The sequence below is a fragment of the Stutzerimonas zhaodongensis genome (assembly GCF_003696365.1).
Taxonomy (GTDB): Bacteria; Pseudomonadota; Gammaproteobacteria; order Pseudomonadales; family Pseudomonadaceae; genus Stutzerimonas; species Stutzerimonas zhaodongensis.
Genome location: NZ_RFFM01000001.1, coordinates 1,598,588 through 1,712,186, shown reverse-complemented (window position 1 = coordinate 1,712,186; position 113,599 = coordinate 1,598,588). Strand labels below are relative to the sequence as shown.

General features: G+C 59.7%; 109 protein-coding genes, 1 tRNA gene and 1 pseudogene (2 of these 111 cut by a window edge). 61 read left to right on the top strand and 50 right to left on the bottom strand.

Features of this window, described 5'->3' with window-relative positions:
- On the bottom strand, positions 1-1,746 hold the 5' portion of the coding sequence (locus EA797_RS07845; protein ID WP_122164543.1) for a methyl-accepting chemotaxis protein. Its footprint begins 210 nt before the window's first position; 1,746 of the gene's 1,956 nt are visible here — the first part of the coding sequence; the start codon lies at positions 1,744-1,746; its stop codon lies off the left edge, out of view.
- Positions 1,747-2,125: 379 nt separating this feature from the next.
- Between EA797_RS07845 and EA797_RS07840 the strand changes: the two genes are divergently transcribed.
- On the top strand, positions 2,126-3,730 hold the full coding sequence (locus EA797_RS07840) for a M28 family metallopeptidase (RefSeq protein WP_122164542.1): 1,605 nt from the start codon (positions 2,126-2,128) through the stop codon (positions 3,728-3,730).
- A gap of 39 nt (positions 3,731-3,769) precedes the next feature.
- On the opposite strand, the gene EA797_RS07835 is transcribed toward EA797_RS07840, so the two are convergent.
- Both EA797_RS07835 and EA797_RS07830 read right to left on the bottom strand, forming a co-directional pair.
- Entirely contained in the window at positions 3,770-4,663 is an 894-nt protein-coding gene (locus tag EA797_RS07835; protein ID WP_147456810.1) for a hypothetical protein, read from the bottom strand.
- On the bottom strand, positions 4,660-5,358 hold the full coding sequence (locus EA797_RS07830; protein ID WP_122164540.1) for a hypothetical protein: 699 nt from the start codon (positions 5,356-5,358) through the stop codon (positions 4,660-4,662). The genes EA797_RS07835 and EA797_RS07830 overlap by 4 nt, the downstream gene beginning before the upstream one ends.
- 253 nt (positions 5,359-5,611) lie before the next feature.
- Here EA797_RS07830 and hrpA point away from each other — a divergent pair, with 253 nt between their 5' ends.
- Positions 5,612-9,769 carry an ATP-dependent RNA helicase HrpA gene (hrpA, locus tag EA797_RS07825; protein WP_122164539.1) on the top strand — a complete coding sequence of 1,386 codons (4,158 nt, stop codon included), beginning with the start codon at positions 5,612-5,614 and terminating at the stop codon, positions 9,767-9,769.
- A 165-nt stretch (positions 9,770-9,934) separates the two neighbouring features.
- Here the strand turns inward: hrpA and EA797_RS07820 are convergent, their stop codons facing one another.
- The 3 genes from EA797_RS07820 to EA797_RS07810 form a co-directional block, all read right to left on the bottom strand.
- The gene (locus EA797_RS07820) at positions 9,935-10,507 is read right to left on the bottom strand and encodes a cytochrome b (RefSeq protein ID WP_122164538.1); all 573 of its coding nucleotides are present in this window, start codon (positions 10,505-10,507) and stop codon (positions 9,935-9,937) included.
- 171 nt (positions 10,508-10,678) lie between these two features.
- On the bottom strand, positions 10,679-11,326 hold the full coding sequence (locus EA797_RS07815) for a DUF4198 domain-containing protein (RefSeq protein ID WP_122164537.1): 648 nt from the start codon (positions 11,324-11,326) through the stop codon (positions 10,679-10,681).
- A gap of 311 nt (positions 11,327-11,637) precedes the next feature.
- Positions 11,638-12,609 (bottom strand): ribonuclease Z, encoded by a 972-nt coding sequence (locus EA797_RS07810; RefSeq protein ID WP_122164536.1) that lies wholly within the window; start codon positions 12,607-12,609, stop codon positions 11,638-11,640.
- Positions 12,610-12,819: 210 nt separating this feature from the next.
- Between EA797_RS07810 and EA797_RS07805 the strand changes: the two genes are divergently transcribed.
- From EA797_RS07805 to EA797_RS07795, 3 genes are all read left to right on the top strand, one after another.
- Complete coding sequence (locus EA797_RS07805; RefSeq protein WP_122164535.1) at positions 12,820-14,133, top strand: CitMHS family transporter; 1,314 nt, start codon at positions 12,820-12,822, stop codon at positions 14,131-14,133.
- A 225-nt stretch (positions 14,134-14,358) separates the two neighbouring features.
- Positions 14,359-15,102 carry a Mut7-C RNAse domain-containing protein gene (locus EA797_RS07800; protein ID WP_122164743.1) on the top strand — a complete coding sequence of 248 codons (744 nt, stop codon included), beginning with the start codon at positions 14,359-14,361 and terminating at the stop codon, positions 15,100-15,102.
- Between the two features lie 113 nt (positions 15,103-15,215).
- On the top strand, positions 15,216-16,811 hold the full coding sequence (locus EA797_RS07795) for a putative bifunctional diguanylate cyclase/phosphodiesterase (RefSeq protein ID WP_122164534.1): 1,596 nt from the start codon (positions 15,216-15,218) through the stop codon (positions 16,809-16,811).
- Here the strand turns inward: EA797_RS07795 and EA797_RS07790 are convergent.
- From EA797_RS07790 to EA797_RS07775, 4 genes are all read right to left on the bottom strand, one after another.
- Entirely contained in the window at positions 16,806-17,969 is a 1,164-nt protein-coding gene (locus EA797_RS07790; RefSeq protein WP_122164533.1) for an acetyltransferase domain-containing protein, read from the bottom strand. The genes EA797_RS07795 and EA797_RS07790 overlap by 6 nt on opposite strands.
- A gap of 201 nt (positions 17,970-18,170) precedes the next feature.
- Entirely contained in the window at positions 18,171-18,596 is a 426-nt protein-coding gene (locus tag EA797_RS07785) for a VOC family protein (RefSeq protein WP_122164532.1), read from the bottom strand.
- Between the two features lie 19 nt (positions 18,597-18,615).
- Positions 18,616-19,035, bottom strand: coding sequence for a YciI family protein (locus EA797_RS07780; protein WP_122164531.1), 420 nt, complete (start codon positions 19,033-19,035; stop codon positions 18,616-18,618).
- Between the two features lie 136 nt (positions 19,036-19,171).
- Positions 19,172-19,453 carry a hypothetical protein gene (locus tag EA797_RS07775; RefSeq protein ID WP_122164530.1) on the bottom strand — a complete coding sequence of 94 codons (282 nt, stop codon included), beginning with the start codon at positions 19,451-19,453 and terminating at the stop codon, positions 19,172-19,174.
- A gap of 148 nt (positions 19,454-19,601) precedes the next feature.
- On the opposite strand from EA797_RS07775, the gene EA797_RS07770 reads away from it, so the two are divergent.
- The 3 genes from EA797_RS07770 to EA797_RS07760 all read left to right on the top strand — a co-directional run bounded on the left by EA797_RS07770 (position 19,602) and on the right by EA797_RS07760 (position 21,539).
- A complete protein-coding gene (locus tag EA797_RS07770) occupies positions 19,602-20,132 on the top strand; it encodes a DUF3455 domain-containing protein (RefSeq protein ID WP_122164529.1) in 531 nt (176 codons plus the stop codon).
- A gap of 136 nt (positions 20,133-20,268) precedes the next feature.
- Positions 20,269-20,814, top strand: coding sequence for a sigma-70 family RNA polymerase sigma factor (locus EA797_RS07765; RefSeq protein ID WP_122164528.1), 546 nt, complete (start codon positions 20,269-20,271; stop codon positions 20,812-20,814).
- On the top strand, positions 20,811-21,539 hold the full coding sequence (locus EA797_RS07760) for an anti-sigma factor (RefSeq protein WP_122164527.1): 729 nt from the start codon (positions 20,811-20,813) through the stop codon (positions 21,537-21,539). Before EA797_RS07765 ends, EA797_RS07760 begins: the two co-directional genes overlap by 4 nt.
- Before the next feature lie 32 nt (positions 21,540-21,571).
- Here EA797_RS07760 and EA797_RS07755 read toward each other — a convergent pair whose 3' ends face one another.
- A complete protein-coding gene (locus EA797_RS07755; protein WP_244214069.1) occupies positions 21,572-22,828 on the bottom strand; it encodes a serine hydrolase domain-containing protein in 1,257 nt (418 codons plus the stop codon).
- A gap of 206 nt (positions 22,829-23,034) precedes the next feature.
- Positions 23,035-23,739: a glutathione S-transferase N-terminal domain-containing protein gene (locus tag EA797_RS07750; protein ID WP_122164526.1), complete on the bottom strand. Its 705-nt coding sequence runs from the start codon at positions 23,737-23,739 to the stop codon at positions 23,035-23,037.
- A gap of 348 nt (positions 23,740-24,087) precedes the next feature.
- Between EA797_RS07750 and EA797_RS07745 the strand changes: the two genes are divergently transcribed.
- Entirely contained in the window at positions 24,088-24,534 is a 447-nt protein-coding gene (locus tag EA797_RS07745; RefSeq protein WP_122164525.1) for an HIT family protein, read from the top strand.
- A gap of 61 nt (positions 24,535-24,595) precedes the next feature.
- Here EA797_RS07745 and EA797_RS07740 read toward each other — a convergent pair whose 3' ends face one another.
- Both EA797_RS07740 and EA797_RS07735 read right to left on the bottom strand, forming a co-directional pair.
- The gene (locus EA797_RS07740; RefSeq protein ID WP_122164524.1) at positions 24,596-25,861 is read right to left on the bottom strand and encodes a DUF445 domain-containing protein; all 1,266 of its coding nucleotides are present in this window, start codon (positions 25,859-25,861) and stop codon (positions 24,596-24,598) included.
- 149 nt (positions 25,862-26,010) lie between these two features.
- Positions 26,011-26,403, bottom strand: a complete 393-nt coding sequence (locus EA797_RS07735) for a hypothetical protein (RefSeq protein WP_122164523.1) — start codon at positions 26,401-26,403, stop codon at positions 26,011-26,013.
- 193 nt (positions 26,404-26,596) lie between these two features.
- On the opposite strand from EA797_RS07735, the gene EA797_RS21790 reads away from it, so the two are divergent.
- From EA797_RS21790 to EA797_RS07720, 4 genes are all read left to right on the top strand, one after another.
- Positions 26,597-26,743, top strand: coding sequence for a hypothetical protein (locus EA797_RS21790; RefSeq protein WP_167468755.1), 147 nt, complete (start codon positions 26,597-26,599; stop codon positions 26,741-26,743).
- Positions 26,744-26,823: 80 nt separating this feature from the next.
- The gene (locus EA797_RS07730) at positions 26,824-27,045 is read left to right on the top strand and encodes a hypothetical protein (RefSeq protein ID WP_122164522.1); all 222 of its coding nucleotides are present in this window, start codon (positions 26,824-26,826) and stop codon (positions 27,043-27,045) included.
- Between the two features lie 82 nt (positions 27,046-27,127).
- Positions 27,128-27,556, top strand: coding sequence for a 3-isopropylmalate dehydratase (locus tag EA797_RS07725; protein WP_122164521.1), 429 nt, complete (start codon positions 27,128-27,130; stop codon positions 27,554-27,556).
- Positions 27,557-27,777: 221 nt separating this feature from the next.
- Entirely contained in the window at positions 27,778-28,764 is a 987-nt protein-coding gene (locus EA797_RS07720; protein ID WP_304664791.1) for an alpha/beta fold hydrolase, read from the top strand.
- A gap of 51 nt (positions 28,765-28,815) precedes the next feature.
- Here the strand turns inward: EA797_RS07720 and EA797_RS07715 are convergent, their stop codons facing one another.
- The gene (locus tag EA797_RS07715; RefSeq protein WP_122164520.1) at positions 28,816-30,672 is read right to left on the bottom strand and encodes an SLC13 family permease; all 1,857 of its coding nucleotides are present in this window, start codon (positions 30,670-30,672) and stop codon (positions 28,816-28,818) included.
- A gap of 332 nt (positions 30,673-31,004) precedes the next feature.
- Between EA797_RS07715 and EA797_RS07710 the strand changes: the two genes are divergently transcribed.
- Both EA797_RS07710 and EA797_RS07705 read left to right on the top strand, forming a co-directional pair.
- Positions 31,005-31,928: an alpha/beta hydrolase family protein gene (locus EA797_RS07710; protein ID WP_122164519.1), complete on the top strand. Its 924-nt coding sequence runs from the start codon at positions 31,005-31,007 to the stop codon at positions 31,926-31,928.
- A gap of 147 nt (positions 31,929-32,075) precedes the next feature.
- Entirely contained in the window at positions 32,076-33,209 is a 1,134-nt protein-coding gene (locus EA797_RS07705; RefSeq protein WP_122164518.1) for an aldo/keto reductase, read from the top strand.
- Positions 33,210-33,223: 14 nt separating this feature from the next.
- Here EA797_RS07705 and EA797_RS07700 read toward each other — a convergent pair whose 3' ends face one another.
- Entirely contained in the window at positions 33,224-34,123 is a 900-nt protein-coding gene (locus EA797_RS07700; RefSeq protein ID WP_122164517.1) for an alpha/beta hydrolase, read from the bottom strand.
- Between the two features lie 168 nt (positions 34,124-34,291).
- Here EA797_RS07700 and EA797_RS07695 point away from each other — a divergent pair, with 168 nt between their 5' ends.
- Complete coding sequence (locus EA797_RS07695) at positions 34,292-35,017, top strand: SIMPL domain-containing protein (RefSeq protein ID WP_122164516.1); 726 nt, start codon at positions 34,292-34,294, stop codon at positions 35,015-35,017.
- Positions 35,018-35,083: 66 nt separating this feature from the next.
- Here EA797_RS07695 and EA797_RS07690 read toward each other — a convergent pair whose 3' ends face one another.
- The 4 genes from EA797_RS07690 to EA797_RS07675 all read right to left on the bottom strand — a co-directional run bounded on the left by EA797_RS07690 (position 35,084) and on the right by EA797_RS07675 (position 39,006).
- A complete protein-coding gene (locus EA797_RS07690; protein WP_122164515.1) occupies positions 35,084-36,307 on the bottom strand; it encodes an MFS transporter in 1,224 nt (407 codons plus the stop codon).
- A gap of 138 nt (positions 36,308-36,445) precedes the next feature.
- A complete protein-coding gene (locus EA797_RS07685; protein ID WP_122164514.1) occupies positions 36,446-37,177 on the bottom strand; it encodes a substrate-binding periplasmic protein in 732 nt (243 codons plus the stop codon).
- 164 nt (positions 37,178-37,341) lie between these two features.
- On the bottom strand, positions 37,342-38,331 hold the full coding sequence (locus tag EA797_RS07680) for an aldo/keto reductase (protein WP_122164513.1): 990 nt from the start codon (positions 38,329-38,331) through the stop codon (positions 37,342-37,344).
- Between the two features lie 141 nt (positions 38,332-38,472).
- On the bottom strand, positions 38,473-39,006 hold the full coding sequence (locus EA797_RS07675; protein ID WP_122164512.1) for an ankyrin repeat domain-containing protein: 534 nt from the start codon (positions 39,004-39,006) through the stop codon (positions 38,473-38,475).
- A 199-nt stretch (positions 39,007-39,205) separates the two neighbouring features.
- Between EA797_RS07675 and EA797_RS07670 the strand changes: the two genes are divergently transcribed.
- On the top strand, positions 39,206-39,418 hold the full coding sequence (locus EA797_RS07670; RefSeq protein WP_122164511.1) for a DUF3820 family protein: 213 nt from the start codon (positions 39,206-39,208) through the stop codon (positions 39,416-39,418).
- Between the two features lie 2 nt (positions 39,419-39,420).
- Here the strand turns inward: EA797_RS07670 and EA797_RS07665 are convergent, their stop codons facing one another.
- The gene (locus EA797_RS07665; RefSeq protein WP_122164510.1) at positions 39,421-39,951 is read right to left on the bottom strand and encodes a hypothetical protein; all 531 of its coding nucleotides are present in this window, start codon (positions 39,949-39,951) and stop codon (positions 39,421-39,423) included.
- 262 nt (positions 39,952-40,213) lie between these two features.
- On the opposite strand from EA797_RS07665, the gene EA797_RS07660 reads away from it, so the two are divergent.
- The 3 genes from EA797_RS07660 to EA797_RS07650 all read left to right on the top strand — a co-directional run bounded on the left by EA797_RS07660 (position 40,214) and on the right by EA797_RS07650 (position 44,074).
- The gene (locus EA797_RS07660) at positions 40,214-41,335 is read left to right on the top strand and encodes a beta-ketoacyl-ACP synthase III (protein ID WP_122164509.1); all 1,122 of its coding nucleotides are present in this window, start codon (positions 40,214-40,216) and stop codon (positions 41,333-41,335) included.
- 223 nt (positions 41,336-41,558) lie between these two features.
- Positions 41,559-42,860 carry an OprO/OprP family phosphate-selective porin gene (locus EA797_RS07655; protein ID WP_122164508.1) on the top strand — a complete coding sequence of 434 codons (1,302 nt, stop codon included), beginning with the start codon at positions 41,559-41,561 and terminating at the stop codon, positions 42,858-42,860.
- An 83-nt stretch (positions 42,861-42,943) separates the two neighbouring features.
- Positions 42,944-44,074 carry a GNAT family N-acetyltransferase gene (locus tag EA797_RS07650; protein WP_122164507.1) on the top strand — a complete coding sequence of 377 codons (1,131 nt, stop codon included), beginning with the start codon at positions 42,944-42,946 and terminating at the stop codon, positions 44,072-44,074.
- A 7-nt stretch (positions 44,075-44,081) separates the two neighbouring features.
- Here the strand turns inward: EA797_RS07650 and metR are convergent, their stop codons facing one another.
- Positions 44,082-45,008, bottom strand: coding sequence for a transcriptional regulator MetR (metR, locus tag EA797_RS07645; RefSeq protein ID WP_122164506.1), 927 nt, complete (start codon positions 45,006-45,008; stop codon positions 44,082-44,084).
- Between the two features lie 193 nt (positions 45,009-45,201).
- The gene (locus EA797_RS07640; protein WP_122164505.1) at positions 45,202-45,792 is read right to left on the bottom strand and encodes an exopolysaccharide biosynthesis protein; all 591 of its coding nucleotides are present in this window, start codon (positions 45,790-45,792) and stop codon (positions 45,202-45,204) included.
- Positions 45,793-45,950: 158 nt separating this feature from the next.
- Between EA797_RS07640 and EA797_RS07635 the strand changes: the two are divergent.
- Positions 45,951-47,150: pseudogene (locus EA797_RS07635) on the top strand (5-methyltetrahydropteroyltriglutamate--homocysteine S-methyltransferase); the annotation flags it as partial.
- 141 nt (positions 47,151-47,291) lie between these two features.
- Positions 47,292-47,762 carry a Cys-tRNA(Pro) deacylase gene (gene ybaK / locus EA797_RS07630; protein ID WP_122164503.1) on the top strand — a complete coding sequence of 157 codons (471 nt, stop codon included), beginning with the start codon at positions 47,292-47,294 and terminating at the stop codon, positions 47,760-47,762.
- Between the two features lie 9 nt (positions 47,763-47,771).
- On the opposite strand, the gene mltF is transcribed toward ybaK, so the two are convergent.
- On the bottom strand, positions 47,772-49,232 hold the full coding sequence (gene mltF / locus EA797_RS07625; RefSeq protein WP_122164740.1) for a membrane-bound lytic murein transglycosylase MltF: 1,461 nt from the start codon (positions 49,230-49,232) through the stop codon (positions 47,772-47,774).
- A gap of 299 nt (positions 49,233-49,531) precedes the next feature.
- Between mltF and EA797_RS07620 the strand changes: the two genes are divergently transcribed.
- Together EA797_RS07620 and EA797_RS07615 are read left to right on the top strand one after the other, a co-directional pair.
- Positions 49,532-49,831: a GIY-YIG nuclease family protein gene (locus EA797_RS07620; RefSeq protein WP_122164502.1), complete on the top strand. Its 300-nt coding sequence runs from the start codon at positions 49,532-49,534 to the stop codon at positions 49,829-49,831.
- 68 nt (positions 49,832-49,899) lie between these two features.
- On the top strand, positions 49,900-50,838 hold the full coding sequence (locus tag EA797_RS07615; RefSeq protein ID WP_122164501.1) for a glutathione S-transferase family protein: 939 nt from the start codon (positions 49,900-49,902) through the stop codon (positions 50,836-50,838).
- A 48-nt stretch (positions 50,839-50,886) separates the two neighbouring features.
- Here EA797_RS07615 and EA797_RS07610 read toward each other — a convergent pair whose 3' ends face one another.
- Together EA797_RS07610 and yejK are read right to left on the bottom strand one after the other, a co-directional pair.
- A complete protein-coding gene (locus tag EA797_RS07610; protein ID WP_122164500.1) occupies positions 50,887-51,684 on the bottom strand; it encodes an undecaprenyl-diphosphate phosphatase in 798 nt (265 codons plus the stop codon).
- A gap of 174 nt (positions 51,685-51,858) precedes the next feature.
- Positions 51,859-52,866, bottom strand: a complete 1,008-nt coding sequence (yejK, locus tag EA797_RS07605; RefSeq protein WP_122164499.1) for a nucleoid-associated protein YejK — start codon at positions 52,864-52,866, stop codon at positions 51,859-51,861.
- A gap of 141 nt (positions 52,867-53,007) precedes the next feature.
- On the opposite strand from yejK, the gene EA797_RS07600 reads away from it, so the two are divergent.
- The 3 genes from EA797_RS07600 (at position 53,008) to EA797_RS07595 (ending at position 54,679) form a co-directional block, all read left to right on the top strand.
- Positions 53,008-54,219: an MFS transporter gene (locus tag EA797_RS07600; RefSeq protein WP_122164498.1), complete on the top strand. Its 1,212-nt coding sequence runs from the start codon at positions 53,008-53,010 to the stop codon at positions 54,217-54,219.
- A complete protein-coding gene (locus tag EA797_RS22105; RefSeq protein ID WP_256046637.1) occupies positions 54,219-54,341 on the top strand; it encodes a hypothetical protein in 123 nt (40 codons plus the stop codon). Before EA797_RS07600 ends, EA797_RS22105 begins: the two co-directional genes overlap by 1 nt.
- Before the next feature lie 146 nt (positions 54,342-54,487).
- Positions 54,488-54,679, top strand: a complete 192-nt coding sequence (locus tag EA797_RS07595; protein WP_122164497.1) for a hypothetical protein — start codon at positions 54,488-54,490, stop codon at positions 54,677-54,679.
- Positions 54,680-54,696: 17 nt separating this feature from the next.
- Here the strand turns inward: EA797_RS07595 and rlmF are convergent, their stop codons facing one another.
- The 9 genes from rlmF to EA797_RS07550 all read right to left on the bottom strand — a co-directional run bounded on the left by rlmF (position 54,697) and on the right by EA797_RS07550 (position 66,391).
- A complete protein-coding gene (gene rlmF, locus EA797_RS07590) occupies positions 54,697-55,704 on the bottom strand; it encodes a 23S rRNA (adenine(1618)-N(6))-methyltransferase RlmF (protein WP_122164496.1) in 1,008 nt (335 codons plus the stop codon).
- Between the two features lie 45 nt (positions 55,705-55,749).
- Positions 55,750-56,919 (bottom strand): YbfB/YjiJ family MFS transporter, encoded by a 1,170-nt coding sequence (locus EA797_RS07585; protein WP_122164495.1) that lies wholly within the window; start codon positions 56,917-56,919, stop codon positions 55,750-55,752.
- Between the two features lie 84 nt (positions 56,920-57,003).
- Positions 57,004-58,833 (bottom strand): SLC13 family permease, encoded by a 1,830-nt coding sequence (locus tag EA797_RS07580; RefSeq protein WP_122164494.1) that lies wholly within the window; start codon positions 58,831-58,833, stop codon positions 57,004-57,006.
- A gap of 10 nt (positions 58,834-58,843) precedes the next feature.
- Positions 58,844-59,140: a winged helix-turn-helix domain-containing protein gene (locus EA797_RS07575; RefSeq protein WP_122164493.1), complete on the bottom strand. Its 297-nt coding sequence runs from the start codon at positions 59,138-59,140 to the stop codon at positions 58,844-58,846.
- A gap of 74 nt (positions 59,141-59,214) precedes the next feature.
- Positions 59,215-60,597 carry a sodium:proton antiporter NhaD gene (gene nhaD, locus EA797_RS07570; protein ID WP_122164492.1) on the bottom strand — a complete coding sequence of 461 codons (1,383 nt, stop codon included), beginning with the start codon at positions 60,595-60,597 and terminating at the stop codon, positions 59,215-59,217.
- A 360-nt stretch (positions 60,598-60,957) separates the two neighbouring features.
- Positions 60,958-63,810, bottom strand: coding sequence for a valine--tRNA ligase (locus tag EA797_RS07565; protein WP_122164491.1), 2,853 nt, complete (start codon positions 63,808-63,810; stop codon positions 60,958-60,960).
- Between the two features lie 155 nt (positions 63,811-63,965).
- Positions 63,966-64,331 (bottom strand): DNA polymerase III subunit chi, encoded by a 366-nt coding sequence (locus EA797_RS07560; RefSeq protein WP_122164490.1) that lies wholly within the window; start codon positions 64,329-64,331, stop codon positions 63,966-63,968.
- Between the two features lie 124 nt (positions 64,332-64,455).
- Positions 64,456-64,875 carry a DNA polymerase III subunit chi gene (locus EA797_RS07555; RefSeq protein WP_122164489.1) on the bottom strand — a complete coding sequence of 140 codons (420 nt, stop codon included), beginning with the start codon at positions 64,873-64,875 and terminating at the stop codon, positions 64,456-64,458.
- Positions 64,876-64,897: 22 nt separating this feature from the next.
- Complete coding sequence (locus tag EA797_RS07550; protein ID WP_122164488.1) at positions 64,898-66,391, bottom strand: leucyl aminopeptidase; 1,494 nt, start codon at positions 66,389-66,391, stop codon at positions 64,898-64,900.
- Between the two features lie 186 nt (positions 66,392-66,577).
- Here EA797_RS07550 and lptF point away from each other — a divergent pair, with 186 nt between their 5' ends.
- Together lptF and lptG are read left to right on the top strand one after the other, a co-directional pair.
- Complete coding sequence (gene lptF, locus EA797_RS07545; RefSeq protein WP_122164487.1) at positions 66,578-67,699, top strand: LPS export ABC transporter permease LptF; 1,122 nt, start codon at positions 66,578-66,580, stop codon at positions 67,697-67,699.
- Positions 67,692-68,753: an LPS export ABC transporter permease LptG gene (lptG, locus tag EA797_RS07540; protein ID WP_122164486.1), complete on the top strand. Its 1,062-nt coding sequence runs from the start codon at positions 67,692-67,694 to the stop codon at positions 68,751-68,753. The genes lptF and lptG overlap by 8 nt, the downstream gene beginning before the upstream one ends.
- Positions 68,754-68,807: 54 nt before the next feature.
- Here the strand turns inward: lptG and EA797_RS07535 are convergent, their stop codons facing one another.
- The 3 genes from EA797_RS07535 to EA797_RS07525 all read right to left on the bottom strand — a co-directional run bounded on the left by EA797_RS07535 (position 68,808) and on the right by EA797_RS07525 (position 70,120).
- Positions 68,808-69,305 carry an RDD family protein gene (locus EA797_RS07535; protein ID WP_122164485.1) on the bottom strand — a complete coding sequence of 166 codons (498 nt, stop codon included), beginning with the start codon at positions 69,303-69,305 and terminating at the stop codon, positions 68,808-68,810.
- 98 nt (positions 69,306-69,403) lie between these two features.
- A complete protein-coding gene (locus tag EA797_RS07530; protein WP_003284681.1) occupies positions 69,404-69,616 on the bottom strand; it encodes a cold-shock protein in 213 nt (70 codons plus the stop codon).
- Positions 69,617-70,033: 417 nt separating this feature from the next.
- Positions 70,034-70,120, bottom strand: a tRNA-Leu gene (locus EA797_RS07525).
- 115 nt (positions 70,121-70,235) lie between these two features.
- On the opposite strand from EA797_RS07525, the gene queA reads away from it, so the two are divergent.
- The 6 genes from queA (at position 70,236) to EA797_RS07495 (ending at position 76,254) form a co-directional block, all read left to right on the top strand.
- Complete coding sequence (queA, locus tag EA797_RS07520; protein WP_122164484.1) at positions 70,236-71,285, top strand: tRNA preQ1(34) S-adenosylmethionine ribosyltransferase-isomerase QueA; 1,050 nt, start codon at positions 70,236-70,238, stop codon at positions 71,283-71,285.
- Positions 71,286-71,299: 14 nt separating this feature from the next.
- On the top strand, positions 71,300-72,415 hold the full coding sequence (gene tgt / locus EA797_RS07515; protein WP_167468785.1) for a tRNA guanosine(34) transglycosylase Tgt: 1,116 nt from the start codon (positions 71,300-71,302) through the stop codon (positions 72,413-72,415).
- Between the two features lie 40 nt (positions 72,416-72,455).
- Positions 72,456-72,785, top strand: coding sequence for a preprotein translocase subunit YajC (gene yajC, locus EA797_RS07510; protein WP_021209500.1), 330 nt, complete (start codon positions 72,456-72,458; stop codon positions 72,783-72,785).
- Between the two features lie 67 nt (positions 72,786-72,852).
- Positions 72,853-74,721 carry a protein translocase subunit SecD gene (secD, locus tag EA797_RS07505; RefSeq protein ID WP_122164482.1) on the top strand — a complete coding sequence of 623 codons (1,869 nt, stop codon included), beginning with the start codon at positions 72,853-72,855 and terminating at the stop codon, positions 74,719-74,721.
- Positions 74,722-74,733: 12 nt separating this feature from the next.
- On the top strand, positions 74,734-75,642 hold the full coding sequence (gene secF, locus EA797_RS07500; RefSeq protein ID WP_122164481.1) for a protein translocase subunit SecF: 909 nt from the start codon (positions 74,734-74,736) through the stop codon (positions 75,640-75,642).
- 78 nt (positions 75,643-75,720) lie between these two features.
- On the top strand, positions 75,721-76,254 hold the full coding sequence (locus EA797_RS07495; protein WP_122164480.1) for a glycine zipper 2TM domain-containing protein: 534 nt from the start codon (positions 75,721-75,723) through the stop codon (positions 76,252-76,254).
- A gap of 50 nt (positions 76,255-76,304) precedes the next feature.
- Here EA797_RS07495 and suhB read toward each other — a convergent pair whose 3' ends face one another.
- The gene (gene suhB / locus EA797_RS07490; RefSeq protein WP_122164479.1) at positions 76,305-77,120 is read right to left on the bottom strand and encodes a type III secretion system regulator SuhB; all 816 of its coding nucleotides are present in this window, start codon (positions 77,118-77,120) and stop codon (positions 76,305-76,307) included.
- A gap of 147 nt (positions 77,121-77,267) precedes the next feature.
- Between suhB and trmJ the strand changes: the two genes are divergently transcribed.
- The 19 genes from trmJ (at position 77,268) to der (ending at position 93,829) form a co-directional block, all read left to right on the top strand.
- Positions 77,268-78,044 (top strand): tRNA (cytosine(32)/uridine(32)-2'-O)-methyltransferase TrmJ, encoded by a 777-nt coding sequence (gene trmJ / locus EA797_RS07485; RefSeq protein ID WP_122164478.1) that lies wholly within the window; start codon positions 77,268-77,270, stop codon positions 78,042-78,044.
- Positions 78,044-78,829, top strand: coding sequence for a serine O-acetyltransferase (gene cysE / locus EA797_RS07480; RefSeq protein WP_122164477.1), 786 nt, complete (start codon positions 78,044-78,046; stop codon positions 78,827-78,829). Before trmJ ends, cysE (EA797_RS07480) begins: the two co-directional genes overlap by 1 nt.
- Before the next feature lie 159 nt (positions 78,830-78,988).
- Positions 78,989-79,480 (top strand): Fe-S cluster assembly transcriptional regulator IscR, encoded by a 492-nt coding sequence (gene iscR, locus EA797_RS07475; protein WP_122164476.1) that lies wholly within the window; start codon positions 78,989-78,991, stop codon positions 79,478-79,480.
- A gap of 30 nt (positions 79,481-79,510) precedes the next feature.
- Positions 79,511-80,725 carry an IscS subfamily cysteine desulfurase gene (locus tag EA797_RS07470; protein ID WP_122164475.1) on the top strand — a complete coding sequence of 405 codons (1,215 nt, stop codon included), beginning with the start codon at positions 79,511-79,513 and terminating at the stop codon, positions 80,723-80,725.
- Between the two features lie 41 nt (positions 80,726-80,766).
- Positions 80,767-81,159, top strand: coding sequence for a Fe-S cluster assembly scaffold IscU (iscU, locus tag EA797_RS07465; protein WP_045425243.1), 393 nt, complete (start codon positions 80,767-80,769; stop codon positions 81,157-81,159).
- A 10-nt stretch (positions 81,160-81,169) separates the two neighbouring features.
- Entirely contained in the window at positions 81,170-81,493 is a 324-nt protein-coding gene (iscA, locus tag EA797_RS07460) for an iron-sulfur cluster assembly protein IscA (protein WP_122164474.1), read from the top strand.
- 7 nt (positions 81,494-81,500) lie between these two features.
- On the top strand, positions 81,501-82,022 hold the full coding sequence (hscB, locus tag EA797_RS07455) for a co-chaperone HscB (RefSeq protein ID WP_122164473.1): 522 nt from the start codon (positions 81,501-81,503) through the stop codon (positions 82,020-82,022).
- A 42-nt stretch (positions 82,023-82,064) separates the two neighbouring features.
- A complete protein-coding gene (hscA, locus tag EA797_RS07450) occupies positions 82,065-83,927 on the top strand; it encodes a Fe-S protein assembly chaperone HscA (RefSeq protein ID WP_122164472.1) in 1,863 nt (620 codons plus the stop codon).
- A 5-nt stretch (positions 83,928-83,932) separates the two neighbouring features.
- Positions 83,933-84,271, top strand: a complete 339-nt coding sequence (gene fdx / locus EA797_RS07445) for an ISC system 2Fe-2S type ferredoxin (protein ID WP_122164471.1) — start codon at positions 83,933-83,935, stop codon at positions 84,269-84,271.
- Between the two features lie 14 nt (positions 84,272-84,285).
- The gene (gene iscX / locus EA797_RS07440; protein ID WP_122164470.1) at positions 84,286-84,483 is read left to right on the top strand and encodes a Fe-S cluster assembly protein IscX; all 198 of its coding nucleotides are present in this window, start codon (positions 84,286-84,288) and stop codon (positions 84,481-84,483) included.
- A gap of 156 nt (positions 84,484-84,639) precedes the next feature.
- Entirely contained in the window at positions 84,640-85,071 is a 432-nt protein-coding gene (ndk, locus tag EA797_RS07435; protein WP_122164469.1) for a nucleoside-diphosphate kinase, read from the top strand.
- 20 nt (positions 85,072-85,091) lie between these two features.
- Positions 85,092-86,240 (top strand): dual-specificity RNA methyltransferase RlmN, encoded by a 1,149-nt coding sequence (gene rlmN, locus EA797_RS07430; RefSeq protein WP_122164468.1) that lies wholly within the window; start codon positions 85,092-85,094, stop codon positions 86,238-86,240.
- Between the two features lie 14 nt (positions 86,241-86,254).
- Entirely contained in the window at positions 86,255-87,013 is a 759-nt protein-coding gene (pilW, locus tag EA797_RS07425; protein WP_122164739.1) for a type IV pilus biogenesis/stability protein PilW, read from the top strand.
- Positions 87,010-88,002: a RodZ domain-containing protein gene (locus EA797_RS07420; RefSeq protein ID WP_122164467.1), complete on the top strand. Its 993-nt coding sequence runs from the start codon at positions 87,010-87,012 to the stop codon at positions 88,000-88,002. Before pilW ends, EA797_RS07420 begins: the two co-directional genes overlap by 4 nt.
- A gap of 2 nt (positions 88,003-88,004) precedes the next feature.
- A complete protein-coding gene (ispG, locus tag EA797_RS07415; RefSeq protein ID WP_122164466.1) occupies positions 88,005-89,117 on the top strand; it encodes a flavodoxin-dependent (E)-4-hydroxy-3-methylbut-2-enyl-diphosphate synthase in 1,113 nt (370 codons plus the stop codon).
- Positions 89,118-89,131: 14 nt separating this feature from the next.
- Entirely contained in the window at positions 89,132-90,415 is a 1,284-nt protein-coding gene (gene hisS, locus EA797_RS07410) for a histidine--tRNA ligase (RefSeq protein ID WP_122164465.1), read from the top strand.
- 39 nt (positions 90,416-90,454) lie between these two features.
- Positions 90,455-91,096, top strand: coding sequence for a tetratricopeptide repeat protein (locus EA797_RS07405; protein WP_122164464.1), 642 nt, complete (start codon positions 90,455-90,457; stop codon positions 91,094-91,096).
- A gap of 4 nt (positions 91,097-91,100) precedes the next feature.
- Complete coding sequence (gene bamB / locus EA797_RS07400; RefSeq protein WP_122164738.1) at positions 91,101-92,249, top strand: outer membrane protein assembly factor BamB; 1,149 nt, start codon at positions 91,101-91,103, stop codon at positions 92,247-92,249.
- Positions 92,250-92,350: 101 nt separating this feature from the next.
- Positions 92,351-93,829 (top strand): ribosome biogenesis GTPase Der, encoded by a 1,479-nt coding sequence (gene der, locus EA797_RS07395; RefSeq protein WP_122164463.1) that lies wholly within the window; start codon positions 92,351-92,353, stop codon positions 93,827-93,829.
- Between the two features lie 3 nt (positions 93,830-93,832).
- Here the strand turns inward: der and cysE (EA797_RS07390) are convergent, their stop codons facing one another.
- Positions 93,833-94,627 (bottom strand): serine O-acetyltransferase, encoded by a 795-nt coding sequence (gene cysE, locus EA797_RS07390; RefSeq protein ID WP_122164462.1) that lies wholly within the window; start codon positions 94,625-94,627, stop codon positions 93,833-93,835.
- Positions 94,628-94,789: 162 nt separating this feature from the next.
- Here cysE (EA797_RS07390) and EA797_RS07385 point away from each other — a divergent pair, with 162 nt between their 5' ends.
- Entirely contained in the window at positions 94,790-95,938 is a 1,149-nt protein-coding gene (locus tag EA797_RS07385; RefSeq protein WP_122164461.1) for a pyridoxal phosphate-dependent aminotransferase, read from the top strand.
- Entirely contained in the window at positions 95,926-96,720 is a 795-nt protein-coding gene (locus EA797_RS07380) for an amidohydrolase (protein WP_122164460.1), read from the top strand. The genes EA797_RS07385 and EA797_RS07380 overlap by 13 nt, the downstream gene beginning before the upstream one ends.
- Before the next feature lie 12 nt (positions 96,721-96,732).
- Here the strand turns inward: EA797_RS07380 and EA797_RS07375 are convergent, their stop codons facing one another.
- From EA797_RS07375 to leuA, 6 genes are all read right to left on the bottom strand, one after another.
- Positions 96,733-97,113 carry a DUF2784 domain-containing protein gene (locus EA797_RS07375; RefSeq protein WP_122164459.1) on the bottom strand — a complete coding sequence of 127 codons (381 nt, stop codon included), beginning with the start codon at positions 97,111-97,113 and terminating at the stop codon, positions 96,733-96,735.
- Positions 97,114-97,115: 2 nt separating this feature from the next.
- On the bottom strand, positions 97,116-97,742 hold the full coding sequence (locus EA797_RS07370; RefSeq protein WP_122164737.1) for a DUF2238 domain-containing protein: 627 nt from the start codon (positions 97,740-97,742) through the stop codon (positions 97,116-97,118).
- Between the two features lie 107 nt (positions 97,743-97,849).
- Positions 97,850-98,581, bottom strand: a complete 732-nt coding sequence (locus tag EA797_RS07365) for an endonuclease (RefSeq protein WP_122164458.1) — start codon at positions 98,579-98,581, stop codon at positions 97,850-97,852.
- A gap of 104 nt (positions 98,582-98,685) precedes the next feature.
- Entirely contained in the window at positions 98,686-99,540 is an 855-nt protein-coding gene (locus EA797_RS07360) for a carboxylate/amino acid/amine transporter (RefSeq protein ID WP_122164457.1), read from the bottom strand.
- 104 nt (positions 99,541-99,644) lie between these two features.
- Positions 99,645-100,703: an NAD(P)-dependent alcohol dehydrogenase gene (locus EA797_RS07355; RefSeq protein ID WP_122164456.1), complete on the bottom strand. Its 1,059-nt coding sequence runs from the start codon at positions 100,701-100,703 to the stop codon at positions 99,645-99,647.
- 200 nt (positions 100,704-100,903) lie between these two features.
- Complete coding sequence (leuA, locus tag EA797_RS07350) at positions 100,904-102,574, bottom strand: 2-isopropylmalate synthase (protein WP_122164455.1); 1,671 nt, start codon at positions 102,572-102,574, stop codon at positions 100,904-100,906.
- A gap of 317 nt (positions 102,575-102,891) precedes the next feature.
- On the opposite strand from leuA, the gene EA797_RS07345 reads away from it, so the two are divergent.
- Positions 102,892-103,242 (top strand): DUF2946 domain-containing protein, encoded by a 351-nt coding sequence (locus EA797_RS07345; RefSeq protein ID WP_122164454.1) that lies wholly within the window; start codon positions 102,892-102,894, stop codon positions 103,240-103,242.
- 51 nt (positions 103,243-103,293) lie between these two features.
- Complete coding sequence (locus EA797_RS07340; protein ID WP_122164453.1) at positions 103,294-105,399, top strand: TonB-dependent copper receptor; 2,106 nt, start codon at positions 103,294-103,296, stop codon at positions 105,397-105,399.
- Between the two features lie 93 nt (positions 105,400-105,492).
- On the opposite strand, the gene EA797_RS07335 is transcribed toward EA797_RS07340, so the two are convergent.
- Genes EA797_RS07335 through xseA form a run of 4 tightly spaced genes read right to left on the bottom strand, consistent with a single transcriptional unit; the run spans position 105,493 to position 109,641 of the window.
- A complete protein-coding gene (locus EA797_RS07335; protein WP_122164452.1) occupies positions 105,493-106,803 on the bottom strand; it encodes a mechanosensitive ion channel family protein in 1,311 nt (436 codons plus the stop codon).
- A 54-nt stretch (positions 106,804-106,857) separates the two neighbouring features.
- On the bottom strand, positions 106,858-107,400 hold the full coding sequence (locus EA797_RS07330; RefSeq protein ID WP_122164451.1) for a hydrolase: 543 nt from the start codon (positions 107,398-107,400) through the stop codon (positions 106,858-106,860).
- Positions 107,401-107,419: 19 nt separating this feature from the next.
- Positions 107,420-108,238, bottom strand: coding sequence for a M23 family metallopeptidase (locus tag EA797_RS07325; protein ID WP_122164450.1), 819 nt, complete (start codon positions 108,236-108,238; stop codon positions 107,420-107,422).
- Positions 108,239-108,261: 23 nt separating this feature from the next.
- Positions 108,262-109,641, bottom strand: a complete 1,380-nt coding sequence (xseA, locus tag EA797_RS07320; protein ID WP_122164736.1) for an exodeoxyribonuclease VII large subunit — start codon at positions 109,639-109,641, stop codon at positions 108,262-108,264.
- 128 nt (positions 109,642-109,769) lie between these two features.
- Between xseA and EA797_RS07315 the strand changes: the two genes are divergently transcribed.
- The 3 genes from EA797_RS07315 to guaA all read left to right on the top strand — a co-directional run.
- A complete protein-coding gene (locus tag EA797_RS07315; protein ID WP_122164449.1) occupies positions 109,770-110,321 on the top strand; it encodes a sugar ABC transporter ATPase in 552 nt (183 codons plus the stop codon).
- Between the two features lie 126 nt (positions 110,322-110,447).
- Positions 110,448-111,917 (top strand): IMP dehydrogenase, encoded by a 1,470-nt coding sequence (gene guaB, locus EA797_RS07310; RefSeq protein ID WP_122164448.1) that lies wholly within the window; start codon positions 110,448-110,450, stop codon positions 111,915-111,917.
- A gap of 102 nt (positions 111,918-112,019) precedes the next feature.
- Positions 112,020-113,599: the 5' portion of a glutamine-hydrolyzing GMP synthase gene (gene guaA / locus EA797_RS07305; RefSeq protein ID WP_122164447.1), read on the top strand. The gene runs 1 nt beyond the window's last position; the window shows 1,580 of its 1,581 coding nt (coding positions 1-1,580); its start codon is at positions 112,020-112,022; only part of the stop codon is in view: it crosses the right edge, with 2 bases visible at positions 113,598-113,599.

Genomic DNA, 113,599 nt, shown 5'->3' with positions numbered 1-113,599 from the left:
CGCCTGGATTTCTTCCAGGGTAGAGGCCACCGTACCGTTGAGTGTGAGGCCATCCTTCATCAGTCGGTTGCCTTCGTCGATGGATGCCATCGCCCTGTTGGTCTCTTCTTGAACGGAAGCAATCACGTCAGTGATTTCCCGAGTCGCCTGGCTGGTACGTGCCGCCAGGCTACGCACCTCGTCAGCTACAACGGCAAAGCCGCGACCCTGCTCGCCGGCCCGTGCCGCTTCGATTGCCGCGTTGAGGGCCAGGAGATTGGTCTGCTCGGCGATGCTGCTGATGACCCCAACGATACCTCCGATTTGCTGGGAGCGTTCTCCCAGGCCGTTGATCACCTGTCCCGTGGCTGAGAGCGAACCTGCGATCTGCTGCAGGGCATTAGCGGCGGATCGCATCGACTCTGCGCCTTGCTTAGTCAGGGTTACGTTCTCAGCAGTCAATTGCTCGGTGCGTTGCATGCCGTTGGCGATTTCACCGGCCGTTGCGCTGAATTGCTCCACTGCGCTCACCATGGTGTCCAGCTGAGTCGCCTGCTCTGCTGAACGTTGTTCTGTTCCGGTCGCGAGTCTATTGAGTTGATCGGCGCGCTGGGTCACATCAGATGACGAAGAGCGCACTTTGCTGACGGTGCCGGACAGTGACTCGGCCATCTGGTTGAAGGTGGTCGAGAGCGTACCGATTTCATCCTGGCGCATTACGGCAACACGAACCTTTAGATTGCCTTCGCCAAAGGCGCGAGCTTGTTCAACCAGTAGTGCCAAGGGGCGCAGGCGATGGCGTAGCAGGCCGATCGTGGCAGCGACCGCAAGAAACAATGCCAGCAGGCTGCCCAGCGCGAGTTGTGTCCCGACCCGCCAGATGAGCGCGTCGATCTCTTGCTGGGGCAGGGTGGCGGCAACTTGTAGGCTTTCGCCAGCGACCGGCGCCACGAGACTGAGGAAATCTTCGTTGCCGTCCGTCCACGTCAATAGCTTGCTCGGATCGGCGCTAGCCAATTGAGCATCGAGCTCGTCGACAGCAATGGCACCCGCCGGCTTCACCAGCCAGCCGGCGATGTCATCGCGGACGCCCAATGAACCACTCTCGCCAATTCGGAACACCGACAGCGCCTGGAACTGGTTGCGTTGCTCGTCGGTGTAATCGAAGCCAACGTACAGTACGGCAATGACTCGCCCGCCCGAATCACGCACCGGCGTGTATTGGTTCATGTACTGCCGCCCAAACAGAGTCGCCCGGCCCACGTAGGGCTGGCCGTTGAGTAGCGGGGCGTAACCAGGATGCTTGCGGTCCAGTAGCGTGCCGATGGCGCGTGAGCCGTCTTCTTTCTTGACGGATGTGGTGACACGCACGAAATCATCACCCGTACGAGCGAACACCGTGGCCGCGCCGCCGGTAAGCGTGGTGAACTCATCGACCAATGTGAAATCGCCATTTAGCCGTTCACCGTCCAGGTACAGCGACGGCGTGGTTCCGTCTGTTGCCGGCCCCAGGGTCAGGCCCGAAGCAAACCGCCGTTCGAATAATGTGGCAAGCCGTTGTGTCGTGGTTTTCAACGACTGATGGAAACTGCCGAGTTGACCGGCAAGCAACTGCGCCTCGCTTGCTAGATGCTGACGATGTGCAAGTTCGGTCGACTGGGCGAGTGAGCGCAGCGCGAACAGGCTGCTTCCGGCAATGACGACTGCCAGAACCGCAGACAGGGCCAGGCCCAATTGTCCGGCTATGCCGGAACGAGGTGCAGACATTTCATGTACTCCTCGGCAGACGGTAGTCGTGCCGGTGTTTTTTGGGGGGTAACAGCGCAGGCAAAGCGGCAAGGCTCTTGACGCTGCTATCGGCCCGCTTGACCCGGTCTTGAGCCTCCGAAGCCAAAGTGCAGAAGCGCCAATGCGAGTTGTGACATTGATCCATGTCAACCTTTCGGCCAGCTGTCATGGGAGGCCTTATGCCACTACTTAAATGCGCAACCGACCAACGGACGGCACTTACGTCTTTTTGTCCGAACGGATCTTCAGACGCACCGGTCTACCCGAGCATGGCCGCGTCCGCTTAATGCCGTAGGGGACGATGGCGCATGCCATTTTGCGGCCTGCCCATCAATCTCGTTGCAAGGATGAGTTACCCATGCAAAAGAAAAACAATGCACGTCGGGTAGTTGCTTCTTTCGCTTTACTGGCTTCCACCGCCGCGTTCGCGGCCCCTACCGCAGAAATCGCTGCGTTCAACGATTACTGGAGTCCCGACAAGCCCGATTCAAAGGTCTGTCGATCACCGTTGCTTGTTGGCACGCCGCTTGGCCTGCCGCGTTGCATGCAGGCCAGTAACGTCATGACGCACCTGCAGAACCTGCAGGACATCGCTTCGCTGAACAACGGTAATCGTGCATCCGGGCAGCCTGGCTACCAGGCTTCGGTCGATTACGTGCGCAGCACGCTCGAACGTGCCGGCTACCGGGTGAGGGTGCAGAGCTTTCCCTTCCTGGCTTTCTACCCCGAAGGACCCGGCTCGCTCGCTGCAGTAGCGCCCCAGGCCGTGCAGTACACCTGGGAGGAAGACTTTACTTACGCCGACCAGACCGATCCCGGCACGGTCACGGCACCGGTGGTGCCGGTCGATCTTGCGTTGGGGCTTGGTAACACCTCCACCAGCGGCTGCGAACCAGGAGATTTTGCGGGCTTTCCTGCGGGCGCCATTGCGCTGATGCAGCGCGGCGATTGCCCGTTCGGGCTGAAGGCGACCAATGCTGCTGCGGCCGGCGCTGCGGGGGCGATAATCTTCAACCAGGGGGATACCGAAGACCGCAAAGGCCTGCTGGTCGCCACGCTGGGTGAGGATTACGAGGGCGGCATTCCGGTGCTGTTTTCCACCTACGACAATGGCGTCGCGTGGGCCGGGACCGCGGGTCTGCAGCTGAGCATGAATGTCGACGTGGTTCGTGAGCGGACCGAGACGTACAACGTGCTGGCCGAGACCCGCCGTGGCAATCCTGACAACGTAATCATGGTGGGCGCGCACCTGGACTCGGTGTTCGAAGGGGCCGGCATCAACGACAACGGTTCTGGCAGCGCCGCATTGCTCGAAATGGCGACGTTGATGAGCAGGGCCTATCCGCTGAACAAGGTGCGCTTCGCCTGGTGGGGAGCCGAGGAGTCGGGTCTGGTGGGCTCGACGTATTACGTCAACCAGCTGCCAGAAGATGAGAAGCAGCAGATCAAGGCCTACCTGAACGTCGACATGATCGGCTCGCCGAATTACGCGAACTTCATCTATGACGGCGACGGCTCGGATTTCGGTCTGCAGGGCCCGCCGGGCTCAGGTGCCATCGAGCGCCTGTTCCGCTCCTACTTCCAGCTGCGCAATGCGCCGACCGAAGGCACCGAGATCGACTTCCGCTCCGACTATGCGCAGTTCTTCGAGGACGGTATCGCCTTTGGCGGTCTATTCACCGGCGCAGAAGGCATCAAGAGCGTCGAGCAGGCGCAGCGTTACGGAGGGACAGCAGGCCAGCCATACGATTCGTGCTACCACACCGAGTGCGACGACCTGACCAACATCTCCACCGAAGCGCTGGAGCTCCATGGTGATGCGTTGGCGTTTGCCACTAGCTGGCTGTCTCTGTCGACCAAAATGATCGATGACGAAATAGCCGCAGCTGCTGAGCAGAGCATCGGCACCATGCGCATCCAGCAAGTCCAGGAAAAATCCCGCTGGGGTCACTGGATCCGTTAACCACCAAGCCGCGCCGGTCACCCGGCGCGGTCCTTTCCATCAGCGAGTGGCGGTTTGAAGCGGTACCGATTTCAGCCAACCACGAAGGTCCATGAACAGGGCGCGGTGCCCGTTTTCATCGATCAGCCGTCCGCGTTCTACAAAACGACCGGCTCCGAGCGAGTACCGTAACGTTTGTTCGACCCCGGGATTTCCGGCAAAGTGCTGCGATTCGAGGTCAAGTGCGAGCACGCGAAGCGTTTCGCTGATCCCCGCTTGTAGCGCGTTCCTATAGGGCTGCGCCTGGTTCACCAGCCATGGGTCGATGCCGATCGTGGCAGTCGAATCAGCGCTCCAAACAGCGGCGTCCAGTACCTCGATTCGACCCCTGTAAAGCTCTTCGCGGCCGAAGCTGAGGGTGACCTCGGTGATCAGCCGAATGCTATCCAAAGTCCGGCCAAGTTCAGCCTGGGACTGAAAGTGCATGAGATAGGGGCTTTCATGCACTATCTCGCCCAGTGGTCCGCTCGCCAGCTCTTCACGTAACTGCCGCTCGAACCAAGCGTCCAGCCCCGTGCCGGCTGTCGCCTGGCGTAAGGGTGCGACCAGCTGGTCGGCCTCGTCGCGAGCACTGTTTTGCACGCGCGTCTTGTTTAGTTGACTGACCAAAAGCCCGCCGATCATCACACCGGCAGCCGACGCCCCCATGGAGTTGCTTGCGCCGGACGCCTGTACCATCGGCGCAGAGTTGCGTGATTGATCAAGCATCCTCTGTCCGTCAACCAGCACATCGCCCTGCACCAATTCTGTTTCAGTGACGCTAACTTCGATGCGATAGCCGTTAGCTTGGAGCAGCGCGGCGGGGTTTTGGTCGATGTGCGGGCGTAGGGCTTCAGGAGCACTGCAGGCTGTGAGCGCAAGAAGCAAAACCAGTAACGAGACTCTTTCGATCACTGTGCAGTCAGCATCTGGGCACGGAAGGGTGCCAAGATATTCTGCTCACTCTCGTCCAAGGCCTGATAGAACGCGTTCGTGAGGTTCGGGTACTCCGGGCCCTCGTCCCATTCGCCGTCGGCGGCGCGAACTGTAGCGAAGGGTTCATAGAAAGCCAGGCGATTGTCCGTCAGATCGATGACCTGAGTCATTCCGCCAACCTGGGTCAGTGGATCGCTCGTAGGGATGACCGAGTAATAGCTGCGCTGAGTACCGGCGACGTACAGGGTGATCAAGATCAGCTTGTCGACCTGCTGTTGGCGAAGTGGTGTGAAGTCGTGCTTGGCGTAGCCGAGCTTGGCACCGCTTTCTTTGAAGTCGGCTAACTTGAGAGGGGGCAACGTCTTGGCTTTATAACCGCGAGCGTTGAGCTCATCGACCAGATGCTGAGGGACGCTCTCCATACTAGCGAGTTCCCACGTCTCGACCTTGCTACGCAGGCCAGAAGCCAACCCGGTATTGATTGCCAGGTCCAGCAAACCCTGGTTACCAGTAAGCTGGACGCTAGGTTTTGGCAGCTCGACCACGGCGACGCCAATTGTCTTGTCGCGTTCGCTCCACATGGTGTCTTCAAGCGCGATGGGCAGTTGAGGAGAAGCACAGCCGGTTAACCAGGCCGTAGCCAGAAAAAGGAAGATGAGTCTGATCAGTTTCACGGGACAAGTCCTTTTGATGTGATGTGAGGCGGCGATTCTAGGAACCGATGGTGGCACACGGCTATTTCTTGGCGACGGGTGGGCGCGAAAGGCTAAGCCATCATCGTATATTTGGGATGGTGCTCGCATTTTTGGCGCCAGAATACGGAATGTTAAAGGAACTTGGCGATCAAGCGGGGGTATGGGGCGGCATGTCGGCGTCTCTATCAATCTGCGACAATCACGCCTTTATCGATGATCTCCATGGCTGTCCATGACCGACGCAATGCCCGCACTTGACCAACTTCTGAAAAATCTCGACCAAGCCATGTATGCCGATCGCCATCGTCTGCGTCGGCAGCTGCATGATCTGCGCAAGAAGGCCGGCGATTCGCCGATAGATGATGAACGCCTCACGCAATGGATAGAGCGCTTTCAGGCCTCGGTAGCCAAGGTCGAGGCCAGGCGCCGAAGCGTGCCTGTGATGCGTTATGACGACAGCCTGCCGATCGCCGCCAAGCGCGACGAGATCAAGGCCGCGCTGGAAAAGCATCAGGTGCTGGTAATCGCAGGCGAAACCGGCTCGGGCAAGACCACGCAGTTGCCGAAGATCTGCCTGGAAATTGGCCGGGGCGTGCATGGCCTGATTGGACATACTCAGCCGCGCCGGCTTGCTGCTCGTAGTGTCGCTACTCGCGTGGCTGAAGAAATCGGAACACCGCTGGGAGAGCTGGTGGGTTATCAGGTGCGCTTCGAGGATCAGAGCAAGGACAGCTCGCTGATCAAGTTGATGACCGACGGTATTCTGCTGGCCGAAACCCAGCACGATCGGTTCCTGGAAAAATACGACACGATCATTGTCGACGAGGCCCACGAACGCAGCCTCAACATCGATTTCCTGCTTGGCTATCTCAAGACCTTGCTGCCACGGCGGCCGGATCTGAAGGTCATCATCACGTCCGCGACCATCGACCTGCAGCGCTTCAGTGAGCACTTCGCTGGGGCCGGCCTTCCGGGGGACGGCCTTCCGGGGGCGCCTATCGTCGAGGTATCCGGCCGGACCTTCCCGGTCGAAACCTGGTATCGCCCGCTGGCGGCGCAGACCGACGAGGACGGTAACCGGGTCGAGGATGATCTCACTGTCGACCAGGGCATTCTGGCCTCGCTTGACGAAATCGAGGCGCACGAAAGAAGCATCGGCAAGCGTCCGGGCGACGTGCTGGTGTTTCTGCCCGGTGAACGCGAGATCCGCGATGCCGCCGAAGTGCTGCGCAAGGCAAACCTGAAGTTCACTGAGGTGCTGCCGCTGTACGCGCGGTTGACCCCGGCCGAGCAGCAGAAGATTTTCCAACCGCGGCCTGGGCGCAAGATCGTGCTGGCTACCAACGTCGCAGAAACCTCGCTGACCGTGCCCGGCATCCGCTATGTGATCGATTCAGGGACGGCGCGGATCAGCCGTTACAGCTATCGTGCCAAGGTGCAGCGATTGCCGATCGAGGCGGTGTCTCAGGCCAGCGCCAACCAGCGAAAGGGTCGTTGCGGGCGGGTCGAGCCGGGGATCTGCATTCGCCTTTACAGCGAAGAAGATTTCCTTGGGCGACCAGAATTTACCGATCCGGAGATCCTGCGCACCAATCTGGCGGCGGTGATCCTGCAGATGCTGCATCTTCGCCTCGGGCAGATCGAGGATTTTCCCTTTATCGAGCCGCCGGATGGCAAAGCCATCAGCGATGGCTTCAACCTGTTGCAGGAGCTCTCGGCGGTCAACCGCGAGAACCAGCTGACCCCGCTGGGTCGGCAACTTGCGCGTTTGCCGATTGACCCGCGCCTCGGCCGGATGCTGCTCGAAGCCGCTCAGCTGGGAAGCATGTCCGAGGTGCTGATCGTTGCCAGTGCGCTGTCGGTGCAGGACGTACGGGAGCGCCCGGCTGATCGCCAGCAACAAGCTGATCAGGCCCATGCGCAGTGGAAGGATCCGGATTCGGATTTCGCCGCGCTGATCAATATCTGGCGCGGCTTCGAGGAACAGCGTCAGGCGCTGGGTTCCAATCCGCTGCGAACCTGGTGTCGCAAGAACTTCCTCAATTACCTGCGCCTGCGCGAGTGGCGGGATGCGCACCGTCAGCTGAGCCTGATCGTGCGTGAACTGAAGCTCAACGATAACGCGCAGAACCGTAGGAGCCAGCCTGCTGGCGATCAGCCCGTCGATGTGAAAGGTCGCCAGCAAGCTGGTTCCTACAAGGATGACGGCAAGGATACTTCTGCCGATCAGATAGCCCTGACGAAGGACAAGAAGGACAACGTCAAACTGGCCCAGCAAGTCGAGGCCAGCGAGGCTGCGCAAAAAGCCAAGAGTTACGCGGCCGTGCACAAGGCTATTCTGTCCGGGTTGCTCAGCCAGGTCGGGCACAAGACCGAGGAAGGCGACTTTCTCGGCGCGCGGCAGCGGCGCTTCTGGGTGCACCCGTCCAGCGTCATTGGTCGCAAGAAGCCGAACTGGATCATGGCTGTCGAGTTGGTCGAGACCACCAAGCTGTTCGCGCGCATGGTGGCGAAGATCGAACCGGACTGGATCGAGCCGCTGGCCAAGCACTTGATCAAGACCAATCACTTCGAGCCACACTGGGAGAAGAAGCGCGGTCAGGTCGTAGCGTTCGAACAGGTCACGCTCTACGGCATGATCGTGGTGGCGCGACGTCCTGTGCATTTCGGACCCATCGACCCACCTGCGGCACGGGAGCTGTTCATTCGTGAAGGCCTGGTGCGTGGAGAGATGCACAGCCGGGCCAAGGCGCTCACCGCGAACCGCGAGCTGCTGGAGCTGTTCGATGAGTTGGAAGCCAAGGCTCGTCGGCGCGACATAATTGCCGACGAAGACACGCTTTTCGCCTATTACGACGCACGCGTGCCGCAGGACATTTACCAGACTGCCAGTTTCGAGAGCTGGTACAAGCGCGAGAGTGCCAAGGACCCGCAGCTGCTGGTCATGCGCGACGAAGACGTGCTGGCTCGCGACGCCAGTGAAGTCACTGCAGCGCAGTACCCTGATCATTTGCGTATCGGGGAGCTGCAACTGCCGCTGGAGTACCATTTCGAGCCTAATCATCCGCGCGATGGCGTGACCCTGCGAGTTCCCGCACCTTTACTGCCTCAGTTGCGCAGCGAACGGCTCGACTGGCTGGTGCCGGGATTGATCGAGGCCAAGGCGGTGGCGCTGGTGCGCAACCTGCCCAAGGCGATCCGCAAGAACTTCGTGCCCGTACCGGATTTCGTCAAGGCCGCACTCTCGAAAGTTACCTTCGGCGAGGGTGCGCTGCCCGAGGCGCTCGGCCGCGAGCTGCTGCGCATGACCGGCGCACGGGTTCCGGACGAGGCGTGGGCAGAAGCCGCAAACAGCCTGGAAAGCCATCTGAAGATGAACATCGAGGTGGTGGACGCGCGCGGTAAATTCCTCGGCGAAGGCCGTGATCTTGCTGAGCTGACGGCACGCTTCAATGAAGCCAGCCAGGCTGCTCTGGCGCCACCGCAACAAAAGGCCGAACAGAAACCGGTGGAGGCCAAGGGCTTCGCTCAGGTGGCGGAAAAAGCCCAGGCGAAGATGGCTGGACTATCGATGACCGTGTACCCGGCGTTGGTGGAGACCACCGGAGCGAAGGAGGGTGGGGAGCGCGGAGTGGTCAAGGAGGGCCGCTTCCCGACCCAGGCCGAAGCCGACTATCAGCACCGCCGCGCCTTGCAGCGGTTGCTGTTACAGCAGCTGGCTGAACCTGCCAAGTACCTGCGCAACAAACTGCCCGGCCTCACCGAGCTGGCACTGTTGTATCGCGACATGGGCAAGGTCGATGCGTTGGTCGAGGATATCCTTCTTGCCAGTCTCGACAGCTGCATTCTCGATGGTGAAGCCCAGCTGCCGCGCGACGGGGCCGCGCTGGCTTCGCTGGCGGAACGCAAGCGTGGCGACTGGGCGTCCCACGCCGAGCGTCTGGCCCGCCTGACGCTGGACATCCTCAAGCTCTGGCATGGCCTGCAGAAGCGTTTCAAAGGCAAGATCGACCTGGCCCAGGCGGTCGCGCTCAACGACATCAAGGCGCAGCTGGGCAATCTGGTCTATCCCGGCTTTGTCCGCGAAACGCCCACTGATTGGCTGAAGGAATATCCGCGTTATCTCAAAGCGATCGAGCAACGCTTCGAGAAAATAGGGGCGCAGCTGCAACGCGATCGCGTGTGGTCGGGCGAGTTGGCCGGCTACTGGGAACAGTACCAGGCGCGGCTGAAGAAACATCAGCAGGAGGGCAAGCGCGACCCCGAGCTGACGCTTTATCGCTGGATGCTGGAGGAGTATCGGGTTTCATTGTTCGCCCAGCAGCTGGGGACGAAGATGGCGGTATCTGACAAGCGTCTGAGCAAGCAGTGGGGCCAGGTGGAGGCCTGATCGTTACGGGTAGACCGGTGCTGGCGAGTCTGCCGCGAGCAAGCTTGCTCTGCGAGGCTCAGCGGATTTCCATCCGCTCTGAGCCAAGCGCCCGGTAAGGGCGACGTATTACACAATCCCCGGACCGGGCTATATCGGCGGTACATCAGGCGGTCAGTGCGTGTTTCAACTCACTCGGGATGGCCCGGATTGACGGTCGCCAAGCATGCGCGCCAGAACATCCTCGTCGCGCGGGCGACGGCGATGAATAAACACCATGGCGATATGGCCGACCACCATGGCCAGCAGGAGCCAGCCCAGCCAGCTATGCAGGAAGCCGGGCGCCATCATCCATTCGATCCTGTCACCCTCGAAGCCTGGCATCAGCGGGATGCCAAACGGCTCGAACGCCCGTCCGGACCCGTACTGACGCAACAGACCGATCAGCGGCACGACAATCATCAGCAGGTACAAGGCCAGATGCCCGAGGTTCGCCATCGGGCTGAGTGACGGCGGGCGGTGGCCGCGGTTTCGCAGTGACCAGAGGCCGCGCAGAACCACGAGAACAATCAGTAACAGGCCAACCACTTTGTGCGTGCCCCATAGGAAGCTTTCGATGGCGGTGTCTTCGAGCAAGAGGTGTGAAAGCGCTGTTGCGAACTGCCAGGCCAGAATGGCGGCCATGGTCCAGTGAAAGAAACGGCTCACTGTGCCGTAGCGTGCAGGGGTGTCGTGCAGCTGACTCTGATTTTCGCTCATCGTGATTGCCTGGGCCGACCGGAAGGCTGCCAGCGTAGCGGCTCTAGTACGGCGCTTTCAACGGTTCGTTGCCTGTATGCATACGGCGACCTGACAGGAAGTCCGGCGGGTGCTGGCCGCCTGGCGCATCAAACGCTCAGTCGGCCAGTACTGCAGTGAGCGAGCTATCACTCAGCGATGAAAGCTGGTGGTGGTGCCGTGGTAGAGGCGGTCAACCTTTTGCCCTGCCACGCTCTGGCCATTGGCGGGTGTCTCGTGCCCTGCAGCGAGAATGTAGCGGCCAGGAGCGTCGAGGGTCAGTTGTACAAGCCCTTGCTTGTCGGTTTTCAGCTGCTGTGCCTTGTTCTCGGGGGTGATCAGCATGACGTCGTTATCTGCCAATGGTTGGCCCTTGAAGAGCAGGGTGAAGCGGTCGCCATCGGCTTTCTCCGGGACCAGCTCTAGCTCCATCTGACCTTGCGTCTCAGCGCGGCCCCAGCGGGCATGCATCAAAGCGGCGGTGAGTTCGCCCTTGTCGTTTTCCCATGGTTTCCAGACCTGATCGTTGACTGCGCGTACGTCTGCGGCTCCATCAACATTTGCTTCGAGATGATCATTCCTGACGCTTATCGGCGTTTGCGCGGCGGAAGCCTTGCTGATGATTCGCGTTGTCGGCGCCAGCGCCGCGATGGTTTCCCCACTTTCAATCACGCCCTGATCCGGCTCGCCGAGAAACACCTTCACGGGGCCGTTGCCGTCGCGCTCCAGCCAGAGTTCATGAGCATGAGCGGGAAGTGTGAGTGCGCTGAGAAGGAGTAGGCCTGCAATGGGTTTGATCATGTTGTTTCCTGTTCGAAGGGCGCTGACATCGTTTTGGTGCAGCGCTCAGGTACACGCAGCGGTAGCGGCATGTGGGCAGATGGGCGAAAAGCGGAATGCCTGGCCGACCCGAGCGGATAAGTGAATCGATGCACAGACTAGGTAATCGAGAATTGCTTGTAAACGAGAAGATGTCGCATATGTTTGCTGGTATCAGCCTAAGTACATTTGCCAAAGGATCTGACCATGGTGGGCGGCGACCGATGCGGTGCCTCACCCGTCGCTTGAACTTGGCGAGCCCTGCTGTCGGCATCCCTTAGTGGCTGACGTGACTAGCGTTCCGCCTCGGTCCTCAGAAGCAGTTCCGCCCGCTTGTCCAGCGTCAGTTGCATGAAGTCCTCGGCGAGAAACAGCTTGCCGTTGTAGCGCGCGGTGGCTTCGGCTCGAATGTCGTCGATAGATAACGCGCGCCCCGAAACCGGCTGATAGCGTGCGCTGAAATGCGTCAGGATCAGATTGGCTATTCCTACGTCCTCCGCAAAGGTCGCGACCTGCGCCGCAGTGCTATGGCCGAAATCCGCCTTGCCCGCTTCGGCGATGGGTTGTGTGTAGGTGGCTTCATGTACGAGCACCTGCGCATTCGTGCAGGCGTTGCGCAGCAATTCGGGATCGTCATTGTCGCCGGCAATGACGATACGTCTGGGAGAGCGGGTGAACAGTAGATAGTCCTCGCTGCGCAAGGAGCGGCCTTCGAAGATCGCATCGTTGCCACGCATCAGCTCGCCCCAGAGCGGTCCGCGGGGTATGGCCTCAAGATCGAGCTTTTCAGTGTTCAGCCGAGGATCGGGGCGGGTTTCGGTAAAGCTGTACCCCCAGCTCGGGACTCGGTGAGAGAGGGTGGTCGCCTTGACGCTCACCTGTTGGTTGCGCCAGTTGTTCAGCGATTCGGTTGCATGGAAAACCAGCTCGTATGGCAGGTGGCTTTGGCTCATTTGCAGTGTTGCGCGCACCCAGCTCTCGATGGCCGCAGGCGCGACGATTTCCAGCGGCTCCAGTCGGCGGGCCATGCCGGCGCTGGCGAGCAGCCCCGGCAGCCCATAGCAGTGATCGCCATGCACGTGAGTGATGAAGATGGCGCGCAATCCATGCAGCGTCAACGGCGTGCGTAGGATCTGGTGCTGTGTGGCTTCACCGCAGTCGATCAGATACCAGCCTTTTCCGGTGTCCTCGAGCAGGGCCAGGCCGCTGACATTTCGCGTTCTGGTTGGGGTTCCGGATGAGGTGCCTAGAAATAGCAGATCCAACTGGCTGTGCTCCTGTGCTTCAGGTTGGTGTCATGGGTCGCGGGCCGGCGCCTTGGTGAGCGCGCAAGTGCTACCAGACATATCTCTTAACAGTCACTTGAAGGAATGCGCGTCCGGTTCAGTCCCGTTAAAGGTTACTGAAAGCTTGGCTTCGTAGGCTCCGAGGTTCACCTGCTTCAAGCTTCATAAAAATAACGAGGAGAACAAGGCGTGTTGACCCTGATTGGTCTGTTGACCATTGGCAGCCTGGTAGTGCTGCTGCTTGTGGGGCGTATGGCGCCCATTCTGCCGTTGATCGTGGTGCCGCTGCTGGGCGCTCTGCTGGCCGGGTTCGGGCCTGAAGCCATCTCGGGATTCTTTACCGATGGCTTGGGCCGGGTGATATCCATCGCCACCATGTTCGTATTCGCCATCACGTTTTTCGGCGTCCTGCAGGATACCGGGCTGTTCCGGCCGATCATCGGGACGATGGTCAAGCTGACCCGCGGAAACGTGATTGCCGTGACAGTTGCCACTGCCGTAATCGGGATGCTCGCACACCTGGACGGCGCCGGCGCCACCACCTTCCTGCTAACCATCCCTGCGCTGCTGCCGCTGTATCGCCAGTTACGCATGAGCCCTTATCTGATGCTATTGCTGCTGGCGCTCGGTGCCGGCATCTTCAACATGGTGCCCTGGGCCGGCCCGCTGGGCCGCGCCGCAGCGGTTACAGGTATCGACGTCACCGAACTGTGGCGTCCACTGATCGCCATTCAAGGCATAGGTGTCGTGCTGCTGGTGGCCCTTGCCGCCTTGCTCGGCTGGCGTGAACAGCGGCGCATCGCCTCGGGTGATGTCTCGGCGGATGAAGGTTTTCTGGTCGAGAGCAGTCAAAATCTTCACGAGCCCACTGCAGAGGAGCGCGCCCTGGAACGGCCAGGTCGGCTCTGGCTCAACGGGGGTTTGTTCCTGCTGGTGCTGATCTCGCTGTTCGCCGGTGTGCTGCCTGCGGGCTACGTCTTCATGATCGGTCTCTCGCTGGCGCTGTTGATCAACTACCCCGGCGGTAAAGCGCAGATGCAGCGTATTGCTGCGCACGCCCCGGCTGCGCTGAGCATGGGCATGATTATCCTGGCGGCCGGCTCGATGCTGGGCATTTTTACGGGTACGGGCATGCTCACTTCAATCGCGCAGGATCTGGTCCAGATCTTGCCGGCCTCGATGGTGCCCCAGCTGCACATCATTCTGGGCGTGTTCGGTCTGCCGATGGAGTTGATGCTCAGTACCGATGCCTACTACTTCGGCTTGTTGCCAGTGACTCTGGAAGTGGTGGCGAACCACGGCGTCGAGCCGGCCAGCGTCGTGTACGCAATGACCATCGGCAACATCATCGGCACCTTCATCAGCCCGTTTTCGCCTGCGCTCTGGCTTGCTCTGGGCCTGGCCGGACTGGATCTGGGCCGACACATCCGTTACTCGCTCTGGTGGATGTGGGGCTTCTCGGTACTGCTGTTCCTGGCCGCCTGGGCGATCGGTCTGTTCTGATACGGGTATGAGCGCCAGGCTCGGCTGCCCCAACCGTGGAGGGCGCAGCCGGGCCCTCTGTTGTCTGCCTGACAGAGAAGGATCGTGGGCCGCGACCTGCTCATCCTGATGCAACACTGCTGCCTGAGCTGGCGACCGGGTATAAGCTGAGCCGACTTACAGCATTGAGGAGTGCGATGCACCCGCGAGCCACAAGGATCGGCGCGGATGGCATTGCCCAGAGCCATGACAAACGCGACGTTTCGTTTCTACGCCAGGTTGAACCTGTTTCTTCCTGTAGAGCACAGGGGGCAGGCGTTCAGCTGCACCTGTGCAAAATCGGCCACCATAAAGCACATGATAGAAGCGCTTGGTGTACCGCATACGGAGATAGCGCTCGTGCTGGTCAATGGCGAATCGGCGGGGCTCGACTGGCCGGTTCGAGATAATGACCGAATTGCCGTTTACCCTAGATTCAGGCAGTTGGACATCGCTGAGCTGGCGCCCGTCCGACCTTCGCCAATCGGCCCGCCGCGCTTCGTCGCCGACGCCCACCTGGGCGGTCTCGCACGGCTGCTGCGCATGGCCGGTTTCGACACGCTATTCGACAACCGTTACGAAGATCGGGCGATGGCCGAGCTGGCCAACCGCGAGAGCCGGGTGCTGCTCACGCGCGATCGACCATTGCTCATGCATCGCGCCGTCGTTCACGGCTGTTATGTACATGCCATCAAGCCTGCCGAGCAGCTGCGGGAGTTATACGAGCGTCTGGATCTGGCTGACCATGCGCGGCCGTTCAGCTTGTGCATGAGCTGCAATGCGCCGCTGCATGAACGTGACAGAGCCGCCGTGGCGGAACGCGTGCCGGCAAGAGTCCTGGAGCGTCATGAGCGATTCAAGGAATGCGCTTGCTGCGGCAGGATTTTCTGGGAGGGCACGCACTGGCAAGACATGCGTGCCTTGCTTGACTCGCTCGCTCTGGCTGATTGAACGCGGGGCAGCGCCGTTGCGCCTGATGGACGGTTATCAAGGTCGCACCGGGGGAGTCGATAGCTAGCGAAACCCATTCGCCAGCCATCCGGCTGTTCCAGGTGCCGCTGATCATGCTCGCCAGCATCAAGATTCGCCTATCTCGTTTAAGCCAGAGCACCATCGACCTCATGATCATCGCTGCAATTGGTGTAGCCGCGTTGGCCCTTTTCGTCGAAATCCAGCTGTACGAGATGCTTCTGCAGTTTCACGCAGAGCATGAGCAATGGGAGGCGGATGAGCTTTCTCTGGCACTGCTGGTCATCGGCTGGTGCGGCTTCGCCTTCGGTGGGCGCCGGGTCATGGAACTGAAGAAAGAGATCCGCAGCCGCAAGAAAGCCGAACTCGCCGCGCATCAGCTCGCCACTCACGATTCGCTCACGGCGCTGCCCAACCGGCGAGGTCTGGAGCTGAGTTTCGCCAATGGCCTGCGCCAGCTGGACGAGCCGTTTTTCGTCGTGCTGTTCGACCTCGATGGATTCAAGTCGGTCAATGATGTGCACGGTCACGCCGTAGGCGACCAATTGCTCCAGACAATCGCCCAGCGCCTGCGCATCGCCTTACCCGAAGATGACTTCGCCTGCCGGCTGGGTGGTGACGAATTTGCACTTGTGCTGCGTTCGACCAAGACGCCGACGGCCGCGCATCAACTGATCGCGCAACTGGCGGAGATCATTTCCCAGCCGGTCGTGCTCGAGTCTGTGCGGCTGGTGGTACATGCGACCTACGGCGTCTCCCATTTCCCCCATGACGGCCAGAGCCTCGGTGACCTGATGCGCCGGGCCGATCTTGCGCTGTATCAGGGCAAGCACAGTGGCAAGCATGTCATCCGCTTCTTCGATAGCAACACCGATCACCATCTGGAAGACCAATCCCGGGCTGCCCAGCTGGTGCGCGAGGCGCTCGACAATGGCTATCTCACTACCCTCTATCAGCCCATCGTGAGCCTGGCCGAACAGCGGGTCGTGGGCTTCGAAGCACTGGCGCGGTTGCACCATCCGATTTACGGCGAAATCCCGCCGACGCGCTTCATCCCTGCCGCCGAGCAAAGCGGGCTGATACGCGAGCTGACCTCGACATTGCTGGAAATCGCCTGCACCGATGCGCTCACCTGGCCGGAGCACCTGTACTTGTCGTTCAATCTCAGCGCGCTTGATCTGCAGGACCCTGATCTTCCGGAACGCTTGCTGGCGATACTTGCCAAGGTTGGCTTCGCGCCTGCTCGGCTCGAGGTAGAGGTCACCGAGACGGCCATCGTCAAAGACATTCCGCTCGCTCGAAAACACTTCGATGCCTTGCGCGCCGTGGGCGTGCTCATAGCGATCGATGACTTCGGGACAGGTTATTCGAGCCTGGCACAGATCAGCCGCTTCAGCTTCGACAAGCTGAAAATCGATCGTGAGTTCGTCAGCTCCGTCTGCGAGAGCGAGAAAAGCGGAAAGATCGTCCGTTCGATGATTCACCTCAGCCATGGACTGGACATGCCAGCGATAGCCGAGGGGATTGAAAACATCGACCAGCTGGATTGGCTGAATCGTGCAGGGTGCCACTACGGGCAGGGTTACTACTTCAGCCGTGCGGTCTCTGCCGAAGCCGTGCAAGCCCTGTTGAACGAGGCTCCAGCCGGCATCAGGGCCGCTTTGCCTGCGCCAGTTGCACGTCACTCATAGATACTTGAGCCACTGAATGTCTCTACGGCGCGCCTTCAGCCCGGCGAACCAGCGCACTGCCGGGTACAGCAACACCGCCAGGACGACAGTGCACAGCCAGATTGGCCAAACCGCGTCAAAACCGAAATGGCTGCTCTGGTTCAATCCCCAGATGGCTACCGCCGCAATGTACAGCAGCTTGAGCACGTACAGGTGCAGCAAATAGAAGAACATCGGCGCGGCACCGAACACGGTCAGTGGGCGCAACCATCGCATCGCCTGGCCGCGCTCGAACGCCAGTAGCAACAGCAGGCCTGTCCCGAGCGTCAGGCAGAGGAACAGCAGCGAAGGCGGGTATTTGGTGATGTTGAGCAGGCTCATCAGGGTTTGCGTTCCGGTCTCGCCGACACTCCAGGACCGCTCGCCGTAGCCGTTGATCAGGCGTAAGCCCACGAAAGCCAGCAGCGCACCCAGGCCGTAATTGCGCAGTCGATTCTGCCGTGTGGCCGAATCTGCTTTGCTGGCGAACCATGGCCCGATGGTATAGCCGATGGCGATCACGCCAATCCACGGTAGCAAAGGGTACGAGGTGCGCAGCCGCAGTTGTTCCGAAACATCGATCCAGCCGCGGTCATGCAGGATGGCCCAGGGCACGTGCATCAACGAATCGTTGGCGAACTGCACTGGGTCGAGCAGGTTGTGCCCGACGATGATCCCGAGCCCCAGTGCCACCAGCAGTGAGCGCGGCAACCAAAGCAACGCTGAGAGAGCGAGCATGCTCAGGCCGATCGCCCAGATCACCTGCAGATAGATCACGCCAGGCGGGAACTGAAAGGTCCAGGCGAAATTGACCAGGGTGAGTTCGAGCACCACCAGAAACAGGCCACGCTTTAATAGAAAGCTCGACACTGCTGCGCGGCCCGCATGTTTCTCGCCGTACAGGAAAGCCGACAGCCCCGTTAGCAGAATGAACACAGGCGCGCAGAGATGGGCCAGCGTCCGGCTGAAGAACAATGCAGGTTCGGTGACCGCCACATCCATCGGATCGGGCACCTGCATGTGGAGGAGAAACGTCTCACGGACGTGGTCGAGCAACATGAAAATGATGACCAGACCGCGCAACGCATCGATGGAAAGCAGGCGCGAGGTGGCTGATGGAGACGCGGATGAGGATGGCATGGAACGCTCGCAGCGGAATCTCGGACGCGAGCAACTGACGCGTCGCGATAGGGCGCGATACGTTATAACAAAAGTCGCTGGCGGCCAATGTGCATGCACGCGCGTGAGCAGGGTGAGGTCGCCAACCGTACCCACGCGGCGCTGAGGTTCAAGCGGCGGGGCGACGACCCTGTCGGGACGTCGCCCGCCCTTCAGCTGCGCTCATGCATGCTCGCAGTTGATCATCCAGGACACGCCGAAGCGGTCGGTGAACATGGCGAAACGCTCGGCCCAAAAGGTTTTCTCCAGCGGCATCACGATATGTCCCCCGTCCGAAAGTGCAGTGAACAGACGTTCACTCTCGGCAATGCTTTCCGGATGCAGGGAGATCGAGCAGCCCTTGATGCCCTCGTATTCGCCGCCGCCACAAGCAGGGTCTCCAGGCATGGTGTCCGACGCCATGAGCGAGAAGTCACCGAGGTTCAGGCCGACGTGCATGATCCGCTCGCGATATTCGGCCGGGAAGTGCTCAGCATCCGGCGCTTGAGCGAAGGTCATCATCTCCAGCTCGCCGCCGAGCACCTGCTGGTACAGCGTAAAGGCGTCACGTGCCTGACCATCGAACGTGAGGTAGGGGGTAATTTTCATTTAGGCTTTCCTGCACGGGTTAGTGGCTGATTTGCGCGCGAAGGCGTTCTTCCTGCTCGCGCAACTCGGTGGTGAACTCCGCCCCGAAGTCCTCGGCTTCGAACACTTGTCGAAGTTCTATTTCCGAATCCCCGACGGCCGATTGCGGGCATCGTTTTACCCAATCGATGGCTTCTTGCAACGATGCAGTCTGGAACAGCCAGTAACCGGCGATAAGCTCGCGGGTTTCGGCAAAAGGGCCATCCACTACGGAACAGTGCCCGTCACTGAAGCGTACCCGTGCACCCCGGCTACTCGGGTGCAGGCCTTCGCCGCCGAGCAGTACGCCCGCGTTGGCGAGCGCTTCGTTGTACTCGCCCATCTCGCGGAGAATGTCCTCGCTGGGCATTTCTCCTGCTTCGGTCTGCGCGTTGGCCTTGATCATTACCATGAATCGCATCGTCCGGCTCCTTTTCGACTGGAAGAACACAGCCTAGTCGGCGCTTATGAAAACCGCTGGCTGTCATCATTGGTCGATGGCTGGACCCTGAAATCGACAGTGGCGCAGGTTTTTTTTCAGGCTGACCGGAGTGCGCTCAACCCTGGACCATCCCCGCGTGGTAGGTGGCAAAACACTCGCGTCGTGACGGGGCTGACCAACCCAGCCCGCGCGCGGCAGGCAGTAGTGTCTGATCGATGAACGCGTCGAATGCCGATGCGCTTTCCCATATGTCGACTATCCGCCAGCCCCCGGATACCGCTGCACATGAGTGGAAGAGAATGCCGGGCGGTGGGCTGATTGAAGTGAGGCGCGCGCAGAGTTCTTCGTAACGCAGCTGATCGATTTCGGGAAACTCCAGTGTGGTCAGATAGGGCATCGTCTCTCCTTGGTTAAATGAGCCTATGGGCGGTGGTCAGGCTGGCCCATATATTTTTCAAACCTAGTGCATCCAACAGCGGACCTGGCGGGTAGTGCAAGTAGCGGCACCTTTGTCGCTCAACCCGACCACTACCCGGAGATACCAAATGGACGCAAAAAAGATCCTCTGCCTGACCGGCCTTTCACTGGCAATCAGCTGCTCCGTCACTGCCTTTGCCCAGACTGATGTGCCCGAAGCTGTGCGCGTACCGGATGGCCACAAAGTCGCGATGGAAACCGTCGGCGTTGGCCAGATCACCTACGAATGCCAAGCCAAGTCCGACATGCCTGGCCAGATGGCTTGGGAGTTCATGGGGCCCAAGGCTGTGCTCAATGACCGCAGCGGCAAGCAGGTCGGCACCTATTACGGCCCGCCTGCTACTTGGGAATCCGCGGACGGCTCCAGGCTGACCGGTACTCAGGTTGCCATAGCGCCAGCAGGCGCAGGCAACATCCCGCATCAGCTCGTCAAGGCCAACCCCGCCGAAGGCAAGGGCGAAATGACCGGTGTCAGCTACATCCAGCGAGTCGCGACCCAGGGTGGCGTAGCGCCGAGCAAGGCATGCGCAGCTTCCAACAAGGGCGAGCGCGAGATCGTCCAGTACCAGGCCGACTACCTGTTCTGGACTGCCAACTAAGTGAGCCGGAAGGGCGTAAAGCGGCTCGATATGGCCGCCGATCGCCTTTATGCTCCGCTGACGCCCCGGCTCTATCCATGCCTTACGCCGGGGTATCCCTAACCAGACAGTGGCGGATCACGTGTCGCAACCCCCTATGTTCGATTATGAAGCGGCGCTGCGTGCCTGCGCACGAGGTGACCGTTCGGCCTTGCAGCAACTCTATGAACAGGAAAGCCCGCGGCTGCTCGGTGTGGTTCAGCGGATCGTCCGAGACCTGGCCCTTGCCGAGGACATCGTCCATGACGCGTTCATCCGTATCTGGAACAGGGCTGGCACCTACGACCAGACGCGTGGCTCGGCTCGTGGCTGGATCTTCAGCCTGACCCGCCACCTGGCCCTCAATGCCGTTCGCAACAATGCTCGCCACGTCCAGATGGAACCGGACGAGGAGGGTGACAGGGAGCATGGCGCCATCGATGGTTGGCAGGAGCAAACCGACGCCTTCGATTGGCGGGTAAACCCCGGCAGAGTCGAAGCCTGTCTTGAACAACTTGAACCGGTGCGCCGCAATTGCGTGTTTCACGCTTACGTCGACGGTTATTCCCATCAGGAAATTGCCCAGCGCCTGGGTGCGCCACTGGGCACGGTCAAGGCCTGGATCCGTCGCAGCCTGACCGCCCTTCGTGAGTGCATCGGATGAACATCGGACCAGACGAACCGAGTGAAAACCTCGATGAGCTAGCCGGCGAATATGTACTCGGCACGCTTTCGGCGTCAGAGCGGGAAGCGGTGGAGCGGCGCCTTGCCACCGAACCGGAACTGCAGTCAGCTGTGGATTTCTGGGAAGCGAGGCTGCTGCACCTGACCGATCTGGTCGAGCCACAAGCGCCTTCACCGCGATTGTGGAGCCGCATTCAGCGCAGCCTCAATGAGTCCAGCCGGCAAGCCGCAGCCGTCGTTGCCCCGCGACAGGAAGGCTGGTGGAACAACCTGTCGATCTGGCGCGGCTTCGCTGCCGCGGGCATGGCGGCGACCGTCTTGATGGCCGTGTTGCTGCTGACCCGGGTGTCGCCGGAGCCGTCGCCGACCTGGTTGGTGGTGCTTGCCACGCCGCAGGGCCTGTCGCCTGGTTGGGTGATGCAGGCCAGTAATCGGTCGCGGGACATCGAGCTGATCCCGCTTGGCGTCACCGAGCTGCCGCCGGACAAGGCCCTGCAACTCTGGACCAAGGCTGATGGCTGGCAGGCACCGGTCTCCCTCGGCTTGGTCAAGCCGGGTCAACCAGTGCGAATTCGCCTCGACGACTTGCCGCCGTTACAGCCCAATCAGCTGTTCGAATTGACGCTGGAGCAGCCAAGCGGCTCGCCAACCGGGCTGCCAACCGGGCCGATTCAGTTCATTGGGCGAGCAGCCAAGGTGATCTGAGTGCGGGGCGCTACCCGAAGCGCCCCGTCTGTTCAACGTATGGCTCTATCAACGAGGTAATCGGCCAATGCCTGGTAGGCGGGCAATGAAGTGGGATCGTTGTCGGCGTTCTTGGCCGAGGGATGGGATGCGAATCGGGCGATGACCATTTCGGCTGTCGGGTCTACGTACAGGGTTTGGCCGTGTACACCGCGGGCTGCGAAGGCGCCATTGGCGTTGTGCAGCACCCACCACATTGCCCGGTAGCTGCCTCCAGGAAGCGTCTTGTACCCGGCTTTGGCGAACACCTGCTTGTCACCCCCGGCGCGAATGGCCCGGACGACTTCGGCGGGGAATAATCGAACACCATCATGCAGCCCCTCGTTGAGCATCAGCTGCCCGAGCCTGGCCATGTCGCGCAAGCCGGCGCTAAGGCCACCGCCGGCAAACGGCGTGCCTAGCGCATCGACGGTGTAGTAGGCGTCCTGCTCGGTGCCCAGGCGTTGCCAGAGCCGTTCGGACACCAGTTCGCTGACGTCCTTTCCGGTCACCCTGGCGATGATCCAACCTAGCGCATCGCTATTGACGGTCCGATAGCCGAACGCCTCGCCATGGGTGCCGCGCTTGGCAACGGTTTGCAGATACTGGAAATAGCCGACCGGCCCCTCGTAGTCGGCAGGCTTGGGCAAGGGATTCGCCGCCGCGCTGTACCTCCAGATATGCGCGTTGGGATCGGCATAGTCCTCGCTGAAGTCGAGCGCTGTAGTCATGTCCATGACCTGCCGCACGGTGGCATCGCCGAACGCGCTGGACGCCAGCTCTGGAACGAGCTTTGCCACCATCGCCTCGTCATCGAGCGCACCTTCGGCAACCAGTATTTCGGCCAACAGGCCTGTCAGCGACTTGGTCATCGACATCGCGGCGTGTTTGCGCTGTTCGTCAAGGCAGCCAGCGTAGCGTTCATACACCACCCGGCCCTTGTGCAGCACGATGATGCCGTCGGTGTAATTCGCCGCCAGCGACTGTTGCCACGTCATCGGCTCGCTTGAGCCAAGCGGGGTGAATCTGATGGCGTCAATGCTGCTGTCCAGCGATCGGTTCAAGGGCGTCGGTGCGCTCAATCCCCGGCTGACTTCCCGTGTGGGTAGCAACTCGCGGATATGGCACACGGTCCAGCGCAGCTTGGGAAAACTGAAGTAGTTCGAATCGGGCTGGCCGATCAGCTTCTCTGCGGGAGGCGGAAAGCCCTGCATCCAGCCCAGTCTGGCCGGGTCGGACTCTGTGGCTGTCAGCTGCGCGTGCGCTGTCATGCAGAAGCTGGCCAGGCAGACCGCTGCACCTACATGCCTTGCCCAGCGCCGGTAAAGGTGCATGGGATCTGAGCAGCGGGCGTCCGTGCAATACGGTCTGAGTCGCGAGCTTCCACCTGCCATGTCTTCACCTCTCCGCTCGTTTTGGCGAGGTCAGACGGTAATCGTCCCCGTTGACCGGTTCATCCAGTCACCCTAGTTCACTATCACCCGCGCGGCGGGATATTCAGCCCCTTGGCCACAGCTGGCCGCGCAACGAAGGCGTCCAGTACCCGCTGCACGTTGACGAAACGATCGAACTCGACGAGCTCGCGCGCTTCGTAGAACTCCACCATGCCGCGCACCCATGGGAAGGTCGCGATATCAGCGATGCTGTAGCGCCCTCCCATGAGCCACTCGCGGCCTTCCAGACGCCTATCCAGCACGCCGAGCAGGCGTTGGGCTTCGGCGACGTAACGGTCGCGCGGGCGCTTGTCTTCGTAGTCCTTGCCGGCGAACTTGTGGAAGAAGCCGAGCTGCCCAAACATCGGCCCTATACCCCCGATCTGGAACATCAGCCACTGAAGCGTCTCGTAGCGGGCTGTGGCGCCCTCCGGCATCAACTGCCCGGTCTTGTCCGCCAGATAAAGAAGAATCGCTCCGGATTCGAACAATGCCAGCGGCTCCCCATCCGGCCCGTTGGGATCGAGGATCGCAGGGATCTTGTTGTTCGGGTTCAGAGAGAGAAACTCTTCGGACAGCTGATCGTTGCTCTCGAAGCTGACCAGGTGTGCCTCGTAGGGCAATCCGGTCTCTTCCAGCATGATCGAGACCTTCACCCCGTTGGGCGTCGGCAGCGAATAGAGCTGCAGGCGATCCGGATAGCTTGCGGGCCATTTCTGGGTGATGGGAAAGGTGGACAGATCGTGCATCGGTTCTCTCCGGTCTTTGGTAAAGGCGTTATCGCCGGCATCGTTCAAGCTTGGTCATAGGCCTTCGGGGCTGGACATATCGCTGGCCGCATCGTGGTATTGCTGCGGCGCAACGGCTGCTGATATCAGACTGAGACCTCGTCAAACCCCTTGGAGTGCCGATTGAGGTCTGGATGCGGAGTACTGATTCAGAGTCAGGATTCATAGCCCCGGTGCAGCAGCGTCCTATCACTTGCCAAGGGCGAGCCGGTAAGCGCCATGCGGCAGCATCTGGATCGCCAGTACTGGTTCGATGCCCCTGATTCCCGTTATGGTCTTTTCTGTCATTTCCGCCATGGAGCGCGTCCAGTGTCCTTGAATAACCCTTACGACCCACAGAACATCTTCGCCCAGATCATTCGTGGCGATGCGCCTTGCTACAAGCTCTACGAGGATGACGATGTGCTCGCCTTTCTCGATCTTTTCCCACAGGCCTACGGCCACACATTGGTGATTCCCAAACGGTCGGCGGCTTGCAACATCCTGGATGTGGATACCGACGCGTTGTGCAAGGTAATGGCTGTGGTGCAGAAGCTCTCCCGCGTTATCGTCGACGAATTGCAGCCCGACGGTGTGCAGATCGCGCAGTTCAATGGCGCGCCGGCGGGGCAGACGGTGTTTCATATCCATGTGCATATCGTGCCGCGCCACTCGGGCGAGGGGCTCGGCATCCATGCGGCGGGCAAAGCCGAGCCAGCGGAACTGGAAAAGCTGCAGGCGCGGTTGGTGCAGCGGATCGCCCAGCAACCCGTCTGATTGACGCTGCCAGTCGAGAGGGGGCAACACGGTGTTGCCCTGCTTGATGCCTGATACGGCGTCAGCCGGTTGCCAGCTGAGTCAATGCATGTAGTACCAGCCCGACCAGCCCGCCCACCAGCGTGCCGTTGATGCGGATGTACTGCAGGTCTTTGCCCACGCTCTGCTCCATCTGCTCGACCAGTTCGCGGCTTTCCCAGTTCTCCACGCGCTGGGCGATGTATTTGCCGATCTGGCCGCGGTAGCGCTCAAGCATCCCTGGCGCGGCGGCCATCAGCTGCTCGTTGATCCAGGTGCGCATGGCAGTATCCGCCGCCAGCGAGTCGCCGAGGCCCTGCGTTATGCGCACGATGCGGTTGCCGATGCGCGAGTCGGGGCTGTCCAGATCGTCCTGTAGCCATTGGGTCAGTTCACCCCATAGCGTTCGCAGGTAATCGGTGGTGGCGGGGTGATCCAGCAGCTGGGCGACGATGCGCTCGACCTCCAGCCGATATTCGGGATCGTGCTTCATGCGATCGATGTACTCGGCGACATGCTCGTCGAAGCGCTCACGCAGTGGGTGTTCTGGATCGTTGGCCACCTCGGCGATCACCGCCGACACGCCGTCGACGAACTTGTTTGCCGACCAACCGCCGACTGCCTTGCCAAGGCCGAGATAGCGCAGCGTGCGAACTTCGGCAGTTATTGCGTCAGCCACCAGCGCACGGGTGTCATCGTCCTGAAGCAGGTCGTCGATCTTGATCAGCGCTTCATCGAGCATCGCCTGGTGCTTGCCTTGGCGGGTGAGCATTTCCAGCACTTGGCCGCAGATGGGCGCGAGATCGACCTTGCGTGCTCGGTTGATCAGTTTGGCCTGTACGAATGCTTGCACGCGCTCGTCATGCAGCGACTCGACGCCGAATCGCGCCATGCCAGTGAGCTGCTGCCCGACCGCTTCTGCATTGGCCGGGTGGCGTAGCCAGTTGGCCAGGCGCCCGCCTAGGTCCAGCGCTTCCAGCTTGGCCAGCACCAGGGGCGTCGACAGGAAATGGGTGGTGATAAAGGTCGAGAGGTTCTGCCCGATTCGTGCCTTGCTGCGCGGAATGATTGCCGTGTGCGGGATCGGTAGGCCGAGCGGGTGGCGGAACAGTGCGGTAACGGCAAACCAGTCAGCGATCGCACCGACCATGGCGGCTTCGGCGAAGGAGGCGACATAACCCCAGGCCGGATGGCGCGGCTCCATGGCGGTCGCGATCACGTAGAGCAGGGCGGCGAGAAGCAGGAGCAGGCCGGCGACCAGCTTCATGCGTGAAACCGGCGATTGCCAGAGGCGAAGCAGAGGGCTCATGAGATTCCTCTTCGATATGCGGCAGGTGGGTCTGGCGAGGGCAATTTCGGTCGTGTGACCGAAAGGTCTGCCCATACAGCACAGACCCGATCGAGCGGGAGCGGGTTCGATTACCCGTCTGGTGCGCCTGGTCTGGCCAGGCGGGTGACTTATTCCTCGTCGTCTTCTTCACGCAGCATCACGTAGCTGCCGTCATCCAGACGTTCGCACACGTAGAACATGGCGATGCTGCCATCAAGCTCGGTCACGGCGGCGTAGTCATCCGCCTCTACCGTGAAAAAGCCCTTGGAATCGGACCCGGCTTCGCTGGCGAACACGGCGGTGAAAAACGCCTCCTCCGGCATACCATCGAAATAGTCGGCGCGAGCCTTGGCATCCCACTCCTGTGGCGGTTCGAACTGGCCGGTGATGATCACTCGGGCATCGCCCATGTCCAGTTCTTCGCCATCCGGATCGGTTTCGTGGGCACGGTAGATGGTGCAGCTGAGGGCATCCGGGTCGGAGAGGATGCTGTCGCGCGAAGGTTGGCTAGTGGCAGGCATGGGAGCAGCTCCGGTACAGGTGGGATTGTCGGCAGTGTGGTGGAGTCCAGGTGTGGCTGCAATCGCAAGTTGAGGCCCCATGGCAGATCGTTCTGCCTGAAGCGCGATCGGACCGCCGGCAAGCGGGGCGCCGAACGTCAACCTGAGGCAAGGGTTCCAATCCGGCAGAACCCATTGCAGAAGAGAGAACGCCATGAACGCAACACCCCATGACCAGACCGGGCACGACGAGCCTGCCGAAGATCTGCCGGATGTGACCATGACCGACAGCGGTGAGAAGGAGCCGGGAGAAGATCCGGATTTCGACGATATCGAGCTCGGTATTGACGATCGAAGCTAGGCTTGGCGCGTCCTGCAGCCGTAATCCGAACCGAAATCTCTGAGGCCCGCCGGATGGCGAGACCCTCTGAAGGAGCGATGATGGACAAGTACCACGTTAACCCGACACCCATGGGCTGGGAGCTGACCGATCAGCAGACCCAGGAAACCGTGCTGCGCACCCTGACCAAGGACGAAATGTTCACCGGCCTCGACAGCTTCATGGAAGGCAAGACCGCTTCGGTCGAGGTCTATGACCGCCATGGATCGCTCGAGGAGGAACGGCCCTACCCAGGAAGCAGCCATCCGGTTTCGACTCGCTGATAACGGGTCTAGCACAATTCGCGCGGCGGCCAGCTAAGCTGTCATACCATCACCGTTTCGCTTACTCGACCGGAATCCTTTCATGCGCTTACTCGTCGCACTGTTCCCCTTGCTGGCGCTGGCCGGCTGTTCCTCCTGGCAGGCTGCCCCGCAAGACATCAAACCTGTGCCGGAAGAGCGCCTGCGTGGCTACCAGTCGCCTGTTGCCAACGGTGGAGAGATCGTCGTGACTCGCGATTTCGGAATACGCGGCGGCGGTTGCTACGTGGCAGTGATGGTCGATCGCATGCTTGCGGCGCGCATTCATGTCGGTGAGCAGGTGCGGCTCTACGTACCGGCGGGTATGCGGATCGTCAGCATCGAGTCCGATCCCGAAGACGACACCCTCTGTGGCAAGGGGCGCCTGTTGCGTGAGAAGGCGGCTCAGGTCGAGCGCGGAGAGACCCTGCACTTTCGCATCAGCGCCGACAACCGCATCGGCTTCGACATTCAGCAGGTCGGTGCCGAATAGGCGACGTCTTAATCGAATAATGGCGAAACACTCGCTTCATCAAGGCCACCGAACCCTGGCCGCTGCTCAGGCTCCCAGATAGGTACGACCGCTGTGCTTGAGCCCCGGAGCCCCTCAGGGCGGCACCGACAGGTCCAGGTGGTACAACGGTCTCAATGCCAAAATGCGGCCAACGGCCGCCTGCAAGGAGTCGATGCGTGAACAAAGCCATGTCTTCCCTGATGCTCGCCACCGGGCTTGCCCTGATCCCCTCGCTGCAGGCCGATGAGCGTCCTGTCTATGGCCCGCAACTCGAAGGCTTCAGCTATCCCCATCCGATCAAGCGCTTCGAGTTCTCCTCGCAGCGGCAGTCGCTGACGATGGGCTATATGGACGTTGCGCCGACCGGTAAGGCTAACGGACGGACCATCGTGCTGATGCATGGCAAGAATTTCTGCGCCGCGACCTGGCAGGAAAGCATTGCGGTGCTATCGCAGAATGGTTATCGGGTCATTGCACCGGACCAGATTGGCTTCTGCAGCTCCAGCAAGCCTCTGGGTTACCAGTTCAGTTTCGCCCAGCTGGCGTACAACACCGAGGCGTTGCTGCAATCGTTGGATATCGATCAGGTCACCGTGATCGGCCATTCGATGGGCGGCATGCTGGCGTCACGGTTTGCGCTCAACTATCCACAGATGGTCGAGCAACTGGTGCTGGTCAATCCCATAGGGCTTGAGGATTGGCAGGCCGAAGGTGTTCCCTACGCGGCTATCGACACGATGTACGAGGGGGAATTGCAGACCGACTTCGAGAAGATCAAGGGCTACCAGCAGAAGTTCTACTACGACGGTAACTGGAAGCCGGAGTACGACCAATGGGTGAACATGCTGGCCGGGATGTACGCCGGGAGCGGCAAGGAAATCGTCGCCTGGAACCAGGCGCAGACCTCCGAGATGGTGTTCACCCAGCCCGTTATCCATGAGTTCGACAAGCTGAGCATGCCGACTCTGCTGTTGATCGGAGGCAAGGATCGCACTGCACCGGGCGCCAACCGCGCGCCGAAGGAAGTTGCCGAGCGTCTGGGCAACTACCCGGAACTCGGCAGACGTGCTGCGGCAACCATCCAGAAAGCCACGCTGGTGCCGTTCCCCGAGCTTGGTCACTCACCCCAGGTCGAGGCGCCGGAGGTATTCCACAAGGCGCTGCTGCGCGGCCTCAAGGACAGGTAACCGGTGGGCATGTCGGCCAGGCATGCGGCGCGGGCCGGACTGTTTTCGCCGCTAAAGCGGCCAGACCCACAAAATGACCGGCACCGCTACCAGCACGACGACGATTGATAATGGCAGGCCGAGCCGCCAGTAATCACCGAAACGGTAGCCCCCCGGCGCCATGACCAGCGTGTTCGATTGATGGCCGATAGGTGTGAGAAACGCGCAGGATGCGCCAATCGCCACGGCCATCAGCAGGGGGTCAGCAGAGGCCTCCATGCTGCGTGCCAGAGCAATTGCCACTGGCGCTGCGAGTACCGCGGCAGCGGCATTGTTGACCACGTTCGACAGCGCCATCACGCCTATCATGAGAATCGCCACCGTAGCCGCCGGTGGCGCTGCCTGGCCGATTTCCAGCAAAGCATCAGCGATCAGCCGTGAGCCTCCGGTGGTTTCCAGCGCTTCGCCAATCGGCAGCATGGCGGCGATGAGCACGATTATCGACATGTCGATACTTTTGTAGATGTCTCCGGTAGGGACCAGGCCGACCAGAATCATCACAAGCGCCCCGCCCACCAGGGCGACGGCTGCAGGAAGCAATCCCATTGCAATCAGCGCCAGCGCGCCAGCGAAGATGCCGCTAGCCAGTAGCACCTTGCGCGGCGCGGTGATGCGCAGTCCGCGCGAGGCCAACGGCAGGCAACCGAGATTGTTCAGCGTTGCCTGCAGTTGATCTTCGCGAGCCTGCAACAGAAGGATGTCGCCTGCAGCGAAGCGGATTTTGCTCAGGCGTTGGCGCAGTCGCTGACCTTGCCGTGCCACGGCGAGAATGTTCACACCATGGCGCTCACGCAGAGCCAAACCGGTAGCGGTGGTGCCGACCAATGAAGAGCCCGCGGTGACGATAGCTTCTGCCAGCGCGCGCTCAGCGCGGCGTGCGCCATTGGATTCGGCGTCCGCCTCGGCCTTGGCTTCGCCATTCTTTTCCGCCTGCTTCTGTTGCTCGGCTTTTTCACGGGCTTCGGCTTTGCTGTCCGCCTCGGCTGCCAGTTGAAGGTGGGTAACATCGAGGAAGCTCTTGAGTATTTCGGAGTCCGCTTCGACCATCAGGATGTCGTCGTCGCGCAGCACCTCGTAGGTAGACGGCATGCGTTTGTATTCACCTCCGCGCACCAGCGCGATGACCATTACTTCAACGTCCTCGCCCCCAGCGGTTATCAGGTCGTGAAGGGTCCGGCCCGCATACTTGCTGCCCGCCGGGATCTGCAGTTCGGTCATGTAGGCGCTGATCTCGAACAGCTCCTGATCGCTGCTCTGATCTTCGCGCCGTGGGGTCAGCCGCCACAGCAGAGCGATGAAGAGCACGCCAGCGAGCGTGATGGCCAGGCCGACCGGCAGAAAGTCGAACATGCCGAATGGTGCCTCGCCCGTATCCCGTCTGTAGCCGGCGATGATGATGTTGGGAGGCGTGCCGATCAGGGTCAGTGTTCCGCCGAGCAACGAGCCGAAGGCCAGCGGCATCAAAAGATAGGAGGGCGAGCGACCACTCTGGCGGGACATCCACACGGCTACCGGCATGAACAGCGCAAGCGCTCCGACGTTGTTCATGAAGCCCGAGCACAGCGCGACGATGCCGCTCAACGTCAGCACCTGAATCCATGGCCGGTCTCCGACGCGGGTCAGGTGACGCGCCAGCGAGTCCACCACGCCCCCGTTCAGCAGACCACGGCTAAGCACCAGCACGGCCGCAACGGTGATTACCGCCGGGTGGCCGAGGCCCATGAACGCTTCCTCCGGGGGAACGATTCCGGCCAGGGTGACCACCAGCAACGCACCGATGGCAACAATGTCGTAACGCCAGCGATTCCACACGAACAAGCCCAATGTCGCGGCCAGAACGGCGAACACGATCAGCTGATCGCTTTGCATGAAAATCTCCGAAAGAACGCCGTTGTGCTGCCGGGAATGAGCAGGAGACTGGGCGGCGGGCTGAATGTTGGGTCGAGCGCGGATTGGCCGGGACGGTGTACACAGGCGGCAATACGTTAGCCGGATGATGGACCCCGCAGTCAGCGTTGCGTTCGCCGACAGCGCTGTGGCCGGGACTGAAAAATCCCCTGTCATCCTTGCTGTGAATGGCGGCGGGAGCCCGCCGCAAGCGGCTTCGCATGGGCCTGCTGAACGCTATTTGTAGACCGCTGACTGGCAAGACCTGCGTCAGTAGGCAAGGATGTACGACAGCCCACTGCCGATGCGCATCCATGTCCGAGCCCGTAGTTCTGCAATGCCGTGATGGTTATTCCCTTGCTGGGCAACTGTGGACGCCGGCTGGCGGGCCGCGTGGGTCGGTGATCATAAGCAGTGCAACGGGCGTACTCGCGCGTTACTACGCGCGCTACGCAGCCTTTCTCTGCGATCAGGGCTACCGGGTGCTGGCCTACGATTACCGCGGCATTGGAGGATCACGACCGGCGAGCCTCAGGAATGCACGGATCATCTGGCGAGACTGGGGTGATCTGGACTTCGATGCTGCCGTTCGCTGGATGCGCGGGCAGGATCCCGTAGGTCCGCTGGTTGCCGTTGGGCACAGCATCGGCGGCTTTCTGCCGGGATTCGCGGCGTCCGCCGTCGATGTGGATCGCTTTCTCAGTGTCGGCGCCCAATACGCTTACTGGCGCGACTATGCGCCCGCGCAGCGCTGGCAGATGTACGCCAGGTGGCATCTGTTCATGCCGGTGCTGACGTCGCTCTGCGGCTATTTCCCGGGGCGCCGGCTTGGCTGGCTGGAAGATCTGCCTGCCGGCGTCGCAAGGGAATGGGCGTATCGCCATGCACGGCTGGAAGACAGCTATCCCGCGGCGGAACGCGACGAGGTGATCCGCCGCTTTGCTGCCATCCGTGCCCCCATTCTGGCCGTGAGCGTAACTGACGACGAATACGGCACGCCCCCTGCGATCGCCCGCGGCCTGAGTTACTACCGTAACTGCTATCGCGAACACGTCCGTTTGACGCCCCAGGCGCTGGGCGAAACCAGAGTGGGGCACTTCGACCTGTTTCGCGATCGCTACCGCGACAGCTTCTGGCAGGCGACCCTGGACTGGATCGGGACGGGCGCCAATCCCTGGACCCCAGTGGATGTGCTGGGGCCCGAGCTATCTGACGGCGGGCAATCGTCACCGGGATGACCAACCAGGCGCAGTTGGCGCTGCCTATATTCAAGGCAACTCTATACGCGAGCGATTCAACAGTAGAGGAAACCCGTGGAAGAGGATGGGGTCGCTAACAGACGCCCCGGGGATTTATCCCTGCTCACTCTGCAACGGAGGTTTCGCATGCAACGTCGCCAATTTCTCTCTACCACAGCTGGCGCAGGTGTCGCGCTGGCGCTTGGGCCTGCATTTGCCCGTGCCCAGACGAACCAGAACCAGCAGGGGGCCGCGCCTCAGTCACCTGATCGGCTGCCTATGAACGAGGGCAGGCATGAGCGCTATCGGCCGCCTTATCGCTTCGGACTTGGAGGCGCAATCGGCCTGGGCGACATGCGCCGGGAAATGCCGGAAGCTGAAGCCTTGGCTCTACTGCAACAGGCGTGGGATCTGGGTATTCGTTACTACGACACCTCGCCCTGGTATGGGCTGGGCCTCAGCGAGCGGCGCCACGCCGGGCTGTTGTCAGCGCAGGAACGCGATGCCTATGTGCTGTCGACCAAGGTTGGGCGACTGCTCAAGCCTGAAGCCGGTTACGCCCACAAGGACTGGAAGGGTGTGAACAATTTCAACTACGAATATGACTACAGCGCCTCCGGTACTCGTCGATCCATCGAAGACAGCCTTCAGCGCATGGGTGTGCCAAGCCTGGACGTCGTGTTCATACACGACCTATCGCCGGACAACGAGGACATGGGCGAAGGCTGGAAGGAGCATTTCGAGGTGGCCGTCAAAGGCGCAATGCCGGAACTGGTGAAAATGCGCGAGGAAGGCCTGATCAAGGCCTGGGGGATGGGTGTGAATACGTTGCCTCCTGCGCTGGGCGCCATCGAACGGTCTGACCCGGACATCATTCTTTCAGCGACCCAGTATTCGCTGCTCAAACACAAGGATGCCCTGAACGACCTGTTCCCAGCCGCGGAAAAACGCGGCGTTTCCCTCGTGCTCGGCGCGCCGTTGAACTCGGGTTACCTGGCCGGCAACGAGTATTTCAATTACAGCAAGGAGGTGCCCGAGGACATCCAGAGCAAGCGAGAGCGTTATCGCGCGCTGGCCCGCGAGCACGGGGTTGATCTGCGTACGGCCGCGTTGCAGTTCTGCAATGCGCCTTCGGTGGTCTCGGCCGTCATTCCCGGTGCGAGCAAGGCGGAGCATATCCGCGAGAACGCCGCGTCGATGTCAGCCAGGATACCGGGCGAATTCTGGTCGGCCGCCAAGCGTGAAGGCCTACTCGAGGAAAACGCCCCGATCCCAGGCTGACCCAGCCGTCGCGCTCAGCCTGAGATACTCAAGGGCTGGGCGAGTAGCTCGTCCAGCGCCTTGCGATATTCCTGCCGCCCGATGCGCATGCTGTTGTTATGGGTGCCACCCTCGATCAACAGCAGGCGTTTGGGCTGATGGGCAGCGTCGTAAAGCTCCTTGCTGAAGCGTGCCGGCACATAGGGGTCGGCTGTGCCGTGAACGATCAGCACCGGCATGCCAACCTTGTCGATCTTGTCGATGGAGTCGAACTTCTGGGACACCAGCCAGCGGATCGGCCAAGGCGTGTCGGCGACTTCCGTGGCGATGTCGGCCAGATTGGTAAAGGTCGACTCGATGATCAGTGCCCGAGCCCCGGCGCTGTCATCTGACGCCTGGCCCAGATCGGTGGCCAGGTCCACTGCGACGGCTCCGCCGAGCGAATGGCCGTAGATAAGCCGCTTGGTGGCATCCGGCTGCAGGCTCTTGAGGTGATCCCAGGCAATCCGTGCATCTTCGTAAACGCTGGCCTCGGACGGCAGTTCGCCGAGACTCTTGCCGAATCCGCGGTAGTCGATCGCCAGCACGGAAAAGCCCAGCGCACGGATCTGCTCCAGGCGGAACAGATGCCCGGTGAGGTTCCAGCGCGAACCGTGAAGATAGAGAACCGCTGGCGCGTCTGCCTGCTCTGCAGGCCACCACCAGGCATGAATGTTCTGTTTTTCGGCGAATGCTGGCGCGGTCAGCTCGAGCTCTTGGACCCCATCGGGCAGGCCGCTGAACCAGCTGGCGGTCCCAGGCTCGATCCGAAATACCAGTTCGCGCTCGGTCTGCTCAAGCATCGAGCAGCCAATGGGCAACACGGCCAGAGCGGCTGCGATGAGCAACGAAACGAGGGTTCGGGCTCTGGTACGAAAAAACGGCAAACTCGACATGCGGCTGGATCACCTCCGGTTGAGCCATCATTGGAGCGTTCAGCGAGCTGCTCGTGCAAGCCACTGACGACAATATGTCATTACGGCAGATTGCAGCGTTTCGCTAGCTGTCGGCTGTTGCCGCTGCGCAGTAGCATTGTCATTCCCATTTCTCCAAGGAACATCATCGTGACTACTGCTCGCATTGGTTTGCTGCCCGCCTTGCTTATTGCAACCTCGCTCGCCTTCGCCGGTTGGTCGGTGGGGCAGGGCGTGGAACGCTTTCGCATGGCGGATCGCTCGGTCACTGTCAAAGGGCTCGCCGAGCGCGACGTACAGAGCGATTTCGCCGTATGGGCACTTGGCTTCCGTCGCGCCGGGAATGATTTCGCTGGAGTTCAGAAGGGACTGTCAGAGGATCGCAACCGGGTCGTGGCGTTCCTGCGCGAGCAGGGTTTCAGCGATGACGAGATCCAGGTACAGCCGCTGCAGGTTCAGGATCTGCTAGCGCGCGAGTGGGCGCCGCAGGCCATCGCCTTGCGATTCAATGGTAATGGTCAGGTGCTGGTGAAGACGGCGCGCATCGAGGCGGTAGGCAAGGCGGCCAATGGCGTCGACCCGCTGATTCAGGCCGGCATTCAGCTCGATACCGAACAGAACGGCTTCGCAGGGCCGCGGTATCAGCTGCGCGGCTTCAACGATCTGAAGCCTGCACTACTGCAAGACGCTACCCGCAACGCCTATGAGCAAGCCGCCAAGTTCGCCGAGGACGCAGGAGCCCGCCTGGGTGAGCTTAAGACCGCCAATCAGGGTGTTATCCGCGTACTTGATGACGATGGCAGCGACATGGATACCGGACGGACGCCAGGCAAGCGTTTGCGCGTGGTCAGCACATTCGAATACAGCTTGCGTTGACGCCGGATCGTAGAGCCCGCCGCAGATGAGAGCGGGCCTCGACTCGGCTTCACTGCCCCACAGACATCAATCACAGACGACGGCTGCATCCACTGACTTCACATCCGCCTCGTCCCGCGTGTTCCATGCCCACCAGAACACCAGCAACCCGACCGCACCGGTAGCCGCGCCTATGTAGCCGGTGGTGGTCCAGCCCAGGCCGGCACTGATCGCCAGCCCGCCGAGCCACGGGCCGAGGGCGTTGGCAACGTTGAATGCCGAGTGGTTGGAGGCTGCCGCGAGGGTCTGCGCCTCTGCGGCAACGTCCATCAGGTGGGTCTGCAGGGCAGGCGACAGCGTCACCATCGTACCCACCGCGAAGGCGGCCGGCAGGATGGTCCAAAGCGAATGCGTAGCAAAGGGGAAGATCAACAGAACGAAAATGCTCCACAGCAACAGCCACGCGATCGCCTTGAAGCGCAGTTTGTCGAACAGCCATCCGCCAAAGATATTGCCGACGATACCGCCCAGACCGAATGCCGCCAGGCCTACCGGTATCCAGTTTTCGCCGACCCCGGTGACTTCAAGCATCGTTGGCGCAAGATAGCTGAACACGCAGAACATGCCGGCGAAACCAATCGAGCTGATGGCCAGCGCCAGCCACACCGGTTTGCGGTTGAAGTCGCGAAGCTCGCGCATCGGATTGTTGCGCGGTTCGCTGCGATCCAATGGCAGGAAAATCGCCACCAGCAGCACCGTCAGCAACGCGATCAGCCCGACCAGCCCGAACGCCCAGCGCCAGCTCAGCCATTGGCCCAGCCAGGTAGCGGTCGGATTGCCGATCAGCATGGCGATGGTCAGACCGGCCAGCACACGACTTACTGCTTTGGCTCGCTGATCCGGCGCCACCATCGAGGCGGCCACCAGCATCGCGACGCCGAAGTAAGCACCGTGTGGCAGGCCGGCAACGAAGCGGAACAGCATCAGCGAGTGATAGTCCGGGGCTAGGGCGCTGGCGAAGTTACCCAGGGCGAAAAAGGTCATCAGCAACAGCAACAGGTGCCGTCGGAACATCTTGGAGCCGAGAATGGCCAACAGCGGCGCACCGACCACTACACCCAGCGCATAGGTGCTGATCACGTGACCTACCTGCGGCTCGCTGATCCCCAGCCCCTGCGCGACGTTGGGCATCAGGCCCATGATCGCGAACTCGCCAGTGCCGATGGCGAACCCGCCCATGGCCAGAGCCAGTTCGATGAGCAATATCGCGCGCGGCGAAAGCATCGGCTTGCCTGTCTTTACTTCGGTCATCGGCGCCTCATGGAGAATGATCGGGTAGCGAGCGCGCGCTCATCGATGCGAGTGGCGCAGGGTGGAGCAGTTTGGGTGAAGTAGGTAGGCAGCAGTCAGGTCTCAGAGTTCGTGCCTCCGCCAGGCGCGGGACGCAGCCTAGCGGTATTTCGCCACAATGGCCTCGAACTCGCCGTCGCGCTGCATCTGCTGCATGGCATCGAGGACTTGGCGAGCCGGGACATCGGGTTCATCACGCACAATGCAGTGCAAGGGAAACTCGGTCATCTCATCGATCACCCGCAGCTTGAGCTCTGCAGGCTGGCTCCGATTGAACCAGCCCAGCGCCGTGTGGGTACTGAGCGCGTAGCGATAACGCCCTGCCACGACCTTACCCAGCACCTGTTTCTCGGTTCGTGCGTCATCGCGTATCAGGTGGCCGTCGAGAAACAATTCATCGATATCAGGATAGTGAAAGCCTCGCACGGTTCCGATGCGCTCACCTTGCAACGCCCGGAGGTCGACGTCAGGCGAGTCGATTCTGGCGACCAGTATCGTTCGTTGGCTCATGAAGGGTACGCTCCAGCGATAGCTGGGGCGATCCGAAGCCAGCCAGGCAGGGTTCATGTAGCAGCTCACGTCGACATCGCCGTTTGCCAGTAGTGGCTGAATGCGGGCACGCGACATCACGAGGTGCTCGGCCTGGCGGCCTATCTTCTCGGCAATGCGCCGATGCAGATCGTAAAGGATTCCATTGGTGGCCTCGCCCCGGCTCAGCCGGATCATCGGCATGGTCGAGCTGTCGCTGACCGAGAATCGCAAGGGGCGCTGATCGGCATAGGCTGGAGTGGCCAAGGTCAGCAGCGCTGAGGCGAGGAACAATGCACGCATCGCAGAGATCGATCCTTCGTCGGAGATGGGCCATAAATGGCCTGCTCATGGGCACGAAGGGCGAATTATCCTCATATCGCTCCGCTTGTCGATTCATTGCGTGAATAATGCGGAACGCGTCGTTGAAAGGAGCCTGGCGCAGCCAGTGCGGCAGGCTCTGTTGCTCAGCTTTTGCGCGTAGGCGGGGCCATGAATTCAGGTCCTACCGGATCGGTGATGTGCTCGGCCAGCAGCGCATCGATATCCTGCAGGTCTTGCGGGCTGAGCGACCAGCCGAACGCATCGTCGATCCCGTCGAGCTGGTCCGGACGACGTGCGCCCCAGAGCGCAATGGTCGGCCCCTGATCGAGCACCCAGCGGATTGCGAGCGCCAACACGGACTTGCCGTGGCGATCCTGGGCAAGTGCTTTCAGCGCCTCGACGGCGGCCAGGTACTGCTCGAAACGCGGCGCCTTGAACTTCGGATCGGACTTGCGCAGATCGTCGCCATCGAACGTAGTGGCGCTGTTCATGCGACCCGAAAGCAGGCCTCGGCAAAGTGCGCCATACCCCAGAACCACCAGGCCGTTATCTCGGGCATAAGGCAGTACGTCGGTTTCGATGGCGCGCTCGAACAGGTTATAGGGTGGCTGCACGCTGGCTAAGGGTGCCGCCTTGAGAAAGGCATCCATCTGTTCGGTCGAATAATTGCTTACGCCAATTGCGAGAATCTTGCCTTCCTTGCGCAGCTTTTCCAGCTCAGCTGCAGTTTCCTCGATAGGCACCAATGGGTCCGGCCAGTGCACCTGATACAGATCGATGCGGTCGGTACGCAGCCGACGCAGCGAGTCTTCCACTTCCTGACGGATACGAGCCGGTGTGGAGTTGCGCCGCGGGCCGCCTTCGCTCCAGTCCAGCGCGACCTTGGTGGCAATGACGGCCTGGTCGCGAACGCCTTCCAGCGCCTTGCCGACCACCTCTTCGGAATGGCCGAATCCATACACCGGCGCGGTGTCGATCAGATTTATGCCGCGGTCCAGTGCGCTGCGAATGGTTGTGACGGAACGGTCATCATCCGCACCGCCCCACATCCAGCCGCCAATGGCCCAGGTGCCAAGGCCGATGCGCGAGACGGGTGTAGCGATGCCTTCGATGGCTAGGGTTTCGATGGTCATGAGTGCTCCTCTGCTTGTTCGCTGCTGGCCAGACCGAGGTTGGCCGGGTCACCGTTAAATGACAGCAGCGGCCTCCAGGGGTGCGATGCGACCAGCAGAGGGAGGCGGTTGAGGGGCTGTGGATCGACCAACAGCGAGCGCTCAGTTGCGGGCGGCTAGGGCGTCGGTCAAAAGCCTGGGCGTATCCTGGGCTCCCATGGATTGGGCCGCGGCGAGCGGCGTCACGCCGTTCATGTCGGAGCGAGCCGGGTCGGCTCCGCGGGCCAGCAATAGCTCCACAATCTCGTTGCGGTTGAACATCGCAGCCATCATCAGCGCGGTCTTGCCGTCAGGCGAGGCGCTCTCGACGTCAGCGCCATGATCGAGCAGCAGCCGCGTCATCTCCAGATTGCCCTTGAAGGCAGCACCGGCTAATGGGCTTTGGCCCTTGTCATTGCGTAGCTGCGGGTCGGCGCCGTGTTGCAGCAGTACTCTGGATGCGTCCAGGTGGCCGTGATAGCTGGCAAGCATCAGCAAGCTGTCACCATTGTGATTACGGATGTTGGCGGGCAAACCGCGTCCCAGCAGGTCCGCCAGTCGCGCGGAATCGCCTTTGCGGGTGCTTTCGAATACCGCTTCGGCGAAGGCCAGTGCGGCTTCGTCCAGTTCGGGCCTTGCGTTCGGTTGGTCCGTCATCTCTCGTCCTCGGCATTCGTGATTGGATGCAGTTGCGTCAGCGCTCATTGTGCCAAAGCGATGCACCTGCGCCGGTAACTGCGTTTCTATCCGACCGATAGGCAGTGCGAATGTGCGGAGGGAAATTGTTGGGGGGAGGGTTGCCCCTCTCCAGGTGAGCTATGGCAGTATCGGCCGCCCGAAACTATGCCGACCTTCCATGAAGCCTGAAGACCTCCAACGCCTGGTTACCCAGACAATGCCATACGGCAAGTACAAGGGGCGGTTGATCGCGGACCTGCCGGGCAATTACCTGAACTGGTTTGCCCGGGTCGGATTTCCGCCCGGGGATCTCGGCCAGCTGCTGGCGCTGATGCAGGAGATCGATCATAACGGCCTTTCAGGCCTGCTCGAGCCGCTGCGACGGCGCTAGTTTCAGGCTTCGCTTTCGGCTTGCAGCGCTGCAAGGGCCGGTGCGGCGTAGATGCCTACCTCGACTGCGAGCGCCATTACCCGCTCGATGTCGCTGGTGTACACCAGCACCGCTTGCAGTTCGTCATCCAGCGGCTCGCTGAAATCCACCAGCACATAGCCACCTTTCTCCGGGTAGAGGCTGCTGAGCTGGGTCTGGATTCGGTTGAGCGCCTTGATCGGTTCGGTTTTGGCAAGCTGCTTGGGCTTGAGAACGAAGTCCACCTGTGGCCCGAACGAGCCAACGATCTGCTCGAACAACGCTTGGTAGTCGTCGGCCTGGAACAGCACCGTGTCCGGCAGGCTGCCGACGATCATCCATTCGCCCAGGGGAATGGGGAAGTCATCGTCATAGATGATGTCGGGATTGGCCTGCAGGAAGCCCTGAGGATCGGCATAGGCCTGAGCCGCCTCGTCAGCGAGGCGGTTGATTTCGTCTTCGCTCATGCAGCCCGAGCTGATCAGGCGGATCAGTTCGGCAAGTGGCTCTTTCATCGGATAGCTGTCCTGGTTTGCTGGGTGCGCAAGGATACCCGAAAGCCCCCGGATATCAGGTCGCAAGCTGACGTGGCGTAACCGTCCCGACTTGTGATCTTCAAGCCCCTTTTACGCGCCGGACTGCAGATTCTGTTACGTTTTCGTGCACAATAGTCGCCATATAAACAGACGCGGCATGAACGATCGCATCGGCACTGGCCGGCTTCGCTCTATTCCGACGCCGACTTACGAGCAGCCAAATCATTCGAGAGGAACGACAGTGCACAACGTCGTCATCAGCGGTACCGGCCTTTATACCCCTGCCCAGAGCATCTCCAACGACGAGCTGGTCGAGTCGTTCAACACCTACTCCAGCCGCTTCAACGCCGAGAATGCTGCTGCGATCGAGGCGGGCGACGTGCAGCCGATGCCGGAATCGAGTTCTGCCTTCATCGAAAAGGCGTCCGGGATCAAGAGCCGCTTCGTTACGGACAAGGCAGGCATCCTCGATCCTGATCGCATGGTTCCGCGAATCCCCGAGCGCAGCAATGATCAGTGGTCGATCCTCTGCGAAATGTCGGTCAAGGCGGCAGAGCAGGCGCTAGAGCGGGCGGGAAAGACCGCAGCGGATATCGACGGCGTGATCGTTGCGTGCTCCAACCTGCAGCGTGCCTACCCGGCGATTGCCATCGAGGTCCAAGCTGCACTGGGCATCAAGGGCTTCGGTTATGACATGAACGTGGCCTGCTCCTCGGCCACCTTCGGTATCCAGAACGCAGCGAACTCGGTGCAGCTGGGGCAGGCGAGAGCGGTACTCATGGTCAACCCTGAGATATGCACCGGTCACATGAACTTCCGTGATCGCGACAGCCATTTCATCTTCGGTGACGCTTGCACAGCGGTCATCATCGAGCGTGCCGATCAGGCAACGTCCGCGTATCAGTGGGACGTGGTCAGCACCAAGCTGGCGACTGAGTTTTCCAATAACATTCGCAATAACTTCGGCTTCCTCAACCGAACCGCCGAGGAATACATGACCAATCCGGACAAGTTGTTCGTTCAGGAAGGTCGCAAGGTATTCAAGGAAGTGTGTCCAATGGTGGCCGAGCTGATCGGTGAGCACCTGAACGAGAACGAGATCGAGGTTGGCGCGGTCAAGCGTTTCTGGCTGCACCAGGCGAACCTCAACATGAATCACCTGATCGTGCGCAAGCTGCTCGGCCGCGACGCGACGGCGGACGAAGCGCCCGTCATCCTCGATACCTATGCCAATACCAGCTCGGCCGGTTCGGTAATTGCCTTTCACAAGCATCAGGATGACCTGCCGTCAGGCAGCCTCGGCGTGCTCAGCTCATTCGGTGCGGGCTATTCGATCGGAAGCGTGATCCTGCGTAAGCGCTGATCCTTTCCTGTCATCCAAAGGCGGACCGTGGTCCGCCTTTTTCTTTCATGCCTCTTTTGGAACAGCCCGCCTAGGCGCAATAACTAGGAAGGTTTTAAGTTCCATCTGTCATAAAACCTTTACTGATTAGCCACCTTCTTGAAATGCGTGCTGGCCAAGATGCCGGCAGCACAAAGAGCCAGCCTCCTGTGTCTACCAACGCTGACCTTTAAGGGGAATTTTGATGATCCGTAAGCACTTCGCCGGTTTCGCCGCCAGCGCCCTCGCTCTGGCCGTTTCCGCCCAGGCTTTCGCCGGCACCGTCACCACCGACGGCGCCGATATCATGATCAAGACCAAGGGTGGTCTGGAAGTCGCGACGACTGACAAGCAGTTCAGCTTCAAGGTCGGCGGCCGTCTTCAGGCTGACTACAGCCAGTTCGACGGCTTCTACACAGTGAACGGCGATAGCGCCGATGCCGCCTACTTCCGTCGCGCATTCATCGAAATCGGTGGCGTTGCGTTCACCGACTGGAAATACCAGTTCAACTATGACCTGTCGCATAACGCCGGCAGCAGCGAAGACGGCTACTGGGACGAAGCATCGATCCAGTACGGCGGTTTCAATCCGGTGAACATCAAGGTTGGCCGCTTCGATCCTGACTTCGGTCTGGAAAAGGCCACCAGCTCCAAGTGGGTCACCGCGCTTGAGCGTAACGCCGCATACGACATGATCGACTGGGCCAACGGCCACCAGAACGGACTTGGCCTGCAGGTCAACGGCACCGCCGGCCCGTCGCTGTACGGCTCGGTCGGCATTCATGCCAAGGACCAGAACGACGTCGATGGCGACAGCGTGAAACAATTCAACGCCCGCGGCGTTTTTGCTCCGATGCACGAAGCCGGCAACGTTCTGCATTTCGGTGTCAACTTTGCTCAGCGTGACCTGGACGACGTCGGCGGTCTCGACACTCGGATTCGCAGCCGCCTCGGCATGCGCGGTGTATCGACAGCAGGCGGTAACGATGCCGGCACCAACGGCAACCGTCTGACCATCGCTGGTGCGAACAACCTGCCAGCCGGTTCCTACGGCGAAGACACTGCCTGGGGCCTGGAAGCAGCATGGGCAATGGGTCCGCTGTCGGTACAAGGTGAATACATCAAGCGCGAGCTGGAAGCCGATTCGTCCGCCTACCAGGACATCGATTCCAAGGGTTACTACGCTCAGGTCGCCTACACCATCACTGGCGAAGCGCGTGATTACAAACTCGGCCGCTTCGACGCGATCAAGCCGAGCAACAAGCAGATCGGCGCATGGGAAGTGTTCTACCGCTATGACTACATCGAAGGCGATCACGACGTAGTCGGCATCACTCCGACCAGCACCGTAGAGGGCAAAGTTCATAACCTCGGCCTGAACTGGTACGCCAACGACAACGTTCGCGTCAGCGGCGCTTACGTCAAGGCCAAGGTAGATAACGCTCAGAACGCCGACGGTGATGACGATGGCGATGGCGTGGTGTTCCGCGCTCAGTACGTGTTCTAAAGCAGCTCTTCATCCGTGATGCTCTTTAAGCCCCATTCCGATGGGGCTTTTTTTCGTCCGTATTACAGGCCAGACTGGCCAACATGCCTATCCAGACAATCTCTCGCCTAGCCGATATCTCGCCGCTCCTTTGGGACGCGCTCCTCGGTAGCGACCCTCAGCCGTTCCTGCGCCACGCTTTTCTATCGTCCCTCGAAGACAGTGGCAGTGTCGGAGGACGCAGCGGCTGGCGATCTCAACATCAGCTGCTGATCGATGTGCAGGGTAATGCCACTGCCGCCTTGCCGCTGTATCGAAAAACCAACTCCAATGGCGAGTACGTATTCGATTGGGCCTGGGCTGATGCCTGCCATCGCGCAGGAATCGAGTACTACCCCAAGCTGCTCTGCGCAGTGCCGTTCTCGCCGGTAACTGGCGCGCGTCTACTAGGCGATCGCCAGGCTGCCGGACAGTTGCTCGACCAGCTCAGCGCCAATCTGGAGGAGCAGGGCCATTCAAGCCTGCATGTGAATTTCACCGAGCCTGACGCCGATACCATTTTCCATGGGCGCGACGGCTGGCTCGAGCGCATTGGCTGTCAGTTCCATTGGCACAATCGGGGCTATCGTGATTTTCAGGATTTCCTCGACAGCCTCACCTCGCGAAAGCGCAAGCAGTTGCGCAAGGAGCGCGAACAGGTGGCGGGGCAGGGGTTCGACTTCCAGTGGCGCGAAGGCGGCCAGGTAAGCGAGCTGGAATGGGATTTCGTTTATGCCTGCTATGCCAATACCTACATGATTCGAGGCCAGGCGCCTTATCTCTCCCGAGCTTTTTTCAGCCTCCTGGCCGAGCGGATGCCTGAGGCGATACGGCTGGTGTTAGCAACGCAAGGCCGCGAGCCCGTAGCAATGGCGTTCAGCCTTATCGACGGGCAGGGCCTATATGGGCGTTACTGGGGCTGCCTGGCTGAGTTCGATCGGCTGCATTTCGAGACCTGTTTTTACCAGGGAATCGATCAGGCGATAGCGGCAGGATTGCCGCGTTTCGATGCCGGTGCCCAGGGCGAGCACAAGCTGATTCGGGGCTTCGAACCGGTGATCACTCGCTCCTGGCACTATCTGGTCCATCCTGGCCTCAGAGCCGCGGTCAGTGAGTTTCTCGAGCAGGAGCGCCTCGGCGTTCTCCGCTACGCCGAGTCCGCGCGTGGTGCGTTGCCTTACCGTCAGGAAAACTAGACGCGCGCTACTTGGCCCTCGGCGCGGCGCTAACCCCTTCGAGTGTGGCGAATGAAGTGTCCTTGGCGGTGAGCAGGAAATCCCGCATGAAAGGTGAATCGAGCATGTCAGCCCTGATGCCGGCATAAAGCGTCGCAAACAGGCCTTTCTCACCAAGACGTTTGGCGGTGACGTAACCGCGGGCGCTGTACTCGTGCAGCGCCCAGTTCGGTACGCAGCACACGCCTCGCCCTGAAGCCACCAGCTGCATCATCATCACCGTGAGCTCCGAGGTGCGCACCTGTGCCGGCTCGATATCGGCCGGTTCGAGAAAGCGGGTGAAGATATCCAGACGATCGCGTTCTACCGGATAGGTGATCAGCGTTTCGCTGGCTAGGTCCTCGGCCCGGATATAGGGGCGTGCCGCCAGCTGATGTTGGTTGGCGACGGCGAGCAGGGCTTCATACGTGAACAGCGGCACGTAGGTAATGCCTGGGAGTTCGATGGGATCTGAGGTAACGACCAGATCCAGATCGCCGCGTGCCAGTGCCGGTAACGGGGCAAAGGAAAAACCCGAGGCCAGATCCAGCTCCACCTCCGGCCAAGCATCGCGAAACTGGTCGATTGTCGGCATCAGCCACTGGAAGCAGCTGTGGCATTCGATCGCCATATGCAGCCGACCCGCCGTTCCGCCGGCGAGTCGGGCAAGGTCACGCTCGGCGCTGCGCAGTTGCGGCAGAAGGTTGTCGGCCAGCTGCAACAGGCGCAAGCCTGCGCTGGTGAAACGTACCGGCCGGGTTTTACGTACGAACAGCTGCACACCCAGACGCTCTTCCAGTTCCTTGAATTGATGCGACAAAGCCGATTGAGTCAGATGCAGGCGCTCGGCCGCTTCGACAAGACTATCCGTTTCACGCAGTGCATGAAGGGTCTTCAGGTGGCGGATTTCAAGCATGCTGCGAACTTCCTGATTTTCGGCTGTTGCGTGGGTAAATCCCAAAGATATGATCCATGGACATGAACGTCGCTCATCGTAGTGGCGAAGTGTGTCCCAGCATCACGACAGCTGTCGAGTCGACGGTGTTTGTTCAATGACGAATGAGCCAGCGCTTGCGGTGTCGGCGATCCCGCTCGGTAGCGATCTTTTGTTACATCCAGAGGCGACTGGCCAGATAGACCAATAAGCCGAGGGGCAGAAGTGCGGCGATCACCCATGCGCCATCACGGGCCATCATGCCCAGCCCGAGAAAACTCAGCGCCGCTCCGGCTACCGAGTTGCCGAACGGAATCAACTCCAGCGGTGGCATGGTTGCAGCAATCAACAGGCACAGCAGCGCATTGATGTATACGAAGGCGCCGTCGGTGAGGAATGTCAGACGATGACGAAGTAACCGATCGATCGTCCGCGCCGGGCGCTTGAGAAAGGCGATCGCACGATCGTACTTGCTCCGCGAAGCGCAGCGCTTCAATAGCCAGCGTGGTAGCCAGAAGTGCTTGCGGCCAATCAGCAGCTGGGTCGCAATCAGCCCGACCATGATGGCGAAAAATGTCGGAAGGCCTGGTATGCCGGATAGCGGCGAGAACACCAACAGGCCAGGGACCAGCAGCAAGGCGCCGAAGCTGCGCTGCCCAGTCGCCTCGAGAATGCATTCGATATTGATCGGTTTCCCTGGCTCACCGGCCTCTGCCAGATGCTCGAGGAGCGTTTTGAGATCCTGCGGTTCTTCCTCTCCGGTCATGAAGCTGCCTTATGAGTTCGTCTGGTTTCTTAGACGACTGACCGAGCAGAAATGTTCTTTATGAGCGCTTCTCTCGTTCATTACAAATTACTTGAGTTTGTTTCAGTGGCCGACGGCTCTCACACTACCCATGTCGAAACGTACACATTGGAGATGTCATGTCTGTCGCACATTCACTGGGGTTCTCATGCATCGGGGCTGATAAGAAGCTGAAAGAAGCACTTGATGCGTATCGGAAGGGCACCATCAGCGAAGCCGCCCTGCTTGGAGTCGGTCAGGACATGCGTGCGACACATTGGAAGCTACAAGCCGAGGCCGGCATCGATTTGCTGCCGGTTGGTGACTTCACCTGGCATGAGCGGGTACTGACACATTCGCTGATGTTCGGCGTGATCCCCGAGCGCTTCCGGCCAATCGAAGGCGAGCCAACGCTCGACACACTGTTCACCATGGCGCGGGATGATGCGCAGAGTTGCGGTAGAGGTGAGCAGGCACTGGCACTGGGTAAGTGGTTCGATACGGACTACCACTACCTGGTCCCAGAACTCAGCACGGATCAACAGTTCAGGTTGTCCTGGGCTCAGCTCTTCGATGAGGTCGAGGAGGCCAGAATTCTGGGACATAAGGTCAAGCCGGTATTGATCGGGCCGCTGACCTATCTGTGGTTGGGCAAGGCGACAGGTGCGCCGTTCGACAAGTTGGATCTGCTTGATAGGTTGCTTCCGATCTACGGCGAGGTCCTAGAGCGGCTTGCCGCACAGGGCGTCGAGTGGGTGCAGATCGATGAGCCGGTTCTGGTGCTGGATCTGCCGCAGGCGTGGAAGAACGCATTCGAGCGCGCCTATAACCTGCTGCAGCGAGCGCCGTTGAAAAAGCTGATCGCTACCTACTTCGGCGGGGTGAAAGACAATCTCGGTTTGGCTGCTGCGCTGCCGGTGGATGGCCTTCATATCGATCTGGTCAGCGCGCCGGATCAGTACCCGCTGGTGATAGATCGCCTGCCGACTTACAAGGTTCTTTCCCTGGGCTTGGTGGATGGCCGTGATGCGCAACGGTGTGATCTGGATAAGGCGTTGCCAGTGCTCGGCCACGCTGCTGAACGTTTGGGTGAGCGGCTATGGGTCGCGCCCTCCTGCTCGTTGTTGCATGTGCCAATGGTGCGGAAATCTGATGCCGAGCTCGAGGACTGGCTCGGCTTCGCCTCGCAGAAATGCGGCGAAGTCGTGATGCTTGCACGTGCGATCGATCAGGCCAATGGCGACATAGTGCAGGCTGCGATCCAAGATGGTTGCGAGTTTCAGGCCAGCTGGGTGCAGCCACCCCGTATCCACAAGCCGCAAGTTTTCGAACGTAAGGCGCGCCGGGCCATGGTGGCTTGACCAACTTGTCTTGAGCGAGTCTTGCGCCGTGACGGGCTGCGGTAAAACCTGGGTCTGCTCTGTGCGGGCAGCCAGGTTTTGGCTAAGGTAGCGCCCTCGATCCCCCAACCTTCCGCAGCCATGACGCCCGCTATCGATCTATTGAAAAAGGCCAAGGCCGAGCATCAGGTGCTCAGCTATGAACACGACCCCAAGTCTGCTTCCTATGGTCTGGAGGCGGCAGAAAAACTTGGGCTCGAGCCCGCACGCGTTTTCAAGACCTTGCTTGCAAGCAGCGAGAAAAACGAGTTGTTGGTTGCCGTGGTTCCGGTAGCCGGTACGCTCGATCTCAAAGCGCTGGCTCAGGCGGCAAAGGTGAAAAAGGTCGATATGGCCGATCCGATGGCAGCGCAACGTGCCACGGGCTATCTAGTGGGGGGTATCAGTCCGTTGGGGCAGAAGAAGCGGTTGCGCACGTTCATTGATAGCTCAGCCCAGACGCAGCCCAGTATCTATGTAAGCGCCGGGCGCCGTGGGTTGGAGGTAGAGCTTGCTGCTGAAGTCTTGGCCGAGCATACCGGAGCCAGCTTCGCGCCGATCGGGAGGCCCTGATAGCGATAGTCAGAGCGGTGGAAGAATCTCGCCCAGATCGGTGGAGTTGATGCCTGGAATGTGGATGTCGCTGTGGACCAGCTGCTGGCCTTCCATCTGCGGTTGCGTTACCCAGGTAAGGATGTCGTAGTAACGGCGCACGTTCGCTACGAAGTGCACCGGCTCTCCGCCGCGCGCATAGCCATATCGCGTCTTGGTGTACCACTGCTTTTGCGACAGACGAGGCAGCATCTGCTTCACATCCAACCATTTGTTCGGGTCCAGACCTTCGCCCTCGGCCAGCTTTCGCGCATCTTCCAGATGGCCTCCGCCGACGTTGTAGGCGGCTAGGGCGAACCAGGTGCGGTCGGGTTCCTGAATGCTGTCGGGAAGATTGGCGTGGACCTGGGCGATGTACTTGCCTCCGCCCTGAATGCTCTGCACCGGGTCGAGGCGATTGCTCACGCCCATGGCTTTGGCGGTATTGAGCGTCAGCATCATCAGGCCGCGTACGCCGGTCTTGGAGGTAGCCTCAGGCTGCCAGTGGGATTCCTGATAACCGATAGCTGCCAGCAGACGCCAGTCGACGCCGTGTTTCTTGGCGGTCTCGCGGAAGGTCTTTTCGTAGCGAGGCAGACGCTGTTGCAGATGTTTGGCGAAGGCATACGCGCCCACGTAACCCAACACATCGACGTGGCCGTAGTAGCGTTCACGCAGCCGTTGCAAAGTGCCGTTCTCGCGGGCCAGGTCGAGAAACTGATTAGCCGCCTCTAGCACGCTGTCGTCTTCGCCTTTGCCAGTGATCCATGACAGGCTGTTCTGCTCGCCAAGATCGAACGCGGCGCGGGCATTGGTGAAGTACACCTGGTTGAGGGCGAGCTCATTGGATTCGACAAGGGTAAGATCGACCTGGCCCTCATCCACCATGCGCAGCAGATCGACCACTTCGACCGCGTCGGATTCTTCATAACGAAGTTCTGGCAGTTCCGACTGCAGCGCTTTGAGCTTTTCTGCCTGGCTGCTGCCTTTGAGCACCATGATGCGTTTGCCGATCAGGTCCTCCGGCCGGGTAGGCCGCCGTTGCCCTTGGCGATAGACCACTTGAGTAGTGACGTCGAGATAGGGCTTGGTAAAGCGCGCAGCGTCCATACGGCCTTCGCTGGCTACCAGGCCTGCGGCTGCAAGTGCAGGCCCACCGGGGCGGTTCAGACGGGTGAAGATCTCATCGATGCTGTCTGCGGTTTCGATCTGCAGCTCGACACCCAGATGGCTGGCGAAGCGCTGAACCAGCTCGTACTCGAAGCCGGCTTCGCCATTGCGATCCTGGAAATAGGTGGAGGGGCTGTTGCGGGTGATCACGCGCAGTACACCTTCCTCCTTGATACGCTCGAGCGCGCTGGGCGGTTCGGCGCAGCTGCTAAGCATCAGGAAGAGTCCGGTCGCCAGCAACCAGGCGGTGCAGCGCTTGCGGAACGCGGTTTGAGCAAACATCGGCGCAGTATACGCAAAGGCGAACCGCCACCATATCTCGACAGGATCGACGGACTTTGCTAAGCGAAACGGCAATTGCAGGCAATCCGCGCCGTTCACGGGCGCGAATCGCTTGTACCCTGCGCCGTCAAATGTATCGCCACGTGTCCATTGCGTGGTTACGTCTGAGGCGCCATCCAGAAGTGAAGTCGCGGCAGCCGATAGCCCTTGCGCTTGATATACCGGACAAGCCTCAGGACAATTCGCCGCCTCGATGCCGCCTGTTTTCGGTATCTGGTTTCTATGCGAGACAAATCTGGATGCCCATCGCCGCTGATAATCCCTGGTACGTCTATCTGGTGCGAGCGGCCAATGGCTCCTTGTACTGTGGAATCAGCGACGACGCTCAGCGCCGTTTCGCCGCCCACCAGAGTGGTCGAGGTGCTCGCTTCTTTCATTCCAGCCCGGCGGTGGCGCTTGTCTACGTGGAAGCATGTGTCTCGAAAGGGGATGCATTGCGCCGTGAGCGGGCGATAAAACAATTGAAGAAGTCGGCAAAAGAGGCGCTGGTTTCGACGCAGTCCGGCCCCATTTCGGTGAATATCCAGGCAATCAGCTGAACGGGTAGGCTGCCCGCGCTGCGGCGAGTAAGCTGCCGGTCTACCTGAAAAGACTGGCGGAGCCTGCAATGCACGAGATCATTCTGCACCACTATCCCACCTCACCCTTCGCTGAGAAAGCGCGGCTGATGATGGGCTTCAAGCAGCTGTCCTGGCGGTCGGTGCAAATCCCGCCAGTCATGCCTAAACCTGATCTAACGGCCCTGACTGGTGGCTATCGACGTACACCCGTGCTGCAGATTGGCGCCGACGTTTATTGCGATACTGCGCTGATGGCGCGCCGTCTCGAAGCCGAGAAGAACACCCCGGCGCTGTTCCCGGAGGGGCAGGAGTTCGTTGCCGCTACGCTCGCGCAGTGGGCCGATTCGGTGTTGTTCCTGCACGCGGTCAGTCTGGTGTTCCAGCCTGAATCGATGGCGATGCGTTTTGCTCAAGTACCCAAAGAGTTCGTGCAAGTATTCAGCAAGGACCGCGCGGCATTGTTCAGTGGTGGATCCGCGGCGCGTATTCCGCTGGAGCAGGCGAAGAACCATTGGCCGGTTCTGATGGCGCGTTTGCAGCAGCAACTGGCACGCGGTGAAGGCGAGTTCCTATTCGGCAACGCACCGTGCATAGCGGACTTCTCCATAGCGCACTGCCTCTGGTTCCTCAAAGGTACGCCCGTTACAGCCCCGTTGGTCGATGACTATCCGGAGATTCAGGCCTGGCTGGGCAAGGTCTTGGGTGTTGGACATGGCTCTCTCAGCGAGCTGAGCGCCGAAGATGCACTGAAGATCGCTCGCGAAGCCGATCCGGCTCCGCTACCCGCCGAAAGCTTCTTCGAGCCCAACGGTTTCCGGGCTGGACAGCAAGTCACAATTTCTGCGGTGGACTACGGAACCGACCCGGTGGAAGGGGAGTTGGTGTTCGCGGGTGTCGAAGAGCTGATCCTGCGAAGGGAAGACGAGCGTGCCGGCGTTGTGCACGTGCATTTCCCGCGTTTCGGTTACCGCATCGACGCACGTTGATGCAGAGAATGCCCGCCGACCGACTACCTCGGTCAGCGGGATCTTGCATTAGAGCGCGATGAACAGCAGGGTCACACCGAGCAGCAAGCGGTAGACCACGAACGGCAGCATACCCAGTGCGTCGAGCGCCTTGAGGAACAGCTTGATGCAGAGGAATGCAGCTACGAATGAAAGCGCCGTCCCGATGAAGATATCGTTCCAGGGAGCGGCTTCACCGGATTTTACGAGCTCGACCGTCTTTAGCCCACCGGCGGCGAGGATCAGCGGGATCGACAGCAGAAACGAAAAGCGAGCGGCCGCCTGACGGGTAAAGCCCAGTAGCAGCGCAGCAGTCATGGTGATGCCTGATCGCGAGGTGCCGGGAATCAGCGCCAGCGCTTGAGCGAAGCCAATGATCAGCGCGCTTTTCCAGGTCAGCTGTTCCATTTCAGCGACCCGGCGCCCTGTAGCGTCGGCGTACCACAGCACCAGACCGAAAACGATGGTGGTCACGGCGATGACGAGCATCGAGCGGGTGTACTCCTCGATGTAGTCTTCCAGCAGCAATCCCGCGATCGCTGCTGGTAATGTCCCGATGATGATCGCCCAACCCAGGCGGCTTTCTGCACTGACCTGTTGACGAAAAACATGCGCCAGCCAGCCGCGAGTGGTCGCTATCACTTCGTGACGGAAGCAGATCAGTACGGCGAGCAGGGTGCCCACGTGAACCGCGACGTCGAATGCCTGGCCCTGGTCCGGCCAGCCCAGTACCTGCGACGGGAGAATCAAATGAGCGGAAGAGGAAATCGGAAGGAATTCGGTGATGCCCTGCACCAGGGACAGAATAATCAGGTGTAACCAATCCATTGTTGATCCTTAGCTGAGCGGAGCGCGGTTGCCGTGGCAAATTTGAGCAGCCCATGTGACTGACAAAAGGCCAATTCATTCCGCGCAGTCTGAAGTTCATTTAGCCGTCGTTCAGCGACGGCCGGGTATTGAAGATGAACAGTCGAGCAGGCGCAGTGGCTATTACCCTTGAAGTCAGCCCTTGCGGCGCTTGAGCTGATCAGTCAGCTGGGTTGGCAGGTTGCGGATGATCAGCATGTCACGGGCCTCGTCATACTCGACCTTCGAGCCGAGAAGATGGGACTCGAAACTGATCGACAAGCCTTCGGCCCGACCGGTGAAGCGCTGAAACTGGTTGAGGGTGCGCTTGTCAGCCGGGATCTCCGGGGATAGCCCGTAGTCCTTGTTGCGGATATGGTCGTAAAAGGCGCGAGGTCGTTCTTCATCGATCACACCGGAAAGCTCTTCCAGCGACATGGGCTCGCCGATCTTGGCCTGGCTGCTGGCATAACCGACCAGTGCACTGGTCTTCTCCCGGGCCGCTCCTTCCGGCAGGTCTTCGCTCTCAACATAGTCGCTGAAGGCTTTGAGCAGGGTGCGTGTTTCACCCGGGCCATCCACACCTTCCTGGCACCCGATGAAGTCGCGGAAATACTCCGAGACTTTTTTGCCGTTCTTGCCTTTGATGAAGGAAATGTACTGCCGGGACTGCTTATTGTTCTTCCACTCCGAAATGTTGATCCGGGTGGCCAGATGCAGTTGTCCGAGATCCAGGTGCCGCGCTTCGGCCACATCCAGCGAATCGGTAACGGTTACACCGTTGCTGTGGTGGAGCAGGGCGATGGCCAGATAATCGGTCATGCCTTGTTGGTAATGCGCGAACAGTACGTGGCCCCCGGTCGAGAGATTGGACTCCTCCATCAGTTTCTGCAGGTGTTCGACTGCTTTGCGGCTGAATGCGGTGAAGTCCTGATTGCCCTCCATGTACTGCGTCAGCCAACCGCTGAACGGGTAGGCACCCGACTCCTCGTGAAAGAAGCCCCATGCCTTCCCCTGCTTGGCGTTATAGCTTTCGTTCAGATCGGCCAGCAGGTTTTCGATGGCCTGGGAGTCGCCCAGCTCCGAATCGCGGGCGTGCAATACGGCAGGAGTGCCGTCCGGCTTTTTCTCGATCAGATGAACTATGCAATGGCGAATCGGCATGAGGTACTCGCGTAGGGTGAGGCAAACGGCGCCCAGTTTAACCGAGCAGCAAGGGGCGACGCTGGGCAAAAAGTGGATGCTAATGGCCGGGGTTATACGAGTAAGATGGATCCCCCTCGATGTTTGCAAAGTGTGTCCGTGATGAATGCGATTTGGCGCAACAGTACCTGGATCCTGCTCGGCGGCTCGCTGATCCTCGCCGTGTCCCTGGGCACGCGGCATGGCTTCGGGCTTTTCCTTCCGCCCATGAGTGCAGAATTCGGCTGGGGACGAGAGGTATTCGCCTTCGCCATCGCGCTGCAGAATCTCATCTGGGGGATCGCTCAGCCGGTCACCGGCGCTTTGGCAGACCGGTTCGGAGTAGCCCGGGCAGTGTTGCTCGGTGGCGTCCTTTATGCCGTCGGCCTGCTGCTGATGGCTGGTGCAGACTCCCCGGTCTCATTGTCGCTCAGTGCCGGTTTTCTGATCGGGCTGGGGCTTTCCGGAACCTCCTTCTCCGTGATCCTCGGCGCCGTGGGCCGGGCTGTTCCTGCTGAGAAGCGCAGCATGGCCATGGGCATTGCCAGTGCGGCGGGCTCGTTCGGTCAGTTCGCCATGTTGCCCGGCACGTTGGGCCTGATTGGCTGGTTGGGGTGGTCGTCGGCCCTGCTGGCGCTTGGGTTGCTGGTCGCGCTGATCATGCCGCTTGCACTGATGCTGCGTAGCGGCCCACCGGCACCCGTGACGGGCCCGCAGCAAACGCTCATCGAGGCGTTGCGTGAAGCGGTCAGCCATTCCGGTTTTCGCCTGCTGGCGCTGGGTTTCTTCGTGTGCGGCTTTCAGGTGGTGTTCATCGGCATCCACCTGCCGGCCTATCTGGTCGACAAACAGCTACCCGCGATGGCCGGGACCACGGTGCTCGCGCTGGTCGGGCTGTTCAACATCGTCGGTACATACACGGCGGGTTGGTTGGGAGGTTGCTACTCCAAGCCCAAACTTTTGACGGCGCTCTATCTGATGCGAGCCGTGGTCATCAGTGCGTTCTTCTTCGCGCCGCTGACGCTGTGGACCGCTTACGCGTTCGGCATTGCCATGGGGCTGCTCTGGCTATCGACTGTTCCATTGACTAATGGCACCGTCGCAACGCTGTTTGGCGTTCGCAACCTGTCTATGTTGGGTGGCATCGTGTTTCTGTTTCATCAGATCGGCTCGTTCTTCGGCGGCTGGCTGGGCGGTTGGGTGTACGACACCACCGGCAGTTACGACCTGGTGTGGCAGATTTCCATTGCGCTGAGCCTGATGGCCGCAGCGCTCAATTGGCCGATCCGTGAGCAACCCGTCGAGCGGGTGCGCCTGGCTGCGGGTACGGCCTGATGTTCCGGATATGCCTTTGGTCTGGTGGCGTCGCGCTTGCGGTGCTGCTGCTTGTGGCGGCATGGTGGGGCTGGCAGCAGGGCGGGCTGGCACTCTTGCAACTGGGTATGGGCGTCTGTTGATCAATCGTTTGGTCAAATTTTATTTCGGTGAGGGAATCAATCCAGAGTCGCTCTCTCAAACAAGCGAGACGAACGAAACTGTCGCCTAATCGTAATCAAAGGCCTGTAAAAAGCTGCGGCATGCAGTTACCTGGAGCTACCGAACCATGTCCACCCTTACTGAACTCGCCCAACAAATCGCCCAACTCTACCCACTGCAAGACAAGCGGGTCGGCAAACGCTACCGCGTGGTCGGCGAACTTGCTGGCATGACTGAGCTGGAAGAGATCAACGGCGAGCCACGTTACATCCAGACTCTTGCCCTGAAAGATCGCCAACGCTGGGATCTCGCTGTCTGAATTGGTAGCCCGGCTGATCAGCCGGGCGTTCGATCAGTCCAGTAGTCCGCGCGCCACTGAGCGCGCGCCGCGTCATCGAGGTAGCTCCAGGCGACGAAGCGGCTGCGCTTCTGGCCCTGGGACATGTCGCAGATACGTATCTTTACCGCGCCGAGCTTTTTAAGCCGAGCCTCCAGTGGCTGCACGTTGCCCGCCTTGGACACCAGGGTGCTGAACCAGCAGATCTGCTGCGCCACTGCGCGGCTTTCATCGGCTAGCCTGGCAACGAACGTTGCCTCACCGCCTTCACACCAGAGCTCCGCCGCCTGACCGCCGAAATTCAGCGCCGGTAGTTTGCGCTTGGGATCGAGCTTTCCGAGGTTGCGCCATTTGCGTTGGCTGCCACTGTTGGCTTCGGCCTGGGATGCATGGAATGGCGGATTACAGAGCGTAACGTCGAAGCGATCATCAGCCTGTACCAGGTTTTCGAATACATGTCGCGGGTTGGCCTGTTGCCGCAAGGCGATGCGCTTGCCGAGCTTGTTCGCGGCCACGATGGTGCGCGCCGTGGCCAATGCGGTGGCATCGATATCCGAACCGGTGAATTGCCAACCATATTCACGCTGCCCGATCAGTGGGTAGATGCAGTTGGCTCCCGTTCCGACATCCAGCGCATGGATCTTTGCGCCGCGTGGAATTCCGCCTCCATTGTCCTGTGCCAGCAAGTCAGCCAACCCGTGCAGGTAATCGGCTCGACCTGGAATGGGCGGGCATAGATAGCCGGCCGGGATATCCCAGTGGTCGATGCCATAGAACTGTTTGAGCAGTGCGCGGTTGAATACACGCACTGCAGCCGGATCAGCGAAGTCGATGCTCTGCTTGCCGTAGGGGTTGATGATCACGAATTCGGCCAGCTCCGGACTGCCGGCAATGAGTGCCGGGAAATCGTAGCGGCCGGTATGCCGATTGCGGGGGTGCAGCGTGCCTTTCTCCGATGCAGGTTTAGGCGCGCGCGGCGGTGGGTTGGCTGAATTAGAGACTTTCATGGTCGGCTGCTGGTAGCGCTTGAGTCGCGCATTGTCCCACAGGTTTCAGGTCTGGCGTGGCACCAGCAGCATCCAGCCCAGCCCCCAGAGCAGAGCACCAGCGCCGAGCCAGAACGCGCTGTGCAGTGAACCACCCATGGTTAGCCAAACGCCGGTCAGCCACGGGCCGGCCAGTTGGGTCAGGCTGTACAGGGCAATCAGCGCCGCAGACAGACGCGGCCCCTGATGCGGGTGAAGTGTCCGAGCCAGCCGCTGGGTCAGCAACACCGTTCCAAGAAAGGTGCCGCCGACCAATACGCCACATAGCAAGATCCCTGTAGCTCCAGGTATCAACAGCGCAGCTAGCACGCCGGTCAGCTGACTGGCGTAGCTCAAGCGCAGTGCCTGTGTATCGCCAAGCAAGGCGCCCAGTCGGTTCCAGAGCCAAGGCGAAGGCAGGGTGGCGACGGCGACCACCAGCCAGCTGCCTTCGACCAGCATATCTCCAGGCTCCACCTGCAGCCGGGCCACCATGGGCAAAAACGTCATCGGCAGGATGTAGCCCATGCCCGCACCGGCATAGGACAGGAACAGCGGCGTGCTGGCACGATCAAGCAACCGACCGCTGCGCGGTTGGGCCGCGGTAGCAGGCGTGACTTCTGGCGTTATGTCCAGGCTTGCCAACTGACGCCAACCCCACCAGGCGAGCGGGATGGAGAGCAGGGCCGCCGGCCACCAGCGCTCGGCACCTTCGAGCACGCCATTGCTGAGGCTCACCATGAAGCTCGAGACGATCAGCCCGACACAGGCGCCCAGGTAAACCAGGCCGCTCGAGGATGTACGGCGATGGCGCGCAAGCCACTCCAGAATCAGTGAAGGCGCCTGAACGAACACCAGGCCATTGCCGATCCCGTTGAGCAGCCTCATTGCTGATAGCGCTTCGGCGGATTCCGTCTGAGTCTGCGCCAGGGTAGTTACCACGTGCAGCACCAATGCCCAGGGCAGGCTGCGACGAATCTGCGCCACGCGGTGCCAACGTAACGCGAGCAGCGCACCGATCAGATAGCCGAGATAGTTCCAGGTGGCGATGCTTGCGCCCTGCTGTACCGTCAGTACGCCGTCTTCCACCAGCCAGGGAAGGAGCGGCGTGTAGACGAAGCGACCCAGCCCGTGGACGACGAGCAACAGCGTGGCGCCGGCCAGAAGCACGGGGAACAGAGCGGGGCGTTGAGACATCGAGATCGGCCAGGCAGTCGAGAGCTGACCAGCTTACCCACAGCCGCGCGTTACGACCACGCCATGTAAAGATGTACGCATGGATCAGAGTGGGAAGAGCAGTGGCACGAGGAGGACAGACGTCAGCATGACCAGCAGCGTAAACGGTACGCCGATGCGTAAGAAGTCGGCGAAGCTATAGTTGCCCGGTCCAAGCACCAGTGTGTTCACCGGGGAAGAGATCGGCGTCATGAACGCGGCGGATGAAGCCAGTGCGATGATCATGGCGAACGGGTAAGGTGATGCGCCAAGTTGCTCGGCAGTTGAAATTGCAACTGGCGCCATCAGCACAGCGGTTGCGGTGTTGGAAATAAACAGGCCGATGACAGCTGTAAGCACAAACAGGCAGGCCAGTAGCATATGCGGCCCGGCCTCCCCGAACAGCCCTATCAGGGCTGAAACAACCAGGGCAATACCACCGGTCTTCTGCAATGCCAGGGCGAAGGGCAGCATGCCGACGATCAGTATCAGGCTAGGCCAGTGAATCGCCTTGTAGGCGCTGTCCATGTCGATGCAGCGAAAGAGCCCCATCACCATACAGCCAATCAGCGCAGCAATAACATTGGGAACAAGACCGCTGACCATCAGCCCGACCATGACGGCCAAACCCAATAATGCGAAGGGGGCCTGTTTGGCCGCGGGCGCCACGTCGTCGACCTCGGCGGGCAGACTCAGCACTAGAAAGTTACGGCTCATGCCTTGCAGACGATGGATATGCTTCCAGCCACCGGCCACCAGAAGGGTGTCGCCGGCTTTGAGCCTTTCGTCCACGAGCAGGCCTTGCAGCGCCTCGCGGTTTCGCCGCAGCCCCACCACATTGAGCTTATGGCGGGAGCGAAATCCCAGCGCCTGAACGGTCTTGCCTGGCAGGCTCGAGTCAGGCGGAAGTGCGACCTCGGCCAGCCCCAGCTCACGCGAGTGATCGCCATAGTACGAGGTGCTGAGTTGCAGCGGCTCCAGACCCAATTCCTCATAAGCGCCTAGCAGGCCTATGGCCGGGCTCGCCAGGTCGACTAGCAGAACGTCGCCGATCTGCAGTTGACTGTTGCCGGTAGCAATCAGCAGCAGCCGCCGGAAGCGCTGCTGACGTTCGATGGCGATGACGTTGATGCCGTACTGGGTCCTGAGCTTCAACTCGTCCAGCGCCTGGTTTGCCAGTGGCGATCGAGGCAGAACACGAAGACGGCGTTCGCGTTCAGGAAGGCGATAACGCTGGGCCAGCGCCGCGAGGGTGTCCCGGGGTTCGATCAGAGGGTCCGAGCCGCTTGATGGACCAAGCCAGCGCCGCGCCAGAAGCAGGTAGCCAATGCCCAGCAGGAGAATCGTCAAGCCGATCGGGGCGAAGCTGAAAAAGGCGAAGCCCTCGAGGCCGGCGCGTCGCAGCTCGCTGTGCACCACCATGTTCGGCGGCGTTGCGACCAGTGTAAGCATGCCGCTCATCAGGCCAGCAAAGGCTAGAGGCATCATCAGTCGACGCGGCGAGACCTGCATCTTCGAGGCGATGCTCAGAACGACGGGGATGAAGATCGCCACCACCCCGGTAGAACTCATCACCGAGCCCAACCCGGCTACTGCAAGCATCAGCAGAACCAGCAGTCGCGTCTCGCTACTTGCCGACGAGCGCATCAGCCATTCACCCAGGCGATACGCAATGCCGGTGCGGACCAGCCCGTTGCCTATAACGAACAGGGCAGCGATAAGCACGACGCTGGGGTCGCTGAAGCCGGCAAGCGCCTCGGGCACGCTGAGCACGCCAGTGAGTGGAAGAGCCACCATGGCAAGCAGGGCAACGACATCCATGCGAGGCCGATTAATGATGAAAAGCGCCACGCAAGCCGCCAACAGCCCGAGGACCAGCAACAGGTCGGTGTTCATGTCGTGGCGGTCAGGGGTAACCGAGGGTCGACTTGAGCTGCGCGAGATTGCGCTCGATCCACTGCCGGTCGATCGCACCCCAGTCATGAATCCGATAATGGCCCGCATTGTGCCGCTCGCCGTCGTCCTGGCTGAAGCGGCAATCGATGTCGATTTCGGCTAGCGCCGCCAGGGTATCCTGGGCCGTACGTCTGGGCATGCCTGTCGCGGCCGTCAGCGCGGGCACGCTGGTGGCCGTGCCGGTGTCGATCAACCAGGCGACGTACAGTCGTCGGTAAAAACTGCTTTTGGTCTTGCTGATGGTCATCCGGTCTCCCAAAACCTGAACGTCGAGCGGTCGAGTCGCATCGCGGACTCGACCCAGCTCGGGTTAGCTGACGCTCAGCGCAGCGCGAGCATGCCGACGTAGGTAACGGCGCCGGCAGTGTATCCAAGAAAGGCCAGCAAGCTGACGCGCTTGATGTACCAGGTGAAGCTGATCTTTTCCATGCCCATTGCCGCTACGCCGGCAGCTGAGCCAATGATCAGCGTACTGCCGCCGGTTCCAGCGCAGTAGGCGAGCATTTCCCAGAAGTTGCCATCGACGACGAATTGAGACAACCAAGCGGCTTCTTCAGGCGCAGATGAGGCGAGCACGGCTGGGCTGATAAGTGGGTACATTTTCATAGAGCCGGCAACCAGCGGCACGTTGTCCACCACGGCGGAGAGCAGGCCAATGGTGTAGTTGATCGGGTAGATGTGGCCCATCGTTTCACGCAATGCAGTGGCGACCTGCGTCAGGTGGCCAGCCGTGGCCAGCGCTGCCACTGCGAGCAGAATGCCGAGGAAGAACAGCACGCTTGGCGTATCCACCTTGCGCAGCACGCCGACGACCGAGAGCGGATGCTTGTGATCGTCTTCCTTGTGCCTGTGCAGGAACTCAGTGGTCACCCAAAGCACGCCGAGGCCGAAAAGAATGCCCATGTAGGGTGGCAAGTGGGTGACGGTCTTGAAGATGGGCACGAATACCAGCGCGCCGATGCCAAGTGCCAATACCAGGTTGCGTTCGAACGCCGTCGTGGCGGGAGGATTGGTTTCGGCCAGGTGAGCGCGTGCGCGGGGGCGGGGAACCTCGCCGCTCATGCGGAAGCTGAGGATCAGAAGAGGTACCAGCAGGCAGACCAGGCTTGGGAGGAACAGGCCGACTATCACGCCAGGGGCGGTGATCTGGCTACCGATCCAGAGCATGGTGGTGGTCACGTCGCCGATCGGTGACCATGCACCGCCGGCGTTAGCGGCGATGACTACCACACCAACGAACAGCCAGCGCTCGGGGCGCCCTCGGATCAGCTTGCGAAGCAACGAGACCATGACGATCGTGGTGGTCAGGTTATCCAGTGCGGCGGAGAGGAAGAAGGTCAGAAAACCGATGATCCACAGCAGCTTGACGCGGTTGCGCGTCTGGATGCGGTCCGTGATGACCTTGAAACCTTCATGGGAGTCGATCAGCTCGACGATGGTCATTGCGCCGAGCAGGAAGAATAGAATCTCCGAGATTTCGCCCAGGTGATGCCTGAGTGATTCGACCACGACGGCGGATGAGTCCCCGGGGTTATGACTTCCCGGCTGAAGTAGCGGGACGATGGTATCGGCACCGAATACCAACGCTGTCCAGCACAGAACTGCGGTAAGGATCGCGGCCGCGGCCTTGTCGATTCTCAGCGGGTGCTCAAAGGCTATGCATAGATAGCCAAGCACAAATACAACAGCCATGAGTACATACATCGGAGGGGCTCCATTTCTTAGAAACCGGACCGGCCATTCGTTATTGTCGGAATTGGCGCGGTGGCTGACAGGTTGAAAAAAATGGGCGACCTGCGGTGCGATTGAATTAAGTGCGACCGCGATACGGAAGGGCTCTGCCTGCATCGATTACGGCTGCGCGTACGGCTACCCGGCTGGGTTGGCTTCGCTGCTGACTTACTTCATGTCGTCACGCAATTGCGCGTCGGTGGCCTGTCAGGTGTGATTCGTTTTTGCAATGTGCGACATAGTGTATCGGCCGCACTGGTTTTTACTTGTCATCAATCAAGTGCGGAGGCCTAAACAAAAAGGCCAGCACATAAAGTGCTGGCCCTAGAGTTTCTACAGACTGGCGATACGGCCTCGCTGCTCCAGCAGCTGGGCCCTGGCCTGTTCCGCCTCGGCCAGTTTGGCGCGCTCCTTGTCGATCACCTCGGCTGGCGCCTTGTCGACGAAGCCTGCGTTACCGAGTTTGCCGCCCACACGCTTGACCTCCCCATCGAGCCTGGCGATCTCCTTGTCCAGGCGAGCGAGTTCGGCATCCTTGTCGATCAGGCCAGCCATTGGCACAAGCAGCTGCATGTCGCCCACGAGAGCGGTGGCAGACATCGGCGCTTCTTCGTCGGCAGCCAGAACACGAACGCTTTCCAGCTTGGCCAGCTTCTTCAGCAGCGGCTCGTTTTCAGCGAGCCGGCGCTGATCGGAGGTGCTGGTGTTACTCAAAACCACGTCGATGCGCTTGGCCATGGAAATGTTCATTTCGCCACGAATCTGGCGGATGCCTAGCATGAATGCCTTGACCCACTCGATGTCGTTCTCGGCTGCCTCGTCGAGGCGCTCAGGATTGAATTCCGGCCAGGGTTGCAGCATCAGCGTCGGGCCCGACTTGCCCGCCAGGGGCGCAACACGCTGCCAGATCTCTTCCGTGATGAAGGGCATGAAGGGGTGAGCCAGGCGCAGTGCGGTTTCCAGTACGCGCACCAGGGTGCGGCGGGTGCCGCGCTGGCGTTCGAGACTGGCTGTTTCGTCCCAGAGTACCGGCTTGACCAGCTCCAGATACCAGGCGCAGTACTCGTCCCATATGAACTCATAGAGCGCTTGGGCAGCCAGGTCAAAGCGGAAGGCTTCCAGCTGGCGGGTCACTTCCGCCTCGGTGCGCTGCAGCGCGGAAATGATCCAGCGATCCACCGATGACAGCTCTACCGGAGCGTCAGGGGCCGACGGGTCGGGATTGACGCCGGTGTCTTTGCCTTCGGAGTTCTCGAAGACGAAGTTGGCGGCATTCCAGATCTTGTTGCAGAAGTTGCGATAACCCTCGACCCGGCCCATATCGAATTTGACATCGCGGCCGGTTGAGGCCAGCGAGCAGAACGTGAAGCGCAGGGCGTCGGTGCCGTAACTGGCGATGCCATCAGGGAACTCGGCCCGAGTCTGCTTGGCAATTTTTTCGGCTAGCTTGGGTTGCATCATGCCGCTGGTGCGCTTGGTCAGTAGCTCGTCGAGCGTGATGCCATCGACGATGTCCAGCGGGTCGAGCACGTTGCCCTTGGACTTGGACATCTTCTGTCCCTGGCCATCGCGCACCAGACCGTGCACATAGACGGTCTTGAACGGGATCTGCCCGGTCAGGTGCGTGGACAGCATGATCATCCGCGCAACCCAGAAGAAGATGATGTCGAAGCCGGTCACCAATACATCGGTGGGGTGGAAGGTCTTGAGAAACTCGGTCTGTTCAGGCCAGCCTAGGGTGGAGAACGTCCACAGACCGGAGCTGAACCAGGTGTCCAGCACGTCATCGTCCTGACGCAGTTCGACGTTGTTGCAGAGGTTGTATTTGCTTCGAACTTCAGCCTCGTCACGGCCGACGTAGACGTTGCCGGCCTCGTCATACCAGGCCGGAATACGGTGGCCCCACCAAAGCTGCCGGCTGATGCACCAGTCCTGGATGTCTCGCATCCAGCTGAAGTACATGTTTTCGTACTGCTTCGGCACGAACTGGATTTCACCACTCTCGACAGCGGCGATGGCTTTCTCGGCCAGCGGCTTGGTCGACACGTACCACTGATCCGTCAGCCACGGTTCGATGATGGTGCCGGAGCGGTCGCCGCGCGGAACCTTCAACGCATGGTCGTCGGTTTTTTCGAGCAGGCTCATGGCTTCGAACTCCGCAACGATGGCCTTGCGCGCATCGAAGCGGTCCATGTGTGCGTAGCCGTCTGGCAGGCTGGCATCAACCTTGTCGTTCGGCGTGCCGTCGATGTTGAACACCTGGGCCTTGGCAAGCACCGCAGCGTTACGGTCGAAGATGTTGATCAGCGGCAGACGATGGCGCTTGCCCACCTCGTAGTCGTTGAAATCATGAGCTGGCGTGATCTTTACGCAGCCGGTCCCGAACTCCAGATCGACGTAATCGTCAGCGACGATAGGAATCAGCCGGTTCACCAGCGGCAGCATGATGTGCCGGCCGATCAGGCTCTTGTAACGCTCATCCTCGGGATGCACCGCAACCGCGGCATCGCCAAGCATGGTTTCCGGGCGAGTGGTTGCAACGACCAGGTAGTCCATACCGTCTGCGGTCTTGCAGCCATCTGCCAGGGGGTAGCGAAGGTGCCAGAGATGGCCTTTCTCGTCATGGTTCTCCACCTCGAGGTCGGAGATCGCGGTGTGCAGCTTGGTGTCCCAGTTGACCAGGCGCTTGCCGCGGTAGATCAGGCCGTCCTCATGAAGACGTACGAAGGCTTCTTTCACGGCGTTGGAGAGGCCGGCGTCCATGGTGAAGCGCTCGCGAGACCAGTCCACCGAAGATCCGAGGCGTCTGATCTGTCGGGTGATATTCCCGCCAGACTCTTCTTTCCATTCCCAGACCTTGTCCAGAAACTTCTCGCGTCCGAGATCGTGACGGCTGACTCCCTGGGCGCCCAGCTGTCGCTCGACAACCATCTGAGTGGCGATGCCAGCGTGATCGGTGCCTGGCTGCCACAGGGTGTTGCGGCCCTGCATCCGACGGAAGCGAATCAGCGCATCCATGATCGCGTTATTGAAGCCATGACCCATGTGCAGGCTGCCGGTCACGTTCGGCGGCGGGATCATGATGGTGTAGGACTCGCCTGAACCTTGGGGCGCGAAATAGTTATTCGATTCCCAAGTTTGATACCAGGAGGTTTCGATGGCGTGCGGCTGGTAGGTCTTGTCCATGCGGCGGGACCCTTAAAACGGCTGATCGGAAAAGCCGGCAAGTATAAAGGCAAAGTGCGCCAGCAGCAGACTTACGTGCCGCTTTTATCAGTCTGCGCTACTCAACCGTGGAACCGTTGATTGCTCGATGCCGCATTGAGCTGACCAGGAATGAATCAGGTGCGCTTTGACCTGATCACCTGATCGGCGCGTGCCTCAAGTCGTCTACGCAGTTCTGCTTCGATCTGTGGCACGAAATCGTCTATCACATCCTGCAGGATCAACTGCGCTGCCGTGCGCAATTCATGGTCGAGATGACGTTCTGCGAGGGTGCGAAAAGCAGTTCGGACTGCGGGCTCTCGCGGTTCTGCCTCGATCTGTGCAGCCGCTGCCGGTGCACGCTCGACAATGTCGGACAGCATCGGAATGCTGTCCGGATCCAGCGTGTCTTTGAGTACAGGAGGATCCTGGTCGCCAAGTAGCGCTCGAATGGACTCTAGATCGTCAAGCAGATGGGCTTTATGCGGGGGTGTTTGCGTCATGTACGGTCGATTCCGGAAATTGAAGCGTCCAGGCGGGTAGTGCAGCTCCTGAGGCGGACAGGGGTCCCGTTCTGTGTGGCCGATCAGCGCTCGGACGTCAGTCCGGGTGGTCTAACGATGCGGGCTACAACTCGACTCTCTTTGGATCATAGCCGCGCTGGCGATAGGTGCGAAAATTGTCCCGGCAAACGGTCAGAAGCTCCGGTTGCTGGTTGACGATCTCGATGACGCGGCTGAACTGATCGGTGTGGGGCGAAAGCGTCTGAGACAGGTTGATCAGCAAACCCTGCGCTGCGGCTGGCGGCTGCTCCGTACCTATCACCACGAGTGCTTGCGGGTCGTCGTCATGCAGTTCGTGCGGGACGAAGCGTTCCGCACGAAAGCTCCAGAGCAGCTCATCCAGCTCACTACATTGCTGATCATTTTGGCAGCGAATGAATACAGGTATGCCGTGCTGCCAACCCTTGCTTGCCAGCTGGCAGGCCGCTCGCGCGCGACCGGCTGGCTCGCTGTCGGGCAACACGTAGAACTCGATACGAGTCATGCCTGAGTTCCGCTCGCTATCGTCATGCCTGCTCGGCTCGGTCCAGCAGATACTGAGTCAGCAGCGGCACAGGTCGACCTGTCGCGCCTTTTTCCTTGCCTCCGCTGGTCCAGGCTGTCCCGGCGACGTCCAGGTGCGCCCAGGGGTATGCCTTGGTGAAACGCGAAAGGAAGCAGGCAGCAGTGATGGTGCCAGCCTTGGGGCCGCCGATGTTGGCTATGTCGGCAAACGGGCTATCGAGCTGTTCCTGATACTCGTCGAACAGCGGCAACTGCCAGGCGCGGTCGCCGGCTTTCTGACCTGCGCCCAGGACTTGCTGAAGCAGTTCGTCATTGTTACCCAGTAGGCCCGATGTATTGCTGCCCAGCGCAACGATGCAGGCGCCGGTAAGGGTGGCCACGTCGATAACGGCTCGTGGCTTGAAGCGCTCTGCATAGGTCAGCGTATCGCAGAGTACCAGGCGGCCTTCGGCGTCAGTATTGAGGATTTCGACCGTCTGCCCGCTCATCGTGGTAACGATATCGCCGGGGCGGGTGGCATTGCCGCTGGGCATGTTTTCCGCGCAGGCGAGCAGGCCGACGAGGTTGATCGGCAGCTGAAGCTCGAGTGCTGCGCGGAAGGTGCCAAGCACGCTCGCTGCGCCACACATGTCGTACTTCATTTCGTCCATGCCCTGGCCAGGCTTGAGGCTGATGCCACCCGTGTCAAAGGTGATTCCCTTGCCGACCAAGGCGTAGGGCTGTTCGCCTTTCTTGCCGCCGTTGTATTGCATGACGACGATGCAGCCCGGCTGATCGCTGCCCTGGGATACTGCAAGGAATGAGCCTGCGCCCAGCTCGCGCAATTTCTTTTCGTCCAGAACTTCGACTTTCAATCCTTTGAAGGTCTTGCCAAGTTGCTTGGCCTGGTCAGCGATATAGCTGGGATGGCAGACATTGGGCGGCAGATTACCCAGGTCACGGGCGAAGCTCATTCCTGCGGTAATCGCCGCGGCGTGGCGAGCGGCCTGCTCGATCTGCGTCTGATCGGCCTTGTCGGTCAGGATGGTGATCTTGGCGAGCTTTGGTGCGTCGTTCTTCTTGCTCTTGAACTGATCGAAAACGTACTGGCCGTCGCCTATCACCTCCACCAGCATGCGGGTGCGTGCGTAGGCGTCGCGATCCTTGACCTGAACGTCCTGCAGGGCGAAGGTGGCATCGTTTCCGCCCAGCCCTTTCAAGACGCCAAGCGCTGAACTGGCAATCTTGCGGAACTGCCGAGCGTCGCGCTCATCATCCTTGCCGGTCCCAACCAGCAGGATACGATCTGCCTTCAGCCCTTGCAGGCTATGCAATAGCAGGGTCTGGCCAGGCTTGCCCATCAGATCGCCGCGTTTGAGAATCGCGCTGATGGCTCCACCGCTGGCCAGATCAACACTTTGCGCAACGGCATCGAGCTGCTGGTTTTCGCCGACGGGCAGAACGAGCGTAGCTGTTTTAGCCGCAGCGGCTTTGGTGTTTTTTACAACAAATTCCATGGCGTCGAGTCCCCAAGACAAAGAGTCGGGTTTGCAGGATAATGCCGGGCTTATTTTCCGGTGGTTCGTCTACCGGGCCGTTGGGGGCATGCTGCTTGGTCTCCAACGTCCTATTGCGGCGGACCGGCTGTTTGGCGGCTAGTTTGAGCGTAGCCGCCGGAGCCTGACAACCCTGGAGTGTCCGGTTTGATCGTCTTTCGTTACCTGTCCCGCGAGCTTTTGGTCACGCTGAGCGCTGTTAGTGCTGTGCTGCTGGTGATCATCATGAGTGGTCGTTTCATCAAATACCTGGCGCAGGCGGCGCAGGGCATGCTCGACCCGGGCGTGCTCCTGATGATCATGGGGTATCGTCTGCCCGGCTTTCTTCAGCTCATTCTGCCGCTGGGTTTGTTTCTCGGCATCCTGCTGGCCTATGGACGGCTCTATCTCGATAGCGAAATGACGGTTCTCTCCGCTACCGGTATGAGCCAGCGTCGTCTGTTGGTTTATAGCCTCGCCCCCGCAGCGCTCATCGCCGGAATCGTCGGCTGGCTCAGCCTTGGCTTGGCGCCGCAGGGCGTTGCGGAGGTCGATCGTATTCTCAACGAGCAGGACTCGCTGACCGAATTCGATACCTTGGTCCCGGGCCGTTTCCAGACCTTGCGCAACGGAACTCGCGTCACCTACACCCGTGAACTTACTGCCGATCGAACAGAGCTGGCCGGTGTGTTCATTTCGGAAACCAATCTGTCCAGCGCGACTGGCGAAGAGCGCGGACTTTCTGTCCTGGTCGCCGAATCCGGGCGTCAGGAAGTCCAGCCTGACGGGAGCCGCTACCTGATTCTGGAAAACGGTTATCGCTACGACGGTAATCCGGGGCAGGCCAATTACCGAGCGATCCAGTACGACACCTATGGTGTGCTCCTGCCAAAGCCCGAGGTCAGCGTCGAGCTGAGCGCGCGCGAGGCAATGCCGACCAGCGAGTTGTTCGGGAGTGACAACATCCGCATGCAATCCGAGCTGCAGTGGCGGCTCTCACTACCGTTGCTGGTCTTTATCGTGACCCTGCTGGCGGTGCCGCTGGCAAAGGTCAATCCGCGTCAGGGCCGCTTCCTCAAGTTGCTCCCCGCCATCCTTCTATACATGGCATACCTTGCATTGCTGATTGCTGCACGCGGTTCGCTGGACAAGGGGCGAATTCCGCCGGCTCTGGGCCTGTGGTGGGTGCATGGAATCTTCTTTGCCATTGGATTGATGATGCTGTACTGGGAACCGTTGAGGCTTGCCATCGATAAGCGTCGCGCGGTATCGGGAGGCGCCCATGCGTAAGCTTGATCGGTACATCGGCATTCATGTTCTGCTGGCCATTCTCACCGTGCTCGGCATTATCGTCGGGCTGGCGCTGCTGTTCGCCTTCATCGACGAGCTTGGCGATGTGAAGGGCAGCTACAGCACCCTCAATGCTGCGGTCTACGTGTTACTCACGACTCCGTCGCGTGTCTACGAGATGCTGCCAATGTCCGCCTTGATTGGGTGTCTGATCGGGCTGGGCACCCTTGCCAGCAGCAGCGAACTGACCATCATGCGTGCTGCGGGCGTTTCTCTGGGGCGAATCGTACTAGCAGTGATGAAGCCGATGTTGCTGCTGATGCTGGTCGGCGTCCTCATCGGAGAATATGTGGCGCCTTGGAGTGAAAACATCGCGCAAGCCAGTCGCTCGTCCGCCCAGGGGGCTGGCGAGGCGCAGAGCAGCAAGCGTGGTCTCTGGCATCGCCAGGGCGACGAATTTGTTCATATCAACGCCGTGCAGCCGAGTGGCGTATTGCTGGGTGTCACACGCTATCGTTTCGATGATCAGCGGCAACTGCTCTCTGCGAGCTTTGCCCGCCGTGCCCGTTACGAAGATGAAGCGTGGATGCTCAGTGATGTGGCCACGACCCGTTTTCGAGGCGACCACACTGAGGTCGAGACCGTGGCCGAGGAGCGGTGGGATGTTCAACTGACCCCGCAACTGGTCAGTACGGTCGTCATGGAGCCGGACGCCCTATCCATCACGGGGCTGTGGCGATACATCCATTACCTGGGCGAGCAGGGGTTGAACAATGGTCGCTACTGGTTAGCGTTCTGGACGAAGGTGTTGCAGCCAGCTGTGACGGTGGCGCTGGTGTTGCTGGCGATCTCTTTCATTTTCGGGCCGCTGCGGTCCGTAACCCTCGGGCAGCGTATTTTTACCGGGGTCATAGTTGGCTTTGTGTTCCGAATCCTGCAAGACCTGCTCGGGCCGGCCAGTCAGGTGTTCGGCTTCTCGCCCTTGCTGGCCGTGGCGATACCCGCTGGGCTCTGCGCGCTGGCGGGCATCTTTCTGCTGCGCCGAGCGGGTTAACGCAGCGGCACACGCGGTTCGACCTTTTCAATGGGGGCGTGCTGCCCCCTTGAATCATTTCTTGTGAATGTTCTTGGGTAGCTGAACGACCTGGCTTTCTGAATAGATGTCCTGCCACGTCCGACGCTGTTTATCCCAGAGCATCCACCAGTAGCCCAGCCCAAGGGCGAGCCATGACATGATTGCAATCAGAAACCTCAGCAGAGCCTGCCAGAGATCAATTGCAGTACCGTCGGCATTCTGGATACGAACCCCCCAGACCTGCATGCCGAGCGTCTGGCCGTTGTGCGTCCAGAACTTGGCGAAGAAGGCGAACACAGCAAATAACAGAAGCGTCGAGAGGAACGGATCAATATCCAGTCCGCCGGATTCCGCCAAGGCCTTCAGACCTTCGCTGCCATAGAAGAAACGCAGGATCACCTGCTGATATAGCAGCGTGACGACCATCATCAGCGCGATTGCCAGAAACGCGTCATAGCAGATCGCTGCGATTCGGCGAATCAGACTGGCCGCGGGGAATTGGCCCTGCGGGCTGAGCAAATGGTTGCGCATGCGTGAGGTCTCGCTTGAAAGACAGTCGCGCATTCTACGGAATCGCGCGCATAAAAAAGCCCCTGATGTTTCCATCAGGGGCTTTTCAGAGCTGGGGCTTATTCCTGGATTTGAACCTGGTCAGCCTGCATGCCCTTTTGACCTTGCACAGCGACGAAGCTGACTTTCTGGCCTTCTTTCAGGCTTTTGAAGCCGTTGCCTTCGATCGCGCGGAAGTGCACGAACAGATCCGGACCGCTCTCGGGAGTGATGAAACCAAAACCTTTCTCGTCGTTAAACCACTTGACGGTACCGTTCTGACGATTCGACATAGCTTTGTATCCTTGAAACTCAATAGTAGAAACGCCCCTGCTCGGGCAGGAGGCGGAGACTGGTTGCAAGGAGTAAAGAGTCGAACGGGATGTAGCGGATCTAGAGATCTACTGCACCAGGTCACGATTCAACGGCGACCCATGCAAACACAGTGGACACACTCTACGATAACTAGCCGGGCGCTGCCAAGCCCTGTCAGGCACGGACTTACCCACCGCAAGCAGCGCCAGGTTGGCGCGTTTTGAGTGTGACGAGGACGCTTTGATATGGCCGCCGATTACCGGAACGCTGTCCGGGCGGGGCTGCTGTTGCGTTTGATCGATGCATGGCATCAATTGCTGCCGGGGCGATGCCGCTGCTATTGCGCGGTTCCCCTCTTCTCCAAAGGCTATCGGTTGCCTCTGGTCACTGATTAGTGGTGCCTCGAGAGAGACTCGAACTCTCACGTTGTTACCAACGGCGGATTTTGAATCCGCTGCGTCTACCGATTCCGCCATCGAGGCACAGTGGCGGCGCAGTATAGGGATGCAAAGCGCGTCGGTCAATCGTCTAGCGTGGTCAGATTGCAGGCTTTCCGCTAAGCTTTGCGCCCCCTGAGCCCCGCGCCGATCTTCCGCTATGCAAGTTTCCGATTTCTCCTTTCAGCTTCCCGATTCGCAGATCGCTCGGCATCCATTGGCCGAGCGTCGCGCCAGTCGCCTGCTTGTGCTCGATGGTCCGTCCGGAAGGCTCGAGCATCGTCGCTTCGCCGACCTGCTCGACCATTTGCGTCCTGGCGATCTCATGGTGTTCAACAACACACGAGTCATTCCGGCGCGCTTGTTTGGCCAGAAGGACACGGGCGGCAAGGTTGAAGTGCTGGTCGAGCGCGTGCTTGATGGAAGCCGGGTAATGGCGCATATCCGTTCTAGCAAGTCGCCTAAGCCCGGCGGCATCATCAATATCGATGGCGGTGGTCGGGCCTTGATGATGGCGCGACATGATGCGTTGTTCGAGCTGGACTTCGGCGAAGACGTCCTGGCGTTGCTTGAGCGTGTCGGGCACATGCCGCTGCCTCCGTATATCGATCGCCCGGACGAGACTGCGGACCGCGAGCGTTACCAGACCGTCTATGCGCAACGCGCTGGTGCTGTTGCGGCGCCAACTGCTGGCCTGCATTTCGACGCTGAGTTGCTGGCTGCGCTGAAGTCGAAGGGCGTTGACAGCACGTTCGTGACGCTGCATGTGGGGGCTGGAACCTTTCAGCCTGTGCGTGTTGAGCGCATCGAAGAGCACCACATGCATCGCGAATGGCTCGAGGTGGGGCAGGACGTAGTTGAAGCGGTAGCGGCTTGCCGAGATCGAGGTGGCAGGGTGGTTGCGGTTGGCACGACCAGCGTGCGTTCGCTGGAGAGCGCTGCGCGCGATGGAGTGCTCAGACCTTTCAGTGGTGATACGGATATATTTCTATACCCCGGTAAGCCTTTTCATGTCGTCGATGCGTTGGTAACCAACTTTCATCTCCCTGAATCCACCCTTCTGATGCTTGTCTCGGCCTTTGCCGGCTATCCAGAGACAATGGCTGCCTACGCCGAAGCCATAGCCGAGGGGTATCGCTTCTTCAGCTATGGCGATGCCATGTTCATCACCCGCAATCCGGCCCCGCGTGGTCCCGAGGATTCTCAATGAGTCGCACCTGTCGTATGTCCTTCGAATTGCTTGCCACCGAGGGGAGGGCGCGTCGCGGTCGATTGACCTTTCCCCGGGGGACGGTTGAGACCCCTGCATTCATGCCGGTAGGTACTTACGGTACGGTCAAGGGTATGTTGCCGCGTGATATCGAGGCGATTGGTGCGCAGATCATCCTTGGTAATACCTTTCACCTCTGGTTGCGCCCCGGCACCGAGGTGATCAAGGCGCACGGTGATCTTCACGACTTCATGCAATGGCAGGGGCCGATCCTCACCGATTCGGGCGGGTTCCAGGTGTTCAGCCTGGGGGCGATGCGCAAGATTAAGGAGGAGGGCGTATATTTTGCGTCCCCTGTAGATGGTGCGAAGGTATTCATGGGGCCTGAGGAATCGATGCAGGTGCAGCGTGACCTCGGCTCCGACATTGTGATGATTTTCGACGAGTGCACGCCTTATCCCGCCGATGAGGATGTCGCACGTCGCTCAATGGAGCTCTCCCTGCGGTGGGCGAAGCGCTCGAAGAACGCGCACGGGGATAGCTCTGCCGCGCTCTTTGGAATTGTGCAGGGCGGCATGCATGAGTCTTTGCGCATGCGCTCGTTGGAGGGTTTGTGCGAGATCGGTTTTGATGGTCTCGCTATTGGTGGGTTATCGGTAGGGGAACCCAAGGAAGAGATGATTCGAGTGCTTGATTTCCTTCCGCTTCAGATGCCGGCAGACAAGCCGCGATACTTGATGGGGGTGGGTAAGCCTGAGGATCTGGTCGAAGGCGTTCGCCGTGGCGTCGACATGTTCGATTGCGTTATGCCGACCCGTAATGCTCGAAACGGCCATCTATTTACTGATACCGGCGTAATCAAGATCCGTAACGCGATACATCGTCATGACAACTCGCCCCTTGATGCCGCGTGTGATTGTTACACCTGCAAACACTTCTCCCGCGGTTATCTGCATCATTTGGATAAGTGTGGCGAAATGCTTGGAAGCATGTTGAATACAATCCACAACTTGCGGCATTACCAGCGCTTGATGGCTGGTTTACGCGATGCTATCCAACAGGGTACATTGGCCGCCTTTGTCGACGCCTTCTATGCCAAGCGCGGCTTGCCAACACCGCCGCTTGCGTGACGAATTCTTAACCAACTGATCTCTGCAACAGGAGTGCTACATGAGCTTTCTGATTCCCGCCGCCTACGCTCAAGAGGCTGCCGCTGGTCCCGCTGGCAGTGGCTTCGAGTGGCTGTTCCTGGTCGGCTTCTTGGTCATCTTCTATCTGATGATCTGGCGCCCGCAGGCCAAGCGTGCCAAAGAGCACAAGAACCTGATCGGCGGCCTGCAGAAGGGTGACGAAGTGGTTACATCGGGTGGCATCGCGGGTAAGGTTACCAAGGTATCCGACGACTTCGTCGTGATCGAGGTTTCGGACTCGGTAGAGCTGAAGTTCCAGAAGGTGGCGATTGCCGCAACGCTGCCTAAAGGCACGCTGAAAGCCATCTGAGCTGACTTCTACTCAATACCAACGACGGGGCGCGCAAGGCGCCCCGCGTCATTAGACGGGCTGCGTCATGCTCAATAGATTCCCTCTCTGGAAATACCTGCTGATAGTGGTGGTGCTTGGCATCGCTTTGGTCTATTCAGCGCCCAATCTTTATCCGGATGATCCTGCAGTGCAGATCACCGGAGCTGCAACCTCCCTGAACGTTACCGAGGCTGAGCTAGATCGCGCCAGCAAAGCGCTGACCGAGGCCGGCATCGAAGTCAAAGCCGCTACACTGGATGAGCAGGGGCGAGGTGGTTTGCTCCGTCTGGTTGACCAGGACGACCAGCTTCCTGCCAAGGATGTCGTACGGCGTGCGTTAGGGGATGCCTACGTAGTTGCATTGAACCTCGCCCCGACGACTCCCGAGTGGCTTCGTAACCTTGGCGCTAGCCCCATGAAGTTGGGCTTGGACCTCTCCGGTGGGGTGCACTTCCTGCTCGAAGTCGACATGGAGAAGGCCATTGATACCCGCCTCAACGTTTACGAAGGTGAGGTAAAGAGTCTGCTGCGCAAGGAGCGAATCCGCTACCGCAGCTTGCCGAAGGCGGAAAACGCCGTGCAGCTCGGCTTCTCCGATGGCAGCACACTCTCGACAGCCCAAGCGCTGATTCGCAAGAACTTCAATGATTTCGAGTTGACCTCCAGCGAGCGCAACGGCCAACAAGTCCTGCGTTTGGCGATCACCGAGGCCAAGCTTGCGGAAATCCGTGAGTATTCGATCAAGCAAAACCTGACCACGGTGCGCAACCGTGTCAACGAGTTGGGCGTGTCCGAGCCCTTGGTTCAGCGCCAGGGCGCTAACCGAATCGTTGTCGAACTGCCGGGCGTTCAGGACACCGCTGAAGCCAAACGGATCCTGGGCAAGACTGCCAACCTCGAGTTCCGTCTTGCTGCCGAGGCGGACGCCGCACGTGCATCGACCGAGTCATTCGAATTCCGGCAGGAAGGGCGTCCTCCAGCTCAGTTGGAGCGCAACCTCATCATCACGGGCGATCAGGTCACGGACGCCCAGGCCAGCTATGACGAGAATGGCCGCCCGCAAGTCAACATCCGCCTGGACGGTCATGGTGGCGACTTGATGAACCGCGCTACCCGCAACAGCGTCGGCCGTAGCATGGCGGTGATCTTCATCGAGCAGCGTCCGACCACGCGCTACGTCAAGCAAGTGGTAGATGGTGTCGAGCAGGAAGTTCGCGTCGAGACATTTCAGGAAGAGAAGAAAATCATCAGCTTGGCGACTATTCAGTCGCCTCTGGGTAGCCAGTTCCGCATAACCGGGCTTGATGGTCAGGGTGAATCCTCTGAGCTGGCACTGCTGCTTCGCGCAGGCGGACTAGCCGCGCCCATGTATTTCGCAGAAGAGCGAACCATCGGTCCAAGCCTTGGGGCTGAAAACATCAAGCTCGGCGTTCAGGCAGCGATGTGGGGTTTCCTCTTCGTCGCGGTGTTCATGGTGCTGATCTACAAGTTTTTCGGTTTGCTGGCCACGGTAGCGCTGCTGTTCAACATGGTGGTGCTGACTGCATTGATGTCGATGCTGGGCGCTACGCTGACGCTGCCCGGCATCGCCGGTATCGTTCTGACGATGGGTATGGCGGTGGATGCCAACGTGCTGATCTTCTCGCGAATTCGCGAGGAAATCGCCAATGGAATGGCGATTCAACGAGCCATTCACGAGGGCTTCGATCGCGCGTTCTCGGCAATCGTAGACGGTAACCTCACTACCCTGCTGGTAGGCGGCATTCTGTTCGCAATGGGTACCGGGCCGATCAAAGGGTTCGCCGTGACTCTGTCACTCGGAATTCTGACCTCGATGTTCACCGCTATCATCGTGACCCGTGCCATGGTCAACTTGATCTACGGTGGCCGCGATCTCAAGAAGTTGTGGATTTAAGGGGCTATCGCTATGAAACGTGTAATCAATTTCATGGGCGTTCGCCACGTGGCGTTTGCTTTGACGGTGCTGCTTACGCTCGCTTCGCTTGCAAGCCTAGCAGTCAAGGGATTGAATTTCGGCCTGGATTTCACCGGTGGCACCCTGGTCGAGCTGTCGTACGAGAAACCGGTTGCGCTTGATCAGGTTCGAACTCAGCTGTCGGGAGCGGGATTTGGTGACGCAGTAGTGCAGAGCTTTGGCGCGACCACCGATGTGCTTGTCCGGATGCCGGGCGATGATCCTCTTTTGGGTGAACATATCGCCGAAGCGCTTCGCGGCAATGATGCGGCGGGCACGATCACCGTTAAGCGAGTCGAGTTTGTGGGCCCTGCCGTAGGAGAGGAGCTGCGGGACCAGGGTGGTCTGGGCATGTTGTTGGCATTGGGCGGCATCCTGGTCTATGTGGCCTTCCGCTTTCAATGGAAGTTCGGATTCGGTGCTGTTTTGTCGCTGTTTCACGACGTGATTCTGGTGCTGGGGGTATTTTCCTTCTTTCAGATATCGTTCGACCTGACCGTGCTGGCGGCGGTGCTGGCGGTAATTGGTTACTCGCTGAACGACACCATCGTGATCTTCGACCGGATACGGGAAAACTTCCGGATGCTACGCAGGGCGGAGCTGCTCGAAAATATCAACATCTCCACCACTCAAACGCTGCTAAGAACCCTTGCAACCTCGGTGTCGACATTGCTGGCGGTGGGGTCGCTAATGTTCTTCGGTGGCGAAAATCTATGGGGCTTTTCCTTGGCGCTGTTGATTGGGGTAGGAGCTGGTACTTACTCGTCGGTGTACGTCGCAGGAATGCTGTTGGTTTGGCTGAACTTGACTCGAGATGATCTGATTCCTCCGGTTGTCGAAGAGGTCGACGAGCGCCCCTGATTATCTTCTGAACTTCTGGCGGGTATCGCTGCCTAACGCGCCGCCGCGGGCTCTGCCCGTCAGAAGAAGGAAGATTCAATGAACAAGTCGATGCTGGTTGGTGGCGTTCTCGGTGCCGCTATCGTAACTGCCGGTGGTGCGTTCGCCACATATACACTGGTAGACCGAGGGCCGAAGTTTGCCGAAGTGCTGGCAGTTGAGCCGGTCAAGGAAACCATCAAGACGCCACGCGAGGTTTGCCGAGAGGTGACCGTAACTCGCCAGCGGCCAGTGCAGGATAGCAATCGTATTGCCGGCACCGCGGTAGGTGCGGTTGTCGGAGGATTGCTCGGCAATCAGATCGGCGGGGGCAATGGCAAGAAGATAGCCACAGTGGCGGGGGCGGTTGGCGGTGGTTATGCGGGCAATCAGGTCCAGGGCCGTATGCAGTCCAACGACACCTACACAACAACCGAAACCCGCTGCAGCACAGTGACCGATACTCATGACAAGGTCGTGGGCTATGACGTCAAATATGACATTGGCGGTGAGATCGGTAAGGTGAGGATGGATCGAGATCCCGGCGGCAAGATCCCGGTTCGTGATGGTCAGCTGGTGCTGACTCAGCAGTGAATGTCTAACTCATAAAAAAACGCCCGAATGGGCGTTTTTTTTTGGGCCGATCAGCGCTTCAGCGATGGTGTCAGGTGTGGCTGAATGGCCGTAAGTACTGCTTTGAAGCACTTCGTGTTGCCGGCGACAATCTGACCTTTTTCGAGGAATTCGTGGCTGCCGCTGAAATCGCTGACCAGACCGCCTGCTTCTTGGATGAGCAGGGCGCCAGCGGCCATGTCCCATTCGGAAAGACCGAATTCCCAGAAGGCGTCGTAGCGACCAGCTGCGACATAGGCGAGATCAAGACTGGCCGCGCCAGCGCGACGCAAGCCTGCAGTTTCCCCAACCAGGCTACGGAACATGTTCAGGTAGCTGTCCATGTTATCCATTTGCCCGTCGCGAAACGGGAAGCCGGTACCGAGTAGGGCCCCTTCAAGGCTCTTGCGTGTGCTTACTCGCAGACGGCGACCATTGAGTGCCGCGCCGCGACCGCGGCTTGCGGTGAATTCCTCTTGGCGTACCGGGTCAATGACCACGGCGTGCTCAAGGCGGCCGCGGTATTTGCATGCGATGCTGACGGCGTAATGCGGCACGCCGCGCAGGAAATTAGTAGTGCCATCCAGCGGGTCGATCACCCAGAGGTAATCCTTACCCTCGCCGGTGCCCTCCAGGTGCCCACCTTCCTCGCCCAGAATGCCGTGGTTCGGGTAGGCCTTGCGTAGCGCGGCAACAATCAATTGCTCCGCGTTGCGGTCGATTTCAGAGACGTAATCGCGCGCGTCTTTTTCGCTAACCGAGATCACGTCCAGGCGCTCGGTAGAGCGAACAATCATTTCGCCAGCGCTACGGGCGGCGCGCAGCGCGATATTCAGCATGGGCTGCATCGATCAAATACCTGGTCGTTTAAAGAAAGCCGGAAATTCTATCAGAAAGCGTTAGCGGGTGTTATGTGAATGGCAGGCAGAGTGCAATGGCGAAGCCTCAGGCCGTTCCTGTAAGCTTTTGGTTCGCTTTTTCGCTCGAGAACAACCGTGTCGCTCCAGAACATTCGTGTGGTGCTGGTCAATACCAGTCATGGCGGTAACATTGGCGGCGCAGCCCGTGCCATGAAAAATATGGGATTGTCACGCCTGGTGCTGGTGGATCCCCTGGATTTTCCAAGTTCGAACGCGGTCGCGCGTGCTTCAGGCGCAACCGATGTGCTCGATGCGGCGCAAGTTGTAAGCACTCTTGAAGAGGCCCTGGTGGGTTGCAACCAAGTATTTGGCACCAGTGCGCGAGATCGGCGTATTCCCTGGCCGCTGCTGGATCCGCGCGAAACCGGTTCGGTTTGCGTTGACCAAGTCCAGGGTGGTGGGGAGGTTGCCCTGGTCTTTGGTCGCGAATATGCCGGGCTGACCAACGAAGAGCTGCAGCGCTGCCACTATCACGTGCACATTCCGTCTGACCCGGAGTTCAGCTCCCTGAATCTTGCGGCGGCAGTGCAGGTGCTTGCTTACGAAGTACGAATGGCCTGGCTGTCAGCGAACAAGCTGCCGAGCAAACAGGAAAAGCTCGAAACCACATCAATGCTTGATGCTCAACCAGTTACTGCGGATGAGCTTGAACATTACTACGGCCATCTCGAGCAGACGCTCATAGATATCGGCTTTCTCGATCCACAGAAACCGCGGCATCTGATGCCCCGTTTGCGCAGGCTCTACGGTAGAAGTGGTGTGAGCAGATTGGAAATGAACATACTGCGTGGAATTCTTACCGAGACCCAGAAAGCCGTACGAGGCGAGCCCCATAAGCGGAGATCCGATTGATGTTCGAGCGCATGCGCGAAGATATTCAGAGCGTGTTTCACCGTGACCCCGCGGCGCGAAACGCATTCGAGGTGATCACCTGTTATCCGGGGCTACATGCTGTCTGGTTTCATCGGGTCTCCCATTGGTTGTGGGTCAATGACTGCAAGTGGTTGGCTCGAATGAACTCCAACCTTGCCCGCTGGTTGACCGGGATAGAAATTCATCCGGGTGCGCAGATCGGCCGTCGGTTTTTTATCGATCATGGCATGGGGATCGTAATCGGGGAGACTGCCCAGATTGGTGATGATGTGACGCTTTACCATGGCGTTACGCTGGGGGGCACCAGCTGGAATAAAGGCAAGCGCCATCCCACTCTGGAGGATGGGGTGATCGTCGGGGCCGGGGCAAAGATTCTGGGTCCGTTCACTGTAGGTGCGAGCGCCAAAATCGGCTCCAATGCCGTTGTGACTCGTGCGGTCCCTGCCGGCGCTACTGCCGTTGGCATTCCGGGGCGAGTAATAGTCAAACCTGACGACGAACAGGAAGCCAAGCGGAAGGCGATTGCGGAAAAAATTGGATTCGATGCGTATGGAGTGACCGAAGACATGCCTGATCCTGTCGCGCGAGCCATAGGACAGTTACTTGATCATGTGCAGGCGGTGGAAGAGCGCATGGAGGGTATGTGTCAGGCATTGACCGCACTTGGAAGTGACTACTGCGCAAAACGAATGCCTGAGCTGCGCGAAGAAGATTTTGCCGAGGTCAAGGCGGCAGGCGACTCCTCCGGTCCTGAGGTGCGGTAAGTAAGGCCGTCCTGCTATGATTAGTGACTATATGCTCGCTGTAGCTGGCTGCCGATACACTGCGCGAATAATGTCCGAGTGTTTTAATAGGACTTATAGTTGATCTAAATGGTCGGGTATTGCATACTTGCGCCAAACCATGATGCTTGGTGCGAACCGATGCGATTGACTACCAAAGGCCGTTACGCCGTCACTGCAATGCTCGACCTGGCGCTGCATGCGCAGCACGGGCCAGTGTCCCTGGCGGACATATCCGAGCGGCAAGGCATCTCCCTTTCCTATCTTGAACAGCTGTTCGCGAAGTTGCGACGTGGCAGCCTGGTCACAAGTGTTCGTGGACCGGGTGGCGGTTATCAACTTTCCCGTGAAATGGCCGGGATTCAGGTTGTGCAAGTGATCGATGCCGTCAATGAGTCGGTCGACGCTACTCGCTGTCAGGGATTGGGGGATTGTCATTCAGGCGATACCTGCCTGACCCATCATCTTTGGTGCGATCTGAGTCAACAGATCCATGAATTTTTGAGCGGTATCAGCTTGGAAGATCTGGTGAAGCGTCGTGAGGTGCAGGAAGTCGCTTTGCGCCAGGATATGCGCCGCGCCAATGGCCAGGCATCCCAGCTGGATAAGATCGAAGCGTCCGCCGTCGAATGAGCAGGACGACTGCCTGATAGGAGACACCTGATGAAGTTGCCGATTTACTTGGATTACTCCGCTACCACCCCAGTCGATCCTCGCGTTGCCGCGAAGATGGTTGACTGTCTGACTGCTGAAGGAAACTTTGGCAACCCGGCGTCTCGTTCTCATGCTTTTGGCTGGAAAGCTGAAGAAGCGGTCGAAAACGCTCGCCGTCAAGTGGCTGAACTGGTCAACGCTGATCCGCGCGAAATTGTCTGGACTTCCGGTGCAACAGAGTCTGACAACCTGGCAATCAAAGGTGTCGCGCATTTCTATGCCTCCAAAGGCAAGCATATCGTCACCAGTAAGATCGAGCATAAGGCCGTGCTGGATACGACGCGTCAACTTGAGCGAGAGGGGTTTGAAGTAACCTACCTCGAGCCTGGTGAAGACGGTGTGATTACGCCCGCGATGATTGAAGCAGCCTTGCGTGACGACACGGTGCTTGTGTCCATCATGCATGTGAACAACGAGATTGGAACGGTTAACGACATCGCAGCCATTGGCGAACTGACCCGCTCGCGTGGCGTGCTGTTCCACGTTGATGCAGCCCAGTCCACCGGTAAGGTGGAGATCGACCTGGAGAACATGAAGGTCGACCTGATGTCGTTTTCCGCTCATAAAACCTACGGCCCCAAAGGCGTTGGTGCGCTGTATGTGCGTCGTAAGCCGCGTGTGCGCCTGGAAGCGCAGATGCACGGTGGTGGGCATGAGCGTGGTATGCGCTCGGGCACCTTGGCAGCGCACCAGTCCGTGGGCATGGGTGAAGCGTTCCGGATTGCGAAAGAAGAGATGGCTGCCGAAAACGAGCGCATCACCAAGCTGCGTGACCGCTTCTATAAGCAGGTCGAACATTTGGAAGAGCTGTACGTCAACGGCAGCATGACTGCGCGGGTCCCGCACAATCTGAACTTGAGCTTCAATTACGTAGAAGGCGAGTCGCTGATCATGGCGCTCAAGGATCTGGCGGTATCGTCGGGTTCGGCTTGCACCTCGGCTTCCCTCGAACCTTCCTACGTGCTTCGTGCGCTGGGCCGCAATGACGAGCTTGCACACAGCTCGATTCGTTTCACCTTCGGGCGCTTCACAACTGAAGAAGAAGTTGATTACGCCGCGCAGAAAGTCAGCGAGGCGGTTACTAAATTGCGTGAGCTTTCTCCCTTGTGGGACATGTTCAAGGACGGCGTCGACATTTCACAGGTCGAGTGGGCTGCCCACTGATCGTCGAGTTCCACATAGCCTGATTCAAAGAGGATTGCACCATGGCATACAGTGACAAGGTCATTGACCATTACGAAAATCCCCGCAACGTCGGTAAGTTCGACGCTGAGGACCCATCCATCGGCACCGGTATGGTCGGCGCGCCGGCTTGCGGTGATGTGATGCGCTTGCAGATCAAAGTCAACGAGCAGGGCGTCATTGAAGACGCCAAGTTCAAGACCTATGGCTGCGGCTCGGCTATTGCCTCGAGTTCCCTCGCCACCGAGTGGATGAAAGGTAAAACGCTGGAAGAAGCCGAGACCATCAAGAACACCCAGCTGGCTGAAGAGCTCGCACTGCCGCCGGTCAAAATCCATTGCTCGGTGCTGGCCGAAGATGCGATCAAGGCAGCTGTTCGCGATTATCGCGAGAAGAAAGGGTTGCCCCAGGCCTAAGGAGGTATCGATGGCGATCAGCATGACTACAGCCGCGGCCAATCATGTGCGTCGTTCGCTCGAAGGGCGCGGCAAGGGGCTTGGAGTCCGGTTGGGCGTTCGCACTACAGGCTGTTCCGGCCTTGCCTACGTGCTGGAGTTCGTTGACGAGGCGGCTGCCGAAGATTCGGTCTTCGACAGCCACGGTGTGAAGGTGATCATTGATCCCAAAAGCCTCTTGTATCTCGACGGCACGGAGCTCGACTTCGTCCGTGAAGGTTTGAACGAGGGCTTCAAGTTCAATAACCCCAACGTACGCGGCGAATGTGGCTGCGGCGAGAGCTTCAATATCTGAGGACGCTGTGGGAAATCCCTGTCACTACGCGCTGTTCGAACTGCAGCCTGCTTTCGATATAGACCTGGATCTACTCTCGTCTCGCTATCGAGAGCTGGCACGCAAAGTTCATCCTGACCGATTTGCGGACGGCGGTGAAACCGAGCAGCGTCACGCTATCGAACGTTCAGCGAATCTCAATGAGGCTTATCAGGTACTCAGAAGCCCATCGCGCCGGGCTCGCTATCTCTTGACCCTGCAAGGACGGGAAATGCCGCTTGAGGCGACCGTTCAGGATCCTGCGTTCCTGATGCAGCAGATGCAGTGGCGAGAGGAGCTCGAGGATCTCCAGGATCAGGCTGACCTCGCTGGGATTGCGTCATTCAAGGCTCGTCTCAAGGCCGCGCAGCTGGATCTGAATGATTCGTTCGCGCGTATCTGGCGGGAAGAGGCGCAGCGAGAGGAAGCAGAGCGACTAGTGCGAAGAATGCAGTTTCTCGACAAGCTCTCTCAGGAAGTGCGCCAGCTAGAAGAGCGCCTTGACGATTAACCACCGCGTAGCGTCAGGCGCTACGCCCGATATCAGAAAGACATGGCCTTACTTCAGATAGCTGAACCCGGACAAAGCCCGCAACCGCACCAGCGCCGTCTGGCGGTTGGTATAGATCTGGGCACCACCAATTCGCTTGTTGCTGCGTTGCGCAGCGGCGTAACCGCGCCACTTGCCGATGCCGATGGCGAAGTCATATTGCCCTCCGCAGTTCGTTACCACGCCGACCATGTCGAGGTCGGGGTGCCTGCCAAGGCTTCAGCATCCATCGATCCGTTGAACACCATCCTGTCGGTCAAGCGTTTGATGGGTCGCGGTATCGGGGATGTGAAGCAACTGGGTGGTCAGCTGCCTTATCGATTTACTGAAGGGCAGTCGCAAATGCCTTTCATCGAGACGATACAAGGCGCGAAGAGCCCTGTAGAAGTGTCTGCTGAGATCCTCCGCTCTTTGAGAGAGCGTGCCGAAGCTGTACTGGGCGGCGAGCTGGTCGGGGCGGTCATAACGGTCCCGGCATATTTCGACGAGGCGCAACGGCAGGCGACCAAGGACGCTGCGCGGCTGGCCAACCTCAACGTGTTGCGTTTGCTCAACGAACCCACTGCCGCCGCTGTCGCCTACGGGCTCGACCGCGAGGCCGAAGGCGTCGTCGCGATCTATGACTTGGGCGGCGGCACGTTCGATATCTCGATTCTGCGATTGACCAAAGGCGTGTTCGAAGTATTGGCCACTGGCGGTGATACCGCGCTTGGGGGCGATGATTTTGATCATGCCATTGCCGGTTGGATATTGGGGCAAGCTAACGCATCCGAGGATCTGGATCCTGGCGCTCAGCGCGAAGTGCTCAAGATCGCTTGCGATGCCAAGGAGCAGCTCAGCTCTGCAGATTCGGTCGATCTCAGCTATGGCAGTTGGCGGGGTGTCCTTACACGAGAAGGCCTCAATGAGCTGATCGATCCGATGATCTCGCTCAGTCTCAAGTCCTGCCGCCGAGCTATGCGTGATTCGGCGGTTGAACTGGAAGATGTCCATGCCGTTGTGATGGTTGGTGGCTCTACCCGCGTGCCGCGCGTGCGCGAGCGGGTCGGTGAAATGTTCGGTAAAGATCCGCTGACCGATATCGATCCTGATCAAGTCGTTGCGATTGGTGCTGCAATTCAGGCTGAGACGCTTGCGGGCAATAATCGAGATGGCGACGAGCTGTTGTTGCTCGACGTAATTCCATTGTCTTTGGGGTTGGAGACGATGGGCGGTCTGATGGAAAAGATCATTCCGCGCAACACCACTATTCCCGTTGCGCGGGCTCAGGATTTCACCACATACAAAGATGGCCAGTCGGCCATGATGATTCACGTGCTGCAAGGTGAGCGTGAACTGATCGCCGATTGCCGTTCGCTTGCGCGGTTCGAGTTGCGGGGCATTCCGCCAATGGTGGCCGGCGCAGCGAAGATACGCGTGACCTTTCAAGTCGACGCCGATGGATTGCTTAGCGTGTCGGCGCGCGAGCTCGCGTCAGGAATCGAGTCGAGCATTCAGGTGAAGCCTTCTTATGGGCTAACTGATGGCGAGATTGCAAAAATGCTGGAGGATTCGTTCCACAAGGCTGGCGAGGACAAAGCAGCTCGTGCCTTGCGCGAGCAACTGGTCGATGCTCGGCGGTTGCTTGAGGCGGTGGAGGCAGCGCTTGCTGCCGATGGCGAACGTCTGCTCAGCAAAGAGGAGCGCGTCGCCATCGAAACCCAGATGCAAGAGCTGCGTGAGCTACTCGACAGCCAGGATGAACTCGCCATCGAGCGTCAGATCAAGCGTTTGAGCCAGATTACCGATGCCTTTGCCGCACGCAGATTGGATTCCACCGTCAAGGCCGCGCTGGCTGGTCGGCGGCTTAACGATATCGAGGATTGATTTAGATGCCGCAAATAGTATTCCTGCCTCACGCCGACCATTGTCCAGAAGGGGCTGTGGTGGACGCGCAGCCCGGTGAGACGGTGTTGGACGCTGCTCTTCGAAACGGCATTGATATTGAGCATGCTTGTGAAAAGTCGTGTGCTTGTACTACCTGCCATGTGGTGATTCGCGAGGGCTTTACTTCGCTCGAAGCATCAGATGAGCTGGAGGATGACATGCTGGACAAGGCTTGGGGGCTCGAGCCCAATTCGCGTTTGTCCTGTCAGGTTGCAGTGGCGGACGTTGACCTTGTTGTCGAGATCCCCAAGTACACAATCAATCAGGTTTCGGAAGGCCATTGAGTGCGGGGTGAAGCATGGCGCTGAAATGGGCTGACGTATTGGATATCGCTATCGAATTATCCGAGAGCAAGCCGGATGTCGATCCCCGTTATGTAAACTTTGTCCAGCTGCACCGTTGGGTCATTGAGTTGCCGGACTTTTCGGATGACCCGAAGCGCGGCGGGGAGAAAGTTCTCGAAGCGATACAGGCCGCCTGGATCGAAGAGGTCTAGGGAGGTTCTTCAGGGAGCGGGCTGATGTGCCTCGTTCGAACTATGGCATCAGTCCTAATTCGGTACCCGACCACTGCTCTTATATTTTCACAAAGGACCCGCGTATAATTCGCGGGTTTACTTGTTCGCTTAACCTTTAGATTTCTGGAGTTACAAATGGCCCTGCAACGCACTTTCTCCATCATCAAGCCTGATGCCGTCGCCAAGAATGTTGTTGGCGAGATCACCTCCCGTTTCGAAAAAGCAGGCCTGCGTGTCGTCGCTTCGAAGATGGTTCAGCTATCCGAGCGCGAAGCTGGCGGTTTCTACGCTGAGCACAGCGAGCGCGGTTTCTTCAAGGATCTGGTCGCTTTCATGGTTTCCGGCCCGGTAATCGTGCAAGTTCTGGAAGGTGAAGACGCTATCGCCAAGAATCGTGAGCTGATGGGGGCTACCAACCCGAAAGAAGCGGCACCTGGCACCATTCGCGCTGATTTCGCGGTGTCCATCGACGAAAACGCGGTTCATGGTTCCGATTCCGAGGCGTCCGCTGCGCGCGAAATCGCCTACTTCTTTTCCGCCACCGAAGTGTGCGCCCGCATTCGCTGATCAGGCGAAGGTGAATTCTGATGACTGCTACGACCGGTAAAGTAAATCTACTTGGGCTGACTCAGCCCCAGTTGGAAAACTTCTTCGATTCAATCGGGGAGAAGCGTTTTCGTGCCGGTCAGGTCATGAAGTGGATCCACCATTTTGGCATCGATGATTTCGATGCCATGAGCAACATCGGCAAGGCCCTGCGCGAAAAGCTCAAGGCCTCTGCCGAGATCCGAGGTCCTGAAGTCGTCAGCGAAGACATTTCAACCGACGGTACCCGCAAATGGGTCGTTCGGGTGGCTTCGGGAAGTTGTGTGGAAACCGTTTACATTCCCCAGGGGGGGCGAGGCACCCTTTGCGTCTCCTCTCAAGCTGGCTGCGCCCTGGATTGCAGTTTCTGCTCGACCGGCAAACAAGGCTTCAATAGTAATCTCACCGCTGCCGAGGTGATCGGTCAAGTTTGGATTGCCAACAAGTCATTTGGCAGCATTCCGGCGAAAGTCGATCGCGCCATTACCAATGTGGTGATGATGGGCATGGGCGAGCCTTTGCTGAACTTCGATAATGTTGTCGCAGCCATGCATATCATGATGGACGATCTTGGCTACGGTATATCCAAGCGCAAGGTCACGCTCTCGACCTCCGGTGTTGTGCCGATGATCGACGAGCTGTCCAAGGTTATTGACGTCTCTCTTGCTTTGTCGCTGCATGCACCAAATGATGCATTGCGTGATCAGTTAGTGCCGATCAACAAGAAGTATCCATTGGACGTGCTGCTTGCTTCTTGTCAGCGGTACATCTCCAACTTAGGCGAAAAGCGGGTCCTGACGATTGAATACACGCTACTGCAGGGCGTGAACGATCAGCCCGAACACGCCGAGGAAATGGTCAAACTTTTGGCCAAGATTCCCTGCAAGATCAACCTGATTCCGTTCAATCCCTTTCCGCATTCCGGATATGAGCGGCCTAGCAACAATGCAATCCGTCGTTTTCAGGACATCCTCCACAAAGCCGGGCACAATGTAACGGTGCGTACTACTCGTGGCGAAGATATCGATGCCGCCTGCGGTCAACTCGTTGGTCAGGTGCTGGATCGGACACGCCGAAGCGAGCGGTACATCGCGGTGCGCGAGCTGCAGTCTGAGCCAGTGACGGCGCCCGTTGCCTCGAACCGTTCCTGAGGGAGATGCTGTTGATGATTTTGCGCGTTGCGCTGCTTTTTCTTTTCGCCGGCCTCATAGCTGGCTGTGTGTCTTCCGGGTCGGGTAATCCGATGCGGACGTCGGAAGGGCGCGACGAGGCGCGAGACGCGTACGTTCAGCTTGGTATCGGCTATCTACAACAGGGTGAAGCTTCGCGGGCCAAGACGCCGTTGCGTAAAGCGCTCGAGCTTGATCCGAGTAGCGCTGACGCACATGCTGCGCTGGCGTTGGTTTTCCAGAACGAGATGGAAAACCAGCTCGCTGACGAACACTATCGTAAGGCGCTTTCCAGCCGTAACGATGCACGCATCCTGAATAACTACGGCAGCTTTCTGTTCGAACAGAAGCGCTATCAGGAAGCGATGGAGCGATTCGCCAAAGCTGCCGAGGACAACCTCTATTCGGGCCGCTCCCACGTCTTTCAGAATATGGGCATGACCGCGCTCCAGCTCGGTCAGCGCGAACAGGCGGAAACCTATTTCACCCGCTCCCTGCGCCTCGACAGTCGTCAGCCACGTGCTTTGCTTGAGTTGGCTCTGATGGCTTACGAGGACAAGCAGTACGTGCCGGCCAAACGTTATTACGAGGGGTTCAGCAGCCTCTCCGAGCAGAACGCGCGCAGTCTGCTTCTGGGTATCCGCCTTGCGAACATTCATCAGGACCGAGATCAGGCGGCTAGCCTGGGTCTGCAGCTCAAGCGCCTCTATCCGGGTAGTCCTGAATATCAACAGTTTCTAGCGGAGCAACGATGATAGCGCCACACTCTGAAGCCGCTGCCTCGACGCCTCTGGCCAATCCTGGAGAAACGTTGCGCGCCGCGCGCGAAAGCAAAAGCTGGCCCCTTTCTTCGGTGGCCAAGCAGCTCAATCTGTCCGAGCGCTCGCTGACTCAGATCGAGGCCGGAGACTTCAGTCAGCTGCCAGGCCACACCTTTGCCCGAGGTTATGTTCGGGCCTATGCCAAATTGCTGGGCCTGGATCAGAATCGTCTCGTTCAACAATTTGACCAGCACACCGGGACCGATGCCACCGGTAGCAGCGTCAACAGCCTCGGTCATATCGATCAGCCCGTGCGCCTGTCTCGAATGATGGTGCGCTTCTTTACGTTCATCCTGACCCTGGTGATCGGCGTGGGTGCGTTTCTCTGGTGGCAGGACCGTTCGGCTCGAACCGAGTCCGGCCGGTCCGTAACGGCCCTCGAGCGCATAGAAGTCGAAGCTGCGGACGGGACGACTGAGATTCACCTGTTGGATCGCGCTGAAGAGCCGGTCGAGACCGCTCCCGAGCAATCCTCTGATCCTGTGCCATCGATTGCCGAAGAGGGCGCCCCTGACTCTGCAACCGAGCCACTCCCCTTGGGTGAACAGGCTGTAACGGAAAGCCCCGCCAGTACTACGGCAGAGCAGAGTGCCGCTGCGCCGTCCGCCGATGCACCGACTGTTGCTCCGGATGCTAGTACAGCGCCCGCATCAGTTCCTGAGGCTGAGCCAGTTGCAGCGGGTGAAGGCCGTCTTACGCTGGATTTCACAGCGGACTGCTGGACCCGAGTTACTGATGCTGACGGAAAAGTGCTGTACAGCGGACTCGCAAAGGCGGGCAGCAGTCGCACCCTGGTCGGTAAAACACCGCTGGATCTTCATCTGGGCTTTGCCTCCGGCGTCCAGGTTGCCTTCAATGGCGAAGCCGTCAGTCTCTCTGGCAAAACGCGCGGTGAAACGGCGCGCCTCAAGCTCGGACAGTAATCATGCATAGTGAGTCCCCCATCAAACGCCGCGTGACCCGAAAGATTTGGGTGGGCAATGTCCCGGTCGGTGGCGATGCGCCTATCGCCGTTCAGAGCATGACCAATACCGAAACTTGCGATGTGGACGCGACGGTAGGTCAGATCGAACGCTTGCAGAATGCGGGTGCTGACATCGTGCGCGTCTCTGTGCCTTCCATGGAAGCAGCCGAAGCCTTTGGGAAGATCAAACAGCGTGTGACATTGCCGCTGGTGGCCGATATTCATTTCGACTATCAGATCGCGCTTCGGGTTGCCGAACTCGGCGTGGATTGCTTGCGGATCAATCCGGGCAACATTGGCCGCGAGGATCGTGTCCGGGCGGTGGTAGAGGCTGCGCGGGACCGTGGAATACCGATTCGGATTGGTGTGAATGCGGGATCCCTTGAAAAAGACCTGCAGAAAAAATACGGCGAGCCAACTCCGGAAGCCCTGGTGGAATCTGCTCTTCGCCATGTCGAGCATTTGGACAGGCTCAACTTTCCAGACTTCAAAGTCAGTGTGAAAGCCTCAGATGTGTTTATGGCCGTTGCTGCCTACCGGCTGTTGGCGGATAAGATCGAGCAGCCGCTGCATCTGGGTATCACTGAAGCTGGTGGCTTGCGCTCTGGTACCGTGAAATCCGCTGTGGGCTTGGGCATGTTGTTGGCTGAAGGCATCGGTGACACCATCCGGATTTCTTTGGCGGCTGATCCGGTTGAAGAGATCAAGGTTGGCTTCGACATCCTCAAGTCACTGCGTCTTCGTTCGCGGGGGATCAACTTCATCGCCTGCCCGAGCTGCTCTCGGCAGAACTTCGATGTGGTCAAGACCATGAATGAGCTCGAAGGGCGACTCGACGATTTGTTGGTGCCGCTGGACGTCGCGGTCATCGGCTGCGTCGTCAACGGGCCGGGCGAGGCCAAGGAAGCTCACATTGGTTTAACCGGCGGGACACCGAACAACCTCATCTATATCGATGGCAAACCTGCGCAAAAACTGAACAATGAAAATCTGGTTGACGAATTGGAGCAGCTGATTCGTCGCAAGGCTGCAGAAAAGGCCGAGACAGATGCTGCGCTGATTCTGCGCAGCTGATTTAAGGAATCGAATTGAGCAAGTCCCTGCAAGCCATTCGTGGCATGAACGATATCCTGCCAGCACAGACTCCGGTCTGGCGTTATCTTGAAACAACTTTCGCACAGCTTCTCGATAGCTATGGTTACAGCGAAATCCGTTTACCGATTCTTGAGTTTACCGACCTGTTCGCGCGCGGAATCGGCGAAGGAACCGACGTGGTCGACAAGGAGATGTATACCTTCCTCGACCGCAATGAAGAGTCGTTGACGTTGCGTCCGGAAGGCACTGCAGGGTGCGTGCGCGCTGTGCTTGAGCATGGGATGACCGGTGGTGGGCAGGTGCAGAAGCTCTGGTATGCCGGCCCTATGTTTCGCTACGAGAAGCCGCAGAAAGGGCGTTATCGCCAGTTTCATCAGATCGGTGTGGAAGTCTTCAATCAGCCTGGGCCGGACATTGATGCTGAACTGATCGTATTGACTGCTCGGCTGTGGAAGAAGCTGGGCATGTCGGACGCTGTCACGCTGCAGCTCAACAGCCTGGGATCGAGCGAGGCGCGAGCGACTTATCGTGATGCGCTGGTGAGCTACCTGCAGCAGCATTTCGATCAGTTGGACGAAGACAGCCAGCGCCGTCTGACCACCAATCCTCTGCGTATCCTGGATAGCAAGAATGATCAGACTCAGTCATTGCTAGCCGACGCGCCGACATTGCATGACTACCTTGACGACGAATCGCGTGCGCACTTCGACGGACTCAAGCGTCGGCTAGACGCGGCCGGCATCGCCTTTGAGATCAACCCGAAGCTGGTTCGTGGCCTGGATTATTACGGACGTACTGTATTCGAGTGGGTAACCGACAAACTCGGCTCGCAGGGAACTGTTTGTGCTGGCGGCCGCTATGACGGGCTGGTCAGCCAGTTCGGCGGCAAACCGACGCCGGGTGTAGGTTTCGCCATGGGCATCGAGCGCCTGGTTCTGCTGATGGAGACTCTTGAGCTGGTTCCAGAAGAACTCAATCTGCCGGCACATGCCTTCATTTGTGCTTTCGGCGAGGCGGCGGAACTGGCCGCGCTGGGATTGGCGGAACGGCTCCGCGACGCCTTGCCGGGCCTTCGACTTCTCGTTAACGCAGGCGGCGGTAGTTTCAAGAGCCAATTTAAGAAAGCTGACAAGAGCGGCGCTCTATTCGCGTTGATTCTGGGTGACGACGAACTAGCCGGGCGCGTGGTAGGTTGCAAGCCGCTACGAGACGACAGCGAGCAACAAAGCATTGCCTGGGATGCTCTGCCCGAGCGTCTGGCCGCCTGTCTGGCTTGATCGGACCGGTTTGAATTCAGCGAAGTAAGGAGTGACAGTGTGACCTCGGGTACCGATGAAGAACAGCTGGCGCAGGTCAAGGAATGGTGGCAGCGCAACGGCAAGCCTCTGCTGCTGGGGGGCGCACTCGCGCTGGTATTGGTGTTTGGCTGGCAGTTTTGGCAAAAGCATCAGATCAATCAGGCGCAAAGCGCATCGGCCACGTATCAGCAGCTGTTGAACGCGGCATTGAGTAATGGCGAGGTGGACACGGCGGAGGTGTCACGCCTGGGTAGCCTTCTGCAGAAGGAGTTCGCTGGAACTCATTACGCGCAGTACGGCAGCTTGTTCGTAGCCAAAGTAGCGGTTGAATCAGGCCGTCTCGATGAAGCAGCAAGCGAGTTGCAGAGCGTACTGAACAAGCCTGCCGACAAGACGCTCGAGGAACTGGCTCGCCAACGCCTGGCCCGTATTCTTGCCGCGCAGAACAAAGCGGAAGAAGGGCTCGCGCTTCTGGAAGGTAAAGCTGCTGAAGCGTTCGCTGCGAGCCGCGAAGAGTTGCGCGGTGATCTGCTGGTCAAGCTTGAACGGCCCGACGAGGCGCACGCGGCCTATTCCAAGGCGAAAGAATTGCTGTCGCAGGATGCCGCTATTGGTGGGCTACAGCTGAAACTGGATGATCTGGCTCGTGGAGAGGCGTGAATTGATGCGTTGGAAAACTGCAGCACTGCTGACCCTTGCCGTTCTGGCTGCTGGTTGCAGCAGCAACGACAAGAAAGAGCCTGAACCTGCCGAGCTGGTTAAGTTTGACGCCGAGATCCAGCTGAAAGAAGAGTGGAGCCGCTCCATTGGCGACGGCCAGGGCGAGACCTATAACCTTCTGACTCCCGTCGTGTATGGCAACGAGATTTTCGCAGCCGATATCGACGGGCTGGTCATGGCGATGGATCGCACAACCGGCAAGGTCAATTGGAAAAAGAAACTGGACGTCCCCGTTTCCGGTGCGGTTGGAGCGGGCTACGGTTTGATTCTGGTCGGTACCCTGCGTGGCGAAGTGTTAGCGCTGGATGTATCCACCGGTGAAGAGCGGTGGCGTAGCCAGGTCAGCAGCGAGGTACTTGCCGCACCAGCTGTAAATGGCGACGTTGTGGTAGTTCAGACCCAAGACGACCGCGTCATCGCGCTGGAAATCGATACTGGTGCGCAACGCTGGAGCTATGAAAGTTCACCCGCCGTTCTTACGCTGCGTGGTACTGGTTCACCGCTGCTGACTAATGAGCTGGCCATCGCCGGTCTTTCCAGTGGCAAGGTCGTGGCCTTGGATACCCGCCGCGGCCTACCGATCTGGGAGCAACGAGTTGCTATCCCCCAGGGTCGTTCCGAACTTGAGCGCGTAGTCGATATCGACGGTGGTCTGCTGCTTTCCAGCGGTACCCTCTACGTCGCTTCGTTCCAAGGCCGCGCCGCTGCGCTGGACCTGGAGAGCGGCCGTATCCTTTGGCAACGGGATGCTTCTACAGCAACTGGTGTCGCCATGGGATACGGAAGTGTCTATGTCAGCCAGGCCGATGGATCCGTGGTAGGTATCGATGAGCGCTCGAACACTGTGCTATGGACCAACGATTCGCTTCTGCGCCGCGAGCTCTCGGCACCTGCCGTGTTTTCCAGCTATGTAGCAGTTGGCGATAAGGAAGGTTATCTGCACTTCCTGAGTCAGGTAGATGGACGCTTCGTTGCGCGAACGCGTGTCGAAAGGGCGGGCGTACGCGCTCGGCCGGTTGTTGAAGGTGACTGGCTGTATGCCTATGGTAATGACGGCAAGCTTGTCGCATTGACCATTCGCCCGGCGGACTGACACCCGAATTCGCTTGGCTCCGCGTATGGCGGAGCGCTTATATCTGGCCGCTGCCTTGCAGCGGCCTTCGTGTTTTCTGAAATATCGCAGTGGAGAGCCGCATGGTTCCCGTAATCGCCCTGGTGGGCCGCCCGAACGTTGGCAAGTCCACCCTGTTTAACCGACTCACCAAGAGCCGTGACGCTATCGTCGCTGAGTACGCTGGTCTGACCCGCGACCGCCAGTATGGCGAGGCCAAATGGCAGGGTCGTACCTATATCGTTATCGATACGGGCGGCTTGACCGGGGACGAAGAGGGCATTGACGCCAAGATGGCCGAGCAGTCATTGCAGGCGATGCAGGAAGCCGATGTAGTGATGTTCATGGTCGATGCGCGTGCTGGCATGACGCCTGGCGATCAAATGATTGCCGAGCACCTGCGCAAGATGAACAAACGGCATTTTCTGGTAGCCAACAAAGTTGACAGCATTGACCCGGACATTGCACGAGCTGAGTTCAGCCCTCTAGGGCTTGGGGATGCGTTGCCGATTGCCGCCGCACACGGTCGCGGTATCACCCACATGCTTGAGCAAGCACTGGGAGTATTTCCCAAGGACAACGCCGAAGAAATCGAGGGTGAGGGCGAAGAGAGCGAACCGGTTGCCGAGGGTGAAGAGCTCAAGCGTATCCCTGGGCCTAGCGAGAAGGACGGTATCAAGATCGCGATCATCGGCCGTCCTAATGTGGGCAAGTCGACGCTGGTCAATCGCATGCTCGGCGAAGAGCGGGTTATCGTCTATGACCAGGCAGGCACTACGCGCGACAGCATTTATATTCCGTTCGAACGTGGTGATGAAAAATACACGCTGATCGATACCGCAGGTGTGCGGCGCCGGGGCAAGATCTTCGAGGCGGTGGAAAAATTCTCGGTGGTAAAGACGCTGCAGGCAATCCAGGACGCCAACGTGGTGATCTTTGTCATGGATGCCCGTGAAGGGGTGGTCGAGCATGATCTCAACTTGCTCGGTTTTGTTCTTGAAAGCGGTCGTGCGCTGGTGATAGCGCTGAACAAGTGGGACGGCATGGAGCCGAGCGAGCGTGATTACGTGAAGACCGAGCTCGAGCGTCGGTTGTTCTTTGTCGAGTTTGCCGATATCCACTTCATTTCGGCCAAGCACGGTACTGGGGTCGGTAGTCTCTACAAGTCCGTACAGGCTTCATTCACATCCGCCGTCACTCGTTGGCCTACGAGCCGATTGACGCAGATTCTCGAAGATGCGGTACGCGAGCATGCGCCGCCAATGGTCGCTAGCCGGCGCATCAAGCTCAGATACGCGCATCTGGGTGGTGCAAACCCGCCTCTGATCATCATTCACGGCAATCAGGTCGACGCGATTCCGAAGTCTTATACGCGCTATCTGGAGAACACCTATCGGCGGGTCCTCAAGTTGGTGGGTACGCCCATTCGCATCGAATACAAGGGTGGAGAGAACCCTTACGAGGGCAAGAAGAACACCCTCACCGACAGGCAGGTAAACAAGAAGCGCCGCCTCATGTCGCACCACAAGAAGGCTGAAAAGAAGCGCCGCGACAAGCGCTGAGTCTCAATTGCCTTCATCGCAGGACTGGTCCATGGCAAGGGCCGGTCTTGCATGCTTCGGCTTGCCAACGGGGCGCGCTGGGTTGCCTACCACAGTGGTATGCGGTGGAACAGCATGCAGCACTACACTGCCTGCGCCGATTTTCGCGCCTTCGCCAATTTCGATGTTGCCGAGAATTTTTGCCCCCGCGCCGATCATCACGCCGCTGCGCACCTTCGGGTGTCGGTCGCCGCTTTCCTTTCCTGTGCCACCCAGGGTCACGCCTTGCAAGATCGATACGTCATCGCCGACTTCAGCGGTTTCGCCGATGACGATGCCGGTTCCATGGTCGAGCATGATGCCCCTGCCTATGCGGCTCGCGGGATTGATATCAATGGCCAGGCGCTCGTTGCAGCGCGCTTGAATAAACAAAGCCGTCAAGCGCTCGCCCTGGTGTAGCAAGCGGTGTCCGATACGGTAAGCCTGCAGCGCGAGAAAACCTTTTGAGAACAGAAATACTTCGAGAGCGTTGTCGAAGGCCGGGTCGCGACTGACTATAGCGCTCAGATCGTGGCTCGCATGATCAGCCAGGGCCGGAATCTGGCAGAGGATGCCGGCGAAGCGGTCGAAAAGCGCAGCCTGCTGGTCTGGCGTGTCGGACAGCGCCTGGCTTACCCGATAAGCCAAAGCCCCCCCTAGGTCCGAATGATCAAGTATCGCCAGCTTGAACATCGTGCCCAGTGCAGGTTCCCTCTCCCGTGCAGTTTTGGCCTGCTCACGCAGTTCGTTCCATAACGAATCGGAAAGATCGAAAGGCATGTGAGCTCCTTTTTGATGGATGTAGGTCGGGCTGGATCGTGGAGTCAACTTTAGCAGGCACTAACCTGCTATGCCGTCCGCCCCTCGTATCAGGTCGCTTTGATCAGCTATGCTGTTTTCCCCTGCCGAGGCCCCGTACGGCAGGCCTGTCGGAAGGCTTTCATGCTCATCAGTAAATTGCCCAATGTAGGCACCACGATTTTCACCACCATGTCGCAGCTGGCGGCGCAGACCGGTGCGTTGAACCTGTCTCAGGGTTTTCCAGATTTCGACGGCCCGGACGCGTTGCGCGAGGCGGTAGGCCGACACGTTATGGCCGGACACAATCAGTATGCGCCGATGACTGGTTTGCCAGCGCTGCGCGACCAGGTGGCGATCAAAGTTGCGTCACTCTATGGTCGCCAGGTCAGCGCCGACAGCGAAGTCACCATTACGCCTGGCGCGACGCAGGCGATTTTCTGCGCAATCCACGCCGTTATCCGACCGGGTGATGAGGTGATTGTTTTCGATCCCTGTTACGACAGCTACGAGCCCGCGATGGAGCTTGCCGGTGGCCTGTGCATTCACCAGCCGCTTAGCCTGCCGGATTTCACTATCGACTGGCAAAAGCTGGCCGATGCAATTACGCCTCGCACTCGCATGATCGTCCTGAACACGCCGCATAACCCGAGCGGAGCGCTGATAGATCTGGCGGATCTGGACCGTCTGGCCAGCCTGATTCGCGACAAAGATATCTATCTGCTCAGTGACGAGGTCTATGAGCATCTGGTCTTTGACGGTCACGAGCACGCCAGTGTGCTTCGTCATGAGGAGCTGTATCAGCGCGCCTTCGTCGTCAGTTCTTTTGGCAAGACTTATCACGTCACAGGCTGGAAGACCGGCTATGTGGTTGCGCCAGCTGCGCTCAGCACCGAGTTGCGCAAAGTGCATCAGTACGTCAGTTTCACCGGCGTCACGCCATTGCAATGGGCGCTAGCGGAGTTCATGGCCGCGCACCCGGAACACCTGAGTGAACTGGCGGGGTTCTACCAGGCGAAGCGGGACCTTTTCTGCGACTTGCTGGCAGAATCGCGCTTCAGCTTTACCCGCGCGGCCGGTACTTACTTCCAGCTGGCGGACTACTCCGAGATCCGCCCCGAGCTGGACGATGTTGCCATGTCGCAATGGCTGACTCGCGAGCACGGGGTGGCGACCATCCCGATCTCCGTTTTCTATCAAACGCCTCCTGCAGAGTCGCGGCTGGTCCGCTTCTGCTTCGCCAAACGAGAGGAGACGCTGCGTCAGGCAGCGGAACGACTATGCGCGATCTGAACAATCTGCCGGACCTTGAGCTGGCTCTGATCCAGACCACTCTCGTCTGGCAGGATGCCGACGCTAATCGAGCGCGTTTTGTTGGCTTGCTGGATGAGGCCCGTGGCGCGGACCTCATTGTCTTGCCCGAGATGTTCACCACAGCATTCTCGATGAATTCCGCCGAGCTCGCGGAGCCTGAGGAAGGCCCCACCTACAGCTGGTTGCGCGAGCAGGCGGCCCGCGTTGAGGCCGTGATTACCGGGAGCGTAATCATCGAAGCCGCTGACGGCAGCCACCGCAATCGCCTGCTCTGGGCGCGGCCAGATGGTGAGATTTCGCACTATGACAAGCGTCATCTGTTCCGCATGGCAGGGGAGCACAAGCACTACACCGCTGGAGAGCAACAAGCGCTGTTCGAACTCCAGGGCTGGCATGTACGTCCGCTGATCTGTTACGACCTGCGTTTCCCGGTCTGGAGCCGCGATCCTCATGACACCGACCTGCTTCTCTACACTGCGAACTGGCCCGCTGCCCGACGCAATGCATGGAATCGCTTGTTACCGGCGCGTGCAATCGAGAACCTCTGCTATGTCGCGGCGGTGAACAGAGTCGGCGAAGACGGTAAAGGCTATCCCTACAGCGGGGACTCGCAAGTGCTCGATTATCTGGGCGACCCGCTGCTGGAGGCGGGAGCAGCCGATGGAGTGTTCCGCACAACGCTGCGTGCTCGGGATCTCGCGGCCTTTCGCAACAAATTCCCTGCCTATCACGATGGCGATTCCTTCGAGCTGAGACTTTAGTTTGGGTAGCCGTCAGTCAGCCGGCGCTGGCCTGCGTTGCCAGCGCCACACTACCCAGCCATAGATCAGCAGGTTGACGGTGACCACCACCGCGGCCAGCAGATACTGCACCGGTACGCTCAGCCAGGATGGATAAATCAGTGGCAGGAGGTACTGCTCCACGAAGCTGGTCTCATAGCCAGCGCCACCAGCGAGCTTGCGTAGATCGTTCTCCCAATAGGTGAGTGGACATAGCCGCCCGGTCAGCTCCACGAATATGCCCCACGCCATGGCTGGCAGATGCAGTATCAAAAAAGGTCGTTTCCAGGCCACAAGCAAGCCGCCGAGCAAAACGAAGACGATAAAGCCCAGGTGCAGGATGAGCACCGCATCAGCGCTGAGCCTATAGAACATAGCTACACGGCCCTGGCTGTCGGGACCGCAGGGTCGATCTGTCGGTCCTGAATTCGTGATAGCCAGCTGACCGACAGCAATGCGCCTAGCAACGCCATGAACATGTCCGATTGGGTGTCCCAGGGGTCCCCCTGCGTGCCGAGGAAATCATCCGCGCCTTGCCCTGCGAGCAGCGCAACCCACCATTCAATGAGTTCGTAGAACGCGCTGAACGCCAGTGCCACACAGAGTGAAAGGAAACCGAGCATTTTGCCGGGCGCTACATAACGCAAGCGCAGCAGTATTTCGCGAGCGAGCAGCGCAGGTGTAACGCCCTGTATGAAATGGCCTAGCTTGTCGTACGGGTTGCGGCTGAGTTCGAATAAATCCTGGACCCAGAAACCTGCCGGCACACGCGCATAGCTGTAGGTGCCGCCCATGATCAATATCAGGGAGTGGACAGCGATGACCCAGTAGAGCAACTGAGTCAAAGGGAATCGCCGGTAACTCCAAATCAACAACGGGGCGGCAATCAGAACCGGAGCGACCTCAAGCAACCAGGTTGCTCGATCATAGGGCGCGATGCCAGACAGGATCAGGGCGAGCAGCACGACCAGCGCGAGCGTTGTGTAAAGCGTCTTTTCCTGCATCGAAAGCTGCCAAGATTCGTCGGGATAGCCGGCAGAATGCCGCGTGCGACCTGGAGGACGCAACCACATCCTCTGAACGCCGCGCTGCGCTGTAACGTCCTGGTAGATCAGCCCTGGCCGCTCTTGGGCGTACCGGTATGTGAGATCGATCGGCTGCAGCGCCGCAGGTCGACCATGCCGACATAGCGGTTGGCGTTGCCCTGAGCACAGGCGACGCTGCGATTGCGCCACTGCTCCCATTCGCTGACCGGGTACTGGCGATTCCAGATGTCGTAGAGCCGGCGGTCTTGCTTGGACAGGCGCAACTGATAGCGTTCGCTCATGTATAGGTAAGTGCGAGCGATCGCGCCGCGGCTGTATTCCGGCGGCATGGCGGTGCGCTGTTTGAAGTTGACCACGAAGGGGCACGCGCCGTACTGGCTAGGCTTTTCGCTGAGCATCCCAAAACCGTAGTTGCTGCGGTCGCCATTCACCTCGCCGACTACCGGAACGAGATTGTGCAGATCGGCCTCGGCCTTGCTGAACACCGGGTCGCTCGCAGTGCAGTGCTTACGCCCGCCTTGTTGCCAACACTGCCGCTGATGGCCAATGACCCACGCAGGGACGATGTGCTCCCATTCCACGCGCGCAGCACGCTTGGGTTGCTTGCGCGGGATGTAGCCGCAGCCGGCAAGGTCGATGTTCTTGCCTTTGAAGGCGCAGCCGCAATAGAAGTCTACCGGGCGTTCGGCGTAGATGTTCCATGCCACTTTCTTCGCTTCGCGAAAGGTCCGCGGGGCGTCTGCATGAGTGGTAGTGGAAAAAAAGAGGACGAACAAAAACAAGCTGATGCGGCGCATGGGCTTCTCGACGACTGACTGAGAAATGCATCCATGCGGGACGTCGCATCTTAACTGTGTGCAAACAGAAAATCATTTTAAAACATAGGCTTGAAGGCTTTTTATCAAGCCGTTTGTCGGCCGAGACGGTTGATCCCAAGCGACGCAAGAATGATCAGCCCGCCAACCGTCAGCAGCAGCAGATTTGTTTTGGTGCCCCAAAACACGAGGTTGAGTACCAGCCCTACCGGTACCGCCATGTTGTTCATCACGGCCAGGGTTCCGGCATCAACCAGGGTGGCGCCCTTGTTCCAGCAGAATTGGCCCAATGCAGTGGCTAGTACGCCCATCCATACAAGCACGGCCCACTGACTCGTAGTCGATGGCAGTTTTTCGGGATTGCCGAACAACAGCCAGGCTGGCAGAACCACGACCAAAGCGCCCAGGAAGAAATAGCCGAAGCGCCGATGCAGTGGAATATCCGAAGGATATCGGCGTGTCAGATGCTTGTACCCGACTTGCCCGGCGGCAAAGGTGAAATTGGCCAGCTGCATCAGCAGAAAGCCTCCGAGGAAATCGCTGGATACACCGTCGTATCGGATCAGCCCTGCGCCGAATACGGCAACTGCGGCCGCCACCAGAGCCCAGGGATTGAAACGGCGATTGAGTGCATCGTCGATCAGCGTCACGTGCAGTGGGGTGAGCACAGTGAAAAGCAATACTTCGGCCACCGTCAGCACGTTGAAGCTGAGGTAGAGGCACAGGTAAGTGACACCGAACTGCAAAGCGCCTACCAGGGTCACGCCCGCAATGAAGCCAGGCGCGACGCCCCGCCAGCGTGTCAGAGGAAGGAACACCAGCCCGGCGAGCACGACTCGTGTCAGGACGGCGAAGTAACTGTCTACCTGGCCGGCCAGATATGCACCGATCAGATTGAAGGAAAACGCCCAGAGCAGCGTGACGAAGATCAAATAGCGCATACCAGGCTTCTCAGCAGAACGGGCGGCGACATTAGCCGCTCGGTCACGATCAGGGAAGCCTGGAAGGATGTTCCGCGCTTGACGCCCAGCTGTCGGGCCGAGACTCAGGCGGACTTCAACGAGGCCATATCGATGACGAAGCGGTACTTCACATCGCTTTTGAGCATGCGCTCGTAGGCATCATTGATGTTCTGGATATCGATCATCTCAATGTCCGAAACGATGTTGTGCTTGGCGCAGAAGTCGAGCATCTCCTGAGTCTCGGCGATTCCCCCGATCAGCGAGCCGGCCAGGCGGCGCCGTTTGAAGATGAGCCCGAACACGTTGGGGGAGGGGTGCGGTGACGCCGGCGCGCCCACTAGGGTCATGGTCGCATCGCGCTTGAGCAGTGAAAGAAACGCGTCGAGGTCATGTGGTGCGGCGACGGTATTGAGGATGAAGTCGAAGCTGTTTACATGAGCAGCCATCTCATCCTTGTTCCTGGAGACCACCACTTCGCTTGCGCCAAGACGCAGCGCATCCTCTTTCTTGTCGGGTGAGGTCGTGAATAACACCACATGTGCACCCATCGCATTGGCGATTTTTACTGCCATGTGCCCCAGGCCACCGAGGCCAACCACACCGACCTTCTGCCCTGGCCCGACTTTCCACTGGCGCAGCGGCGAATAGGTGGTGATGCCGGCGCACAATAGCGGTGAAACCGCCGCAAGGTTTTCTTCGCCGTGGGAGATTCGCAGAACGAATCGCTTGTCGACCACGATATGGTCGGAATAGCCACCAAGGGTATTTTCGCCTCCACCGAACGCGTGACCATTGTAAGTGCCAATGAATCCGTTCTCGCAGTATTGCTCCAGCCCCTCACCGCAGGATAGGCAGCTTTGGCAGCTGTCGACCATGCAACCGACGCCAGCCAGATCGCCCACCTTGAAGCTTTCTACCGAATCACCGACGGCCGTGACGCGGCCGACTATTTCGTGGCCCGGTACGGATGGGTAAAGCGTATTGTTCCATTCATTGCGTGCGGTATGCAGATCCGAATGGCAAACGCCACAGTAGAGGATGTCGATCTGTACGTCGTTCGGGCCGACAGCGCGGCGGGTGAAATTGAAAGGTGCGAGCGGTGTGCTTGCGTCGTTGGCCGCATAACCGATGGCTTGGCTCATACGTCTCCCCTGTATTCGGAGTGGGTGTGAAGACCTTCAAGCCTAAGGTGCGCGCATGCCAATGCGCTTGCACAATCCTGTCGATGACTGGTGCGTTTCTGCGAAAAGGGGAGGTGTGAAGTGGTAGTCGATTGCTGCGTCGACGCCGATGGAGGGCTGCAGTACGGAAGTGGCGAGCCCTTTCGGGCTCGCCTGTTGGATCAGGCCGCTTTGGCCTCTGCTTCGCGCAGGGCTCTGTTCAGCGCGCTGAACAGGGCACGGATGCTTGCAGTGGTGATGTTCTCGTCAATGCCAATGCCGTGCAACGCTCGCTCGCCATCGAGGCGCACCTCGATATAAGCGGCCGCGCGGGCATTGCTGCCGGCACCGATGGAGTGCTCGTGGTAGTCCATAATTTCCAGCTTGACCGGCAATCCGGCGACCAGCGCTTCCAATGGACCTTTACCGATGCCGCGCCAGTGCACGATCTCACCACCATTGGAGACCTCTACTTCTACCGCGCTCGTGCCGTTTTCTTCCTGCAGCCGATGGCTCTTCAGCGTGTAGGGGGCGGTCGCCTGTAAATATTCCTCTTCGAGCAAGGCATAGATCTGCTTGGCGCTCATCTCCAGCCCCAGACGATCGGTTTCCTTCTGGACCACCTGACTGAACTCGATCTGCATGCGCCGTGGCAGGCTGATGCCATACTCCTGTTCCAGCAGATAGGTGATGCCGCCTTTGCCCGACTGGCTGTTGACGCGGATGACCGCTTCGTAGCTGCGGCCGATATCGGCCGGGTCGATCGGCAGATAAGGGACTTCCCATATGTCGTTCGGGTCCTGCTGGGTGAAGCCCTTCCGAATCGCGTCCTGATGGGAACCGGAGAACGCCGTATGCACCAGATCTCCCACATAAGGATGGCGTGGGTGTACCGGTAACTGATTGCACTCTTCCACCACCTTGCGCACGGCATCGATGTCGGAAAAATCCAGCTGTGGATCGACACCCTGGCTGTACATGTTCAGCGCCACGGTCACCAGATCGACATTGCCGGTGCGTTCGCCGTTGCCGAACAGGCAGCCTTCTACACGGTCAGCACCTGCCATCAGCCCCAGTTCGGTCGCGGCAACGCCGGTGCCGCGGTCGTTATGGGTATGCAGGCTGATCAATACGCTGTCGCGCTTGTTGATCTTGCGCCCGAAGTACTCGATTTGGTCTGCATAGATATTCGGCGTAGCCGCTTCCACGGTGGCGGGCAGATTGAGAATCAGTTTTTTCGACGGGGTTGGCTGGAATACCTCGATGACTGCGTTGCAGACCTCGACGGCGAAGTCGGTTTCGGTGGAACTGAACACTTCTGGGGAGTACTCGAAGCGCCAGTCCGTTTCTGGTGCGGCTTCAGCCAAACGCTTGACCACCTGCGCAGCGGCGACGGCTATGCCCACCACTCCGGTCTTGTCCTGGTTGAAGACGATACGGCGGAAACTCGGTGCGGTGGCGTTGTAGTAGTGGACGATGGCCCGCTTGGCGCCCTTGAGTGACTCGAAGGTACGAGTGATCAAGTCTTCACGCGCCTGAGTCAGCACCTGAATGGTGACATCGTCAGGGATATGACCACCTTCAATCAACTCGCGCACGAAGTCGAAATCAGTTTGCGACGCAGAGGGGAAACCCACTTCGATCTCTTTCAGGCCGACCTGAACCAGTGTCTTGAAGAAGCGCATCTTCTTGGCCGCGTCCATCGGCTCGATCAAGGACTGGTTGCCGTCTCGCAGATCCGAGCTCAGCCAGATCGGTGCCTGTGTAATGGTCTTGGACGGCCAGGTGCGATCCGCGATGTCGATGGTTGGAAAGGCGCGATATTTCGTCGATGGATTCTTGAGCATGGTCATGGCGTTTCCCCGGGCGATCCTTTGAGCGAACGACTTGACTACCCGTATCGGGCAGCTGTCTATGGTGCAAAGTTATGACTTATTGGCTGGGTATTGCAACGTCAGATAAGAAATTGATGGTTTATGCCAATGAATAGAATATTTGAGATTTTTCTGCCGGTTTCGGGAGTAAAAGTCGTGCTTCATTGCTCCGGTAATCGCGTCTTCGTGTCGCAGCATCCAAGGCGATAGGGGCATGCGATCATCCAGTCGATCCCGTTGAGGTGGATCTTGCTCGACTAAAGGACCTGCCGGTGACACGCAAAGGGCTTTCAACGATGAGTTACTGGCTTGGCCTGTTCGCCATGCTGATAATTCATGTCGGCCCGGTGTATTCGGCATTCCAGGCTGCCGAGGCAAGCCTGCACGGTAACCATACCGGCTTAGAATCTTCGGCCCATGGGCATCACGGGTCGGCTAAAGCAGCTAGTCCGGCTTGGTTGTCAGGGTTGGATCTCTGCGGCTATTGCGAGCTGCTGGCGGCGAACCCGCCGCTTAGCCTGCGCGTGCAGCTGGTCCTGGTGCGGCACGAACCTTTCTACCTCCAGGCCATTCCCGCCCAACCGCTACCGTCGACGGTACGCCGAAGCAACGCAAGTCCACGTGCTCCGCCATCGCTCCACTGCTGACATTCACCAGCCGCCTCGTTGCGGTCATCCAATGCAGAAGTGGAATTCTCTATGTCCAGAAATAGTCATGACGGTCTGGCGCGTGAGCGCCTGTCCAAAACGTTTTCGATCCTGCCGTCCCGTCGGCGCTGGCAGCTAGCCCATGCGGCGCTCCTGGTTATGATCACCAGCGGTGCGCTGGCCGCCGAGGGGCATGCGCATCACTCGGATAATGCCGGTGCGATCGAGTTGGCACCGTTGGTTATCACGGGGGTTGCTCAGCAGTCGCCACTGACCGTCGTGACCGATCCGAAGATTCCACGGCAGCCAGTGCCTGCAAGCGATGCCGGGGATTACCTGCAGACCATCCCCGGCTTCTCCGCGGTGCGCGGCGGCGGCTCCAACAGTGATCCGGTGTTTCGCGGCATGTTCGGCTCGCGTCTGAAGTTGCTGTCCAATGGCGGCGAGATGTTAGGCGCCTGCCCGAGCCGCATGGATTCGCCAAGCTCATACATCACGCCGGAAAACTACGACAACCTGACTGTTATCAAGGGTCCGCAGACGGTACTTTGGGGGCCGGGTAACTCGGCGGCGACGATACTCTTCGAGCGAGATCCAGAGGATTTCACCGGGTTGGGCGGGCGTGTCGACGCCAGCTTCCTGGTTGGTTCTGACGGTCGTTTCGACCGCAATGTCGACGCCGCTGCCGGCAGCGACAAGGGTTACCTGCGGCTGCTGGCCAACCGTTCGGATTCGGACGACTACCAGGATGGGAATGGCGACAGGGTGCATTCTCGCTGGGACAAATGGAGCACCGATATGGTCCTTGGATGGGTGCCCGACGACGATACGCTTCTGGAATTGACGTTCGGTCAAGGCGATGGCGAGGCCCGTTATGCCGGTCGCGGCATGGACGGCAGCCAGTTTGATCGCGAGAGCCTTGCGCTGCGCTTCGAACGGGACAACCTCGCAGAAGTGCTACGCAAGATCGATGCGCGGATCTATTACAACTACGCCGACCATGTAATGGATAACTACAGTCTGCGCGCGCCATCCGGCATGGGCATGATGGGCCGGCCGATGGCGAGCAACGTGGATCGGCGTACCCTGGGCGGTCGCTTCGCTGCCACCTGGCAATGGGACACATATGAGCTTGTGGCGGGTGTCGATGCGCAACGCAACGAGCATCGCAAGCGAAGTTCCCAGTTCAACATGATGACCGGCACATTGACTGAACATGACCGCTTCGCCTGGACCAAGGACGCTGATTTTCACAGCTATGGCCTGTTCGGTGAGCTTACCCATGATCTGAACGGGGACAGCCGACTGATCGGCGGTGCACGTTTGGATCATGTGCAGGCCCGCGACTCGCGTGGAGCCAACTCCTCTGCCCTGGACAGCCGCAGCGACACGCTGCCAAGCGGTTTCATACGTTATGAGCACGACCTGCAAGCGCTATCGGCGACTGTCTATGCGGGACTTGGTCATACCCAGCGCTTCCCCGATTACTGGGAGTTGTTCTCCGGGGGAGCTGATGCGTTCGACAAGCTGCGGCCCGAAAAAACGACGCAGCTAGACGTTGGGCTGCAATACAGCCGCGGGCCGCTGGATGCATGGGCTTCGGCCTACATCGGCCAGATCCGCGATTACGTTCTGTTCAGCTACCAGACCAATATGATGGGCATCTCCACATCGACTGCCGATAACATCGATGCCCGCATCATGGGCGGGGAGGTAGGCGGCAGTTATCGCCTCTCGCCGAACTGGAAAAGCGACGCCAGCCTGGCTTACGCCTGGGGCAAGAACAGCTCTGATGGCGAGGCATTGCCGCAGATGCCGCCCCTGGAAGGGCGGCTGGGGCTGACGTACGAGCAGGGCGACTGGAGCGCTGCAACCCTTTGGCGGGTAGTGGCAGCCCAGAGTCGTATCGCTGCAGGGAAGGGCAACGTGACCAGCAAGGACTTCGATGACAGCTCGGGCTTTGGCGTGCTCTCGCTTAACGGGGCCTATCGGCTGAACCAACACTTCAAACTCAGCAGCGGGATCGACAATCTGCTTGATAAGGCCTATAGCGAGCACCTCAATCAGGCGGGCAACGCCGGCATCGGACTGCCCGCCGACGCGCGCATCAACGAACCGGGGCGCACTTATTGGGCGCGGGTTGATATGAGCTTCTGAACGAGGGATGGCTGTGCCCCGAAGCGAGGCCTCCTCGCTTCGGATGCAGCCTGGCATGCTGAGAGCAGGGGAGCGGCGCGTCTCGCGCGTTACTCATGTCTCGGTGCGGCTTTCGGTCGACACTTTCTCGATCTGGCACCTTTGCGGACTGTGCAGCGCCGGTGCGCCGCGGTCGTTCATTGAGTCGCGCCAGTCGCGCATATCCCCGCCGCTCGGATGCTGGAATACACGCAGGCCGAACTCCGGCAGGATCGCTAGCAAGTGGTCGAAGATGTCTGACTGAATCGCCTCGTACTGTGTCCAGGCGACGGTGTTCGTGAAGCAGTAGATTTCAAGAGGCAGGCCGTCAGCGGTGGGGCTTAGCTGGCGCACCATCAGGGTCATGGATTGGTGGATGCCACCGTGGCTGCGTAGATAACGTTCCACGTAAGCGCGAAAACTGCCGATATTGGTGATCCGGCGCGTATTGACCGGCTCCTTGCCCCGCTCCTCGAGCTTGGCATTCCATTCATCGATCTCGCGGCGCTTTTCCGAGAGGTATTCATCCAGCAGGTTGAATCGGTGCAGGTGCTCGCACTCCTCACTGCTGAGAAAGTGCACGCTTTGCTGATCGAGGTACAGGCAACGCTTGATCCGCCGTCCGCCGCTTTCCTGCATGCCGCGCCAGTTCTTGAACGAATCGCTGATGAAGCGCTTGGTTGGGATGTTGCTGATGGTTTTGTCCCAGTTCTGCACCTTCACGGTATGCAGGGCGATATCGATGACGTCGCCATCAACATTGAGCTGCGGCATCTCCACCCAGTCGCCGACGCGGATCAGGTCGTTGGAGGTGATCTGCACGCTCGCCACCAGTGAAAGCAGGGTGTCCTGGAATATGAGCATCAGCACGGCCGCCATGGCGCCGAGCCCGGACAGCAGGATCAATGGCGAACGGTCGATCAAGGTCGCAATGATGAGGATGGTCGCGATGGCGTAGACAACGATCTTCACGACCTGCAGATAGCCCTTGATCGGGTGCAGACGTGCGTCCGGTCTGCGCTGATACATCATGTTGATGATGTCCAGCAGCGCGCCCATGGCGAGTGCAATGGTCAGCACGATGAAGCCGCCGCATACGTTGCGCACCACGGTAACGGCGGCTTCCGGCAGACCCGGGACGGCATTCACACCGATGGACAGCACCAGCGCCGGCACAATGTTGGACAGTCGCCGGATAATGCCGAAGTCCTGCAGCTTGTTTTCCCGTGTGTTGCGCAGCACCTTGTACAGCCCGCGCACCAGGATACGTTTGACCACCCAGTTGGCGAGCCAGGCCGCAAATATCAATGCGGCACTGGACACGAGAGTTTGCAGCTCCGCATGCTCGTTCAGCCATGCCAGCCAGACGTTCAATTCGTCCTGCATATGTCCTCACCGTCATGCCGCGCCAGGCAAGCGGGGTTTTTCAAGCGGCTCATATCAGCGGATGAATTCGCGGCTGATTGACCGAAACAGATCAGTCCCGGCTTGCTCCATCCATTCGAAGGCGACCATTTCGCGCGAAACGATGCTTGCTCCGGCCTGCTGCATACGTGCGAGGCCCAGCACTTTGTCACTGGCGCGGCGCGAGCCGACGGCTTCGTCCACCACGAAAACCTGATTGCCGCGAGCCAGCAGGTCGATAACGGTCTGCAATACGCAGATATGAGTTTCGATCCCGCTGATCACGAATTGCTTGCGCTCACCCCCGGGTCTCTTGAAAAGTTCGCCGTCGCGCGCAGCGGAAAAGTGCAGCTTCTCGATGATCGCCTCTTCGGCTACGCCATCGCGCAAAGAGGCGACCGTGGGGCCCAGGCCCTTGCTGTACTGCTCGGTAAGGAGCACAGGGACGCCGACGCGCTCGGCAACCTGCATCAACCAGGCGCTGTGCTCAGCAAGTTCGCTGTGGCCCTCGATGGCGGGGAAAAGCCGTTCCTGGATATCGATGATTAGAAGGGTGGAGTCCTGCGCGTTGATGAGCATGCCGTTGTCCTCGAATAGATCAGAGCTTGAACGCACCAATGAAAATGGACGGATCGATGCGCGCGTCGTTGAGGCTGACATTCCAGTGTAGATGTGGCCCCGTGGCCCGGCCGGTCGCGCCGACCTTGCCCAGTACGGCGCCGCGGACCAACTCGTCGCCCACCTTTACGTCGACCTGCGACAGGTGGCAGAACATGCTGATCAGCCCCTGGCCGTGGTCGACGAACACCGTCTTGCCATTGAAAAAATAGTTGCCAGTGAGAATCACCTTGCCGGCCGCCGGTGCTTTTATCGGCGTGCCGGTCTTGGCAGCAAAATCGAGCCCCGAATGCGGGTTGCGCTCCTCACCATTGAAGAAGCGGCGCAACCCGAACGGCGAGGACAGAGGGCCATTGACCGGCTTGTCGAAAAGCAGGTTGCTGGGCTGGCGCTCGCTGAACTGACGATAGGCGCGGGTCTGTTCGTCCAGTTCACGCTCGATGCGCTTGAGGTCGTCCGGGTTTGGATTGACCTGCCGCTGATTCTTCAGCGTGATGTGCTGCTCGCGGTAGGTACGAGGCTCGACGCGGAAGCCATGTGCTTTGCCGGCAACATCCAGCGAGTGCTGGCCCGCTTTGACCGTCAGCGGAATGCCGACGATGGCGATCCAGCGCTGATCATCCTCGCGCACCACCAGCACGGGCTTGCCGTCGTAACGCGCTTTCGGGGCGCTGGCATCGTTGCCGAGATCAACGACCGCAACGCCGCCTGGCACCGGTTTGTTCAGCAGACGGGTGAGAAAGCCTTCGGCGTGAGCAGGCAGGGTCAAGCACAGGAGCAGGGCAAGGACGAAACGCATGGAAATCCCGAGTGATGGGTAAGTCAGTCCAGCAACGACAAGGTTACCGGCGTCTGGTGATTGTCTTCGACACGCACATCCAGCTCGCCGTTTCCGAGCCGGGCCTTGAGTCGTTGACCGGGCTGGGTCTGATCGGCTCGTCGGATCGCTTGGCCGCGCTCATCGAGCAGGATGCTGTAACCACGTGACAGCGTGGCGAGCGGGCTGACGACGTTCAATGTCTGGGCCAGACCTTGCAGCTGCTGGCGTTGGGTTTTCAAGGTGTCTTGCATGGCGCGGGGCAGCCGGCTAGACAGATGCTCCAGGCGCTGGCGAAGCAGATTCAATGACCGACCTGGATGCTGCCCGGCGAGACGCGTTTCGAGACGCGCGAGACGCTCTTGCCCAGCGCAGAGCCGGCGATCGATACCACGCAACAGGCGCGCCTCAAGATCGTCGATGCGTTGGGCTTGCTGTTGCAGGCGTTCGCCCGGATGGCGCAGGCGTCGGGTCAGGCCCTCCACGCGCGCCGCGTCGCGATGAAGGCGATCGCGCATGCGCAGCAACAGGCGCTGGCGCAGCCCCTCAAGACGCTGACGCACATCCGCGCTACTGGGAGCCAGGAGTTCGGCGGCAGCAGATGGCGTTGGTGCGCGGACGTCGGCGACGAAATCGGCAATCGAGACATCCGTCTCGTGGCCGACCGCGCAAACGATCGGCGTCTCGCAAGCGGCTATGGCACGGGCGACCACTTCCTCGTTGAAGCACCAGAGGTCTTCAAGCGAACCGCCACCTCGAGCCAGGATCAGCGCATCGAAGCCGCCACGGTCTGCAAGCTCAAGGGCACGGACGATCTGCGCGGTCGCTTCGCGGCCTTGCACTGGCGTCGGCACCAGGGTCAGGGCGACATGCGGGGCACGTCGGCGGAACACCGAAATGATGTCGCGGATCACAGCGCCAGTGGGCGAGCTGACGATGCCGATGCGCCGTGGGTGAGAGGGCAGGGCGCGCATGCCAGAGGCGTCGAACAGGCCTTCGGCAGAGAGCTTCTCCTTCAGCGCTTCGAAGGCCAGGCGCAGCGAACCGTCACCGGCCGGCTCGACATTATCGAGAATCAGCTGATAGTCGCCGCGACCCTCGAACAACGACACCCGCCCGCGCACCTTTACCGCCAGGCCATCGCGCAGCGCCTGGCGCACGCGCAAGGCGTTCTGCCGGAACAGTGCGCATCGGACCTGAGCGTTCTTGTCCTTCAATGTGAAATAGATGTGGCCGGATGCCGGCTTGGCCAGGTTGGAAATCTCGCCTTCGACCCAGACCTGGGCGAACACGTCTTCGAGTAATTGCCGAGCGCGGCCGTTGAGCTGGCTGACAGTCAGCACTTCTCGGTCGAGGTTCAGGCGTTGGAAGGGATCATTTAGCATGACGGCGATGATAAGCCGCGCACGGTCATGCGCAAACCGAAACCGTGATGCATCGCCCAAGTGCTCTTGACCGTGCGGGACGCGGCGCTAAGCTGCGCGGCCTCTCTCCGTCTCTCGTTCGAGCCCTCATGAGCTACAGCCAAGCCATCATCGTGCCGCGTATTTCCACCTTTCCCGGCCATGAGTCGAAAGCACGGATGATCCTGCGCTGGCTTGCTGAGCGGCGGGTTATCGAGGCGTTGCCAACCACCTGCGGTCGCGGAGTCGGCGGCATGGGATACGCGGTTGCGCAGGGCGCTCGCAATGTCGTGAAGCGCCCCGAACGACTGCCCTTCGGCGAGGCCATCAATGGATTGGAAGTGATCACCAAGCGCTGTATTTATACGCCGACCCGTGAGTTCGCCGAGGAGGCGGGCTGCCCCGAGTGCCGTCGCGAGATCGGCGAGGCGCTGTTCGAAAGCCTGGACGAGTGGATGCCCAAGCACTCCGACAATTTCACATGCCCGGAATGCGGCTTCGAGGACGATATCAACGGCTTTCTGTTCATCCCTGCCTGTGGATTTTCCAACCTGGGGTTCATCTTCAATGGCTGGGGGGAGGCCGGCTTTCGTGAGTCGTTTCTTGATGAGTTCGCCGCGAGGCTAGGCTTCGGCGTGACGATAGTGATCGATCACTCGTGACCGATTGGTCATTTGGTCAGCGGCTGACTTCGAGGCGAGCGCGACAGTCCGCAGAACTGCATTGAGCAGCATGGTATGCGTGGGTATAATGCCGCGCTTCCTTTTTCCCGCCTGGGAGCCCCCGCCATGCTGCGTATCAGCCAAGAAGCCCTGACTTTCGACGATGTTCTCCTGATCCCGGGATATTCCGAGGTCCTGCCGAAGGATGTCAGCCTCAAGACCCGCCTGACCCGCGAAATAGAGCTGAACATTCCCCTCGTTTCGGCGGCAATGGACACCGTCACCGAAGCCCGCCTGGCCATCGCCATGGCGCAGGAAGGCGGCATCGGCATCATCCACAAGAACATGAACGTGGAGCAGCAGGCCGCCGAAGTGCGCAAGGTCAAGCGCCACGAAACGGCGATCGTTCACGACCCCGTTACCGTCACCCCTGAAACCAAGATCAGCGAACTGCTGCGCAAGGCTCACGAACTGGGCTTCTCGGGTTTTCCGGTTGTTTCTGGCAAGGAGCTGGTAGGCATCGTTACCGGCCGCGACCTGCGCTTTACGCCGAACGCCGGTGATTCGGTCGCCGCGATCATGACCCCCAAGGAAGAGCTGGTTACTGTTCAGGAAGGCACTGGCCTCGAGCAGATCAAAACCAAACTGTACGAACACCGCATCGAGAAAATGCTGGTGGTCGACGGCAATTTCCACTTGCGTGGCCTGGTTACCTTCCGCGATATCGAGAAGGCCAAGACCTACCCGCTGGCTTCCAAGGACGGTGAAGGCCGCCTCCGTGTAGGCGCCGCCGTGGGTACAGGTGCTGATACCGCCGAGCGTGTCGAAGCGCTGGCTGCCGCCGGTGTCGACGTGATCGTGGTGGACACCGCTCACGGCCATTCACGCGGCGTGCTCGACCGCGTTCGCTGGGTGAAGGACAACTTCCCGCAGGTTCAGGTGATCGGCGGCAACATCGCCACCGCCGAAGCCGCACTGGATCTGGTCAAGGCCGGCGCCGACGCGGTCAAGGTTGGGATTGGCCCAGGCTCTATCTGCACCACCCGGATCGTTGCTGGTGTCGGTGTCCCGCAGATTTCCGCCATCGCCAACGTGTCGGCTGCCCTCGAAGGCACCGGTGTGCCGATGATTGCCGACGGCGGCATCCGCTTCTCCGGAGACCTTTCCAAGGCCATCGTTGCGGGCGCCAACGCCGTGATGATGGGCTCGATGTTCGCCGGTACCGAAGAAGCCCCAGGCGAGATCGAGCTGTTCCAGGGCCGTTCCTACAAGGCTTACCGCGGCATGGGTTCGCTGGGTGCGATGTCCCAGGCGCAGGGCTCTTCCGATCGTTACTTCCAAGACTCCTCTGCGGGTGCCGAAAAGCTTGTGCCGGAAGGCATCGAGGGGCGCGTGCCATACAAGGGCTCGCTGGCGGCGATCATCCATCAGCTGATGGGCGGCCTGCGCGCTTCGATGGGCTATACCGGCAGCGCGACCATCGATCACATGCGCACCCATCCGCAGTTCGTGCGCATCACCGGTGCCGGCATGGCTGAATCACATGTGCATGACGTGCAGATCACCAAGGAAGCGCCCAACTACCGCGTTGGTTGATATTTCTGTCGCTGGAGGCTGATCGCCGACCGGCTGGACGGGGCTGTGCCCCGATCAGTCAGCCGGCGTTCAGCCTTCAGCTGTTTTTCCCAGGGGAAAAAAATGGCCCATCAAGACATTCACGCTCACCGCATCCTGATTCTGGATTTCGGCTCGCAGTACACCCAGTTGATCGCCCGTCGCGTGCGCGAGCTCGGCGTTTATTGCGAACTGCATCCGTTCGACATGACGGATGAAGACATTCGCGCCTTTGCCCCGCGCGGCATCATTCTCGCGGGCGGGCCTGAGTCGGTGCACGCGGAAGGCAGCCCGCGCGCTCCACAGGCGGTATTCGAGCTGGGCGTACCGCTGTTCGGCATCTGCTACGGCATGCAGACCATCTCCGAGCAGCTAGGCGGCGAGGTGCAGGGTTCCGATGAGCGCGAGTTCGGCTACGCGCGGGTCGATCTGGTTGGCAAGTCCAAGCTGTTCGACGGCATCGAAGACCATATGGACGATGACGGCGTGTTCGGGCTCGACGTCTGGATGAGCCACGGTGACAAGGTCACCGAATTGCCAGCCGGTTTCCACATCCTGGCCAGCACTCCGAGCTGCCCGATCGCAGCCATGGGTGATGATGACCGTCGCTACTATGGCGTGCAGTTCCACCCGGAGGTAACCCACACCCGCCAGGGCGGACGCATCCTGTCGCGCTTCCTGCTGGAAATATGCGGCTGCGAAGCGCTGTGGACGCCGTCCAACATCGTTGATGATCTGGTTGAGCAGGTACGCAACCAGGTTGGATCGGCCAACGTGCTGCTGGGTCTGTCTGGCGGTGTCGATTCCTCCGTAGTTGCGGCGCTGTTGCACAAGGCCATTGGCGATCAGCTGACCTGCGTGTTCGTCGATAACGGCCTGCTGCGCCTGCATGAAGGCGATCAGGTGATGGCGATGTTCGCCGAGAACATGGGCGTCAAGGTGATCCGCGCGGACGCCGAAGCTCAGTTTCTCGAAAATCTGGCTGGCGAAGCCGACCCCGAGAAGAAGCGCAAGATCATTGGTCGCACCTTCATCGACGTCTTCGACGCCCAGGCCAGTAAGCTCGACAACATCCAGTTCCTCGCCCAGGGCACCATCTACCCGGACGTCATCGAGTCCGCCGGTGCCAAGAGCGGTAAAGCTCATGTGATCAAGTCGCACCACAACGTGGGTGGCCTGCCGGAGGAAATGAACCTCAAGCTAGTCGAGCCGTTGCGCGAGCTGTTCAAGGACGAGGTCCGCAAGATCGGTATGGAGTTGGGCCTGCCGTATGACATGGTCTATCGCCATCCTTTCCCGGGCCCGGGTCTGGGCGTGCGCATCCTTGGCGAGGTGAAGAAGGAATATGCCGACCTGCTGCGTCGTGCCGACCACATCTTCATCCAGGAGCTGCGTAACTTCGATTGGTACCACAAGACCAGCCAGGCCTTCGTGGTTTTCCAGCCGGTCAAGTCCGTTGGTGTGGTAGGCGACGGCCGCCGCTACGCCTGGGTCGTTGCGCTACGTGCGGTTGAAACCATAGATTTCATGACCGCGCGTTGGGCACATCTGCCCTACGAACTGCTGGAAAAGGTCTCCAACCGCATCATCAACGAAATCGAGGGTATCTCCCGCGTGACCTACGACGTGTCGAGCAAGCCGCCAGCGACGATTGAGTGGGAATG

Bases quoted from the DNA above. Each gene is read 5' to 3' on its own strand.
- EA797_RS07610 (WP_122164500.1), bottom strand. From the start codon at position 51,684: ATGGATTGGTTACACCTGATTATTCTGTCCCTGGTGCAGGGCATCACC.
- fdx (WP_122164471.1), top strand. From the start codon at position 83,933: ATGCCGCAAATAGTATTCCTGCCTCACGCCGACCATTGTCCAGAAGGG.
- EA797_RS07690 (WP_122164515.1), bottom strand. From the start codon at position 36,307: ATGACCGAAGTAAAGACAGGCAAGCCGATGCTTTCGCCGCGCGCGATA.
- suhB (WP_122164479.1), bottom strand. From the start codon at position 77,120: ATGCAGCCCATGCTGAATATCGCGCTGCGCGCCGCCCGTAGCGCTGGC.
- EA797_RS07385 (WP_122164461.1), top strand. From the start codon at position 94,790: ATGCTCATCAGTAAATTGCCCAATGTAGGCACCACGATTTTCACCACC.
- EA797_RS07380 (WP_122164460.1), top strand. From the start codon at position 95,926: ATGCGCGATCTGAACAATCTGCCGGACCTTGAGCTGGCTCTGATCCAG.
- EA797_RS07620 (WP_122164502.1), top strand. From the start codon at position 49,532: ATGCCCATCGCCGCTGATAATCCCTGGTACGTCTATCTGGTGCGAGCG.
- EA797_RS07775 (WP_122164530.1), bottom strand. From the start codon at position 19,453: ATGCCCTATCTGACCACACTGGAGTTTCCCGAAATCGATCAGCTGCGT.
- metR (WP_122164506.1), bottom strand. From the start codon at position 45,008: ATGCTTGAAATCCGCCACCTGAAGACCCTTCATGCACTGCGTGAAACG.
- nhaD (WP_122164492.1), bottom strand. From the start codon at position 60,597: ATGTATGTACTCATGGCTGTTGTATTTGTGCTTGGCTATCTATGCATA.
- EA797_RS07640 (WP_122164505.1), bottom strand. From the start codon at position 45,792: ATGACCGGAGAGGAAGAACCGCAGGATCTCAAAACGCTCCTCGAGCAT.
- EA797_RS07725 (WP_122164521.1), top strand. From the start codon at position 27,128: ATGCGCTTACTCGTCGCACTGTTCCCCTTGCTGGCGCTGGCCGGCTGT.
- EA797_RS07705 (WP_122164518.1), top strand. From the start codon at position 32,076: ATGCAACGTCGCCAATTTCTCTCTACCACAGCTGGCGCAGGTGTCGCG.
- EA797_RS07580 (WP_122164494.1), bottom strand. From the start codon at position 58,833: ATGAACACCGACCTGTTGCTGGTCCTCGGGCTGTTGGCGGCTTGCGTG.
- EA797_RS07330 (WP_122164451.1), bottom strand. From the start codon at position 107,400: ATGCTCATCAACGCGCAGGACTCCACCCTTCTAATCATCGATATCCAG.
- xseA (WP_122164736.1), bottom strand. From the start codon at position 109,641: ATGCTAAATGATCCCTTCCAACGCCTGAACCTCGACCGAGAAGTGCTG.
- EA797_RS07790 (WP_122164533.1), bottom strand. From the start codon at position 17,969: ATGCCATCCTCATCCGCGTCTCCATCAGCCACCTCGCGCCTGCTTTCC.
- EA797_RS07795 (WP_122164534.1), top strand. From the start codon at position 15,216: ATGCTCGCCAGCATCAAGATTCGCCTATCTCGTTTAAGCCAGAGCACC.
- EA797_RS07800 (WP_122164743.1), top strand. From the start codon at position 14,359: ATGACAAACGCGACGTTTCGTTTCTACGCCAGGTTGAACCTGTTTCTT.
- hrpA (WP_122164539.1), top strand. From the start codon at position 5,612: ATGACCGACGCAATGCCCGCACTTGACCAACTTCTGAAAAATCTCGAC.
- EA797_RS07420 (WP_122164467.1), top strand. From the start codon at position 87,010: ATGATAGCGCCACACTCTGAAGCCGCTGCCTCGACGCCTCTGGCCAAT.
- EA797_RS07495 (WP_122164480.1), top strand. From the start codon at position 75,721: ATGAACAAGTCGATGCTGGTTGGTGGCGTTCTCGGTGCCGCTATCGTA.
- EA797_RS07760 (WP_122164527.1), top strand. From the start codon at position 20,811: ATGAACATCGGACCAGACGAACCGAGTGAAAACCTCGATGAGCTAGCC.
- bamB (WP_122164738.1), top strand. From the start codon at position 91,101: ATGCGTTGGAAAACTGCAGCACTGCTGACCCTTGCCGTTCTGGCTGCT.
- EA797_RS07600 (WP_122164498.1), top strand. From the start codon at position 53,008: ATGAATGCGATTTGGCGCAACAGTACCTGGATCCTGCTCGGCGGCTCG.
- EA797_RS07555 (WP_122164489.1), bottom strand. From the start codon at position 64,875: ATGACTCGTATCGAGTTCTACGTGTTGCCCGACAGCGAGCCAGCCGGT.
- EA797_RS07820 (WP_122164538.1), bottom strand. From the start codon at position 10,507: ATGAGCGAAAATCAGAGTCAGCTGCACGACACCCCTGCACGCTACGGC.
- EA797_RS07755 (WP_244214069.1), bottom strand. From the start codon at position 22,828: ATGACAGCGCACGCGCAGCTGACAGCCACAGAGTCCGACCCGGCCAGA.
- EA797_RS07565 (WP_122164491.1), bottom strand. From the start codon at position 63,810: ATGGACAAGACCTACCAGCCGCACGCCATCGAAACCTCCTGGTATCAA.
- rlmN (WP_122164468.1), top strand. From the start codon at position 85,092: ATGACTGCTACGACCGGTAAAGTAAATCTACTTGGGCTGACTCAGCCC.
- cysE (WP_122164462.1), bottom strand. From the start codon at position 94,627: ATGCCTTTCGATCTTTCCGATTCGTTATGGAACGAACTGCGTGAGCAG.
- EA797_RS07815 (WP_122164537.1), bottom strand. From the start codon at position 11,326: ATGATCAAACCCATTGCAGGCCTACTCCTTCTCAGCGCACTCACACTT.
- EA797_RS07770 (WP_122164529.1), top strand. From the start codon at position 19,602: ATGGACGCAAAAAAGATCCTCTGCCTGACCGGCCTTTCACTGGCAATC.
- EA797_RS07530 (WP_003284681.1), bottom strand. From the start codon at position 69,616: ATGTCGAATCGTCAGAACGGTACCGTCAAGTGGTTTAACGACGAGAAA.
- EA797_RS07840 (WP_122164542.1), top strand. From the start codon at position 2,126: ATGCAAAAGAAAAACAATGCACGTCGGGTAGTTGCTTCTTTCGCTTTA.
- queA (WP_122164484.1), top strand. From the start codon at position 70,236: ATGCAAGTTTCCGATTTCTCCTTTCAGCTTCCCGATTCGCAGATCGCT.
- EA797_RS22105 (WP_256046637.1), top strand. From the start codon at position 54,219: ATGTTCCGGATATGCCTTTGGTCTGGTGGCGTCGCGCTTGCGGTGCTG.
- cysE (WP_122164477.1), top strand. From the start codon at position 78,044: ATGTTCGAGCGCATGCGCGAAGATATTCAGAGCGTGTTTCACCGTGAC.
- EA797_RS07365 (WP_122164458.1), bottom strand. From the start codon at position 98,581: ATGCGCCGCATCAGCTTGTTTTTGTTCGTCCTCTTTTTTTCCACTACC.
- EA797_RS21790 (WP_167468755.1), top strand. From the start codon at position 26,597: ATGAACGCAACACCCCATGACCAGACCGGGCACGACGAGCCTGCCGAA.
- EA797_RS07470 (WP_122164475.1), top strand. From the start codon at position 79,511: ATGAAGTTGCCGATTTACTTGGATTACTCCGCTACCACCCCAGTCGAT.
- EA797_RS07345 (WP_122164454.1), top strand. From the start codon at position 102,892: ATGAGTTACTGGCTTGGCCTGTTCGCCATGCTGATAATTCATGTCGGC.
- der (WP_122164463.1), top strand. From the start codon at position 92,351: ATGGTTCCCGTAATCGCCCTGGTGGGCCGCCCGAACGTTGGCAAGTCC.
- yejK (WP_122164499.1), bottom strand. From the start codon at position 52,866: ATGCCGATTCGCCATTGCATAGTTCATCTGATCGAGAAAAAGCCGGAC.
- EA797_RS07730 (WP_122164522.1), top strand. From the start codon at position 26,824: ATGGACAAGTACCACGTTAACCCGACACCCATGGGCTGGGAGCTGACC.
- ndk (WP_122164469.1), top strand. From the start codon at position 84,640: ATGGCCCTGCAACGCACTTTCTCCATCATCAAGCCTGATGCCGTCGCC.
- EA797_RS07355 (WP_122164456.1), bottom strand. From the start codon at position 100,703: ATGAGCCAAGCCATCGGTTATGCGGCCAACGACGCAAGCACACCGCTC.
- EA797_RS07670 (WP_122164511.1), top strand. From the start codon at position 39,206: ATGAAGCCTGAAGACCTCCAACGCCTGGTTACCCAGACAATGCCATAC.
- EA797_RS07740 (WP_122164524.1), bottom strand. From the start codon at position 25,861: ATGAGCCCTCTGCTTCGCCTCTGGCAATCGCCGGTTTCACGCATGAAG.
- EA797_RS07675 (WP_122164512.1), bottom strand. From the start codon at position 39,006: ATGACGGACCAACCGAACGCAAGGCCCGAACTGGACGAAGCCGCACTG.
- EA797_RS07785 (WP_122164532.1), bottom strand. From the start codon at position 18,596: ATGAAAATTACCCCCTACCTCACGTTCGATGGTCAGGCACGTGACGCC.
- EA797_RS07680 (WP_122164513.1), bottom strand. From the start codon at position 38,331: ATGACCATCGAAACCCTAGCCATCGAAGGCATCGCTACACCCGTCTCG.
- tgt (WP_167468785.1), top strand. From the start codon at position 71,300: ATGTCCTTCGAATTGCTTGCCACCGAGGGGAGGGCGCGTCGCGGTCGA.
- EA797_RS07315 (WP_122164449.1), top strand. From the start codon at position 109,770: ATGAGCTACAGCCAAGCCATCATCGTGCCGCGTATTTCCACCTTTCCC.
- EA797_RS07375 (WP_122164459.1), bottom strand. From the start codon at position 97,113: ATGTTCTATAGGCTCAGCGCTGATGCGGTGCTCATCCTGCACCTGGGC.
- EA797_RS07325 (WP_122164450.1), bottom strand. From the start codon at position 108,238: ATGCGTTTCGTCCTTGCCCTGCTCCTGTGCTTGACCCTGCCTGCTCAC.
- secF (WP_122164481.1), top strand. From the start codon at position 74,734: ATGAAACGTGTAATCAATTTCATGGGCGTTCGCCACGTGGCGTTTGCT.
- iscU (WP_045425243.1), top strand. From the start codon at position 80,767: ATGGCATACAGTGACAAGGTCATTGACCATTACGAAAATCCCCGCAAC.
- EA797_RS07335 (WP_122164452.1), bottom strand. From the start codon at position 106,803: ATGCAGGACGAATTGAACGTCTGGCTGGCATGGCTGAACGAGCATGCG.
- EA797_RS07340 (WP_122164453.1), top strand. From the start codon at position 103,294: ATGTCCAGAAATAGTCATGACGGTCTGGCGCGTGAGCGCCTGTCCAAA.
- EA797_RS07370 (WP_122164737.1), bottom strand. From the start codon at position 97,742: ATGCAGGAAAAGACGCTTTACACAACGCTCGCGCTGGTCGTGCTGCTC.
- EA797_RS07560 (WP_122164490.1), bottom strand. From the start codon at position 64,331: ATGACGCAAACACCCCCGCATAAAGCCCATCTGCTTGACGATCTAGAG.
- EA797_RS07615 (WP_122164501.1), top strand. From the start codon at position 49,900: ATGCACGAGATCATTCTGCACCACTATCCCACCTCACCCTTCGCTGAG.
- EA797_RS07650 (WP_122164507.1), top strand. From the start codon at position 42,944: ATGCCTATCCAGACAATCTCTCGCCTAGCCGATATCTCGCCGCTCCTT.
- ybaK (WP_122164503.1), top strand. From the start codon at position 47,292: ATGACGCCCGCTATCGATCTATTGAAAAAGGCCAAGGCCGAGCATCAG.
- EA797_RS07550 (WP_122164488.1), bottom strand. From the start codon at position 66,391: ATGGAATTTGTTGTAAAAAACACCAAAGCCGCTGCGGCTAAAACAGCT.
- EA797_RS07780 (WP_122164531.1), bottom strand. From the start codon at position 19,035: ATGCGATTCATGGTAATGATCAAGGCCAACGCGCAGACCGAAGCAGGA.
- iscA (WP_122164474.1), top strand. From the start codon at position 81,170: ATGGCGATCAGCATGACTACAGCCGCGGCCAATCATGTGCGTCGTTCG.
- EA797_RS07720 (WP_304664791.1), top strand. From the start codon at position 27,778: ATGCTCGCCACCGGGCTTGCCCTGATCCCCTCGCTGCAGGCCGATGAG.
- EA797_RS07585 (WP_122164495.1), bottom strand. From the start codon at position 56,919: ATGTCTCAACGCCCCGCTCTGTTCCCCGTGCTTCTGGCCGGCGCCACG.
- hscA (WP_122164472.1), top strand. From the start codon at position 82,065: ATGGCCTTACTTCAGATAGCTGAACCCGGACAAAGCCCGCAACCGCAC.
- EA797_RS07765 (WP_122164528.1), top strand. From the start codon at position 20,269: ATGTTCGATTATGAAGCGGCGCTGCGTGCCTGCGCACGAGGTGACCGT.
- secD (WP_122164482.1), top strand. From the start codon at position 72,853: ATGCTCAATAGATTCCCTCTCTGGAAATACCTGCTGATAGTGGTGGTG.
- leuA (WP_122164455.1), bottom strand. From the start codon at position 102,574: ATGACCATGCTCAAGAATCCATCGACGAAATATCGCGCCTTTCCAACC.
- EA797_RS07575 (WP_122164493.1), bottom strand. From the start codon at position 59,140: ATGACCATCAGCAAGACCAAAAGCAGTTTTTACCGACGACTGTACGTC.
- guaB (WP_122164448.1), top strand. From the start codon at position 110,448: ATGCTGCGTATCAGCCAAGAAGCCCTGACTTTCGACGATGTTCTCCTG.
- EA797_RS07665 (WP_122164510.1), bottom strand. From the start codon at position 39,951: ATGAAAGAGCCACTTGCCGAACTGATCCGCCTGATCAGCTCGGGCTGC.
- ispG (WP_122164466.1), top strand. From the start codon at position 88,005: ATGCATAGTGAGTCCCCCATCAAACGCCGCGTGACCCGAAAGATTTGG.
- EA797_RS07750 (WP_122164526.1), bottom strand. From the start codon at position 23,739: ATGCACGATCTGTCCACCTTTCCCATCACCCAGAAATGGCCCGCAAGC.
- yajC (WP_021209500.1), top strand. From the start codon at position 72,456: ATGAGCTTTCTGATTCCCGCCGCCTACGCTCAAGAGGCTGCCGCTGGT.
- EA797_RS07685 (WP_122164514.1), bottom strand. From the start codon at position 37,177: ATGCGTGCATTGTTCCTCGCCTCAGCGCTGCTGACCTTGGCCACTCCA.
- EA797_RS07700 (WP_122164517.1), bottom strand. From the start codon at position 34,123: ATGTCGAGTTTGCCGTTTTTTCGTACCAGAGCCCGAACCCTCGTTTCG.
- EA797_RS07655 (WP_122164508.1), top strand. From the start codon at position 41,559: ATGATCCGTAAGCACTTCGCCGGTTTCGCCGCCAGCGCCCTCGCTCTG.
- EA797_RS07735 (WP_122164523.1), bottom strand. From the start codon at position 26,403: ATGCCTGCCACTAGCCAACCTTCGCGCGACAGCATCCTCTCCGACCCG.
- pilW (WP_122164739.1), top strand. From the start codon at position 86,255: ATGATTTTGCGCGTTGCGCTGCTTTTTCTTTTCGCCGGCCTCATAGCT.
- iscR (WP_122164476.1), top strand. From the start codon at position 78,989: ATGCGATTGACTACCAAAGGCCGTTACGCCGTCACTGCAATGCTCGAC.
- EA797_RS07360 (WP_122164457.1), bottom strand. From the start codon at position 99,540: ATGCGCTATTTGATCTTCGTCACGCTGCTCTGGGCGTTTTCCTTCAAT.
- mltF (WP_122164740.1), bottom strand. From the start codon at position 49,232: ATGTTTGCTCAAACCGCGTTCCGCAAGCGCTGCACCGCCTGGTTGCTG.
- EA797_RS07710 (WP_122164519.1), top strand. From the start codon at position 31,005: ATGTCCGAGCCCGTAGTTCTGCAATGCCGTGATGGTTATTCCCTTGCT.
- lptG (WP_122164486.1), top strand. From the start codon at position 67,692: ATGCGTAAGCTTGATCGGTACATCGGCATTCATGTTCTGCTGGCCATT.
- EA797_RS07595 (WP_122164497.1), top strand. From the start codon at position 54,488: ATGTCCACCCTTACTGAACTCGCCCAACAAATCGCCCAACTCTACCCA.
- EA797_RS07535 (WP_122164485.1), bottom strand. From the start codon at position 69,305: ATGCGCAACCATTTGCTCAGCCCGCAGGGCCAATTCCCCGCGGCCAGT.
- rlmF (WP_122164496.1), bottom strand. From the start codon at position 55,704: ATGAAAGTCTCTAATTCAGCCAACCCACCGCCGCGCGCGCCTAAACCT.
- EA797_RS07715 (WP_122164520.1), bottom strand. From the start codon at position 30,672: ATGCAAAGCGATCAGCTGATCGTGTTCGCCGTTCTGGCCGCGACATTG.
- iscX (WP_122164470.1), top strand. From the start codon at position 84,286: ATGGCGCTGAAATGGGCTGACGTATTGGATATCGCTATCGAATTATCC.